Source organism: Streptomyces sp. NPDC043896 (assembly GCF_056435605.1).
Genome location: NZ_JBWKEE010000002.1, coordinates 258,746 through 374,088, shown reverse-complemented (window position 1 = coordinate 374,088; position 115,343 = coordinate 258,746). Strand labels below are relative to the sequence as shown.

The window sequence follows — 115,343 nt, the reverse complement described above, 5'->3', positions numbered from 1 at the left end:
AGGACCACACCCGGGCGCTGCGGGCGCTGGACGGACAGCGGCAGGGCTTCGTCACCGTGCTCGCCCGGCTGAGCTCCCGCACCGAGTACGGCGTCAAGGTCTACGTCCGGCCGGCGGACGCCGGCCCCTCGGACGCCGTGCCCGCCGGCGCCGCGGAGCAGGCCGCCGTCAGCCCCGGCAAGGCCTACCTGCGGGCCCGCCGCACCCAGCACGACGCCGCCGAGGACCACTACCGGCAGGCGCGGCTGGCCGCCGACCGCCTCGCCGAGCTGGCCCGCCGGTACGAGGCCGGGCACGTGCGCCATCCCCCGCAGAGCGGCCCCCTGGCCGACTCGGCAGCCGGGGAGAACGTCCTGAATGACGCCTTCCTCGTGCCCGACGCCCGCGCGGACGACTTCCGCGCCGCGCTGCGTGCCGCGGCCGAGGACCTGCCCGGCGTCCGGGTCGAGGTGACCGGCCCCTGGGCCCCGTACTCCTTCGCGACCCTGCCGGAGCCCACGGCCCCGGCCCCGCCTCCGCCCACGGCTCCCCCGGCGCCATGACCGCCCCCGACCTCCCCCGTTCCGGCCTGCCCGCCCGTCAGGTCTCCCTCGTCGACCTCCTCGACCGGCTCCTGGCGGGCGGTGTCGTCGTCACCGGCGACATCGTGCTGTCGGTGGCGGACATCGACCTCGTACGGATCTCCCTGCGCGCGCTCATCAGCTCCGTCACCACCTCGGACCTTCCCCCGCCTTTCCCGGACCCGGACGGAGGACCCCCCCGCCATGGACCCTGACAGCGGCAGGCACCCGGACCGCCCCGCCGCCACCGGCCTCCCCGCCCTGCGGGGCATCGGCGACGTCATGGCGGAGGCCCTGCGGGTCTCACCGGTCTCCCCCGCCGATGCCCCGCCGCCCGCCGGCACCCCCGGCCGGCGGATCCGGACCGGGCCGGACTCGGTGGGGGAAGACCTGGTGAGACTCGTCCTGACCGTCGTCGAGCTGCTGCGCCAGCTCATCGAGCGGCAGGCCCTGCGGCGCGTCGAGGCGGGCGGACTCACCGATGCCCAGGAGGAGGAGCTGGGAGCCACCCTGCTCGCCCTCCACGACCGCATGACCGAACTCTGCGCCCAGCACGGCTGCACCCTCGCCGACCTCAACCTCGACCTCGGCCCCCTCGGCTCCCTCCTCCCGCCCCAGGCTCCATGAGCAGCAGGGGAGGCACATCGCGCCTCCGGCCAGAGACGCGATCCGCACCCTGGAACGCCTGGGTTCTTTCGTTGGCGGCACCGCACACCCACCATCACCTCTACCTGTACCGTCCGAGCGATGGTTGGTGGGACCTCGGTACATGGATGCGGCGTACCTCCCAGTTGTGGTCGCAGCGGTCTTCCATCCGGGCCCCGTGCATCTGGAATACCTTCCGACAGGACCGGGACAGCAGGCGCGGGTCGTCTACGGCGAGGCATGTAGGAGCCGCGGCCACCGCAGACGCGCCACGGATCACCGACCCCCGCGTAGTGCCGCCCGGCAACCGTCTGTGACCAGCCGAGAACCTGGCCCGCCGATCGGGCAGGTGCCGGAGTCGTCGGCGGTGTCACCTCAGCCATGTTGTGTACTACAAGGCCTGTTCATGTTGCATGTGGTTGCCAGGAGGTCTGGAAGATGGGCGAGCTGCACCCGCCGGTCGAGCCGTACGAGAAGGGGTTGCTCGACGTCGGCGACGGCAACCTTGTGTACTGGGAGGTCTGCGGAAACCCGGACGGCAAGCCGGCACTCGTCGTCCACGGCGGGCCGGGATCAGGATGCGGGACCGGGGCACGTCAGTACTTCGACCCGGACCTCTACCAGGTCGTCCTGTTCGACCAGCGCGGCTGTGGCCGCAGCACCCCCCACGCGAGCGATCCCACGACCGACATGCGCCACAACACCACCCGGCACCTGATCGCCGACATGGAGCGGCTCCGGAACCACCTGGGTATCGACCGCTGGCTGCTCTACGGAGGCTCGTGGGGCTCCACGTTGATCCTGGCCTACGCCGAGACCTACCCGGAGCGGGTGTCGGAGATCGTCATCGCCGCCGTCACCACCACCCGGCGCTCCGAGATCGACTGGCTCTACCGAGGTGCGGGCCGGTTCTTCCCCGAACAGTGGGCACGCTTCCTCGAAGGAGCCGGCGGCACACCACGAGACGGTGACATCGTCGCGGCCTACGCCCACCTGATGGAACATCCGGACCCCGCGGTACGGGAGAAGGCCACGGCCGACTGGTGCGCCTGGGAGGACGCGGTCCTGTCCGGGGAGACGAACGGCGCCTCCAACCCCTACGGCGACCGCCCTCCGGCCGCTCAACTGGCCCTGGTCCGCATCTGCTCGCACTACTTCTCCCACGGCGCCTGGCTGGAGGAAGGCGCGCTCCTGCGCGATGCTCACCGCCTGGCCGGAATCCCAGGCGTGCTGGTCCACGGCCGGCTGGACCTGGCCGGCCCACTCGATACCGCATGGGAACTCGCCCGGGCCTGGCCCGATGCCGAGCTGACCGTCGTCGACACCGCAGGCCACCTGGGCAGCGACACGACCCGCGCCCATGTACTCAAGGCCCTCGACAGATTCGCTCACCAGAGATGAGACCGGACCACCCGTCGATCCCGAGCCACTGACACCTCACGTGTCGACGACCGCTGACATATCCGGGTGTCGTCCGAGGGCCATTGAGCCTTCACCGACTTGAAGTCCCAAGGGCTGGTGTGATCGGTCCTCGGGGCGCTCACACTTGCCGCCGCGCCCTCACAGGCCAACCCGACGGAGCGGGGCGTCTCACTCAAGGCTGACAGAGAGGGCGGGTGAGATCGGTGCTTCCGGCGTCTTTGGGGGAATGCCGTAGATCTTGCGCTCGACGCGATTGCGCGGTTCCGGAGCGGTCCTCAGGAGCCGGAAGCGTTGCCGGATGCCGAACCGCCCGACCTCCCGTTGTCGGCGTTCATCCCGGTGCGAGCCGAAGGTGACCGCCGAGGTTTCGGCGGAGGCTTGGGCCGCCGGGTGCGCGATGTCGCCAGCTGCACGGGGACCCCGACATCCGAAAGAAGCGCGTCCAGGGTCTCCTTGAGCCGGCGCCCGTCCGTGTGCTTGGGGTGACCGCAAGCCAGCTCGGCCACGTCATCTCCGCTGAGCAATACGACCATCAGCGTGCGCGTGGCCGGCAGAGGGTCACCCTCGTACGGCTCGACGACGCTCTCGACCAGATCTATGCGTGCCAGGTCGGCGATCGGCATCCAGGGATCCGGCCCACGCGCCCGGATCAAACGAAACCGGGGCGGTTCCTGAGTCAGGGCGAACCGAACGCGATGGACACGACGCAGTGCGCGTGCCGCGACAAAGGGGGAGGCGACAAGAGAGCCGGCCAACGCGACCAGGCCGGCCACGATCAGCGCCTGGGGAAAGTCGACGCCGAAGGCGGCCGTGAACACCATGGTCGCGACTCCCGCGAAGCAGAACAAGATCAGCATCGGCACCAGAGAGGCGAGCGCGATCAGCACCGCATGGCCGCGCGCACCGCCGGTCTCACGGAAGACGAGGTCGGTCGTGTCACCGTCAGGTCCGGGCCGCACCAACTCACCGGGAGGCATACGGCCCAGCCTAGACCCGGCCGCCAACGAGCAGAAGGAGACCGGCATGCCACGATGGGCGGACCCGACCGCCGGGTCTTGCTCACAGCGCACGACGGTCTCCTGCGATTCCGTGCACGCCGGATCCCGAACTGCCGGCACGGGTCACCGCGTGCCGCGCGGAACTGGACGAACTCGAAGAACAGCCGGCCAGGCAGCGGCAGAAGTCGCCGCCGTGCGCCAGGCCGCCGGACCCGTCACGGCCCCTCGGGGTGCCGCGAGCCAGACTGGAGTCGCTCAGCTCGGTCGGTCCCGGTCACGCCGTGCCCGAGGGCTCGTCGAGCAGCCTGCCGGCATCGCGGCGACCGAGGCCGCCACGGCCTGGGCGCAAGTTGCCCGCGCAGACGCGCCTTGAGCAATCGGCCTGGACCAACTCCTCTTCGCCCCGGACCTGGGCCGGACGGTTCGGCTTCGGCACTCGCGCCCTGCGGCCAAGCTCCATCAGAAGGAGGGCCAGTGTCGTGCCACCGGCACCCAACGCCTCGTCATAGCGCCACAGGACCATGTTCTCGCGCGTGAGCTCCGTAGCGGGCAAGCCCGCCTGGACCCGCAGGGCGACGAGTTCCGCGTGAGCAGCGGTTCGCCTGCGGACCAGATCGATGACGGCTTCGTCAAGCTCCGCGACCCTTCGGTGCGCCTGTTCAATGGAGGCGTCTCGGGGTGTGGGCATCCCAACTCCTTCCGGTGAGAGCTCGGGCGGCTGCAGGACGGTCAGGTGCCGGACACCATGGGACTGGCGGTTCGGGCGCGCCTCCAGCACGCCTGACCCTTTACACAACTCCCGGATCACAGGCCGCTGGTACGGCTATTAGGTAAGGCTTGCTTTACTCCCCATGCTTGCTTTGTATCGGTGACGGAGCGGGCGGGCAAGGCCCGCGACTGCCGCTGCGGTACGGCACTTCCCATGTCCCGGGCAGGACGTCGGGTTCCGTGACGCGGAGCGCGTCTCGGAGGCTCGGCATACCGGGACCGGCCGCGCGGACCTTTCGGTTCCACGCGGCCGGGGGGAGGGGCTGGTCCAGGACCATCGCCCGCTCCTTGAGGGCAGGGCCGCTCGGCGTGCTCGGATGCGCGGCGCCCGGTCTGGAGTGCTTCCGCCCCGGGCCGGCGGAGGTTCAGCGGGCCAGCGCCGCGGGCTCCTCGTCCGAGGTGGAAACCCCGGGACCACGCTCGACCGGAGTATCCGCCGACGGTACGAGGAACCGTGAAACGCTGAGCAGCTTCTCGCGCGTCTCTTCCAGCTCGCGCTCCGGCGTCGAGTGCGCGACGATGCCGGCACCCGCGCGCAGCCAGGTCCGGCCCTCGTGCCGGTAGATGCTCCGGAGGACGAGGGCCGCGTCGACCGTTCCGTCCGCGTCCACGGTCAGCACCGCACCGCCGTAGAGGCCCCGGGGGCCGGTCTCGGCGCGGCGGATGAGGTCACACCCTTCGGCCTTGGGGATGCCGGACACGGTGACGGCGGGGAACAGGGCGCCGACGGCGTCCCACGCGGTCCGCCCGTTCGCGAGGGTTCCCGAGAGCCGGGAGGCCAAGTGCTGGACGCTGCCGCGCTCCTTGACGGACATGAAGTCGTCCACCGTGACGGAGTCCTCGGTGCAGACCTGGTGGAGTTCCTCGGCGACGAGGCGCACGGAGGTTGCGTGCTCGAAGACCTCCTTCTCGTCCCTGTAGAGCTCCGCCCGGCGGCCGCGGTCCCCTTCCGGGTCCCCTTCGAGGGCACGCGTACCGGCCAGCGGCTGGGCGACGACGTGCCCGGCGTCGGTGACCGCGGCAACGATCTCGGGGCTGAAGCCCGCGGTCTCCCAGCCGCCCAGGCGCAGCAGGAAGGACCGGGCCGGGTCGTTGCCCCGACGCCCCTCCACGTACGTGGAGGGAAGGTCCACCGGCGAGTCCACGGGCACGACACGGGACAGGATGACCTTGGTGAGCCTTCCGGCCCGGATCTCCTCCACGGCGCCCTCGACCGCCGCCTTGTACGCGTCCGCGTCGTGGTTCTCGATGTCCGCGACCACGCGCCGGGGGCTGCCGAAGGCACCGCCGAAAGCGGCTGCCGAGCGCACCCGCTGCTCCAGGGCGTCGAGCTCGCTGGGGCCGAGAGCGCGGAGCAGGGCACTGCCGTCTTCCAGCCGCACTTCGCGCATCGGCACGGCCAGCATGGCGAGGACGGCGTCGCCGGGGGCGGCCGGGAGCCCGTGCAGGGGATAGCTGAGCTCGAAGGCCGCCCAGCCGTAGGCGCGCCATCCCTGTACGGGGATGGCGGCCAGGGCTTGATCCAGGGCTTGGAGTACGCCTTTCTCAGCCGTGAACTCCGCCGCGATGTCGGTGCCACCGGAATTCTTGACGCTGAGCGTGGTGTGGTCCGTGTGGACGGTGATCGTGCCGTGTTCTCCTTCCGCCCATCCGACGGCGCCTCGGTTCTCGTAGAGCACGTAGGCATCCGCCGAGGTTTCGCACAGGGCAGCCGCAGTGCTCAGCACGTCGCCGGTCAGCGGTATCCGGCGCTCATGGTAGGCAGGGGCTAGGGTCACGACTTCTCTCTCTTTCCCGGAGTCGGTTGGTCCGGTGGGGCGGGGTGTTCCGCGGGAATCGGTGGAAAGGCGCGCCGCGGACGTCCGGTTCGGCGGGGGCCCGCCTCACGTCGCAGGGTTCGCAGCACGTGGTCCACCGAGGGAGTCAGGTGGTCCGGAAGGTAGAAGTGCCCGACGGGCAACATGTCTGTGGCGGTGGCGCGTGACGCGACCTCCTCCCGGCGCGGGGCGTCCCACGCGGGTGCGGCAGGGTCGGGGCCCCAGGGGAACACGCACAGGCGTACTGATCCGGGGCCGGCTCAGGTCGGGTGCGTACCGGCCGATGACGCGGTGGGCCGGTCCATGGCCGGGGCCCAGTCCCGGTGGAAGCCGGGGGACCCGCCGGCCGGGCCGAAGCACACGATGCTCGCCGCGGCGTCCGGCCGGGGTGGGTACCGGCGGAACCACGGGGAGGCGCGGGCGCCTTCGGGTCCGCGTGGATGCTCAGGCATGGTCCGGTCCCGCCGCGGCCGGCCCGATGCCGCCCTCGGCAGCCCACTGCGCCTCGATCTCTTCGTCGGAGAGACCGTCGACCTCCAGGAAGATCTCGGCCACGGCCTCAAGTCGGCCGGCGTCCTCCTCCCGGGCGGTGAGCATCCGTGCGAGGCCGGCCACGGTGAGTGAGGAGAGGATGTCGTGGACCGACACGTCGTCGGTGTCGAGGGCCTCGCGGAGCCGCGAGGTGATCCGCGTGGCGAGGATGGAGTCGCCGCCGAGCGCGAAGAAGTCGTCCTCGCGGCCCACGGACCCGGCATCGAGTACGCCGGCCCAGACGCGGGCGATCACGTCCTCCAGCGCGGTACGGGCCACGGCGGAGCCGCCGTCCGTCTTCAGCTGCGCGGTCAGGAGCTCGCGCAGGGCGCGACGGTCCGTCTTTCCGTTGGCGGTCAACGGCATCTCGCCGAGCACGGCGAGGGTGTCGGGGAGCATGTGGGCGGGCAGGTGCTCGGCGGCGCGTGCCCGGATGTCCGCCGCGTCGGCCTCCTGGGTCCCCGTTGCGACGACGGCGCACAGCCTCGGGGTGGGGCCGGTGCGGAGGACGAGGGCGGTGGCCTGGCGGACGGCAGGGTGCTCCGCGAGGGCCGCCTCGACCTCTCCGAGCTCGATGCGGAATCCGCGGATCTTCACCTGGTCGTCGGCGCGCCCGAGGAACTCCAGGGTGCCGTCGGGCCAGTAGCGGGCGCGGTCTCCGGTGCGGTACCAGCGCAGTCCGTCCCGTTCGAGGAAGCGGTCCGCGGTGCGGACCGGATCGCCGCGGTAGCCGTCGGCCACCCCCGTTCCGCCGATCCAGAGCTCGCCGGCGACCCAGTCGGGGCAGTCCCGTCCCCGGGCGTCCACGACTCGGCAGCGGACGTTGCGCAGGGGGGTGCCGTAGGGGACGCTCGTCCACCGGGCGGGCACCTGTCCGCCGACGGCCTCCTGGATCGTGGAGTGGATGGCGGTCTCGGTGGTGCCTCCGAGGCCGAGGAAGCGGCAGCCGGGTACTTGGGCGTGCAGCCGGACCGGCAGGTCGACGCCGACCCAGTCCCCGCCGAGGAGGACGGCGCGCAGCGTGTCGCCGAGCGGGTCCTGTCCGGCCGCGGTGAGCAGCATGTCGAGCAGGCTCGGTACGCAGTTGAGGACGGTGACGGCGTGCCGGCGGACCAGGTCCGTCCAGGCGGCGGCGTTCTTGCGGGTGGTCTCGTCGACGGTGACGACGGCGCCGCCCGCGGACAGGGGGGCGAAGATGTCGAAGACGGACAGGTCGAAGTCGAGGGCGGACAGGGCCAGGGTGCGGTCGCCGGCGCCGAGGCCGAGTCGTTCCACGAGATCGTCGATGGTGTTGGCGGCGGCCCGGTGGGACACCTCGACGCCCTTGGGCTCTCCGGTGGAACCGGAGGTGAACAGGACGTAGGCGACCGCGCCGGGCTCGGCATACACGGGCTCGGGCAGCGGGTCGGGCCAGGTGACGGCTTCGTCCAGGGCGAGTACGCCGGGGCCGGCGGCGGAGCCGAGGACGGTGGTCACCCCGGCCCGCTCGCGGATGGACCCTGCCCGGGCGGCGGGCTGCTCGATGCCGATCGGTACGTAGTGGGCGCCCGCGGCGTGGACTCCGAGGACGGCGATGATCTGCCCGGGGCCCTTGGGGAGACTGATCGCGACGGCTTCGCCCGGCTTGACGCCGCCGGCGCGCAGGGCTCCGGCCACGCGCAGGGCCTGGTCGGCGAGCGTGCCGTAATCGAGTGCCGTCCCGTCCTCGGTGAGGATCGCGGGGGCGGCCGGCCTGTCGGCGGCCCGGGCGAAGAAGGCGTGGTGCAGCGGGTTCCTGGGGGCGGGGCCGTCGGTACGGTTGGCTTCGGCCCGTACGGCGAGCTGGGCGGGGGTGGCGAGCGGCCCGACCGGGACGTCCCAGGCGGTCCCTTCCGAGACGTGGCCGAGGAGATCGGCGAAGGCCGCGAACATGGCTTCGGCGGTGCCGTCGGGGAACGCGTCCGAGCGGACGTCCCAGTTCACGAGCAGGCCGTCGTGCAGTTCGGTGATCTGGGCGTCAAGCAGGACCTGCGGGCCCTGGGAGACGATCCACACCGGCTCGCCCAGCACCCGCTCCACGTCCGCTCCGAAGAGTTCGCCGAGGTCGAGGGCGCTGGTGAAGACGACCGGCGCCAGGACTTGCGTTCCCTGATCCCGGGAGAGGTCGCGCAGGACCTCGACGCCCGAGTACGAGGAGTGGGCGGCCGCCGCGTGCATCCGGTCCTGGGCGTCGCGCGCCCGCTCCGCGAAGCTGCGGACCTCGCTCAGGTCGACGTCGAGGAGGACCGAGCTGGTGAAGTCGCCCACGAGACCGTCCACGTCGGGGTGGAGCGGACGCCGGTCGAACATCGGGACGTTGAGCAGGAAGCGTGGCTCCCCGCTCCAGGCTCCGAGCACCTCGGCGAAGGCGGTGACGGCAGTCACCGCGGGTGTGACGGCATGCTTGCGTGCCTGCTCCGTCAGCCGCGCCCGTTGCTCGGGCGAGAGCCAGTGGTGGAGCCGGGTCACCCGGTTGGCCGGACCGCGTTCCGCCTCGGGGCGGGTCGGCAGGTCGGGCGCTCCCGGGAGCTCGCCCAGGCGGTCGCGCCACCAGGCCACGTCCTGCGGGCGCGGCGGCTCCGAGCGGCGTTCGGCGAGGTAGCGGGAGTAGCTGTAGGTGAGTTCGGGCAGCGGCTGGTCGGGGTGCTCGTAGAGGTGGACCAGGTCGGCCAGCATGACGCGGAAGCTGCGCGCGTCGGCGGCCAGCATGTCCACGTCCACGTGGACCCGGGTGCGTCCGCCCGGCATCCGGGTGAGCCGTATGTCGAGGACCTGACCGGCTGCCACGTCCAGCAGCTGGTGGGAGAGTTCGTCGCGAAGCCGGGCCGCCTGCTGCTCGGCCTCTGCCTCGCCGGCGCCCCGTAGGTCGAGGACGGGGATGCGCGTGCCGCGGGTCCACGGTCCGATGGCCTGGCGGCCGTCGTCGAGGATCCGCGCGCGCAGCATCGGGTGCCGGGCGGCGAGGGCGGCGACCGCCGCGCCCAGGCGGTCCGGGTCGACGCCGCTGCCCTCGAACTCGGTGTACAGGTGGGCGGCCACGGCGCCCAGGGTCTGCGCACCACGTCCGATCCAGTAGGCGTGTTGCATGAGGGCGAGCGGGAAGGGCTCCTGCTCATCCGGAAGGTCAGCGGACTCGGCAGGTTCCGGGGCGGGGGCGGTGGTGTCGCCGTCGGCGGGAGCGGGCTGCCGAGCGGCAGCGGCGAGCAGATTCCCCCAGCCGGCCAGGGTCGGCTGCCGTGCCAGGTCGGCGAATCCCACGTCCATCCCGGCCCGGCGGAAGCGGTCGGCGATCCTCATCAGCTTGAGTGAGTCCAGGCCGAGTTCGATGAGGTTGACCTGGTCACCGATGGGCTCGGCGTCCGGGCCGAGCAGCTCGGTGACCGCACGGCGGAGGTCATCGATGGACAACATGAGCGGCATCCTCCCAACGCGTCGTGTGGTGCAGGAGTCGTGGCCCTGCCCCGCCTGTTCCGGAAGACCGGCCAGAGGCGGTGGGGACCCGTAGGACCGATGTCAAGTGGCGTACAAAGCAACAGACATGACCATCCTGAGCACCCTTCGCGATGGAGGTGTGCAACGGCGGCACTTAGGTTAACCTAACCAGACATGATTGTGGATACCGCCATCAGTTTCGACGTCCACGCCCTGACGAGCGGAAACCAGTGAGGTGCGCGCGACGCCCTCCGGCCCACGAGAGTCGAGCCATCGTGACCCATGACGCGACCACACCCCCCGCGCCCCTGCCTTCGGGCCTGACCCCCTGGCCGGAGGAATTCGCAGCCCGCTACGTGGCGGCCGGCCACTGGGACGGGCGCACGCTCGGCACCCTGCTCCGCCACTGGGCGCAGGAATACGAGGACCGCACGGCGATCGTGGCGGGCAACGAGCGACTGACCTATCGTCAGCTGGACGCGCGCGCCGACCGGATGGCCGCCGGCCTCGCCGATCTCGGCATCCGGCCCGGCGACCGGGTCCTCGTCCAACTCCCGAACAACGCGGCGTTCCCGGTCCTGTTCTTCGCCCTGGTCCGCCTGGGGGCCATTCCCGCGCTCACGCTCCCGGCCCACCGGGTTGCCGAGATCGGCCATCTGGCCCGCCTGTCCGGCGCCGTGGCCTACGTGACAGCCGACGAGTACGGGGCCTTCGACTACCGGACGCTGGCCGCCGCGGTTCTGGAGCGGGCTCCCGGGCTGCGGCACGTGCTCGTCACGGGCGATCCCGGTCCGTACACGGCACTCGCGAAGGTGGACGCCGAGCCCCGCGCCTTCCCCGACCCCGACCCCGCGGACGTCGCCCTGCTGCTGGTGTCGGGAGGTACGACGGGTGTTCCCAAGCTGATCCCGAGGACCCACGACGACTACGGGTTCAACGCGCGTGCCAGCGCCGCCGCGTGCGAACTCGATCAGGACACCGTGTACCTGGCGTGCCTGCCGATCGCGCACAACTTCCCCCTGGCCTGTCCCGGCATGCTGGGGACGTTGTCGGTCGGCGGCAAGGTCGTGCTCTCCCCCTCGCCCGCCCCCGGCGACGCCTTCTCGCTGATCGAGGCCGAGCGGGTCACGCACACCGCTCTGGTGCCGCCGCTGATTCCGCTGTGGATCGACGCGGCGGAGTGGGACCCGGCCGACATCTCCAGCCTCCGCGTCCTGCAGGCCGGCGGATCCAAGCTCTCCGCCGACCTCGCCCGCACCATCCCCGATGCCCTCGGCTGCGCCGTCCAGCAGGTGTTCGGCATGGCCGAGGGTCTCCTGAACTACACCCGTTCCGAAGACGACGCCGAGCTCGTCGCCGTGTCCCAGGGACGCCCGCTCAGCGTGGACGACGAGCTGCGCATCGTGGACGCCGACGGCCGGGAGGTTCCGCCCGGTGAGACCGGCGAACTCCTGGTGCGCGGACCGTACACGCTGCGCGGCTACTACCGCGCCCCCGAAGTGAACGCCGTCGCCTTCACCCCTGACGGCTTCTACTGCTCGGGCGACCTCGTCCGGCAGCTCCCCTCCGGGCACCTCGTGGTGGAGGGCAGGGTCAAGGACACCATCGACCGCAACGGCGAAACGGTGTCCGCCGAGGAGGTGGAGGCCCATGTGGCGGCCCACCCGCAGGTGCGCCGCTGCTCCGCCGTCGGAATTCCCGACCCGGGCGGCGAGGGAGAGCGCATCTGCGCGGTCATCGTGCCGGCCGCCGCCGACGGGCCCACGCTGCGGGAGCTGCGCGGGTTCCTGCTGGAACGTGGTGTCGCCGCGTTCAAGCTGCCGGACCGGGTGGCCACGGTGACCGACCTCCCCCTCACGGCCATCGGGAAGATCGACAAGCGTGCCCTGCGCGCCATGCTGACCGCTTCCGAAACCTCTTCCGACCGGGCCTGAGGCCCCGCCCGGACCGGCCTGCGCCCCGGAGCGCGGCGAAGGCCTCCTGACGGCTCGACGCCGGGAGGCCCCCACCGCGTGCGCGGTGGGGGCCTCCGTCATGGGGCCTCCGGTCAGACGACGTCGACGCGGGCCTTGGTGACGGCCGCGGCGAGATCGTTCAGCACCTTGGTGAAGCGCTGGTACGTGAACGGGGTCTCGGTCTGCCAGTCGGTGACCTGGCCGGCCTGAACGGCGGGAGCCGCCTTCCACGTGGGGTAGGTGTCGAGCTGCTGGTGGGTCAGGCCGCCCTCGGGACGCGAGTCCTCGAGCACGAGGTCGGCCCGGTAGCGGCCGGCCTGCTCCCAGCTGAGGGGCTCGAAGCCGGCCTCGGGCTTCTCGGGCTTGACGATGTCGAGGCCGAGCTGCTGGAAGTACTTCACGTCACCGTGGAAGGCGGGGTCGGCGACGAAGAAGTTCTCCTTGGTGCCGGAGACCACGGCGACCGACAGGCCCTTCTTTGCCTCGGCGGCCTTCTTCACGCTCTCCGCGGCCGCCTCGAAGTCGGCCCTGGCCTTCTTGACCGCGGCGCTCTCCGGGTCCGCTCCCAGCGCCGCGGCCAGCTCGCCGAAGCGCTTGACGGCATCCGGGACCGCTACGCCCATCAGTTGGATGACTGCGATCGGGGCGACCGCCTCGACCTTCTTCATGACGTCTTCGGGGATGTACCAGACCATCGGGCCGTAGGCGATGGTGACGATCAGCTCGGGCTTGAGCGCGATCAGCTTCTCCATCTGGAACTCGCCGAACGCGGTGCCGACCGAGGTGGTCTTCGCGAGGTCGACGTTGCCGATCTGCGGGCTGGGCCTGCCGTCCCCGGTCTTCTGGGGGCCGAAGATGCCGACGGGCTGGATCCCGAAGTCCCAGAGAGCCGCGGCAGGATGGGACTGGGCGACGATGCGCGCGGGGCGCTTGGCCAACTCGATCTTCTTGCCGCGGTCATCGGTGAAGCTCCAGGGACCGCTGGGAGCGGACGTGCCCGAAGAACCCTTGTCCGAGTCCTCGGGCTTCCCGGAACCACCGCAGGCGGCCAGCAGCGGGGCGGCGGCCACGACAGCGGCGAGGGCCAGGAAGCGGCGGCGGTCGGGGCGGAGGCCCGGCACCGAGGAGGCCGGGGCGTTGTCGAAGATGGGCATGGTTGTCCTTCCAGGCGCGGCGATCGCCACAGGATCGTGCGGGGTGGTGGCGTGCGGGGAGGGTGTGGAACGCCGGTCAGTCGGCCGAGGCCGCCGGTTTCGCCTCGCGGACGGCGACGGCGTGGTGCCTGCCGATCGGGATGATGTGGGGGCCGCCGCCCGCAGGATCGTCGATGACCTTGCAGCTGAGCCCGAAGACCTCGAAGACGAGTTCCTCGTCTATGACGTCGGCCGGCGCGCCCTGTGTGACGATCTCCCCGTGCTTCAGGGCGATGACGTGGTCGGCGTAGCGGCAGGCGTGGTTGAGGTCGTGAAGCACCAGGACGACGGTGCGGCCCTGGTCCCGGTTCAGGTCGACGACGAGGTCGAGGATGTCGATCTGGTGGGCGAGATCGAGGTGGTTGGTGGGCTCGTCGAGCAACAGGACGGGGGTGCCCTGGGCCAGGGCCATGGCGATCCAGGCCCGCTGGCGCTGACCGCCGGAGAGCTCGTCCACGCTGCGGTCCGCCTGCTCCGTGAGCCCGGTGGCCTCCAGGGCGTCGTAGACGGCGTGCTCGTCCTCGGGCGACCACTGCCGCCACCAGGACTGGTGCGGGCTGCGACCGCGTTTGACGAGGTCGAGGACGGTGATGCCCTCCGGCGCGACCGGGGACTGGGGCAGCATGCCCAGCCGACGCGCCAGTTCCTTGCCCCTCAGGGAGTGGATGAGCTGACCGTCGAGGTACACCGAGCCCCGCTCGGGCGTGAGCAGGCGGGAGAGTCCCCGCAGCAGCGTGGACTTGCCGCACGCGTTGGCCCCGATCACTGCGGTGACCTTGCCGGCCGGGATGACCACGTCGAGGCCGTCGACAACGCGCCGGCCGTCGTAGGCGAGGGTCAGCCCCTCCGCCACCAGCCCCTGGGGTCGTTCGTCCACTTCAGCCTCCTGATCCGGTGCGGTTGGACCTGCCGAGCAGCCAGAGCAGGCAGGGGGCGCCGAGCACACCGCAGACGACGCCCACAGGAAGTTCGGTGGCGTCCAGCAGTTGGCGGCCGATCACGTCGCCGGTGAGAACGACGAGGGAGCCGACCAGGGCGGAGGGAACGAGCGCCGGACCGGGTGCCTTGACCAGCCGCAGCGCGATCTGAGGGGCGACCAGTGCGACGAAGGCGATCGGGCCGGCCGCGGCGCTCGCGAAGGACACGAGTGCCGCGCCCACTACGAGAAGGACGATCCGGGCGGTCTGGACCGGCAGTCCGAGGACCTTGGCCGTCTCGTCCCCGAGTTGCAGCCCGTTCAGCCACGGCCCCACCAGCACCACCGCCGGCAGGAGCACGGCCAGGGAGACAGCCAGCGGGCCCACGTGGCTCCAGTCACGGGCGTTGAGGCTGCCGGTGAGCCACATCAGGGCCTGCTGGGCCTGGTACACGCCGGCCTTGAGCAGGAGGTAACTCGTCGCACTGGTGCACAGGGCGGCGATGCCGATGCCGACGAGGACGATGCGGTACCCGGTGGTGCCGCCCTTCCAGGCGAGCGTGTAGATCACGGCCGTGGCACCCAGCCCTCCGGCCAGGGCGAACGTCTGGAGTCCGATTCCGGAGCCGACGCCGAACAGCAGGCCCGCCGTCGCCGCGGTCCCGGCGCCCGCCGAGATGCCGATGACGTCGGGGCTGGCCAGGGGGTTGCGGGTGAGGGTCTGGAAGACGGCACCGGCGACACCGAAGGCCGCCCCGCACATCAGCCCTACGAGGGCCCTCGGCAGGCGCAGCTCGTGGACCACCATGTGGGTGGCCGGATCTCCGCCGCCGAGAAGGGCTCCGGCGACCTCGGCGAGCGGGAAGTCCAGTTCACCGTAGGCGACTTCGACGACGAAGGCGAGGCCGACGGCGGCCACGAGGGCCAGCGTGACCAGGAGGCTGCGCGGGCGGACGATCCAGGAGGCCCGGGTACGGGGCACCCGCAGGACCACGCCGCCGGCGGACCGGGGGCCGGCGCGCTCGGGTGCGGTTGCGAGGGTGGTGGGCATCTCTCAGAGCTCCGCAAGTCGGCGGCGGCGGACCGACAGGATGAAGAACGGTGCGCCGACCGCCGTGACGACGATGCCGACGTGGAGTTCGTCAGGGCGGGCGATCAGCCGCCCGACCAGGTCGGCGGCGAGCAGCAGGCAGGGTCCGAGCAGGGCCGAGTAGGCGACGATCCAGCGGTGGTCCGGTCCCGTGAAGCGGCGGGCGATGTGCGGGATGACCAGTCCGACGAACGCGATCGGCCCGCAGAGGGCCACCGCACCTCCGGCCAGGAGAGTGACGGCGGCCGCGCCTCGGATCCGGACCATGCCGACGTTCTGTCCGAGAGCTGTGGCCAGTCCGTCCCCCAGCGCCAGTTTGTTCAGCGCGGGCGCGGTGAAGGCGGCCAGCAGGGCGCCTGCCCCGATGAAGGGCAGCACCCCCACGAGCACCTCCGCCGGCTGGCCGGTCAGTGAACCGACGGCCCAGAAGCGGAAGTCGCCGAGGGCCGCCGCGTCGAACAGGAGCACGGCGTTGACGAGGGACAGGAGCAGGGCGGACACGGCGGCGCCGGCGAGGGCGAGCTTGGCCGGTGTGGCACCGCCCCCGCCCGCCGCGCCGAGGGCGTAGACGAGGGCGATGGTGAGGACCGCGCCGACGAACGCGAACCACACGTAGCCGTAGACGGCCGTGACACCGAGGAGACCCGTGCCGACCACGACACCGAGCGACGCCCCGGCGCTGACACCGAGAAGGCCGGGGTCCGCGAGCGGATTACGGGTCAGCCCCTGCATCAGCGCCCCGGACATGCCGAGGGCGGCGCCGACGGCGAGCCCGAACGCGGTTCTGGGAACGCGCATCTGATGGATGATCCCGGACTCCTCGCTCCCGTCCGGATGGAGCAGGAGGTCGAGGAGGCGGTCGGCCGGGATCGACTTGGTACCGAGGGCGAGGGAGGCCGCGCACAGCAGCACCAGGACGAACAGGCACAGGGGAACGGCCGCGAGATGTGGGGCAGTCCGACGCGCGGCCGCCTTGGACGGTGCAGGCGCCGCGGTCAGGCCGGTGGTCCCCCGACGCGCACCGCGCGGAGGGGGAGAATCGGAAAGCACGCAGAGAGGATAGCCATACCTAAGTATGAGCCAGCAAGCGTTACGCGGATGCTGTTGCCCCTCTGTTATCGCCGTGTCCGAGCTCGTCGTTTCCCCGATCGGAATTGACCATCTCGTCGCTATCCAGCCAGAGTTGACGGTACATCAGAGAAACGCCGACGAGGGCCACCAGGCACAGCGCTCCGCCGCCCGCGACTGCCGCAGCAGGCCCCACCGCCGAGGAGGCCACGCCGGCGATGACCCCGCCCAGCGCGGGAGCTGTCATGGCCTGGGCCAGCCACAGGCTGCTGACCCGCCCCTGGAGCGGGTCGGGCGTGTGGGTCATCAGCAGCGTCCGGCGCATGATCTCGGAGACCGTGTCCGCAATTCCACCGAGGGCCAGGAAGACCAACCCGAGGCCGAGCCAGGGGCTGAGACCGAAGCCGAGGCAGGCCAGCCCCCAGCCGGCCACGGCCGCACAGAGGACACGCCAGTGGCGGCGCGTCCGGCCGGTCCACCCGGACGTCAGGGAAGCCAGCGCCGAGCCGATCAGCGGCGCGGTGGTGAGCAGGCCCACCAGTTCGGGGCCGCCACCGAGACGTCGCTCCGCGATCTCGGGGAACAGCGCGTTCGGCGTGGCGAAGACGGCCGCGCACAGGTCGATGACGAGGACCGCCGACACCACGCGATGGCCCCCGATGAACCGGAAGCCTTCGCGCAGGGCCCCCAGGGCGCCGCCGCCACCGGGGAGGGCGCCATCCGCCGGAGAGGCACCCGCCCGCTCCTCCGATTGCGTCAGGCCGTCACCGGGAGACCCGGACCCGTTCGGGGGCATGGGGGCCAGCCTCGTCAGCAGCAGGGTGGTGACCGCCGTGCCCGCCGCCGCGAGGGCGAACGTCGTGGCGAGTCCCGGGCCCGCGATCAGCACACCGCCCAGCATGGGGCCGGCGATCGAGCCGAGGGTGGTGGTGACGGTCACCAGGGCCCCCGTCGCCGGGATGTGTTCCTCGCTGACGAGAGCGGGGAGCACAGCCGTGAGTGCGGTCTCCGCGACCCCTTCGGTGAAGCCGAAGAGCGCGCCGGTGACGTAGACCACCCACAACGACGGCCGTTCGGCCGCGGCGTTCACGGCGAGCACGGCGAAGGTGACCACCGCCCATGCACTGCCGATCAGGATCAGCCCCTTGCGGTCCCGCCTGTCGGCCAGGACGCCGCCGGCCAGGAAGCCGAGCAGCAGCCCAGAGCCCAGAACGAGGCTGACCATGCCCACCTGCGCCGAGGAACGGGTCCGTTCGTAGACCTGGACCACCACACCCACGGAGGTGAGTCCTATGCACAGCAGGGCGAGGACGCGGGCCGCCAGGACAAGCCCCAGAGGACCGCCGGCCCGGAGCGGAGAGAGATCAAGTGCCAGCGCTTTGATTCGCAACTCCCGGCCTCCACCTGGGGTTTGCCTCCCGCCAGTGGCACCCGGCGAGCGGGCCGACGATAGCTGGATAAGGCTATCCTAAGTTATGGTTCGGCCCATCAGCCATGCCATGAGGGGACGTGAACCTTCGTGTCGGATGCGATCATCGGCCAGAACGACGAATTCATGGACCGGCGCCGGGAGTTGATGCGTCGCCGGCTCGCCGCCCGGGGCATCGTCCGACAGAAGGACCAGGGCCCGTCCGAGCCGCCCCCGGTCGTACGCGCCACCGGGCCCACCCCCCTGTCCGCCGCGCAGCGCCGGATGTGGCTGCTCCACCAGCTGGAGCCACAGGGAACCTCGTACAACATCAGCGTCGCGGTCCGTCTGTCCGGCTCCCTCGACGTGCCGCGGTTCCTCGCGGCGCTGCGGGCCGTGAGCCGGCGTCATCACGTCCTGCGCACCGTCTACCGTACCGACGAGAACGGGAACCCCCTGCAGGTGGTCCTGCCGGATGCCGTCCTCGACGTCCCCGTCACCGACCTGACCGCCGTAGGCCACGACGCGCAGGAGGCCGAGGTCGACGCGGTCGCCGCGCGGTTGGCGGCCCGTCCCTTCGACCTCGCCCAGGACACCCCCGTCCGCTTCGGGATCCTGCGGCTGGCCGCCGCCGAGCACGTCCTCGTCCTGGTCGCCCACCACATCGCGTGGGACGACGCCAGCTGGCAGGTACTGCTCCGTGATGTCGCGGCCTCTTACAGGGGCGAGACCCTGTCCGAGCCGCCCGTCCAGTACGCCGATCTCTCGCTGGCCGAGAACCTGCACGCGGCGTGGACCGAGGCCGACCTGGCCTACTGGCGCCAGGCCCTCGATGACACCCCCGCGCCGCTTCCGCTGCCGACCGACTTCCCGCGCAGGGCCGCACGCGCGCAGGAGGGCGGCCGGCTCGTGCGGACCCTCCCTGCGGCCCTGCGGGACAAGGTGCACGCGCTGTGCCGGGCGGAGGGCGTCAGCCCGTTCATGGCCCTGCTCGCCGCCTTCAACACCCTGCTGCACCGGACATCGGGGGCCCCGGACGTCCTCGTCGGCTCCCCGGCCGTGCTGCGATCCGCGGGCGGGGCCGAGAACCTCGTCGGCAACTTCGGCAACACACTCGTCCTGCGGACGACGGCCGGCCCCGGGATCACGTTCAAGGCCTTGCTCGCATCCGTTCGCACCATGTGCCTGGGGGCCTACGCCCACCAGGCGGTGCCCTTCGACGTCCTGGTGCAGGAGCTGCGACCCGAACGCACCATCGGCCACCACGTGTTCTTCGACGTGATGTTCTCCCTCCGCAGCGACGTCTGGGAAGGGTTCGACCTGCCCGGCATCCGGCTGGCCGAGCGGGCCGTGCCGGGCAACGCCGCCGCCTTCGATCTGGCGGTGTCCGCCGTCCTGGACGCGGCGGGCACGCTCACCCTCGACACCACCTACCGCCGGGACCTGTACTCGGAGGCCACCGTCGAACGGTTCCTGGGCCGCTTCGAACGGCTGCTGGAAGCAGCCCTGACGGCACCCGGCACCCCGATCGGCGACCTGGAGCTCCTCGACGGCGACGAGCTGGAAAGGGTGTTGACCACCTGGGGCGCCGGCAACCGGCCGCCGCTCCCCTCCCTCACCATCCCCGGACTGTTCGCCGAGCAGGTGCGCAAGAGGCCTGGGGCGACGGCGCTGACCTGGGAGGCGGAAGGGACGGCGGGGGCGGCGGGAACCGAGCACCGTCTGACGTACGCCGAGCTGGACGAGCGGTCCGACGCCCTGGCCCGCGAACTCGCCGCCCTGGGCGCCGGTCCCGAGCGGGTCGTGGCCGTCGCCCTGCCCCGCACCGGAGAGTTCCTCGTCGCCGCCCTCGCCGTGATGAAGGCAGGTGCGGCCTACCTCCCGGTCGACCCCGAGTACCCGGCGGACCGGATCGCCCTGATACTGAGGGACGCCCGGCCCGCCCTGGTGGTCACCGACACCGCCGGCTCCGGCCGCCTGCCCTCCGGCCCGTCCGTCCGGGTCCTCGTGGACGACCCGTCCCGGCCCGGTCCGGGCCGCACGGCGGAGTTGCGGCCGCCGACACCGGCGCAGGCCGCCTACCTGATCTACACCTCGGGTTCGACCGGCCGGCCCAAGGGCGTGGTCGTCACCCACCTGGGCATCCCCGGTCTCGTGTCGACGATGGCCGAGGGCTTCGGTGCCGGGCCCGACAGCTGCGTACTGCAGTTCGCCTCCTTCAGCTTCGACACCTCGGTGTGGGAGTGGACGATGGCCCTGCTCACCGGCGGCACGCTGGCCATCGTGCCCGCCGACAAGCGCCTGGGGGCCCCGCTCGCCGACTTCTGCGCGCGGCACGGCGTCACCCACCTGACCCTGCCGCCCGGTGTCCTGGCGACTCTCCCCGACGAGCACGCGCTCCCTGCCGGGGCCACGCTGGCGGTCGCCGGCGAGGCCTGTCCGGCCGATCTGATGCGCCGCTGGTCCGCCACCACGCGCATGTTCAACTCCTACGGCCCCACCGAGACCACGGTCGACGCCACGCTGTGGGCCTGCACCCCGGACCACGAAGGAACCGTGGTCCCGATCGGCACCCCCGTGCACAGCACCGCGGTCCGCCTGCTGGACCACCGGCTCCACCCTGTGCCCCCGGGCACGCCGGGTGAGCTGTACGTCGCCGGTGACGGTCTGGCCCGCGGCTACCTCGGCCGCCCGGGACTCACCTCGGAGCGGTTCGTCGCCGACCCGTTCGGTGCACCCGGCACTCGCATGTACCGCACGGGCGACCTCGCCCGGTGGACCGCAGGAGGCGTCCTGGAGTACCTCGGGCGGGTCGACCACCAGGTCAAGATCCGCGGCTTCCGCGTCGAACCCGGCGAGATCGAGCAGTTCCTGCTCCGTGCCGACGGCATCGCCCAGGCCGCGGTCATCGCCCGCGAGGACACCCCGGGGGACCTCCGGCTCGTCGCCTACGTGGTCGGCGCCGAAAGCGCCCCGGAGCCGAGTGTGGAGGCCCTGCACGAACGGCTCGCCGCAGCGCTGCCCGCGCACATGGTCCCCGCGGCCATCGTGCCCCTGGAGAAGCTGCCGCTCACCGACAACAACAAACTCGACCGCCGGGCGCTGCCCGCCCCGGTGTACGGCGGCGGCACGCACCGCGAGCCGGCCACCGCCGCCGAGGCCACCCTGTGCGCCCTGTTCTCCGACGTGCTGGAGACCCCCGCCGGGCCCGACGACGACTTCTTCCTGCTGGGCGGGCACTCCATGCTCGCGGCCCGGCTCATGACACGCATCGAGGCGGAGTTCGGCATCCGGCCGCCCCTGCGCGCCCTGTTCGACACCCGGACGCCCGCAGGACTCGGCCGGCTGCTCGACGGGGGCCGGCCCACGGCGGCGGGCGGACGTCCGGCACTGACCCCCGGAGCGGCCGGCGAGGGGCCGCTGCCCCTGTCGTTCTCGCAGCGGCGCCTCTGGCTCCTGCACCAGTTGGAGGAGCCCGGCCCCGCCTACAACATCCCGACCGCGCTGCGGATCAGCGGCCCGCTGGACCACGGCGCGCTCGCCGCCGCCGTGGCGGACGTCGCGTCGCGGCACGAGACCCTGCGCACCGTCTTCCGCGCGGAGGACGGCAGGCCGTACCAGCTGGTGCTGAAAACCGGGCAGGGACCGCGCCTTCAGGTACGCCGCTCGGCACCGGACACGGTGGACCACGCCCTCGCCGAGGCCGCCGCGCACGTCTTCGACCTGGCCCAGGAGCCTCCGCTCCGGGCCACCCTGTTCGCCTGCGGACCCGAGGAGCACGTGTTGCTCCTGCTGCTCCACCACATCGCCGGTGACGGGCAGTCCCTCCCGGTCCTGGTCGGCGACCTGGCCGCGGCCTACCGGGCCCGGCTGGGCGGTGAGGCCCCGGAGTGGGAGCCGCTCCCCGTCCGGTACGCCGACTTCGCCGTCTGGCAGCGCGAGCTCCTCGGGGCCGCTTCCGACCCCGGCAGTCTCACGGCTCTCCAGTCTGCGTACTGGAAGGACGCCCTGGACGGGGCCCCGGACGAGCTGCGCCTGCCCACGGACCGGCCCCGTCCGGCCGAGGCCACCAACCGTGGGGGTATGGTCCGCTTCCGTGTCGGGGCCGAGCTCGCGCAGCAGGTCCGTACTCTCGCCGCCGGCCTGGGGATCACCCCGTTCATGGTCTACCAGGCCGCTGTCGCCGCCCTGCTGACCCGCCTCGGGGCGGGCGAGGACATCCCGCTGGGCACCCCTGTCGCGGGGCGTTCCGAGAAGGAACTGGACGGGGTCGTCGGCCTCTTCGTCAACACGCTGGTCCTGCGCACCGACACCTCTGGCGATCCGTCGTTCGAGACCTTGCTCCACCGCGTCCGCGACACCGCGGTCTCCGCGTTCGAGCACCAGGACCTGCCGTTCGAGCGGCTGGTGGAGATTCTCAACCCGCCTCGCTCGACGGCCCGTCACCCCCTGTTCCAGGTGATGGTGGTGCACCAGTCCGGTACCGCCTCGAAGCTGCCGGTGCCCGGGCTCCGGTCCCGGCCCGAAGTCGTCTCCGCCGGCACCTCCACCTTCGACCTGAGCCTCACCTTCATCGAGGGTTTCGATCCCGATGCCGAGCCCGGCGGCGTCGGCGGCTTCGCCGAGTACAGCGCCGATCTGTTCGACCCGGACACGGTGGAGCGGCTGGTCGGCCGGCTGCTGCGGCTGCTGGCCGCCGCCGTGGCCCGCCCGGAGCTCCCGGTCTTGGCGCACGAGGTCCTGACCGACGCGGAGCGCGACGTGCTGCTCGCCGCGCCGGTGCCCTCCCCTGCCGCTCCACCGCTGCACGAGGCGTTCGCGGCACGGGTCCGGCGGACGCCGGATGACGTGGCGCTCGTGCTCGGCGGCGGTTCGGGAGCCCCCGAGCGTCTCACCTACGCCGAGCTCGACGCCCGCGTCGACCGGATCGCCGCTCTCGCCGCCGCGCACGGCGCCGGTCCCGACCGGCTGGTGGCCCTCGCCCTGCCGCGGCACGAGATGGTGCCCGCGCTGCTCGGTGTCCTGCGCTCCGGGGCGGCCTTCCTGCCGCTCGACCCCGGCCATCCCGTCGAGCGGCTGGTGCGGACCCTGGACGACGCCCGCCCCGTCTGCCTGCTGACCACCGGCGTCCTCGCTGCGGCGATGCCCTCGGAACAGGGCCTGCCCGTGGTGCTCGTGGACTCGGACGCCCCCCTGCCCGGAACGGGTTCCGCGGTGGTCCAGTCCCGGCCATCCGACCTGGCGTACGTCATCTACACGTCCGGCTCGACCGGCCTTCCCAAGGGCGTGGGCGTCACGCACGGCAACCTGGCCAACCTGTACGCGGCCCACACCTCGACCCTGTTCCCGGCGGAGGTCCCCGAGGCCGGAGGCCGGCGACTGCGGGTGGGGCACATCGCTCCGTTCGCCTTCGACGCCTCGCTGGACCCGGTCGTCCTCATGGCCGGCGGCCACGAGCTGCACGTCCTGGACGAGCTCACCTACCCCGACGCCGAGGCAGTGGCGGCGTACGTCGACCGCGAGCGGATCGACTACCTCGACCTCACGCCCGCGCACCTCCAGCAGCTGATCAAGCACGGCCTGCTCGACGAGGGCCGCCACCGGCCGGTCCTGCTCGGCCCCGGCGCGGACGCCATGCCCGACGCGCTCTGGCGGGAGCTGGGCACGCATCCGGCGGTCACCGCGTACAACTTCTACGGCCCGACCGAGTGCACCGTCGACTCGGTGGTCGCCCTCGTCACGGGCGAGGGCTCCCCTCGCATCGGCCGCCCCATCCGCGGCGCGACGGCCTACGTCCTCGACGACCGGCTCCGCCCGGTCCCTCCGGGCGTGACGGGCGAGCTCTACCTCGCCGGCGCCGGGCTGGCCCGCGGCTACCTGGGCCGGCCGGGCCTCACCTCCGAACGGTTCACCGCGGACCCCTACGGCGCGGCCGGTACCCGGATGTACCGCACGGGCGACCTCGCCCGGTGGACGGGCGACGGCGAGCTGGAATGCCTGGGCCGGGCCGACCACCAGGTGAAGATCCGCGGGTTCCGCATCGAACCGGGCGAGATCGAGGCGGTACTCGGCCGCCACGAGGGCGTGGCCGAGGTCGCGGTGATCGCCCGCGACGACCTGCCCGGCTCCCGCCGCCTGGTCGCGTACATCGTGCCGTCAGCCGGCCACGAGGCCGACCCGGACGCCTGGCGTGACCATGCCGCGGCCCTGCTGCCCGACCACATGGTGCCCGCGTCGTGGGTCGCGATGGACAGGCTTCCGCAGTCCTCCCACCGCAAGCTGGACCGGGCCGCGCTGCCGCTTCCCGTCCTGCCCGGGCAGGGCGCGGGCCGGGCCCCCGCCACGGCGGCGGAACAGCTGTTCTGCGACCTGTTCTCCGCCCTGCTGGGTCAGGAAGGCACGGACGCCGACAGCAACTTCTTCGAGCTGGGCGGCGACAGCGTCATCTCCCTCCAGCTGGTGAGCCGGGCCCGCGCGGCCGGATGGTCGATCGGCCCCCGGGAAGTGTTCCGGTACCAGACCGCGGCCGCACTCGCGGCGGTCGCCAAGCCGCTCGATGCCGCACCGGACCGGCCGGCGGACCCCGGCACGGGCCGGGTCGCCGAGACCCCGATCACCGCATGGCTCCGCGAGCTCGCGGCATCGGCCGGCTCCCGCGTCACCGTCGACAGCTACAGCCAGGGCATGACACTTGCCACCCCGCCCGGGCTGTCCCGCGAGGCGCTGACCACCGTCCTGCAGGCCGTGCTGGATGCCCATCCCGCGTTGCGGGCCCACCTGGTGACCGCCGAGGACGGCTGCTGGGAGCTGGAGGCCCCGGCCCCGGGCGCCGTACGGGCCGAGAGCGTCCTGCGGATCGCCGAGGGAAGCCTGCGCGACGAGGCCACGGCCGCCCGGGACCGGCTGCGCCCCGCGTCCGGGGTCATGCTCCAGGCCGTCTGGGCGCCGGCCCCGGCCGGGGTCCCGGGACGGCTGGTGCTCGTGGTGCACCACCTGGTCGTCGACGGAGTGTCCTGGCGCATCCTGTGCGGTGACCTCGACGCCGCCTGGCGCGGCACGGAGACCGATGCCGAGAACACCTCGCTGCGCGCCTGGAGCGCGCTGCTGCGCGGCTACGCACGGAGCACGTCAACGGTGGCGCAGCTGGACGACTGGCGTACGGCGCTGGACGGCACCCGGGGGACGGCCCTCGCGGCCGCCCTGGATCCCGCCCGGGACACGGCCGGCTCCGTCGCCCGCCACACCGTGACCGTGGCCGCGCAGGAGACCGAAGCCCTGCTCACCACCGTTCCCGCCGCCTTCCACGCGAACGCGGAGGACGTGCTCCTGACGGCCCTGGCGCTGGCGGTCGCGGAACACCGGCGCGGTACGGCGGGCTCCCCGGCGGGCGACCGGGCCCTGAGCGTCCAGCTCGAAGGCCACGGGCGCGAGGACGTCCCCGGCGCGGAGACGGATCTCTCGCGCACGGTGGGCTGGTTCACCTCCGTCCATCCCGTGCGGATCGACCCCGGCGCCGTCGACCTGGCCGAGGCCCGGGCCGGCGGGCCTGCCGCGGGACAGGCGCTGAAGAGCGTCAAGGAGCAGCTGCGGTCGGCCCCCGACGGTGGGCTCGGGTTCGGGGCCCTGCGGTACCTCAACCCGGAGACGGCCGGCGCACTGGCCGCCGTGCCCGTTCCCGAAGTGGCCTTCAACTACCTGGGCCGGTTCGGCGCCGGCCAGGGGACGGCAGCGTGGCAGCCCGTGGCCGGGGACGACGCCCTCTTCCACGGTGTCGACCCCGCGCTGCCACTGGCCCATGCCCTGGAGATCGACGCCCATGTGGCTCCCGGTCCCGACGGCGCCCGGCTGACGGCCACGTGGTCGTACGCGCCGGGCGCCCTGCCCGCGGCCCGTGTGGAAGGTCTCGCGGACACGTGGCTCGCGTACCTGCGGGCACTGGTACGTCACACCACCGCGGCCGACGCAGGCGGCTGGACGCCTTCCGACCTTTCCCTGATCTCGCTCACGCAGGACGAGATCGACGACTTCGAGGCCGACTGGAGGGTTTCGTGACGTCCCGTCCCAAGCTGGAGGACATCCTCCCGTTGACGCCGCTCCAAGAAGGCCTGTTGTTCCGGGCGGAGCTCGACAGCACCGGACTCGACGTGTACGCGGGGCACCTGCGGCTCGACCTGCGCGGGCCGGTGGACGGCCCGCGCCTGCGGGAGGCGGCGCAGCGCCTGCTGGACCGGCGGCCGGGGCTGCGCGCCGCATTCCGCCGGAACCGGCAGGGCAAGGCGGCCGCGCTCATACCCTCCGGGGTGGACGTTCCCTGGAGCTTCGACGACCTGTCGGGGCTGTCCCCGGCTGACCGCGAGCGGGAGACCGAGCGGCTGACCCTCCTCGACACGGAGCGGGGGTTCGACCTGGGCCGGCCTCCGCTGATCCGGTTCAGGCTGCTGAAGCTCGGCGACGGTCTGCACCGGCTGGCGGTCACCAACCACCACATGATCCTCGACGGCTGGTCACAGCCCCTCCTGGTCCAGGAGTTGTTCGCCCTCTACGCGCCGGCGAGCGGTCCGGCACTGCCGCCTCCGGTGCCGCCGAGGGTGTACCTCGACTGGCTGGCCTCCCAGGACCAGCGGGCCGCAACCGCCGCGTGGACCGCCTCGCTGGAGGGCATCGACAGCCCGACTCTGGTGGCTCCGGGCGCCGGCGACTCGGTCGCCGCCCGCCCTCGGAAGGTCGTCGTCGAACTCTCCGAGGACCTCACGTCTGCCGTGGGTGCGACCGCGCGTTCGCGCGGCCTGACCCTCGGCACCGTCGTCCAGGGCGCCTGGGCCCTCGCGCTGGCCCGCACTCTGGGTCGGACCGACGTCGTCTTCGGCGGCATCGTGTCCGGCCGGCCGGCCGACCTGCCCGGCGTCGAGTCGATGATCGGCGTGTTCGTGAACACCGTGCCCGTACGGGCCGTACTGCCTCCGGCCGAGGCGTTCGCGACCGCGCTGGCGCGGCTGCAGGCCGAGCAGTCCGACCTGGTCCCGCACCAGCACATGGGTCTGGCGGAGATCCAGCGAGCGGCCGGCGGCCGGGACCTGTTCGACACGCTCGCCGTGGTGGAGAACTACCCGTTCGACCCCGGCTCCATGGCCGAACTCGCCCCGGGGCTGCGGATGACGGACGCGGGCGGCGACGAAGGCGTGCACTACCCCCTCGCCCTGACCGCACTGCCCGGCAGGCGGCTGCGCCTGGACCTCGGCTACCGTCCCGACGCACTGGACGAGGAGCGGGTGCGGCAGGTCGCGGACCGGCTGCACAGGGCATTCGAGGCGTTCACTGCCACTCCGGACCTCCCCCTCGGGCGGCTCGACCTGCTCGGAGCCGGGGAATCAGCCGCACTCACCAGGGCCCCCGCCCGGCACCCGGTCCCGGACACCACGCTGACGGCGCTCCTGACCGAGCAGTGCGCCCGTACGCCGCAGGCATCCGCCGTCGTGTGCGAGGAGGCCGAGCTGAGCTACGGCGAACTCGAAGCCCGTGCGGGGGAGCTGGCCTCCCGGCTGGCCCGGCTCGGTGCCGGTCCCGGGCGGGTGGTGGCGGTGGCCCTGCCGCGGTCCGCCGAGCTGGTCGTGGCCCTGAACGCGGTCCTGCGCGCCGGTGCCGCGTACCTGCCGCTGGACCCCGGCTATCCGGCCGACCGGCTCGCGTTCATGCTCGCCGACGCCGCGCCGGTCGCGCTGGTGACCGACGCCTCGACCGGCGCGCACCTGCCGCAGGACGCGTCCGTCCCCGTGGTGGCCGTGGATGCTTCCGAGGCTTCCGAGGCTTCCGCCGACGGTGACGCATCGAGGGCGGTGCTCCGGTCCGCCGCGCCGGACGATCCGGCGTACGTGATCTACACGTCCGGCTCGACCGGCCGTCCCAAGGGCGTGGTGGTCCCGCACTCGGCGATCGTCAACCGCCTCCTGTGGACGCAGGGCGAGTACGGGCTCACCCCCGCCGACCGCGTGCTGCAGAAGACCCCTTCCAGCTTCGACGTGTCGGTGTGGGAGTTCTTCTGGCCGCTGATCACGGGGGCCACCCTGGTGGTGGCCCGTCCGCAGGGGCACCTCGACCCGCGGTACCTCGCCCGGCTGATCCGGGAGCGGGGCATCACGACGGCCCACTTCGTCCCGTCGATGCTGCGCGCCTTCCTCGCCGAGCCCGAGGCGGCCGGCTGCACCGGTCTCACCCGCGTGCTGTGCAGCGGCGAGGCCCTCGCCCCCGACCTGGTGGGGTCCTTCCACGAGCTCTACGCCGGCGAGGTGGAGCTGCACAACCTGTACGGCCCGACCGAGGCCGCGGTCGACGTCACGTACCGGGCGTGCCCGCCCGGGGACGCGGACCGCGACACCGTGCCCATCGGCCGCCCTGTGTGGAACACCTCGGTGTACGTACTGGACACGGGCCTGCGCCCGGTCCCCCCGGGTGTCCCCGGTGAGCTGTACCTGGCGGGGCCGCAGCTGGCCCACGGCTACCTGGGGCGGCCCGCGCTCACCGCGGAGCGCTTCACGGCCGACCCGTACGGCCCGCCCGGCAGCCGCATGTACCGCACCGGCGACCTGGCACGGCTGGGCAGCGACGGAGCCGTCGAATACCTGGGCCGTACCGACGAACAGGTAAAGATCCGCGGATTCCGCATCGAACCCGGTGAGATCGAGGCCGCCCTCGCGGCGCAGCCCGGCGTCCGGGAGGCCGCGGTGGTGGCCCGGCGGGGCCTGGGCGCGGGCGGTGATCCCGTGCTCGTCGCCTACGTCGCCGGCACCATGCCGGATCCGGCGTCGCTGCGCCGCGCGCTCGCGTCCACGCTGCCCGGGCACTACGTGCCGGCCGCGTTCGTGATGCTGGACGCCCTGCCGCTGACGCCCAGCGGCAAGCTCGACCGGCGGTCCCTGCCTGCTCCGGACCTCGGCGCCGCGGCGGGCACCGGCAGGCGGCCCCGCACCCCGGGCGAGGAGATGCTCTGCGACCTGTTCGCGGAGGTCCTGGGGGTGCCCGAGACCGGTATCGACGACAACTTCTTCGACCTGGGCGGACACTCCCTGCTCGCCACCCGCCTGGCCGGCAGGGTCCGGTCCACCCTCGGGGTGGAACTCGCGCTGCGGACGCTCTTCGACGCTCCCACCGTGGCGGCGCTGGCCCAGCGCCTGACCAGTGGTGACGTGCGGCCTCCGCTCCGTGCGGGGGTGCGTCCCGAACCGCTGCCGCTGTCGTTCGCGCAGAGCCGGATGTGGTTCCAGTACTGCCTGGAAGGTCCGCACCCCGCCTACAACATGGCGTTCGCGGCGCGGCTCACCGGCGACCTCGACACCGCAGCGATGCGGGAGGCCCTCGGCGATCTGACCGACCGGCACGAGACCCTGCGGACACTGCTGACGGACCGGAACGGCACCCCCCGGCAGGTGATCCTGCCGGCCGGGTCGGCACGGCCCGCGATGCCGGTCACCGCCGCCACGGAGACGGAGCTGTCCGGTCTGCTGGCCGCTGCCGCCGCCCGGCCGTTCCGCATCGACGAAGAGCCGCCCTTCACGGCCGAGTTGTTCGCCGTGGACCAGGAGCAGCACGTGCTGCTGCTGGTGCTGCACCACGTCGCCGCCGACGGCTGGTCGGCGCTTCCGCTCCTGCAGGACCTCGCGGACGCCTACCTGGCGCGCACCCGGGACGAGCTTCCCGTACTCGCGCCGCTCCCCGTCGGGTACGCGGACCACGCCGTCTGGCAGCGCGGGCTGCTGGGCGAGGAGTCCGATCCGGAGAGCCTGCTGAGCACCCAGGTCGCCTTCTGGCGGATTGCCCTCGCCGGCCTGCCGGAGGAGCTCCCGCTGCCCACCGACCGGCCCCGGCCCGCCTCCCCCAGCCTGCGTGGTGCCACGGTCGAGGCGGAGGTGTCCGCCGGTCTGCACTCAAGGCTCCGTGCGCTGGCGCGGCGCTGCGATGCCAGTGTCTTCATGGTCCTGCACGCCGCGCTCGGCGTGCTGCTGACCCGGCTCGGTGCCGGCACCGACATCCCTGTCGGCTCACCCGTCGCCGGACGGGGGGACGACGCCGTGGACGAGGTGGTCGGGTTCTTCGCCAACACGCTGGTACTGCGTACCGACACGTCGGGCGACCCCACCTTCCGCGAGCTGGTGGCCAGGGTCCGCGAGACCGATCTGGCCGCCTACGCCCACCAGGACGTCCCGTTCGAGCGGTTGGTGGAGCTGCTCAACCCGGCCCGTTCCATGGCCCGGCATCCGCTGTTCCAGGTCATGCTCAGCCACCAGGCCAGGCCGGCGATGGACCTGGCCTTCGGCGGGCTCTCCGTGGCCCAGGAGCCGGTGGAGATGGGGACCTCCAAGTTCGACCTGGCCTTCGAGGTCGTCGAGGAACACGGCCGGGACGGTATGACCTTGGGGGTGGAGTACAGCACGGACCTCTTCGACCGGGCCACGGCCGCCAACATGACCACCCGGTTCCTGCGGGTCCTGGAGGCGGTCACCCAGTCCCCGGAGCAGCCCATCAGCTGTCTGGAACTCCTGGCGGCCGAGGAACGCCACCAGGTGTTCGGCGACTGGAAGGGCGACCGTGTGGACGCCCCGCTGTCCACGCTGCCGGAACTCTTCGAGGCCCAGGTCCGGGCCACGCCCGACGCCACGGCCCTCGTGTGCGGGAGCGTCTCGTACACGTTCGCCGAGCTCGACCGGCGTACGGCCCGCCTGGCAGGCCTGCTGCGGGCCAAGGGCGTCGGACCGGAGCGGATGGTGGCCCTGCTGCTGCCGCGCGCTGCCGACACGGTGGTCGCTCTGCTGTCCGTGATGCGGGCGGGCGGCGCCTACGTACCGATCGACCCCGGCTACCCGTCCGGACGCATCGCGCACATTCTCGGCGACTCCCGGCCCACCCTGCTGATCACCACCGGCTCTCTGGCCGCGCTGGCCCCGGACGCCGCCGAGGTCGAGTCCGTCGTCCTGGACTCCCCCGAGGTCCAGGACCGCCTTGCCGATGCGGCGGGCACCCCGGCCCCGGGGAACCTGCCGCACCCGCGGGCGGGCCACCCCGCGTACGTCATCTACACCTCGGGATCCACGGGCCTGCCCAAGGGCGTCGTCGTGGAGCACCGCAGCATCGCGAACCTCTTCTACAGCCATCGTGAGCTGCTCTACCGTCCGACGGTCGCCGCGGCCGGGGGACGGAGCCTGCGTGTGGCCCACGGCTGGTCGTTCGCCTTCGACGCCTCCTGGCAGCCGCAGTTGTGGATGCTGGACGGCCACGCCCTGCACGTCGTCACCGAGAACACGCTCCGGGACCCCGACCTGCTCGTCGGGTTCATCGGCGAGCACAGGATCGACTTCATCGAGGTCACCCCGTCCCACGCCATGCAGTTGGCCGGCGCCGGACTGATCCGGGAGGGGCGCAGCTCCCTGCTCGCGCTCGGTGTGGGCGGGGAGGCCGTGCCTTCCCCGCTCTGGCAGGACATGCGCGGCCTGGCGAACACCGCCGGGTTCAATCTCTACGGGCCGACCGAGTGCACCGTCGACGCCCTGGCCGCGCGCGTCTCGGACGGGGAGCGCCCGCTGGTGGGCCGGCCGACGGCGAACACGGCGGCGTACGTGCTCGACGGGCGCCTCCAGCCCGTGCCGGCCGGAGTGATCGGTGAGCTGTATCTGTCAGGGGCGGGCCTGGCCCGTGGCTACCTCGACCGTCCGTCGCTCACGGCAGAGAGGTTCGTGTCCGATCCGTTCGGCGCTCCCGGCACACGCATGTACCGCACGGGAGACCTGGTGCGCTGGATGCCGGACGGGAAGATCGACTACCTCGGCCGCACCGACGACCAGGTCAAGATCCGCGGGTTCCGCATCGAGCTCGGCGAGATCACGGCGGCCCTGGCCTGGAACCCGTCGGTGCTGCAGGCCGCCGTGGACGTCCGCGAGGACGACGTGCGGGGCAAGTACGTCGTCGGCTACGTGGTCCCGGCGGCGGGCTCCCCCTTCGACCCGGCCGCGCTGCGCAAGCAGCTCACCCGGATGCTGCCCGACTACATGGTGCCGTCCGTCTACGTCGAGCTGGACGCCCTCCCGCTGACCGACCACGGCAAGCTCGACCGGCGTGCCCTTCCGGCACCGCCGGCCGCGCGGGTACGAGCCGGGCGCGGACCGCGCGACGTCCTGGAGGCACAGGTCGGCGAGATCTTCGCCGAGCTCCTCGACCTCGCGGAATGCGGCCCGGAGGACGACTTCTTCGGCCTCGGCGGGCACTCCATGCTCCTGATGCGGCTGCGCGACCGGATCCAGCGGGCCACCGGCCGCCACGTCGCCGTGGCCGACCTCTTCCGGCACACCACACCGGCGGCGCTCGCCGGTCTCCTGCGCGACACCGCCGGGGCTGTGCCGGGGCAGCTGGACGTGCTCTTCACCCTCCGTCCGGGGCCCGGCGCGGGCGCGGAGGCTCCCGCGCCGCTGTGGTGTCCGGCGCCCGCGACCGGACTCGGATGGCGGTACGCGGCCCTCCTCCCCCACGTGCCGGCCGATGTCGCGGTGCACGCCCTCCAGGCACCCAACCTCGCGGGAGGCCCCGCACCGGCGTGCCTGGGCCGGCTGGTCGACCGGCACCTGGCCGAGCTGACCCGAGTACAGCCGAGCGGCCCCTACCGGCTGCTCGGCTGGTCATTGGGCGGCGTCCTGGCCCACGCCCTGGCCTGCCGGTTGCAGGAACGCGGTGAGGAGGTGTCCCTGCTCGCGCTGCTCGACTCCTATCCCGGCGACGACGGAGGCACGGCAGCGGAGACGGACGCCTCCGCAGCGGCAGCGATCGCCTCGGCCGCTCAGGGGCTCGGCCTCCCGGAGCGAACGATCGCGGCGATGGGGGCCAATCACCGGGACGCGGTCCGGCTGCTGGCCGGCTCCAAGCCCGGACGCTACCGGGGGACGCTCCTTCACTTCCGTGCCGAGGACTCCGCGTACGAGGCTGCCGAGTGGGCCCCCTACACGGAGGGCGAGGTGGAGGTCCACACGGTGGCCGGGGACCATGACGGGGTCCTCGACACCGCCGCGGTCCGGTCGATCTCGCAGGTACTGCGCCCGTACCTGATGGCGGACGGGTAGACGGCAAGGAAACGGGCGCTGCCGCCCACACCCTGGGGTGTGGGCGGCAGCGCCGTTCCGGAAGCCGTCGCCCGGTCACTCCGTACCGGGTTCCGGGGAGGGGTCCGCGATGATCGGGGCGTCTCGCCGTACGAGCCGGTAGCTCGGTTGTTCCACCGCGGCCGGCCGGGAGCCCGGACGCCTGCGACGGACCGCGGCAGCAACGGCGTACTGTCTGGTCCTGCTGGGACGGGCTTGCTGCGCGGCGTGCACCAGAGCGGCCATGACCGCCGACGTCTGCCAGAGCCTGCGGAACCGCCGGACCGGGATACCGGCCAGCTCGGCTGCGGCCGGCCAGGTGTCGCCCCTGCTGATCGCCGTGAGCGCGACCCTGATCATCGCCGGTGTGATCCGGTCCCGCGGTTTGGCCCCGTGGGCCCGGGCCAGGGCAGTCGCCGCGTTCAGGGCGGCGGCGAAGGCGGCGTCCTTCTCCACCCAGCTCCGCAGCATCCGTACGGGAACTCCGGCCCAGACGGCCGCCGCCTCGGGGCCCAGGCCGCGGGTCGTGGCCTCCAGCACGGCCGCCATCCGGGACACCGTCTCATCGCGCTGGCTGGAGAGGGCACCCAGCGGCTCGCTCAGTCGCCTCTCCACCTCCTCGCGCGCACCCAACCATGCGACCACCCGGGCGGCCGACGCGACGGCCTCCGCCGCGCCAGTGGTCTCCTCCGCTTCGGACACCGCGTTCCCCTGATTGCTCGTCATCGCGTGTACCCCAGGGGACGGTGGGGGCTGTCGCACACCCCACCGTCCCCTGTCCTCTGTCCTCTGTCCTTCGTCAGCCCCGGACGGGGTCGGTCTCACGCCCCTGATCGGCCCTCAGCGCCTGCGCCGTGCGGCGGAGCAGCAGGGAGTCGCAGATCTCGCCCGAGCGGACGGCGAGGGTCGACAGCAGGGATGAGGTGATGCCGTGCGTATGCTCCGTGCCACCCTGGAGGTATACACCGACGTCGACGTGGTCGGCCATGAGCACCCGGTGGTCGCGGTCGACCCGGAGCCGGCCTTCCTCGTCGGTGAGGCAGTCGGCGGCGAGTTCACCGAGCAGCCCCCGCGGGTCGACGGGCCGGTAGCCGGTCGCCATGACCACGGCATCGCAGTCGAGGACCTGCTGTTCTCCGTTCGTCAGCGAGCGGACCACGACACGGACGCCGTCGTCCAAGGGGGCGACACCGACGAGTTCGGTGGTGTTGAGGATGCGCAGGCGCTCGCGCCCGGCGACCCGCTCCTGGTAGTGGGCGCGGTAGAGCTGCTCGATGAGGTCGCCGTCGACGACCGAGTAGTTGGTGTTGCGGTGATAGCAGTAGAGGTCCTTCTTCACCTCGTCCGGCGCCGTGAAGAAGTCGTCGACCGCCGACGGGTCGAAGATCCGGTTCGCGAAGGGGCTGTCGTCCGCCGGGCTGTAGCCGTACCGAGTGAAGACCGCGTTGACCTCGGCGTCGGGGAAGGTCCGGTGCAGGTGGTCCACGACCTCCGCGGCGGACTGTCCCGCGCCGACGACGGCGAACCGCTGATGCCGCGGGTCCTTGACCCCTGGAGCCCGGAAGAGGAAGTCGCGCGTGTGCCACACGTGGTCTCCGGCTTCCACGCCATCGGGCAGCCGCGGGGTGAGGCCGGTGCCCACCGCGATGTTGAGCGTACGCACGGCCTCTGGCGGCGTGCCCCCGAGAACGTCTTCGGAGAGCACGTCCACGGCTTCGACACGCCCGCCGGCGGTGCGGACGGGTCGGACCTGGGTGACGCGGTGGCCGTAGTCGACGCTGTCGGTGAACTCGGCGGCGCACCACTCGAAATAGTCGTGGAACTCGAGCCGGGTGGGGAAGAACGTCTTCTGGTTGATGAAGTCGGCGAGCCTGGCGCGTTCCTGAAGGTACATCAGGAACGAGAACCGGCTGGAGGGATCTCGCATGGTGACGAGGTCCTTGAGGAAGGAGACCTGCATCGTGGCCCCCTCGAGCAGCATGCCCCGGTGCCATCCGAAGCGCTCCTGCTGCTCGACGAACCGGGCCCGCAGCGCGCGCTGACCGTCTCGCCGGTTCTGGTCGGCGACCGCGATGGCCAGAGCGAGATTGGACGGGCCGAAGCCTATGCCGACCAGGTCCTGGACTGTCTGGCCGCTGCCCTCTCGGCGTCCCGCCATGCTGGTCCCTCCGTTGTGCCCAAAGGCCGTTGTCCGCGGCACGGAACGCACACACCGCCAACCCGCTGAGGTTAGGCAGACCTAACCGTCGCCCCAGCGCATGGGCAGTGTCAAGTGGCCGCCACGGGTGTGTGGGAGGGACGCTGCGGGCCGCCTCCGCATCGGAGCCGGGCCATCCCAACCGACGGGCGAGATTGCACCACGTCGCGGGAAACCCGCTTGTACGCACGTGAGTTGAGAACCACGGGCCGGACGGGCCCCATCAGCGCCCGGTCGCACTCCGCGCCCCGCTCCGGCCGGCGGCGAAGCCGAGACGCGTCCTGACATGCACCCCATGCGCCCCTCAACCGCCCCTTCGGTGAAGTCGGGAGTCCGCGTACGGTTCCGGCCATGAGCGGACACACGACCGAACCGCACACGCCGACGGAAATCAACGCCGAGGCCCTGCCTCCCTCCGATCAGTGGTCGCCGATCCCCGTGATACCCGCACCGATCTGCCGCTTCGAGAGCTTCCTCGGCACGGAGCGCGCCGACGCCCTCCTGGCGTACGCGATATCCCGAGAGGCCGACTTCAAGGCGGGGACCGTCATGGACCCCTTCACGGGACAGACCTCCCGCAAAGGCCGCGAATCCCTCGTCCTGCCCGTGACCAGTTCCGTGTTCAGCGCACACCTCGCCGACTGCCTGCCGCTCACCCAGGAGATCCTCGCCCATCGGGCCACGCTCACACAGTCCTTGACGGTCCTCACGGCGCACGGCGAGGGGAGCCACTACGGCATCCACACCGACGCCTCACGGGTCCGGGACGTCAGCACCGCCCTCTCCGCCGTCTACTACCTCCACCGCAAGCCCCGCGGCTTCGACGGCGGCCAGCTCAGGCTGTACGACACGCTGCTGCGCGACGGCGAGGCGGCGCCGGCCGAGTCCTACCGCACGATCGAGCCCGAGCACGACACCCTCGTCGTCTTCCCGGCGAGCGCCTTCCACGAGGTCGTGCCGTCGGTGTGCCCTTCCGGAAAGTTCGCCGATCACCGCTTCACCCTGACGACGTGGATCAGCGCCGCGCCCTCCGGTACGACCACGACGGAGCCCCTGTCCGGAATCGGCCAGTGGATGTCCCGTGCGGCCGAGCGCACCCGGCCACTCGCCGACGTCGCGTCCGACCACGACGGCGGCACCCCCGTCGGGCTGCCCGCGCCCTCGCCCGCCACCCGCCTGCGCTTCCCCACACCCTCATGACGCCGAATCCGACACTGTGCGGAGGGGCTTCCTCCGGGGGCGGGAGTGAGCCGGCGGCGGTCGTGTGGTGATGCGGCACACAAGTAGGCCTGTGATGGTGATGGACTGCCACATATGCCGCTGACCTGGGGACTTCTACCCTGGCCTCTCTCACTCACAGGAGTGGTGCCCGCACTTGGCGCCGTGCGTGTCGACTGATACGAACTCGGCGGCCAAGATCCGACGGCGCAGTGCGCAGCCCGGCGGTCATGGGTAGCGCCTGGGTTCGCCGGGGCGATCGAAGTAGAAGCCCCGAGCCTCTTCGGGTTCCGGGGCGCCGTCACACAGGCAGGGACAACCGCCGCCTTCCACCAGGGCGCTGCCGTCAAGGAGGTCTCGACCGGCCACCGCGAGGGCGTGCAGACCTGGAGACCGGCATCAACTCCGCGACTGGATCGTGGCCGGCACCCGCGGCGGGGTATGGCTGCGCCGCCCCGCCGGCCGCGAGCAGCCCGAGCCCCGTCTGGATGCGGCCCGGTTCAACCGGATCAGCGGCCCCATCACCGCGCCCAGCACGCCTCGTAGGAGGAGTGCCTGCGCCCCCTAGGGCCGCTGAAAGCCGGCCCTGCCCCGTCCGAGCCACTGCGCGCAGGGCGACGCCCGCCCGCAGCTCGCCGCCTCCGGCCGGGGTCGGGGCCGGCACAGGTCGGCTGACCGGCCATGGGTGGCCGGCGGCCACCGGTAGGCTGCGACGGCCGGTCGTACTGGTCGCTCAGGGGGGATGCGGGATGGCGGAGGACCTCGGCACCTTGCTTCGTGAGCTGCGCGAGGGAGCGAACCTGACACAGGAGCAGGTGGCCGATCGCTCCGGGGTCAGCGTGCGCACCATCCGCCGCCTGGAGAGCGGCAGCTCCCCGAACCACCGGACCGGAACGGTGAATCTGCTCGCGGACGCGCTCGGTCTGGACGAGGCGCACCGCCTGCGTATCGCGGCCGCCCTCACCCGTTCGCCCCGCTCACCCTCCGCCCGGGCGGGCACCGGTAGGCAACGCCGGCCCGACCCGGTACCGGAACGTTTCCCCACCCCCGGCCGGGATCCCGGCGCCGCCCTCCCGGAAACCGGTGCCGACGGCCCCGGCCAGGGGGCACGTACCGCCGAGCGGCCGCCCGTCCCCGACGCGTACGCCGAAGCGGCGCGGGAGCTGGCGACGGAGGTCCGGCGCCGCTGGCGTCATGAGGAGGCCCAACGCCGCGTCCACGACCCGTTCCCGCTGCCCGTGCGGTGGCAGCCCGCGCCGGCCGACCTGACCGATCGCGCGGAGAACATCCAGCGCCTCGGACCGGGTGAGACCGCCCGTGCGCTGGATCTCGGGGGCGACCTGCGAAGCATGGGCGAGGTCTATCTCAGGATCCCCTCAGGACGGCTGGTGATCCTGGGCCGGGCCGGCTCGGGGAAATCCGTCCTCACGATCAGGCTCGCGCTCGACCTCCTGAACGCCCAGGCCCCTCACGGCCGTGTTCCGGTCATCTTCAGCGTCGGCTCGTGGGACCCCTCCACCACCGCCCTGCGGGACTGGCTGATCGCGCGGCTGCTGCGCGACCACCCGCATCTGGCCCGCCGCACCGCCGGCGGGGCGTGCCTGGCAGCCGCGCTGGTCGACAACGACCTGATCCTGCCGGTCCTGGACGGGTTCGACGAGATCGCCGAAGGCCTGCGGCGGGACGCCTTGGACGCCCTCAACACGACCTCCCTGCCGCTCGTCCTCACCAGCCGGAGCGAGGAGTACGCCGAGGCCGTCCGAGCCGCGCACGCGCCGCTGGTGTGGGCCGGGGCCATCGAGCTCACCGACCTCACGCCGCAGGATCTCGCCGACTATCTTCCCCGCACCACCCGTGCCCTGCCCTCCGACGGGAGCGATGCCCACATCACAGCACCGGCCCGCACTTCCTGGGACGCGGTGCTCACACGACTGCGTACGCGCGGGAGCCAGGCGCCCGCACACCTCGCCACGGTGCTCACCACCCCGCTCATGGTCATCCTCGCCCGCACCCTCTACAGCGAGACGCCCGGCCGGGATCCGGCCGAGCTGCTCGACACCGACCGGTTCCCCTCGGCGCAGAGCCTGGAGGAGCACCTGCTGGCCGGGTTCGTCCCAGCCGTCTACAGACGCCGCGCCCCGGAGAGGGGCCCAGCGGGTCGGCGGGCCGCCGGTTCGCCGCACACGGATCCGGCCCGGGCAGAAGGCTGGCTCGGCCATCTCGCCCACCACCTGGTGCGTCTCGACCGTGAACGCCACGACCTCGCCTGGTGGCAGCTCGGCGATTCGATGTCGCGGCGGCAGCGGACCACCGTCCTCGCCCTAGCCGCCGCCATGAGCATCGCCCTGGCCCACTGGCTGCTCGGCCTGCTGCTCACCGCCCTGTCCCTCGGGGAGGTCCTCCTTCAGGGAGGGCTCATGGGGGCGGCCGTCGGCCTCGGGTTCGGAGCCATCCACGCCATGACGGGCAGAGCCGGCGGCGGCCTGGAACCCGCCCGTGTCCGGCTGACCCTGCGCGCCGCCCGCGACGGGCTCGGCCGACGGCCCCTGCGCACCTTCTCCGTCCGGTTCGGGCAAGGCCTGACCGGCGGCACGGTCATGGGCGTCGGATGCGCCTACGGCCTCACCGTCGAACGCGCGCTGGTCTCGGGGACACCCCTCTTCGATCCGCACGTGGTGCAGGGCACCTTGATCAACATGGTGGTCCTCGGGCTGATCTTCGGCTCGGCCGCCGGTGTCGTTCTCGGGCTCATGTCGGTGCTCGAAGCCCCCGTGGACGTCACCGCGGCGGCCACCCCGGTCAGCCTGCTGTCCGCGAACCGTACGACGGCCTGCGGTCAGTTCCTCATCCTGGCTCCGGCCCTGACCCTGTTCGTCGCCTTCGGCGGATACCTCGTCGTCGATCTCCTCCGGACGGTGATGGGACCACTGCACTGGGGTCTGGAGGACAGCCTGTTCATCGGCGCGGTCGGCGGCCTCGGCGGCGCGGCCTCCTACGTGCTCACCTTCACGGCCTGGGGCCGATGGATCGTCCTGGCACGGGTCTGGCTGCCCATGGCCGGCCGGCTCCCCCGGGACCCCGGCGCGTTCCTGGACGACGCCTATTACCGCGGGGTGCTGCGCCAGACCGGCGCCGTCTACCAGTTCCGCCACGTCCGGCTCCAGCACCACCTCGCACACACGTACCGGGGCCGGCACCGGCACCTCGCACCGGCCACGTTCGCTCCCCCTCCCGGCGGCACACCGCCGCCGGGAGAGCCCGACGGGGGCTGACCTGGGCTGACACGGTCGCCGCCCGGCCGTTTCGCAAACCGGTCACAGATGGCCGGTCGGTTGGCCTGTCGGCCGGGCGGTACGGGGCGCCAGCATCGGAGCGATCCCCCTTCCCCCCACCGGCCCCCGGTCCCTCCGCCGGTGCGGGGCCCAGCTCCTGACGACATCGAGGAAAATTCATGAGCCGAGGACAGAACACCCCCGCGCAGGACCTCCTGGCCAGTCTCGTCTTCCTGGCCATCGGCGCGGCGATCGTCTTCGTCGGATTCCAGATCCACAGTTCGCCTTCCGACTGCGGCGGCGAGACGATGAAGGCGGGCGACACCTGCGTCAGCTACTCAGGCGGCCACGAGACGGGAAGCAAGAGCCTGGACGAGCAGAAGTCCAGCAACTCGACCGGCGCGAACGTGGCGTTCGTCATCGGAGGGCTCGTGATGCTCGGCAGCGCCTGGGGAGCCGTCGGCGCCGCGGGACGCGTGATCACTTCGGCCCGCTGACCGCCGCGAGCAGAGGATCGTCCGGCGCCTGTCCCGTCGTTGATCCGGCAGGTGATCACGTCGACCTCGTCGGTTCCCGCCAGATCCGGATAATGCCCTTGAGGGCTTCCCGGAGTTCGGCCGCGGGTCGTCAGCCCTCGGCCTGGGCGTCCTGGTGGGTGAGGTCGCTGACCCGGCAGTGCCTGACGTCGGTCACGTCTGCCGGCAGGACGACTCCCGGGTCGCTCTCGAACACCAGCCGGGCCGGGCCGGGTCACGGAAACGGGTGGTCCTGGTCTTGGCGCCCGAGCGGACCGCTCCGAGGTGGCGGGGGTTGAACCGGGTGATCGGGGGGCCGACCGTCTCGGGGTCCTGGTAGAGCGATGGGTCGAGACCGCTCAAGCCTTCCGGGGTCCATCGCCGAGTCAGCGGCATCAGGTCTGCGGCGAGCACGGACCTGCGCCCCGCCGGCGTGGGCACGATGGCGCGCGAGGCACTCGTCACCAGGCTTCAGCAGGGACGCCGGTCTCCGAGGCGGGACTTCGACGGAACCATGCGTTCCCACGCCGCAGCCGCCGGGGTTGCACTCCCGCCCCCGCGCTCGGTGCCGAACCGGGCGCGGGGCGCCCAGCGTGACGTCGCCGTGGTTCCGCTGCGGCAATGAGGTGACGTATTCGTGCAGGGCGTATCCAGCCCGGAGGCGCAACGTTCTCCGGTGGGCATTCCGGATCCATGCCGTGTTCGGTTCAACGCTCCTGGCCGGAGCAGCCCGGAGGATTTCCACAGACAGGAGAAGACCGTGCGTACTCGAGGGTTGAAGTTGAAGTGGCCTTCGGCCTCCCTCATCACCGTCCTGGGACTGAGCACGGTGCTGCCGTTCGCCATGGGCATGACCCCCGCGCATGCGCAGGGGCCGGTACTGGAGATCACCAAGAGCCACGAAGGAAACTTCACCCAGGGTGGGGGCGCCCAGTACACCATCACCGTGACCAACAGCGGCACCGAAGCCTACAACGGCCCCGTCCTCGTGACCGACAGCCTGCCGGCCGGGCTCACCGCAGTCGCTGTCTTCACCCCCGCCGGCTGGTCCTGCGCCATCAACCCCGACCCCGAGCCAGAAGGATTCCGGTGCGACACCAATGGTCCTCTGCTTGCCGAGTCGACTCACACCTTCATCCTCAACGTCACCGTCAACGAAGACGCACCCTGCTCCCTCACCAACACGGCCACTGTCGGCAGCTTCGAATCCGTGATGGACACGGCCGACGACCCCACCATCGTCACCGGCGGAACGTGCCCCCCGGCGAACCCCGCGAGCTTGGCCATCGACAAGTCCCACTCCGGCAATTTCGCCCAGGGCGGGACCGGCAGCTATACGCTCCGCGTGTCGAACGCCGCCGGTGCCGGACCGACCACGGGCACCGTCACCGTGGCCGACACCCTGCCGGCCGGCGTCACCCCCACGAACGCGTCCGGCACCGGCTGGACCTGTGACATCGCAGGGCAGACCGTGACCTGTACGCGCGACGATGCTCTGGCGGCCGGGGGCAGCTACCCCGCACTCACCGTGTCCGTCAGCGTGACCACCAGCGCCGCGTGCACGTTCACCAACACGGCGAGCGTCTCCGGCGGCGGCAGCGCCACAGCCTCGGACGACGACCCGACCACCGTCACCGGCGGTACCTGCAACGGTGGGAACGGCGGAGGTTCGCTCCTGCCGATCGACCTGAACGGCACCTTCACGATGTTCAACAACATCAGCACCAGCAACAACATCAACAGCCCCGGTGCCGGCAACACCACCGCCCAGTCCTTCGCCAACACCGCCGGCTGACCCCCGCACGCCGATCCGGGCCCCACCCCGACGCCGGTGGTGGCCCGGCCATCATGCCCAGTTGCAGGAAACGCCCTCCCGGGACTCGCCGCCCCCGGACGGCGCCCAGGGAGCTGTGACCGACCCGGAGGGAACGCCCCGTGCACGAGCGTCTCGGGCCAGCCGTAGCGGCGCTGCTCGCCGGAGCGCTCTGCCTCGGCACCCTCGCAGCGGGCGGTGACGGTACTCGGGGGCCAACGTCCGCACTCCACGTCGTATCCCCGGGAGTGCTGGGGCGCAGCACGCACAGAAGCAAGATCCCGCTGCTGCGGATCGAGGTGCGAGGCGTCCTGGCTCACGATCCCCAGGCCTCCACCCAGGGCCTGGAGTTCTACGGGGCCACCCTCTATGAAAGCACCGGCCTGGTCGGGCGCTCCTCCGTGCGCGCGGGGCCACCCGGCCGGCCTCCCACGGCCCGCGCCGAACTGTCCGCACCGCTGTTCGGCGAGGGCATCACGGTGTCTGGCGGCAAGCTCTGGCAGCTCACCTGGCGGAACGGCATTGCCATCGAGCGCGACCCCCGGACCCTGAGAGAGCACCGCCGGGTCACCTACCAGGGCGAAGGCTGGGGCCTCTGTCACCAACGCGTGGCCGGACGGGAACAACTCGTCATGAGCGACGGCACAGACCGGATCACGTTCCGAGACCCGAAGACCTTCAACGTGACGGGCCGCATCAGCGTGCGCCAGGACGGGCGACCCGTGACACGGCTCAACGAACTGGAATGCACACCTGATGGCGCGCTCTACGCCACCGTCTACCCGACGGACACGATCAAGCGCATCGACGTACGCACTGGCGTCGTCACCGCACACATCGACGCCTCTGGACTGCTCTCTCCGTCTGAACGACGTAGGACCGGCCAACTCAACGGCATCGCCGCAGTCCCGGGAACCGACCTGTTCCTGCTCACTGGCAAGAACTGGCCACGCGCGTTCCAGGTCGCCTTCGTCCTGAGTGGAACTTGGATCGTTCGGTGTAACCCCCGATCAAGGTCCCACGCGGTGGTCTCGGGGCGGTCCACGTCGCGGGCGCGGCCGAGCGCGGTCAGCGCGTCGGGGACAGCCTCGGGTCCGTCGTGGTTGAGGGCCGGGTCGGTGCGTGCTTCGACGGCGATGAGGAAGTCCGCGACGGCTTCGTGCGGAGTGCCAGCCGTGAAGCAGGCAAATCCGACACTGTGCGGAGGGGCTTCCTCCGGGGGCGGGAGTGAGCCGGCGGCGGCCGTGTGGTGGTGCGGCACACAAGTCGGCCTGCGATTGTGATGGTCTGCCACATATGCCGCTGACCTGGGGACTTCTACGTTGTGGCCACACCCGACGTCCCCGCAGACACCCTGGAAGTGGTGCACATGGTCTCCCCCGCAGCGAGCAGAACGAGCCCGTCCGGCATACGCAGGATCGTCGCCGCCAGTCTCGTCGGGACCACCATCGAGTGGTACGACTTCTTCCTCTACGGCTCCGCCGCCGCGCTGGTGTTCAACACGCTCTTCTTCCCCGCCAGCGATCCCCTCGTCGGCACCCTGCTCGCCTTCCTCACCTACGCCGTCGGCTTCGCCGCCCGGCCGCTCGGCGGGGTGGTGTTCGGGCACTACGGGGACCGGATCGGGCGCAAGCGGCTGCTCGTGGTGAGCCTGCTGATGATGGGCGGGGCCACCTTCGCCATCGGGCTGCTGCCGACGCACGCCGCCATAGGCGGGGCCGCGCCCGTGCTGCTCACCGTGCTGCGGCTGGTGCAGGGGTTCGCGCTCGGCGGTGAGTGGGGCGGGGCGGTGCTGCTCGTCGCCGAGCACGGGGACGACCGGAACCGGGGGTTCTGGGCGTCCTGGCCGCAGGCCGGTGCGCCCGGCGGGAACCTGCTCGCCACCGGGGTGCTCGCCCTGCTGGCCGCCGTCCAGTCCGACGAGGCGTTCCTCGCCTGGGGCTGGCGGGTGCCGTTCCTGCTGTCCGGGGTGCTGGTGGTGGTCGGGCTGTGGATACGGGTCTCGGTGTCGGAGTCGCCGGCGTTCCTGGAGGCGCGGGCCCGGGCCGAGGCCGAGGAGGCGGCGGGGGCCCGGCAGCGGCCGCCGGTGGTGGAGGTGCTGCGTTCGGGCCGGCGCGGGGTGCTGACCGCGATCGGGGTGCGGCTGGGGGAGAACGTCTCGTACTACGTGCTCACGGCGTTCCTGCTCGTCTACGTGACCGTGCACCTCCACCTGCCCAAGGGCGACGCGCTGAACGCCGTGCTGATCGGCTCGGCGGTGCACTTCGTGACGATCCCGCTGTGGGGCGCGCTGTCGGACCGGATCGGGCGGCGTGCGGTGACCCTGGTGGGGGCGGTCGGGATGGCGGGCTGGGCGTTCGTCTTCTTCGCCCTGCTGGACTCCCGGTCCTTCCCGGTGATCGCCGTCGCGGTCACCGCCGGCCTGCTGCTGCACGGTGCGATGTACGGGCCCCAGGCGGCTTTCATCTCGGAGATGTTCGACACCCGCGTCCGCTACTCGGGAGCCTCCATGGGGTCCCAGGTGGCTTCCATCTTCGGCGGTGCGCTGGCCCCGGTCATCGCCGTGGAGCTGCTCAAGGAGTACGGGTCCTCCGTGCCGGTCTCGGTCTACCTGTGCGCGGCGGCCCTGATCACCGCGGTGACCGCGCTCGCCGCCCGCGAGACGCGCGGCCGCAGCCTCGACGGACCCGCCCGGCAGGCACCGGCCGTCCCCGTCAAGGGCTGACGGGTCGGGCGCCCGTATGCTCACCGGCGTGACCACCGTGACGGAAGGCATACGGGAGCTGCTGGGCCTGCTGGCCCAGGGGGCGCCGGCGGAGGAGTTCGCGCGGCCCTCGGCGGCCGCGCGCGCCGCCGGCGCCCCGGCCGCGGAGCTGGCCGCCCTCGACGAGGCGACGGCGGTGGCGCTGGAGGTGCACCGGACGCTGGGCCGGCACCGCACCCGCGAGGCGGAGCTGACCGCGCTGTTCGACACCGCCGGGGACCTCGCCGCGCTACGCGACCTGGACTCGGTGCTGCGCGCGATCACGCACCGGGCGAAGCAGCTGCTGCACACGGACGTCACGTACCTGTCGCTGAACGACGAGGCGGCGGGCGACACCTTCATGCGGGTGACGGACGGCTCGGTGTCGGCGGCGTTCCAGCAACTGCGCCTGGGCATGGGCGAGGGGCTGGGCGGGCTCGTCGCGCAGACGGCCCGCCCGTACGCCACGGGCGACTACCAGCACGACCCGCGCTTCCAGCACACCGGCCCGATCGACAGCGCCGTCGGCGAGGAGGACCTGCACGCCATCCTGGGCGTCCCGCTGCGGCTGGGGCCGGCGGTGATCGGGGTGCTCTTCGCCGCCGACCGCAGTCCGCGTGAGTTCAGCCCGCGGGAGGTGGCGCTGCTGTCCTCGCTCGCCGACCACGCCGCGATCGCCATCGACGGGGCCCGGCTGCTGGAGGAGACGCGGCGGGCCCTGGCCGAACTGGGCGCCGCGTCCCGGACCATCCAGGAGAACAGCGACGCGCTGCGCCGGGCGGAGGAGGCGCACGACCGGCTCACCGGCCTGGTCCTGCGCGGCGGCGACGTCGCCGAGGTGGCGGCCGCGATCGGGGCGCTGCTGGTGGGCGGGACCCTGGTCCACGACGCCGACGGGGCGGAGCTGGCCCGCGCCCAGGCCGGGCCGTGCCCGCCGCCGGCCGGGGCCGTGGCCGCCTCCCGGGCCTGCGGCAGGGCGGTCGCGGCGGGCGGCACCTGGGTGTGCGCCGTGCTGGCGGGTCCCGAACTCCTGGGCAGCATCACGCTGACCGGCCGCCCGGGCCTGGACGAGGCGGGGCGGCGGCTGTTCGAGCGTGCGGCGACGGTCACGGCGCTGCTGCTGCTCCTCGGCCGTTCGGTGGCGCAGACCGAGGACCGGATCCGCGGGGAGCTGCTCGGGGACCTGCTGAGCCCGTCCGCCGATCCGGGGAGCCTGGCCGGGCGGGCCCGCCGGCTGGGCGTGGACCTGGCGCGCCCGCACGCCCTCTTCGTGCTGCACAGCGACGCCGCGCCCCGGACGCGCCTGCTCACGGCCGCCGCGCAACAGGCCCGCGAGCGCGCGGGGCTGGCGGGGGTGCACCACGACCACGCCGTGCTGCTGGCCCCGTCGGAGGCGGCCGGCACCGACGCGGCCCGGCTCGCCGCGGCCCTGGGGCGGAGCGTGGGCGCGCCCGTCACGGTGGGTGCCGCGCGGACCGGCGACGGCCCGGGCGGGCTGCACGCCGCGCACGCGGAAGCGCTGCGCTGTCTGTCGACGCTGCGGGCGCTGGGGCGGGTCGGGGACGGGAGCACGCTGGCGGACCTCGGGTTCCTCGGGGTGCTGCTGGGCGACCGGGCGGACCTGTCGGGCTTCGTACGGACCGTGCTCGGGCCGGTGCTGGACTACGACGCCCGGCGCGGCAGCGACCTCGTGGGGACGCTGCGGATCTACTTCGCGACGGGCATGAGCCAGGCGCGGGCGAAGGAGGCCCTGCACGTCCACGTGAACACGGTGGTGCAGCGCCTGGACCGCATCGGCCGCCTCCTCGGCCCCGACTGGCAGTCCCCGGACCGCTGTCTGGAGCTCCAGCTCGCCCTGCGCCTGCACCAGGTGTCGGTGCCCGCGGCTCCCGGCCCGGTTTCCTCCTGATCGTGGCGGCCGCCGTTTGACAGGGCCGTACCCTCACCCCATGATTCCGTTACTCATGTAGTGGATTCACTGAAAGGGGGGAGGCTGTGCGAAGCACGACCACTTCCGGCGCGGCCTACGGCCGCTGGGCCCTGGAGGCGCGCGGGCTGGGCAAGAAGTACCGGCGGGGCTGGGCGCTGCGGGACTGCTCCTTCCGGATACCCGCCGGCCGTGTCACCGCCCTGGTGGGGCCCAACGGGGCGGGCAAGAGCACCCTGCTGAGCCTGGCGGCCGGCCTCGCGCAGCCCTCGGCCGGGGATCTGAGGATCTTCGGCACCCCCGCGGGCTCCCGCGCCTCCATGCCGCTGTGGGCCTATCTCGCGCAGGACAAGCCGCTGTTCAAGCGGTTCACGGTGGCGCAGACCCTGCGGATGGGCCAGGAGCTCAACCCGGCCTGGGACCAGGCGGTGGCCGAACGGATCGTCCGCGCGGGCATGGTCCCGCCGGACGCCCGCGTCGGGGACCTGTCGGGCGGCCAGCGCACCCGCGTGGCCTTCGCGCTGGCCTTCGGCAAGCGCCCCGACCTGCTGCTGCTCGACGAGCCGATGGCCGATCTGGACCCGGTGGCCCGGGACGAGATGGGGGCGCTGCTGCTGTCCGAGGCGGCCGAGCACGGGACCACCGTCCTGATGTCCTCCCACCTGCTGAGCGAGATCGAGCCGATGTGCGACTACGTACTCGTACTCGCCGACGGCCGGGTCCGCATGGCCGGCGAGGCCGACGAGCTGGTCCCGATGCACACCCTGGTCAGCGGTGTGAGCACGGAGGCCGGGCAGCTGCCCTCCTCCCTGAACGACCACACCGTCATCGAGGTACGGACCTCCGGCCGCCACTTCACCGCACTGGTGCGGCGCCAGGGCCCGCTGGACGAGGCCTGGCAGCAGGCGGAGCCGAGCATGGAGGAGGTGCTGCTCGGCTACCTCCGCTCACCCGGGGCCCCCGCGCTGCTCTCCCCCACCGCCGCCCCACTGCACCGAGAGGAGTGCCCGGCATGAGCGCACCGGCCGCGGACGCCGCCCGCCCCGGCACCGCACCCGACCGGCCGCGCCGGCTGCGCGGGTTCGCCTGGCTCCTGGCGCGCCAGCACCGCACCGCGGTGATCACCTGCGCCGCCCTGACGGTCGTCGGGGCGGCCTGGATCGTGTACCAGCGCGCCGCGATGCTGGACGCCCTGCACGCCACCGGGTGGCCGGTCACCTCCCCCCACACCATCGACCGGGCCGTCTACGACCGGACCACCGACGACCTGGACTCCTTCGGCAGCACGCTCGCCTTCCTCCCCGTGCTGTTCGGCGTCCTGCTCGGCGCCCCGCTGATCTCCGCCGACCGGGAGCACGGGACGGCCCGGCTGATCACCACCCAGTCCGTCCCGCGCGGCCGCTGGCTGCTGTGGAAGCTGTGCTTCGCCCTGGCACTGGCGGCGGTGCCGACGGCGGTGCTGAGCCTTCTCTACTCCTGGTGGCTGGACTCCGTCGGCTCGCTCGCCCCCCGGGACTGGCTCAACGGCCCGGTGTTCGGGGCCACGGGCCCGGTGCTGGTGGCCTCGGCCCTGTTCTGCACCGCGCTCGGCATCACGATCGGCGCGCTGGCCCGCCGGTCGCTGCCGGCCATGGTGGCGACGTTCCTCGCCTCGTACGCCGTCCTCCTCGCGGCGGGGCTCCTCAGGGAGCGGCTCGCCACTCCCAGGACGCTCGCCTATCCGCTGAACGGCGCCCAGCCGGCCGCGCTCGACCACGTGGTGCAGGTGGACCAGTGGATCGGGACCGCCTCCGGCAAGCTCTACGGCTGGGGCACCTGCGTGCACGACAGCTCGCCGGAGGGCTGCCGGGCCTCGCTCGGCATCGTCAACTCGGTCTGGGAGTACTTCGGCCCCGACCAGATGGCGGGCATGCAGTGGACCGCCGCCGGGATGTTCCTGGGGCTGACCGCGCTCCTGGTGGGCGCCTTCCTGCGGTGGACCCGGCACTCGGTGCTCTGAGCCGGACCACCCCCGCGGACGGCCTAGGCTGGAACGTCACCCCGGAAGCCCGGGAAACCCGGCCCGGGAACCCGGAAGCCGGGAGCCGGAAGCCGGGAAGCCCGGCACCCGGCCCGGAAGCCCGGGACCCTGAAGGACCGAGAAGCAGCAAGGAGGCGGGCACCGTGGTCGTGTTTCGCATCGAACGCCGAAGCGGCCTGCCCACCTACCTCCAGATCGTGCAGCAGGTGGAGCAGGCCCTGCGGATGGGGGCGCTGGCCGAGGGCGACAAGCTGCCCACGGCGGCGCAGGTCGCCGCGACCACGAAGGTCAATCCGAACACCACGCTCAAGGCCTACCGCGAGCTGGAACGCTCCGGCCTGGTCGAGGTGCGCCAGGGCTCCGGCACCTTCATCACCCGTTCGCTGGCCACTCCGCAGACGGCGCCCGAGTCCCCGCTGCGCACGGGACTCGGGGAGTGGATGCGCGAGGCGCGCGAGCAGGGGCTGAGCGCCCGCGACGTGTCGACCCTCTTCGGTGCGGTACTCGGCGAGCACTACCCACCCACCCCTTGAACCTTTCATTCGTTGCAGGATCGTGAATACGATCTTTCATAACAAGATAGAAGCGGGATCCATGCCTACTGTTCAGAGGTACCTCGCTTGACGCGTTCTTTCTACCTCTGGATCCCACGATGTCTGCTGCACCATCGCGCCGCCGCCGCACCGCGCTCGCCCTCACCACGACCGCCACCGCCCTCGCGCTGCTCGTCTCCGGCTGCGCGTTCGGGGGCCCGGAGGGCAAGCGCATCCGGGTGGGCGTCTCGGGCGACTCCCCCGAGTGGGACGTCCTCGCGAAGGAGGCCAAGAAGGAGGGCCTCACCGTCGAGACCGTGGTCTTCGACGACTACTCACTGCCCAACAAGGCCCTCGGCGCCGGTGACATCGAGCTCAACGCCTTCCAGCACCTGGTCTTCCTCGCCCAGTCCAACACCGAGAACAAGACCGACATCGCCCCCATCGCCGCGACCACCGTGGTGCCGCTCGGCCTGTACTCCGGCAAGCACAAGCAGCTCGCCGACCTCCCCGACGGAGCCACCGTCACCCTGCCCAACGACCCCGCCAACCAGGGCCGCGGACTGCGCGTCCTGGAACAGGCCAAGGTCATCGAGCTGAAGAAGGACGCCGGGCTCTTCGCCACCCCCGACGACATCACCGCCAACCCCAAGCACATCAAGCTCACCCCGGTGAACGCCCAGCAGACCCCGCGCACCCTGAAGGACGCGGACGCCGCCGTCATCAACGACGGGGTCGCCGAACTCGCGGGCATCGACGCCGGGACCGCCCTGTTCAAGGACGACCCGGCCGGCCCCCAGGCCGTGCCGTACCTCAACGTGATCGCCGCCCGCGCGGACCACCAGGACGACCCCGACTACGCGAAGATCGTCAGGCTGTACGCGTCCAAGGCCGTCCAGGACGAGGTCCGCCGCACCAGCAACGGCACCGCCCACCACGTCGACCTGCCCGGCCCCGAACTCCGGGCCGAGCTGGCCCGCATCACGAAGCAGCTGGCACGGTGACCGCCGCGACGGGCGGCCGGGCCGCCGTCGAATTCCGCTCGGTGCGCAAGGAGTTCCCCGGCGGGGCCGTCGCCGTGGACGACGTCAGCCTGACCGTGGAGGCGGGCACCGTCTTCGGGGTCGTCGGCCACAGCGGGGCGGGCAAGTCCACGCTGCTGCGCCTCGTCAACGGCCTGGAGGAGCCCACCTCGGGCAGCGTCCTGGTGGACGGCCAGGACCTGGCCGCGCTCGGCGAGCGCGCGCTGCGGCCCGTACGCCGCGAGATCGGCATGATCTTCCAGCAGTTCAACCTCTTCCGCTCGCGCACCGTCCTCGGCAACGTCCTCTACCCGCTGCGCCTGGCCGGCCTGGACCGCGCCGCCGCCCGGGCCCGCGCCGAGGAGACGCTGGAGTTCGTCGGACTCGCCGGCCACGGCAAGCGCTATCCGGAGCAGCTCTCCGGCGGCCAGCGCCAGCGCGTCGGCATCGCCCGCGCCCTCGCCACCCGCCCCAAGGTGCTGCTGTGCGACGAGGCCACGTCCGCCCTCGACCCACGGACCACCGGGGAGGTCCTGGCCCTGCTCCGGCGGGTCAACCGCGAACTGGGCGTCACCATCGTGCTGATCACCCACGAGATGGAGGTCGTCCGCACCCTGTGCGACCGGGTCGCCGTCATGGAGGACGGCCGCGTGGTGGAGAGCGGCGAGGTGTACGAGGTCTTCGCGCGCCCGGCCCACCCCACCACCGCCGCCTTCGTGCGTTCCGCGCTGCACAGCGAACCGGACGGAGCGCTCCTGGAACGGCTGCGGGCCCGCCACCCGGGGCGCCTCGTGACGGTACCGGTCGTCGACGGGGTCCCGGTCATGGACGGCCTCTCGCCGCTGCTGCGGGAGCACGGCGTCGACTTCGCCTTCGTGCACGGCGGTGTCGGCGAGGTGCGCGGCCGCCCGCTGGGCAGCGTGACCCTGGAACTGCGGGGCGATCCGGCGGCGGTGGAGGCCGTCGCGGCAGGACTCGCCCTGCCCGGCCGGCTGAAGGCGGGGGCACGGTGAAGGCCGACTGGAGCACCTTCTGGCCCAAGGTCCTCGACGCGACCGGCGAGACCGTCTACATGGTGCTGATCACCCTCGCGCTCTCCAGCGTCCTCGGCCTCGCCGTCGGGCTCGCCCTCTACGCCACGCGCAAGGGCGGCGTCCTGCCGAACCGGGTCGTGCACGCCGTGCTGGGCACGTTCATCAACGTCATCCGGCCGATCCCGTTCATCATCGCGATCGTGGCCCTCGCGCCGGTCACCCGGGCGGTGGTGGGCACCATGATCGGCACGGACGCCGCGATCTTCCCGATGACGGTGGTGGCCACCTTCGGGATCGCCCGGATCGTCGAGTCCAACCTGCTGGCCGTGGAGCCGGGCGTCGTGGAGGCGGCCCGTTCGATGGGCGCCGGCCCTCTGCGGGTCCTGCTCACCGTGCTGGTGCCCGAGGCGCTCGGGCCGCTGGTCCTCGGTCTGACCTTCATGCTCGTCGCGCTGATCGACTTCTCCGCCGTCGCGGGCACGGTCGGCGGCGGCGGGGTGGGCAACCTGGCCATGACGTACGGGTACCTGCGGTTCGACACGTCCGTGATGGTGGTGACCGTACTGGTCCTGATCGCCCTCGTGCAGTCGGCCCAGTTCCTGGGCGACCGGGTCTCGCGCAGGATCCTCAGGCGCTAGCTGACCCGCTGCCCCCGACCGCCGCTCGCCGCCGCGCGGCCGGGCGGCGGCCGGCCCGGTCAGGGGATGCGGAGGGTTCAGAAGGTGTAGCTCAGGCCCGACTTGTACGGGGTCAGCGTCCGCTGGCTCACCACACCGCGGTACGTGTACCAGCCCCACTTCTTGCACATCGTCTGGTAGCTCAGGGTGTTGTACGCCCCCGATCCGACCCGGACGCGCGGGTAGATGACGTTGTCGCCCCAGTCACCGCCGGCCGGGCCGCTCGAGTAGGCGTCCACCCCCCAGTACACCCCGACGACGGAACCGCCCGCCGGGCAGTTCCAGCTGCCGAAGTTGACCCAGACGTTCCCTCCCGTCCAGGCACTGGCCGGAGCCGCGCCGAGGCCGACGACGCCGAGCGCCATCAGCGAACCCGTCAGCACCGCACGGGTTTTACGCAGCAGTGATCCACGCATGTGACCTCCCCGGTCACGGCCGGGCGCGTTCGCGCCACCGCCGTGCGCAGCAGGCTCCCATACGGGTCACAGGATTGTCGGACTTTTGGCTTGATTCACGCCACGCCCCTCAAGTCGAACTATTGGCGGACATAAGCCTGTTCGATTGAGGGGCGGGGCGGCCGGTTCAGTCCGCCACCGCCGTGGTCACCACCAGCGGCGGCGCCTCCCGTTCGGCGGTCCACGGGCGGCTGCCCACCAGCCCGGCATCGGCCACGTCCACCGCCTCCTCCACCGTCGGCCGGTGCTGGACGACGTCCCGGAAGCCGGCCCGCTCCAGGAGGCCCGGCAGCAGGCCGACGGGCCACGCGCGGTTGCGGACCTCCTGCCAGGAGCCGTCCGTGCGCCGCAGCCGTACGGTCAGCTCCCGGCCCGGCGCGTACACCGCGCCGGGCTCCCCGATCCGCAGGGAGGCGTACTCCGCGCCGGTGCAGGCGGGGTCGGTGGCCAGCAGCACGAACGGGCCGCCGGGGCGCAGCAGCCGGCGGACCTCCCGGAACACCGCCAGCACCGCGTCCTCGTCCGGCAGCGAGGCGAGCACATGGCTGCACATGACCGCGTCGGCGCTCCCGTCCGGCAGGCCGGCGACCCGGCCGTCGCGGACCTGGTGGTACTCCGCCACCCCGGTGTCCGAGGCGCGGGCGAGGGCGAGCATCTCGGGCGAGGTGTCCACCCCGACCACGCGGGCGCCGAGCAGGCGGGCGGCGTGGCCGGCCACCCTGCCCGGTCCGCATCCGTAGTCCACGAGGACCGACCCGGCGCCGATCTCCCGCCGGGACAGGGCCCGGAAGACGAACGGATAGCCGAGCAGCCAGTCCGTGGCCGCTTCGAGCGCGGCGAAGGCCCGCGCTCCCTCACTCCCGGACCAGGCGGCCGCCCCGGCACCGCCCGCGTCGTCCCCGGATTCCCGCGCCGCTTCGCTCACGGCTCCACTATCGGCCCCAGCCGGGGCCGGGGCGGCGGCACGACACGGCCCTCAGCCGTGCTCGGAGAGGCCGATCCGGGCGTGGAGCCGGCGGAGCGGGGCCGGGGCCCACCAGTTGGCCGGGCCGGCGAGCCGCATCAGGGCCGGCAGGAGCACGCCCCTGATCAGCGTCGCGTCCACGGCCACCGCGAGGGCCATGCCCACGCCGAGCTGCTTGAGGAAGACCACCTGACCGCTCGCGTAGGCGGCGAAGGAGACCGCGAGGACGAGGGCCGCCGCGGTGACCAGGGGCGCGCTGCGGGCGATCCCGAGGGACACGGAGGCGCGGGCGTCGCCGGTGCGGTCGTACTCCTCCTTGATGCGGGACAGCAGGAAGACCTCGTAGTCCATGGAGAGCCCGTACGCGATGCAGAACATCAGGATGGGGATACCGGGTTCGATCACGCCGGTGGGCGTGAAGCCGAGCGGACCGGCGAGGAAGCCCTCCTGGAAGACCACGACGAGGACGCCGAACATGACGGACAGGCTCAGGAGGTTGAGGACGGTGGCCTTGAGCGGGGCGACCACGCTGCCCGTCATCAGGAAGAGCACGGCGAAGGTCACCGCCACGATCAGGGCCGCGACCAGCGGCAGCCGGTCCGTCACCCCGTCCCGGTAGTCGGCGAGCTCGGCCGGGTAGCCGCCGGCCTCGACGGGGAACGGCGCGGGCAGGGCCCGGATCTCGCGCACCAGGCCGGTGGGGTCGGATTCCAGCCGGGCGGAGGTGGGCACGACGCTGATCCGCCCGCCGCCGCCGGTGCCGGTGAACTCCGCGGGCGCGGCCACCGGTCCGGCCGGCCCGCCCGCGCGGAAGGATCCGGCGGCCGAGTCGACGCGGGCGACCCCTTCGATCCGGGAGAGTCCGGCGGCGTATCCGGCGACCGCCGCGGGGTCGGCTCCCCGGGCGGTGACCAGCTGCACGGCGTCCGATTCCTCGGCGGTGAATCCGGCCCTGACCTGGTCGTGCATCTGCCGGGCGGGCGCGGAGGCGGGCAGCACCCGGTCGTCGGGCAGCCCGAACCGCACCCCGAGGAAGGGCGCGCCGAGCAGCACCAGGACGGCGAGTGCGGCGCCGCCGAAGGCCAGCGGGCGGCGCATCACGCGGTTCGCCGTCCGGAACCAGAAGCCCCCGGTCTCGGCGGGGACGGGGCCGCGCCGCTCCACCCTGCGTCCCAGCAGCGCCAGGGCGGCGGGCAGCAGGACCGTCGCGCCGGCGACGGCGGCCAGTACCACCGCGACCCCCGCGTAGGCGAAGGAGCTCAGGAAGGGGAAGGGGAAGGCGAGGAGCACCGACAGGGAGGAGGCCACCGTCACTCCGCTGAACAGGACGGTCCGGCCGGCGCGGCGCACCGTCCGGGCGACGGCATCGGCCACGGAGGCCCCGGCGCGCAGCTCCTCGCGGTAGCGGAAGACGACGAACAGGCCGTAGTCGACGCCGAGTCCGATGCCCATCACCAGGGCGATGTTGGACGCGAAGGTGGAGACGTCGGTGAAGGCGACGACGGCGCGCAGCAGGGCGAGCGAGCCCAGGACCGCGAAGAGTCCGATGCCCACGGTGAGCAGTGCGGCGGCCGAGACGCGCCGGTAGACCCGCCAGAGCAGGAGCAGCACCACGGGGAGGATGACGAGTTCGGCGCGCAGGAAGTCCTGGCGGGCCTGCTGCATGGTCTGCCGGAAGACCTCGTCGCCGCCTCCGACCTCGACCCGGACGGTGTCGGTGGTGCGGGTGAACTCCGGCGCCAGGGCGGGGAGGATCTCGCGGCGTACGCGGTCGGCGTCGCCGGGTATCCAGGCGAGGACGAGCGCCTGGCGGCCGTCGCGGCTGCGGAGGGTGTCGGGGCTGCCCCCGGTCCAGTAGGACCAGGCCCGGCCGACGCCGGGGCGGGCGGCGAGTTCCCGGGTGAGTTCGCGACCGGCACGGGCGACGGGGTCGTCGTCGACGGCTCCCTGGCGTGCCGTCACCAGCAGGGCCAGGTTGGGGCTGCCGGTGTGGTGGTCCCTGGCGAGGACGTCCCGTACCCGCATGGACTCGGAACCGGGGGCCTCGAAGCGGTTGAGCGAGAGTGCGTTGAGCGTTCCGGCGCCGATGGCGCCCGCGAGGAGCGCCACCGCGATGCCCGCCGCGACGATCCACCTCGCCCGCTCCGCGATGAACCTTCCGAGCACGATTCCCCCTGCCGTAGGATTTTACGAATGATGATTCGCGTTCTTCCGTGATGGCGGCGAGATTACGAATGATCATTCGTATTTTCAACCGGTGCCCACGGGCTGAGATCTGACGGAGGACCAGGTGGCGGAGAAGACCGGCAGGGCGCGCGCGGCCGGAGCGGCGGGGGCGTCGGGGGCGGGGACGGGGGCGGACGGCGGGGACGCCCGGCCGGCCCCCCGGCGGCGGCAGGCCCGCGGGGAGCAGCGGATGGCGCAGATCCTGGACGCCTCGGCGGTGGTGTTCGCCCGCGCGGGCTACGAGAAGGCGACCACCATCGCCATCGCGGCCGAGGCGGGCATCTCCCCCGGCTCGCTCTACCAGTTCTTCTCGAACAAGGAGGCCATCGCCCAGGCACTCGCGGACCGCTTCGTCGGACAGCTGCGCGCCGCCCACCAGGAGGCCTTCGACGAGGCCCGCTTCACGTCGCTGTCCCTGGAGGCGCTGCTGGACCGGATGGTGGACCCGATCGTCGCCTTCAACGTCGCCCATCCGGGCTTCAAGGCCCTCTTCGCCCGCACGGACATGCCCGCGGGCCTCACCGACGCGGCACGGCCCGTCCAGGCGGCACTGCTGGCCCGGGTCGAGGCGATGATCACCGCCCGCGCGCCGGAGCTGCCCGCCGCGGAGCGCTCGCGGACGGCGCTCGTGGGGATCCAGATCTTCCAGGCCATGGTGCCGCTGGTGGTCGCCGCCGAGGGCGGGGAGCGGGCGGCCCTGGTCCGCGAGCTCAAGCGCGCGCTGCACGGCTACCTGGCGGACACCATCGGCTGAGCCCGGGGCCGGGACCGGGGGCTGGGGCCGGGGGCCGGACCCGCGCCGGGCGGGACCGGCGCGGGCGCGCGACGATGGGGGGATGGACGAGGCGCCCCTGAGCGGTGTCAGCGCTCCCGGCCGGGTGGCGGCCGAGGGCGAGGGGATCAGCCCCGAGGAGCTGGCCCTCGCCGCGCGCAACCACGGGCTGCCCCTGGAGGCGCTCCGGTACGAGGTCACCCCCGCCGGGCTGCACTACGTCCTGGTCCACTACGACATCCCCGCCGCCGACGCCGACGGCTGGCGCCTGGAGGTCGGGGGCCGGGTGCGGACGCCGCTGTCGCTGGACCTGGCCGCCCTGCGGGCGCTGCCCGCCGTCACGCACCGGGTCACGATGGAGTGCGCGGGCAACGGGCGGGCGCGGCTGACGCCCCGGCCCGTGAGCCAGCCGTGGCTGGTCGAGGCGGTGGGCACCGCCGACTGGACCGGGGTGCCGCTGCGCACGGTGCTCGCCGCGGCCGGGGTGCCGCCCGACGCCGTGGAGGCGGTGTTCACCGGCGCCGACCACGGGGTGGAGCGCGGCGTCGAACAGGACTACCGGCGCAGCCTGCCCCTGGGGGTGGCCGCCGGCGCCGATCCCGGGGTGCTGCTCGCCTACGCGATGAACGGCGCTCCCCTGCCGCCGCAGCACGGGTTCCCGCTGCGGCTGGTGGTGCCGGGCTGGTACGGGATGGCGCACGTGAAATGGCTGCGGGACATCACCCTGACCGAGGGGCCCTTCGCCGGGTTCCAGCAGGCGGTGGCCTACCGGTACCGGCGCACCGCCGAGGAGCCCGGCGAGCCGGTGACCCGGATCGAGCCGAGGGCGCTGATGGTCCCGCCCGGCTTCCCCGACTTCATGTCCCGGGTGCGGGTGGTGCGGCCGGGGCCGGTGCGCCTGGAGGGGCGGGCCTGGTCGGGGCACGGTCCGGTGACCCGGGTCGAGGTGAGCGCCGACGGGGGCCGCACCTGGGCGGACGCCGAGGTGGCCGGGCGGGAGCCGGGCGGCTGGGCCTGGCAGGCCTGGCACGGGCCGTGGACGGCCGTGCCGGGCCGCCACGTCCTCACGGTCCGGGCCACGGACGCGACGGGACGCACCCAGCCCCTCGAACAGCCCTGGAACCGCGGGGGCTTCGGCAACAACCTGGTCCAGCGGGTGCCGGTGGTGGTGCTGCCGCCCGGCGCGTAGCCGCCGGGCCTCGCGGGTCGGGCGAGACCCGGTGAGCCTTTCCGGTCACAGCACTAGAACAGACGGGCCATGCCGACCGAGGCGGGCGCGGTCTCGGCGAAGCCGAACTTCGCGTAGAGGTGCCGGGCGTCGCCGTCGGCGATCAGGGAGACGTACGTACCCCGGGGCGCGCGCCGTTCCAGCTCGGCGGTGAGCTCCGTCATGATCAGCTTGCCGAGGCCCTGGCCCTGGTGCTCGGGGAGCACGCAGATGTCGACTATCTGGAGGAAGCAGCCGCCGTCGCCGACGATCCGGCCCATGCCGACGGTCTCGCCGGCGTGCCGGACGGTGACGCAGTGCCAGGAGTTCGGCAGTCCGGTCGCCGCGCCCTCGGGGCTCTTGGCGCCGAGGCCGGTCGCGCCGCGCAGCCGGAGGTAGGTGGCCACGTCGGGGACGCCGGGGCCGATCTCGTAGGCGGCGTTCTCCGTGCCGGTCTCTGTGCCGGTGCTCATGTGTGTCCTGTCTGCCGGAGCGGGAAGGGGTGGGTGTGGTGTGTGGTGGTTCAGCGCGCCGGGGCGTTTTCGAGCAGCTCGGGGCCGTTGTTGCGCACGTTGTTGACGGCCGTGTCCACCGCGCGGACCTCCAGGCGGCCCCCGGCAGGGGTGGCGAGGAGGGCGCGCAGGGTGCCGGTGTCCTCGTGCGCGGGGTCGAGCCAGGCGTCGTAGTCGGCGGGGGCGAGGGCCAGCGGCATCCGGGGGTGGACGCGGCCCGCGGCATCGGTGGCCTCGGTGGTGATGACCGTGCAGGTGGCCCACCAGGCGGCCGGGTCGTCCGCGTCGGCGACGGCGGGGTCGCGCCAGAACTCGTACAGGCCTGCCATCGCCATCACCGAGCCGTCCTGCGGGCTGATGAAGTACGGCTGCTTGTACGCCTTCACGCGTCCGGAGGCCGGTACGGACTCCCACTCGTAGAAGCCGTCGGCGGGCAGCAGGCAGCGCCGCTTGGCGAAGGCCCGGCGGTAGGCGGGCTTCTCCCCCACCGTCTCGACCCGGGCGTTGATCATCTTCGCCGCGCCGCCCGGCCCCTTCGACCAGGACGGCACCAGCCCCCAGCGCAGGGCCCTCAGCTGCCGTCGCAGCTCGCCGGTCTCCCGGTCGGCGCGCTCCAGCACCGCCCACACCGGGTCCGTCGGGGCGACGTTCCAGCTGGGCGGCAGCACCGGACCGGGCTCGGGTGCGGTGACGCCGAAGAGGCCCGACAGGTCCTCGGGGCCGCGGGTGGAAACGTATCGGCCGCACATGTCCTCCAGCCTGCCACGCGCCGGTTCGCCGCGCCGTCAGGCCGTGCGGAAGAGCAGCTCGGGGCGTTCCCAGGTGACCTTCGGCGGAGCGGGGGGCAGGGTCCCGACGCGCTCCGCGCCCATGCGGCGGTAGAAGGCCTCGGCCGGCGGGTGGGAGACCACGCGCACCGCGTCCAGGCCCGCCTCGCGCGCCCGGCCGAGCATGTGCTCCACCAGCCGGCGGCCGAGGCCGGTCCCCTGGGCCTCGTCCGCGACGAAGGCCAGGTCCAGTTCGGCCGGTTCGAGGACGAGGGCGTAGAAGCCGAGCAGCCGGCCGTCCGGGCCGGCCGCCGTGAACACCTCGTGGCGGGCGAGGTATCCGGCGGTGACCCGGTGGCCGGAGACGATCGACGCGTACTCCCCCCGGTAGGCGCCCGACGACCGGACCAGGGCGGTGAGCTGTTCCGCGTCCTGCTCGGCGGCGCGTCTGATGATCACTGGCTGCATGGGGCGAGTATAGGATCACTCAGCCAGTTGAGGCATTACATTTCCGGAGCCCGCGAGGCGGGGACGCGCCCGGCGTCCGCGCCCCGCCCGGATGCGCGGACCCCGGAGCGGCTCCAGGGTGGAGGCATGGAGCACGCGCCGATCGTCGTCCACCGCATCTCCCCCTCGGGCGGCCGCCGGGTCACCCTGCGCGTCCGGGACCGCGACGCGGCCCTCGGCACCGCGCACACCGACGCGGACGTGATCGAGTTCCTGCGCCGCGCGGAGGTCCCGGACCCCGACGAGGTGGTCCTCGGGGGCGCGCCCGCGCTCATCGAGTGGCAGGGGGACGCCCCGCACGTCTACGAGGCCGAGCCGGCGGACGGCGACGTCCCCTGACGCCACCGCCCTCCCCCGTCCAGGGCCCCATTCCGGCCAATGTATGACACGTGCATGACATTTCAAGACGGCTGTGACACATTCCGTGGCGCACTCCGCACCGCCCTCGCACCACACCCCCACAAGGACGTGTCACAGAGGAGCGACATGATGCACCGTGCGAAACTCGCCGTCGCGGCGCTGGCCCTCGCGGCCACGGCCGGCAGTGTCACGAGCGCCGCCGCCTCCGCCCCCGCCGCCGACCAGAAGGTCGACGGCGTCATCGTCGTCGCGGGCAACACCTGCACCTGGACCAACGCCCGCACCAGCGCCAATCCCCCCAGCGCCCTCACCGTCGACCGGACCAGCATCAACAAGCCCGGCGGAAACCTCGCCTGCGACGGCGGCATCACCGCCACCCTCAACAACAACCCGGCCTTCACCTTCGACGCGGCCGGCGCCACCGCCCGCACCGACCTGATCGACATCACCGGGCAGCAGAGCTTCATCTCCTGCCGCTACAAGGCCACCGGCATCCAGTGGGACCGCGACGCCGCCACCGGGAAGTACGTCAACCGGGCCTTCACCGCCACCAAGAGCTCGGGCAGCTTCCTGTGCCCGGGATCCGTGACCACGGCGGCGGGCGGCGCGTCCATGCTCTTCCACTGACCGGCCCGCACCAGGCACCCCGGGCGCGCCCGGTGTCACCGCCCTCCCCCGGACGGCGGTGACACCCCACCCGATGGCCCCGACCGGGTCGCCGCGGCCGGAACGGGGCATCAGCATGGTGGGGAGTCCGCCCGGGTGAGGAGGCGCCGGTGATGGCCGATGCGCAGCCCGGACCGCCTTCCGGCGGCCCCGGAGCGGGAACCCCGACGGCGGGCGGCCTGCTCGACGTGCTCGGGGTGGCCGCCGTGGTCCTGGACGCCGACGGGCGGATCAGCCTCTGGAGCCCGCAGGCCGAGACCCTCTTCGGGTACCCGGCCGAGGAGGCGCTCGGGCAGTACGCGGCGGCCCTGCTGGTGGAGGAGCAGGACCGCGAGGAGGTCCTGGAGCTGTTCGCCCGGGTGATGTGGGGCCAGGGGGCGTGGGCGGGGTCGTTCCCCGTGCGCCACCGGGACGGCCACACGGTGCTCGTCGAGTTCCGCAACATGCGCCTCCAGGCCGCCAACGGCCGGATGTACGCCCTGGGCCTGGCCTCCGAGCAGGCCACCCTGCGCCGCGTCGAACGGGACCTGGCCCTGTCGCTGCGCATGGTCGACCAGTCCCCCATCGGACTGGCCGTCCTCGACACCGACCTGCGGTACGTCCTGGTCAACCCGGCCCTGGAACGGATCAACGGGGTGCCGTCCGAGCGCCACCTGGGGCAGCGGATCGCCGACATCCTGCCCTTCCTGGACGCCTCCGCGATCGAGGCCGGCATGCGGGAGGTCATGGCGACCGGCGTGCCCCTGCTGGACCACTTCACCACGGGCCAGATCTCCGAGGACTCCGGCGAGCGGGCCTGGCTGGTGTCGATCTACCGGCTGGAGGACCAGGCCGAGCGGGTGATCGGCGTCGCGGTCTCGGTGGTGGACGTGACCGAACAGCACCGGGCGGCCGTCTCGGCCGCCCACGCCCGCCGGCGCCTGGCCCTGATCGCCGACGCCTCCGTGCGCATCGGCACCACCCTCGACCTGGACATCACCGCCCGGGAGCTGGCCGACGTCGCCGTCCCGGAGATCGCCGACATCGCCGCCGTGGACGTCCTCGACACCATGCTGACGGGCCCCCGGCCGGGCGGGACCGACGACGAACGGGCCGTACGGTTCCGCGCGCTGGCGGTGAAGGCGGCCTACCGCTCCCCCGCCGAGGCGGCGGCCGACCCCGTCGGCGACGTGGCGTCCTACCGCCCCGAACGGCTGGTGGCCCGCTGCGCCCGCACCGCGCGGCCCGAACTCGTCCCGCACGTGCGGCCGGAGGACCTGCCGCGCATCGCCCGCGACGAGGACGCCGCCCGGCTGCTCGGCGAGGCGGGAGTGCACTCGTACCTCGCGGTGCCGCTGATCGCCCGCGGCCAGGTGCTGGGCACCCTCGACCTGAAACGGGCCCGCAACCCCGTGCCCTTCGGCCCCGACGACGTGCTCCTGGCCTCCGAACTCGCCGCCCACGCCGCCGTGTCCATCGACAACGCCCGCTGGTACCAGCGCCAGCGGCACGCCGCCCTCGCCCTCCAGCGCCACCTGCTGCCCCAGCACCCCCCGGCGGCCCCCGGGCTGGACATCGCCTACCGGTACCAGCCGGCGGGAGCCGCCGACGAGACCGGCGGCGACTGGTTCGACGTCATCCCGATCACGGGCGACCGGACCGCGCTGGTCGTCGGCGACGTCATGGGCAGCGGCATCAACGCGGCGGCGACCATGGGCCAGCTGCGCGCCACCGCCCGCGCGCTGGGCCGTCTCGGACTCGACCCCGCCACGGTCCTGACCCACCTCGACGCCGCGACCGGCGACCTCGGCGAGGCCATGGCCACCTGCGTCTACGCCGTCTACGACCCGCACAGCCGGCTCTGCCACATCTCCACCGCGGGCCACCTGCCGCCCGTACACCTGCGCGCCGGCCGCCCTCCCCGGCTGCTGCGGCTGCCGACGGCGGTGCCGCTGGGGGTCGGCGGCGTACCGTTCAGCACCACCGCCGTGACCCTCGGCGAGGGCGACGAACTGGTGCTCTACACCGACGGGCTGGTCGAGACCCGGGACCAGGACATCGACACCCGGCTGCTGACCCTGACCGACCTGCTGGCCGGCCCGCACCGCCCCATCGAGGAGACCTGCGACCTGCTGCTGTCGGCCCTGCGCCGCCCCGACACGCACGACGACGTCGCCCTCCTCATCGCCCGCGCCCTCGCCTGAGCCCTCACGCCGGCGCGCTCCGCGGCCGGATCCTGGCCGCGAGCACGGCGACGTCGTCCTCCGCGTGACGGGCGTCGAGCCCGGCGACGACGGCGTCCACGGCCTCCTCGGCCGTCGCGCAGGCGGGCAGGCGCAGGGCGGTGAGCCGGGCCAGCGAGCGGTCGATGTCCTCACCCCGCCGCTCGACCAGCCCGTCGGTATACAGGACCAGGGTCTCCCCGGGGTGGAAGGGGTGCGCGGCCGACTCGTAGCCGCCCAGGCCGGTGCCCAGCGGCGGCCCCACCGGTACGTCGAGCAGCCGGCCGGTGCCGTCCGCCGCGAACACGGCCGGCGGCAGGTGCCCGGCGCTGGCGTACAGGGCGGTGCCGCGCGCGGGGTCGACGCGTACGAGCAGGCAGGTGGCGGCGCGGCGGGCGGCGTCCTCGGCGACGAGGGCGTCGAGCTGGCGCAGCACCCGGTGCGGGGCGAGTTCGGTGGAGGCGACCTCGCGCAGGGTGGAGCGGTAGGCGTTCATGTCCACGGCGGCGTGCAGGCCGTGCCCCATGACGTCGCCCACCACCAGCAGGGTCCGCCCGAAGTGCAGCCGGACCGTCTCGAACCAGTCGCCGCCGACCAGCGCGCTCGGCCCGACCGGCAGGTAGCGGCCCGCGACCAGCAGGTTCGGGTGGGGCCGGCCGGGGTCGGAGACGAGGGCCCGCTGGAGGTCGAGCGCGACGGACTCGGTCGCGGCGAGCCGGCGGGCGTGCCGGATGTGCAGGGCCGCGACGCGCGCCGCGAAGTGCAGGGCGGCGGCCTCGCGGTCGTCGAAGGCGGCGCCGGTGCGGACGGCGAGGAGGGTTCCGAACGAGGTCCCGTGCCGGGTCAGCGCGACGAACAGGCCGTGCACCGGGGGGCCGCCGGGGCGCAGGGTCCAGCTGCGCAGCGGATGGCCGCCGTCGACCGCCCGGACGGCGGGCCGTACGGGCGGCCCGGGGGCGCGCAGCAGCGCGGCGGCTCCGGCGACGGCGACGCGTTCGGTGCGGCCCTCGGCGGTCAGGTCGACGGCCGCCGCGTCGCACAGGGTTCGGAAGACGAAGGCGGCCAGCTCGCGGCAGGTGGCGCGCTCGTCGTCGGTCGTGCCGATGGCCTCCAGCGCCCCGTCGGGGTCCGGTACGTGGCCGTGGCGGTCCGACACGTCTCCTCCGGCCGGCGGGCGGCCCCCTGTGGGCCGCCGGTCGGTCCATTCCACCAGCCCCGGAGCGGCGGGGCCGGTGGAGCGCGCCGGACGGTCACCTCGCCGGGGTGAGCCGCTCCCAGAGGAAGGTGGCCACGAGGGCCTCGTTGAAGGCCGTCTGCTGGTGGTCCGTGGCGCCGGAGTGGCCGCCGCCGATGTGCTCGTGGAAGAGGACGGGGTGGCCCAGTTCGCGCAGCCGGGCGGCGGCCTTGCGGGCGTGGCCGGGGTGGACGCGGTCGTCGCGGGTGGACGTGAGCAGCAGCAGGGGCGGGTAGGCGGGGCCGTCGGCGCTCATCCGGTGGTACGGGGAGATGTCCTCCAGGTGGGGCCGGTCGGCGGGGTCGTCGGGGTTGCCGTACTCGGCGGTCCAGCTGGCCCCGGCGAGGAGCTTGTGGAAGCGGAGCATGTCCAGCAGCGGTACGTGCGAGACGACGGCGCCGAACAGCTCGGGGTAGCGGGTGAGCACGGCGCCCATGAGGAGGCCGCCGTTGCTGCCGCCCTCGATGCCGAGCTGGGCGGGGGTGGTGATGCCGCGGGCGGTGAGGTCGCGGGCGACGGCGGCGAAGTCCTCGAAGGCGCGGACGCGGTTGGCGCCGAGTGCGGCCTGGTGCCAGGCGGGCCCGTACTCGTGGCCGCCCCGGATGCCGGCGAGCACGTACGTGCCCCCGCGCGCGAGCCAGGTCCGGCCGTTGACCGCGCTGTAGGACGGCACCATGGAGATCTCGAAGCCGCCGTAGCCGTAGAGCAGGGTGGGGCCGGGGCCGGGCCGGTCCTCGGGGCCGATCACGAAGTAGGGGACCCGGGTGCCGTCCGGGGAGGTGGCGAAGTACTGGCTGACGCGGAGCCCGGCGGTGTCGAAGAGGGCGGGTGCCTGCTTGAGCACCTCGGTGCCGGCGGTCCCGGCCTCGCCCCGGGAGAGGGTGGAGGGCTGGAGGAAGCCGGTGACGCTGAGGAAGTACTCGTCGCTCTCGTCGGGGTCGGTGCCGCCCGCCGAGGCGGTCGACAGCGGGGGCACGCCCTCCAGCGGTGCGCGGGTCCAGCCGCCGTGGCCCGGGGTGAGGAGTTCCAGGCGGGAGGAGACGTCGGCGCGGGTGCTCAGCAGCAGGTGGTTGCGGGTCCAGCTGTAGCCGGCGAGGGCGGTGCGCTCGTCGGGGGTGAACAGCACCTCGGCCTCGCGCCCGCCCGCCCGGAAGTCGTCGAGGTCGAAGACGAGCAGGCTGCCGGCGGGGTGGCCCAGCCAGGGGGTGCGGGGCTGGACGGTCAGCCACTGGCGGTGGATTCCGGCATCGGCGTCGTCCGGTACGTCGATCTTCTCGGGGGCGGCGGCGGGGTCCTCGGGGAGCAGGAACAGCTCCCCGTTCCAGAAGTCGATCTGCCGGGACACGAAGTCCCGTTCGAAGCCCGGAGTGTCGTCGTGCCAGCCGGTGGCGGACAGGTCCCGCGGTCCGGCTTCGTAGACGCGTTCGGCTTCGGCGAGGGGGGTGCCCCGGCGCCAGCGGCGGACCTGGAGGGGGTAGCCGGAGGGGGACATGGAGCCGGGGCCGAAGTCGGTGCCGATCCAGACGTGGTCGGCGTCGATCCAGTCGATCCGGGTCTTGGCCTCCTCGACGGTGAAGCCGTCCGCGGTGAACTCCAGCGTGCCGAGGTCGAACTCGCGCACCACGCAGGCGTCGGCGCCGTCGCGGGAGAGCATGACCAGGGCGTGGCGGTACTCGGGGCCGAGGACGGTGGCACCGGCCCAGGCCCACTTCTCGCCCTCTGCTTCGGCGAGCGCGTCGAGGTCGAGGAGGGTCTCCCAGGCCGGCCGTTCGGTGCGGTACTCCTCCAGGGTGGTGCGCCGCCAGACGCCGCGCAGCCGGCCGGCGTCCTGCCAGAAGTTGTAGAGGTGGCGGCCGCGCCGGGTGACGTAGGGGATGCGCCCGTCGTCGTCGAGGACCTCGCGCGCCTCGCGCTCCAGCACCTTGAAGCCGGGGTCGGTGGTCAGCGCGGCGACGGTTTCGGCGTTGCGCTCCCGGACCCAGGAGAGCGCGGCTTCGCCTTCCACGTCCTCCAGCCAGAGGTAGGGGTCGTGGTCGTACGGGCTGCCGGAGCCGGCGGGGGTCTCTTCGCTCATCCGCCGATTGTGCCGGACGCGGCCGGGCCGGCGGGCGCCGGCGGCGGGCCCGCCGGCTCCGCCGGGCCCGCTACCCCTCGGGCGTGGGCGTGTGGTGGACGCGTTCCAGGAGGGCCAGGTCCTCCTCGGTGAGGCGCAGGGCGCCGGCGGCGATGTTGTCGGCGAGGTGGTCCGGGTTGCCGGTACCGGGGATGGCCAGGACGTGGGGGCCGCGCCGCAGGGTCCAGGCGAGGCGCACCTGGGCGGGGGAGGCTCCGTGGGCGCGGGCCACGGTCAGCAGCTCCTCGCTCTCGGCGGCCGGGGCGCCGGTCTCGCGGCCGGCGGCGGCGATCGAGTAGAACGGCACGAAGGCGATGCCCTGCTCCCCGCAGGAGCGTACGAAGGCGTCGTACTCGGGGCGCACTCCGATGCCGTACATGTTCTGCACGCAGACGACGGGGGCGATGGCCCGGGCCTCCGCGAGCTGTTCGGGGGTGACGTTGGAGAGGCCGAGGTGGCGGATGAGTCCGGCCTCGCGGAGCTCGGCGAGGACGCCGAAGCGCTCGGCCACGGAGGCGGTGCCGAGGACCCGCAGGTTGACGACGTCGAGGTGGTCGCGGCCGAGCTGGCGCAGGTTCTCCTCGACCTGGCCGCGCAGTTCGCCGGGGCCGGCGTGGTCGGCCCACTCCCCCGACGCGTCCCGGGCGGGGCCGACCTTGGTGGCGATGACGAGGTCGTCGGGGTAGGGGCCGCCGAGGGCGCTGTTGATGAGCTCGTTGGCGGAGCGGAGCGGGGAGAAGTAGAAGGCGGCGGTGTCGATGTGGTTGACGCCGAGTTCCACGGCGCGGCGCAGGACTGCGATGGCCCGGGCCCGGTCGCCGGAGGCGGCGTCCGCCCGGAGGGCGGCGCCGTTCTGCGGCAGGCGCATGGCGCCGAACCCTATGCGGTTGACCTTGAGGTCGCCGAGGGTCCAGGTACCCGACGCGGATGCGTTGATGGTTTCTGTCGTCGTCTCCGTGATCATCCGGAGATGATCACCCATGGGGCGGGCCGGCCGCCACCGGCTTCCCGTCCGCCCGCGCGGCGCCGCCTCACATGTGCGGGTTGGAGTAGTGGGTCTCGATCAGCCGGACGAAGGCGGGCTCGTCCTCGTGGCGTCCGCCCTGCTCGTCCTCGTGCCGTCCGCCCTGCTCGTAGTCGGGCGAGTCCTTGACCTGCTCGCGGGTGCAGCCGAGGTGCACGGTCTCCTCCTGGATGTCGACGAGGGAGACGACACCGGCCGGGATGACGACCTTGCGGCCGAAGATCCAGGGGCCGGTGTCGACGACCAGGTAGGAGCGGCCCACGTCTTCGGTGTGCCGGTCCACCTTGCCGATCGACCCGTCGGCGGCCTCGACCTTGTACCCGACGAGGTCGGTGCCGGGGTCGTAGCCCGCCCGGTGCTTGAACCCCCAGATGTCGGCTCCCATGACGACCTCCTCCTGCCGCTCCTGCCCTGACGCTTGTCCCGCGTCTACCCGCCGTCGGGGGCGGGAACCGGCGACCCGGCGCAGACACTGTCCACGCACCGTGGTAGACAGTGTCTATGAACAAGGAAACGGATGCGCCGCTCCGCGAGCGGCTGATCGACGTCGGCGTGGAGCTGGTCACCACCGAGGGGACGGGCTCCCTCGGCCTGCGCGAGATCGCCCGCCGCGCCGGCGTCTCCCACGGCGCGCCGCGGCGCTACTTCCCCACCCACCAGTCGCTGCTGTCGGCCATCGCCTGGCGCGGCTTCGGCGACCTCGGCACCCGCTTCCTCGCCGTCGGCGCCGCGCGGCCCGCGCCCCGGGAGCACGTCCGCGGGCTCGGACGGGCGTACGTGGGCTACGCGCTGGAGCAGCCCGGCATGTTCGAGCTGATGTTCCGGCACGACCTGCTGGACAGCACCGGCCAGGAGCCCTCGGACGCGCCCCGGCTGCGGGAGCAGACCCTGCCGCTGTTCGGGCTGCTGACCGGGCTCGTCGCCGCGTGCGGGGCGGCGGAGCCCGAGGTGACGGCGGCCGCGCTCTGGGCGGGGCTGCACGGAACGGCGCAGCTGTGGGGATACGGCAGCCTGCCGCTGGTCCTCGGGAACGGGAACGGGAACACCACCGGGACCGGGACCGGCGAGGCGGGCGGCCGGGTCCTGGACGCACTGGTCGACGCCGTGGTCGACGCCCACCTGGGGCCGGAGCCGGCGTGAGGCAGCGGCTCGCGCTGGCCGTCAGCGCGGCCGGGGCGATGCTCGTCGCCCTCGACGGCACCGTGCTCGTCGTGGTGCAGCCCGCCCTGCGCCGCGAACTGGGGGCCGGGGTCGCACAGGTGCAGTGGACGAGCACCGCGTACCTGCTCGCCGTCGCCGCCTTCCTCGTCGTCGCCGGACGGCTCGGGGACCGGTACGGGCACACCCGGCTGCTGCTCACGGGCGTACTCGGCTTCGCCGCCGCCTCGGCGGGGATCGCGCTGGCTCCCGGAGTCGGCTGGGTGATCGCGCTGCGCGCCGTACAGGGGCTGTTCGGGGCGCTGCTGCAGCCCGCCACCCTGGCCCTGCTGCGGCTGGCTTACCCGCCCGAGCGGCTCGGGCGGGCGGTGGCGGTGCGCACCGGCGCGATCGGGGCGGCCGCGGCGGCGGGCCCGCTGCTCGGCGGGGCGCTGGTCGCGCTGCTGGGCTGGCGGGCGGTGTTCGTGCTCAACGTGCCGGCCGCGCTGCTGATCGCCGCCCTGGCCCTGGCGGTACGGGTGCCCGCGCCGCGGGAGCGGGAGCCCGGCCGGCTGGGTACGGCCGGTCCGGTGCTGCTGGCCGGCGCGCTGGCCGCGGCCGTGTACGCGCTGGCCGGCGTGCCGGAGCACGGGTGGACGGGCGCGCCGGTGCTCCTCGGGGCCGGGGCGGCCGCCGGGCTCGGGGCGCTGTTCGTACGGGGTGAGCGGCGCGGGGCGCTGCCGCTGGTGCCCGCCCCGGTGGCCCGGTCGCGGCCGGTGGCGGCGGCGGTGGCGCTGCTGCTGGCGGTGTCGGCCGGGATGTTCGGGGCGCTGTTCACGGCCACGTTCCTGTTCCAGGACGTACGGGGGCTCAGCCCGCTCGCCACCGGGCTGCGGGTGCTGCCGCTGACCGCGCTGATGGTGGCCGGGGCGCCCGTGGCGCAGGCCTCGCTGCGCCGCCACGGGGCCCGGCGGACGGGGCTCGCGGGGACGGCGCTGGTGGTGCTGGGCATCGCGGGGCTGGAGGCGGGCGGCGGGGTGGCCTTCGGGGTGCTGGGGGCCGGGTTCGCTGCGGTGATGGTCACCGCCACCGGGACCGTGGTGGGCGAAGCGCCTCCCGGCTACGCGGGGGTGGTGGGCGGGCTCAAGCAGACGGCGATGAACGTGGGCCCGAGCCTGGGCATCGCGGTCGCGGCGGGCGCCGGGGGCGGTGCGGCGGGCGCCGGGGCGGCGGGCGGCCCGCTGGCGGCCCTGGCGGCGCTGGCCGCCCTGGGTCTGGCCGCGGCCCGGCTGCTGCCCGGGCGGGCACCGGAAGCGGCGGGCGCCGGTTAGGGGGTGTTGGGCGGGTCCGGTCCGGCGTGGGGAGCCGGGCCGGACCCGGTCCGGTCAGGGGGTGAACGTCCAGCGCTGGGCGGCGGCGCCGGTGCAGGCGGCCCGGGTGAGGCCGGTGCCGTTGGCGGTGCCGTTGGCGGCCGGGGTCAGGCACTGGCCGGAGCTGCGCAGGCTGCCGTCCGGGCCGGGCTGCCAGCTCTGGCCGGGTCCGGCGGCGCAGGCCTGGACGGTGACCCTGGCGGGGTCGGCCGCGTCGAGGCAGACCCCGTTCAGGCCGGTGAGGCGGCCGTCGCCCTGGAGGGTCCAGCGCTGGTTGGGGCCGCCGTGGCAGGAGTAGAGGGTGGGTGCGGTGCCGGGGGCGGTGGCGCTGTGCGGGAGGTCCAGGCAGCGCGCGGAGGCCGCGTTGACGAGGGTGGCGTCGGCGGGGAGCGGTGCCGGGCGGCCGGTGAGGGTGAGTTCGGCGGCGCTGGTCCAGGGGCCGCGGCCGCCGGCCTCGGTCAGGGCCCGCAGCCTCAGGTAGCGGCCGGTCCTGGGGGCGAGGGTGACGGATGTGGCCGCCGGGGTGTCGGCGAAGGTGCCGGTGGCGGCCGGGGTGCCCCAGTCGGTGGTGGTGTCGGACACGTAGACCTCGTAGCCGCCGATCCGGCCGTTGACCCCGCCGTCCTGGCGCGGCAGGTGGCCCAGGCCGTCGACGGCGTAGCGGGCGCCGAGGTCGATGCGGATCTCGTGCGGGAGGGCCGCGGGCTTGCCGGAGGACCAGGCGGTGTGCCACATGGTGGCGGGGTCGCCGTCGAAGGCGTTGACGGCGGCCCCGTTCTCGGCCGCGGTCTCCTGGCTGTCGGCGGAGACCAGGGTCCAGGCCGCCTGGGAGATGGGGGACGAGGTGACCGGGACCGGCTCGGCCGCCGGGACGGAGGTGCCGGCGGCGGTGACGGTGAACGCGCCCGTCTTCGTACCGGTCTTGACCCACAGGACGCCCGCCCGGTCGGCCGGGTCGAAGAACCATCCGGTGGCGGCCGCGTCGTAGGCGGCCTTGTCGGCGTGGCGGGGCAGCGGAGCGCCGTCCGCCGTGAGGGCGGTGGGGGCGGAGGCCACGTGGAGGGTCAGTTCGTAGCCGCGCGAGGCCCGCTGTCCGGCGTAGCCGCCGGTGGGGGCGCCGACGGAGACGGTGACCGTGCCGGAGCCGGCCGCCGGGGCGCTGACGTCCACGCGCTGGCGGGCGAAGGCGCCGCTCTGGTGGGCGCGGGTGCGGCCGTCGTCCTCGTACAGGCTGAAGGAGGAGGTCCCGCGCGGGTGGATGTCGTAGGTGAGGGTGTCGACGGGCTTCTCTCCGGAGTGGTTCATCTGCGGCCACATCGGCACGATCGCCCCGCCCTTGACGAAGAGCGGCAGGGTGTCGAGGGGCGCCCGGTAGCCGTTGAGCCAGCCCGGGCCGGCGTACGTCCTGCCGGTCCAGTAGTCCGTCCAGGTCCCGGCGGGCAGGTAGATGCCGTCGCGGACGGAGGTGTCGGAGACGACCGGCGCGACGAGGAAGGAGTCGCCGGCCATGAACTGGCCGCTGGTGAGGTTGCCGCGGGCCACCGGGTCGTCGGGGTACTCCAGGACCATCGCGCGGGTGCTGGGGACGCCGCTCTCGTGGGCGGTGCGGCTCATCGTGTACAGGTAGGGCATCAGCCGCATCTTGAGCTGGAGGTACTTGCGGTTGACGGAGAGGTAGGGCTCGGCGAAGCGCCAGGGCTGCTTGTCCTGGTAGCCGGCGGACGGGTTGACGGCGCCCCAGCCGGACATCGTCATGAACGCCGGGGTGAAGGCCTTCCACTGGAGGTCGCGGACGTACGTCTTGGGGCTGCCGCCGAAGATGCCGTCGACGTCGCCGGCGGCGTAGTTGAGGCCGGACAGGCCGGCTCCGGCGATGGCGGGGACGTGCCAGCGCATGTCGTCCCAGGTGCCGTGGGTGTCGCCGGTCCAGACGACGGCGTTGCGCTGGGTGCCGGCCCAGCCGTCGACGGTCCACACGAAGCGGCGGGCGTCGGAGTTCTTCTCGATGCCGTCGACGGCCTGCTGGACGCCCTGGAAGGCGTACTTGTAGCCGCTGCCGATCCAGGCCACGTCGGTCTTGACGCCGCGGCTGCCCGCGGTGCCCACCTCTTCGGCGATGGAGCCGAGACCGGTGGAGGTCCACAGGCCGGTCTGGAAGCCCTTGGCCTTCAGGGCGTCGACGGTGGACTTCAGGGGTGCGGTGTAGCCGCAGCCGTAGCCGTCGTTGGGCAGGAACCAGCCCGAGGGCATGTCGGCGGCGCGGGCGTCGGCGGCGTAGCCCACGACGTCGGGGGTGGTCTGGTGGCGCGGGCGGGCGTGGTCGCCCTGGTAGTCGGGGTTGGAGGCGTTGAAGCAGTCGGCGTTGCCGAGTTCGAAGCCCCACATCGGGGCCATGAACGGTTTGCCGCTGACGTCGGTGTAGGCGTCGAGGACGGATTTGAGGGAATCGCCGGTGAAGTACCAGGCGTCGAAGCGGGTCTCGTCGTGGGTGAGGGCGGTGGGCGCGTCGAAGGCGTACGAGCCCGGGGCCCAGGTGTTGCGCATGACGCCGTAGCGGTTGGTGGACATGTAGAAGGGGGCCGGGCTGGCGTTGTCGTTCTCGCGCCACTTGTTGTCGACGGCCACCGGCACCGTCTTGCCGCGCAGCGCCCATTCGCCGAGGCGCAGGCCGGTCCCGTAGAACTGCTCGTCCTCGCCGCGCGCCAGGTACTGGGTGGTCTTGCCGCCGCCCCAGCTGGTGGGCTGGGTCTCCTGCCAGACGGGGGTGGAGTCGTCGGCCCGGTAGACGGAGAACCGCAGGGGCGTCTTGTGGACGCGGATGGAGAGGGCGCCCGTGGTGATCCGGAAGTGGGTGCCGGCGTCGGTCCAGTTCGCGGCGACGGGGCCGAAGTCGGTGGTGGGGGCGAGGTCGGAGCCGGCCGGGTCGTTGGTGAAGGCCCCGTCGGGGGAGAGCCAGAGCCGGAAGACGTCGGCGCGGGCGACGACCACGCGGGCCTTGGCCCCGCTGGAGGTGCTCACGGTGAAGGTGGCCCCCGACTGCACCAGGCCGGTGGCGTTGCCCGCCGTGGCGTTGGGGGCGGCGGGGGCGGCGGCCGCGGCACGGGCGGTGGCCGGGCCGGCCGCGGCGAGGCCGGCCGCCGCGAGCGCGGCGGCGAGCAGGGCCGCGAGGCGGGTGCGGTGGCCGCCGGGACGGCCGCGGAGATGGTGCCGGGGTGGGGGGTCGTGCCGGTCGCGCCTCAGGGACAGTCTCGTCGGACTCATCGGGCAGCTCCTCGTGCGGTCCGGATCGCGGACACACCGCCTTGGCATGCACCGGGCAAGATAGCGGACCCGGGCGGCCCATTTGAAGGAACCTGCTCGAAGTAGTCCGGTAGCAAGCAGATTTGAGCATGAAGCAGCCCGGGCGGGAGGCCTTCGCGGAAGCCTCCCGCCCGGGCCGGGCGCCGTCAGGCGGCGGTGACGCGGATCTTCGACTGGCCGTGGCCGAGTTCCTCCCAGTCCTCCATGAACCGGGCCTTCAGCCCGTGCCTGGCGGCGAGGTCGACGAGGGTCTGGGTCCGGTAGTAGAAGTCCTCGCGCAGGACCTGGTGCTCGGCACCCTCGGTGCGGTCGAAGGTGAAGTCGAACCAGCCGCCGGGCGCGAGGACCCGCTCCACGTGCGCGAGGCACTCGTCGATGATCCCGATCGGCGAGTGGGAGAACACGCTGTGCGCGTGGACCACGTCGAAGTGGCGGTCGGGCAGGAAGTCCAGGGTCAGGTCCTGGGTGATGGTCAGGTACGGGAGCTTGGCCTGGAGTCCCCGGCCGGCCAGCGTCCGCTTGGCCTCGATGAGGATGTCGGGCGAGATGTCGATGCCGTAGTAGTGGCCCTTCTCCAGGTGCTCGATGAAGCGCCACCCCGCGCGCAGGTTGCCGCAGCCGATGTCGAGCATGCGGTGGCCCGGGGTGAGGCCGTGTCGCATGAGGTAGTCGAACTGCATCTTGCCGAGGGCCAGCCAGCGTTCGTGGGTCTGGCTGCCGACGGCGGCCTCCGGGTTGCGGCCGGTGTCGGAGGCCATGATGGCGCGGTAGTAGCCCACGTGGTCGGGGTGCTTGAGGCGCAGCCACCGGTCGCGCGCGGCCCTGCGTACGTAGGGCGCGATGCGCGTCGGGTTGCCCAGCGCGTAGCGGACCTTGTGGCCGAGGCCGGCGCGGTCGGCGGTGAGGTTCTTCTTGGTCGCCATGAGGGATCCCTGAGGTGCGGACGTGCGGACGTGCGGACTTGAGGACTTGAGGACTTGAGGACGTACGGAGGATGCGGCGGCCGGCGGTCAGGCCGTGCGGCGGCGCAGGACGGCGAGGGTCAGGGCCACGAGCACGGCAGCGGTACCGAGGTAGAGGGCGGTGTCGATCCACTGGAAGGTCCAGAACTCGCCGCTGGGGTAGACCTTGTGGTAGCGGCCGGTGAAACCGTGTTCGGCCATGCACGCCCGCATCTCGTCGCCGGAGGTCTGGCAGAACTTCTCGATCGAGTACTCCCGGCCGTCGGGCGTGATGTAGCCGAACTGCCCGGTGGACCAGGCACTTCCGACGAGCCGCTTCGGGGTGTCGCCCGGGGTGATCCGCGTCTCGGGGGCGATCCAGGAGGTGCGGAAGTACGTCACCAGCAGCATCGCGGCGCCGATCGCCGCGAAGGCGACGCCCATCGCGGGCAGCACCCTGCGCACCAGCAGCCCCGCGAGGGTGCCGGCCGCGAGCCCGAACAGGGCACAGGCCACGGGGGCGGGGCCGGTGGCGTTGTAGACGGGGGCGTCGTGCCAGTAGGGCCCGTCGAGGGTGTTGGCGATGGGCAGCCACCACCAGGCGACGAGCCCGCCGATGACGACGGCGACGAGCACGGCGGCGAGCGCCGCGAGGCCGAACCGGGCCGCGAACCAGCGGCGCGGTCCCACCCCTTGGGTGAGGGCCAGTTTGAACGTGCCCGTCTCCAGCTCCCGGCCGATGAGCGGGGCGCCCCAGAACACGCCGATCAGGGCCGGTACCGCGAGGCCGAGGGTGCCGAGCGCGCGGATGCCGGTGGAGTTCCATTCCATGACCTGAAAGGTGGTGTAGCTCTCGCAGCCGCCGTTCCAGCCCGGACAGGGCACCCAGCCGGTGGCGTCGATCAGCTCCGCCATCTCCGAGCGCCAGTAGGACACGCACGCGGCGCAGACCGCCAGCAGGGCGAGCGCGGAGAGGATCATCAGTCGCTGCTGGCGCCAGGCCAGCCACAGGACGCCCTTCATGCGGCGGCCTCTTTCTCGGCGGCGGGACGGGGGGCGCGCAGGTGGGCGAGCAGCAGGGTCTCCAGGGTAGGGCTTTCGGTGATCCAGCGGCCGTCCGCCGCGCCGTCCGGATACGGCGGGTCGCCGGCCGGTGTCCGCACGAGCGCGGTGACCTGGCGGCCGCCGACGGCGGAGTGGACGACGGTGGCGCGGTCGAGGGAGCGCGGGAGTCCGTCGTCCTCCAGCGGGTCGGCGCGGCCGGTGATCCAGGTGTGCGCCTCGCAGAGTTCCTGGACGTCGCCGCAGAGCCGGGCGGCCCCGTCCCGCAGGAGCACCACGTGGTCGCAGACGTCCTCCAGTTCGGCCAGGACGTGCGAGGACATCACGATGCCGGTGCCGTGCTCGGCCGCCTCGGTCATGAGCAGGGCCATGACGTCGTGCCGGGCGACCGGATCGAGGTCGGCCAGCGGCTCGTCCAGGAGCAGCAGGTCGGCGCGCTTGCCGAGGACGAGGGCCAGTGCGACCCGGGTCCGGTTGCCGCCCGACAGCGTTCCGATCCGGGCGTCGCGGCGGATGCCGGAGCCGGTGAGCAGCCGCTCGGCGGCGCCCTGGTCCCAGTGGCCGCGGTTGAGTTCGCGGCCCAGGCGGAGGGTGTCGGCGACGCTGAAGCCGACGTGCAGGGGCTTCTCCTGGGCGAGGAATGCGGTGCGCCGGCGTGCCCCGGGGCTGCCGGGGGCCTCACCGAAGACGCGTATCTCCCCGCTGGTCGGGCGCAGCAGGCCGGCCGCGAGCTGGAGCAGGGTGCTCTTGCCGGCGCCGTTGGGGCCGACGAGGGCCGTGACGCGTCCCGCGGGCAGTTCGACGTCGCACGCGTGCAGGGCCCGCCGGCCGTCGAAGTCCCGTCCGAGCCCTGTGGCCCGTAGTGCCGGCGCGTGGGTCGGATCGCTCACGCCGTCTCCTCTCTCGACTGTCCGGGCCGCCCGGGCCCGGAGGGGTTGAAGCTTTCGTCCACGGCCGCCGCGATGAGCGCCGTGATGTCCTCGCGGTCCAGTCCCGCCTCGCGGGCCCGGGCCATCCAGTCGGCCAGGGCCAGGCGCAGCGGCGAATCGGCGGCCGCGCCGGGGTGCGAGAGGGAGCGGCGGACGAACGTGCCCGCGCCGGGGCGGGGTTCGACGAGCCCTTCGCGTTCGAGCTCCCGGTACGCCTTGAGGACGGTGTTCGGGTTGATGGCGGTGGCCGCCACCACCTCACGGGCCGTCGGCAGCCGGTCGCCCGGCTCCAGCACGCCCAGCCGCAGGGCCTGTTTGACCTGCGTGACGAGCTGGAGATACGTGGCGACGCCGCTGCGCCGGTCCACTCGGAACTCCATCCCTCCACCTCATTCCACTAACACGTTAGTGGAATAGTGCAGACTTGGTGAGGGCTCGTCAAACCGGCGGAGTATGACCGAACCGTCACAGCCAGCCGGGGCGGGAACGCGGAGGCCGGGCCGGCCATCTAGGTGATCGGCGGGCCCGTGACGGCCGTGCCGACGTGACGGCGAGAACCGGCGGGAGCCGGGTGTGGACAGCAAGGTGGGGCGTGGATGAAGGCGGAAGCGGTGGCGGGCGGTTCCCTGGCCGGGCGGGGATCGGGCGGCTCTGACCCCGAGTCGGATCCCGATGCCGGTGCAGGCGCCGGGCTCGGACCGGAGGACACCGGAACGGAGCCGGGAACCGACACCCCCGCTGGTGGCCCGGCCGGGCGCGAAGTGACCGGCCCCGAACCGGAACCGGAGTCCGGCGGCCGCGTCGGGCAGGAGGCCCCCGCCGGCCCCCGGGCCGCGAGCGGAACCCCGGCCGGGCGCGCGGCGGGTGGTGCCGGCGCGGGCGCGGAGGACGAGACCCCCGCCCGGCGGGAACCCGCCGCCGGGGCGGCCGGCCCCGAGCCGGAGGCCGACGGCCCGGCCGAGCGGGAGGTCCCGGCCGGGGGCTCGGGGAAGGGCGCTGACGCCGGGGCCGGGAGCGACGCTCCCGCCGAGCGGGAGACCACCGAGCGGGAGACCACCGAGGCCGACCGGAGCTCCGAGTCCGGCGCTCCCGCCCGGCGGGAAGGTGACACGCGCCCCCGTACGGCGAGCGGGACCGCCGGGGCGGAGGGCACCTCCCCCGCCGGGCGGGAGGCCGCCGGCGGTGACCGTACCGGACGCGCGTCGGCGGCGGCGCAGGCCGAGGCGGAGGCGCAGGCCGAGGCGGCGGCCGGAGCCGGGCGGGAACCCGTCCGCGCCCCGGACGGGGGCGGGAAGAGCGGCGCCGACGCGGCGTCGGACGACGCCCCCGGGGACCGGCGTGCGGCCGGCGCGGGCACCCGTGGCGCGCCCGCGGGGACGGACACCGGCACCGGGTCCGGGGACGGCACCCCCGCCGGCCGGCAGTCCCCCCGCGGGTCGGCCGAGGACGTGGAAGCCGGCACCCGGGGCGGGCGCGAACCGGAGGACGCCGGAGCGGAGCCCGGCCTCCGCCCGGGCCGGAAGACCGGCCCGGAACCGGAGCCGGGCGCGGGAGCGGCCCGGGGCGGCGCGTCCGGGGAGCAGGACTCCACCGTGCGGGAGGCTCCGGCGACGGCCGGGGCCCGCTCCGGCGACGCCGCCGCAGGGGCGCGGGAAGGTTCGGACGGGCCGGGGGACGACGCCCCGGAACGGGCCGGGGAGGACCGTCCGCGCCCCTCGTGGGCGAAGCCCGGGGACGAGGGGAGCCGGGACCCGCGCCCGCGGGCCGGCACGTCCACGCCGGCGGGGAAGGCGGCTGCGGCCGGGGCCCCGTCCGAGGGCGAGACCGGGCAGGGCGTGGCCTCCGGCGCCGCGCGCCCCGGCGGGTCCCCCGCGGCACGCGAGGACGCGGCAGCGCAACCGCACGACCCCGAGCGGACCAGTGAGTTCGTCGCGCTCAAGGACCTCGACGCCGCCGCGCCCAAGGCCGGGCCCCAAGCCAGGCCCCAAGCCGAGCCCGAAGCCGTCCCGAAGGCCGTGCCCGCTCCCCCGCCCGCGCCCGGACGGCCCGCGCAGCGCCCGGCGCCGGCCGTCGTGGAGCCCACCCGCGAGGCCCCGCTGCCGCCGCTGGAGCTGCTGGCCGAGCTGACGAACACCGCTCCCCCGCCGGAGACCACCCGCCGCACCCTCACGCGCCGCGTCAAGGTATGGACTCCGATCGTGCTGCTGCTCGGCGCCGCCGTCGCCGGTGCGCAGATGCTGCGTCCGCTGCCCGCCCCGCAGCTCGTCGGCGCGCAGGCCTCGTACACCCTCGACGGCTCGACCACCGTGCCCTGGCCCGCCGAGGGGCAGGCGGCCGTACGCGTCGCCGGCTCCGGCGACGTCGGCACGTTCGGCGAGCAGAAGCCGATGCCGACCGCCAGCGTGGCCAAGGTGATGACGGCGTACGTGATCCTCAAGGGTCATCCGCTGCCCAGGAACGACCAGGGTCCGAGGATCGAGGTCGACGCCAAGGCGGTGGCCGAGGGGAACTCCGAGAACGAGTCGCGGATCGTGGGGCTCACCGCCGGGCAGAAGTTCAGCCAGCTGGACATGCTCAAGATGCTGATGATCCCGTCCGCCAACAACATCGCCCGGCTCCTGGCCCGTTGGGACACCGGCGGCGACGAGGCCGCCTTCATCGCGAAGATGAACGCCGCGGCGAAGGAACTCGGCATGAAGGACACCACGTACACGGACCCCAGCGGCCTGGACTCGGGCACGGTCAGCACCGCCGCCGACCAGCTGAAGCTGGCCGAGGCCGTGATGAAGGACGAGGCCTTCCGCACGGTCGTGGCGATGCCGAGCGCGCCCGTCGAGGGGCTGCCCCAGCCGCTCATCAACAACAACGGCAGCCTGCTCCTGGCCCCCGGGCTGAGCGTCAGGGGGATCAAGACCGGGTCGAGCACACCCGCCGGCGGCACCCTGATGTGGGCCGCGTACAAGACCGTCGGCGGCCAGACCTCGATGATCCTCGGCACGATGATGGACCAGCACGTGGACGGCCCGGATCCCTTCGCCGCCAACAGCCTGAACCTGGTGAAGGAGAACAGCCGCAAGGTCATCGAGGCGGTCCGCACGGCCCTCGGGCAGGTCACCGTCGTCCGCAAGGGGCAGCTGGTGGGCCACGTGTCCGACGGGCTCGGCGGCTCGACCCCGCTGGTCGCGGTGCGGGACCTCGCGGTGGTCGGGGTTCCGGGCCAGCGGCTGCGGGTCTCCCTCGGCGCGGGTGCCAAGCCGGTGCCGCACGAGGCCAAGGCGGGGACCGAGGTCGGGGTGCTGACCGTGGGCGAGGGGGACGGCGCGAAGAGCGTGCCCGTCGCGGTGGGTTCGGACCTGGCCGAGCCCTCGTTCGGGGCCAGGGTCACCCGTCTTTCCTGACCCGCCCGCCGCCGTGGTCGTATGACCGGATGGACATCCGGCGACGGGAACCGGCCGGCCTCGGCGCGTGCGTGCGCGCACGCGCCGAGGTCCACCACGGCGACGGCCACCCGGTGAACCGGCCGGAGCGGCCGTGCCGTGCGCTGCTACGCCGCGCCCGACCGGGCCCCTTCGTCGCAGCGGGCCTGACCGGCGCCGCTTCGGCGAAGGGGTCCTGCCGTCTTACGGGTTCGCGATGACGAGCAGGGTACGGGCCGCGCCGCCCCCGTCGGCCAGGACGCAGCGGTGCGGCAGGTCGCCCCGGTGGTGGGCGCTCTGGCCTGCCTTCAGCAACAGGGGTTCCTCGCCCCGTACTTCGAGGACGATCTCCCCCTCCAGCACGTAGAGGAAGTCTTCCCCGGGGTGTTCGAACCAGCCGCGCTCGCCCTGGCCCGGCTCGAAGTGGTGCTCGTACGCCTCCATCAGGGCGCTGCGCCCGCCGGGGATGAGGACGTGGGCCACCTGTCCGGCGGCCTCGCTGACGCGGATCACCTGCGGATCGCTCTCGTGGCTGACCACGCCGGTCCGGACGGGCGGGCGCAGGAAGGTGCCGGGGGCCACGTCGAGGGCCTCGGCGATCCGGTAGATCGAGCTGAGGCTGGGCGTGGCCAGTCCGCGTTCGAGCTGGCTGAGGAAGGGCTGTGAGAGGCCCGAGCGGGCGGCCAGTGCGGCCATGGAGACCCGGCGTGCCGTGCGGCAGCCGCGGATCGCGCGGCCGACCTCGATGGCTTCGGGCGTGGGTTCGGGTCGGGACACGCTGGTGAACGTACCCCATCGGCTCCGGGGGGCCGGGTGGGGCCGGGAGCTTTCGTACTGCCGCAACACCCCGTTCATAAGCATCGTCAATTATTGACCTCACTTATGAAGGGCAGGCCGGCGCTGGTCCGGCCGGCTGACGCAGCTCGACGAGATTCCACGAGATGAGGAGTGCTCCCGTGCACCCCACCCCCTCCCCCGCGGGCCGGGCCCTCGGCCGGTTCGGCCCGCCCCTGGGCGCGGCCGCCGCCGTGCTCGCGCTCTGGTCCCTGCTCGCCTGGTCGGGCGCTGCCGCCCCCGGGCTGCTGCCGTCGCCGGCCGCCACTCTCGCGGCCCTGGCGGAGAGCGCCCGCAGCGGGGTGCTGGCCGGTGATCTCGCCGCGAGCCTGGCCCGCGCGGGGCAGGGCTTCGCGCTGGGGGCGGTGGTGGGCGGCGCCCTCGGCTTCGCGACGGGCTACCTGCCGCGGCTGTCCGCGGCCGTCACCCCGGTGGTCTCCTTCCTGCGGCCCATCCCCGCGATCGCTCTGGTTCCGCTGGCGACGGCCTGGTTCGGTATCGGCGAGAGCGCCAAGCGCCTGCTGATCGCGTACGCCGTGCTCCTCGCGGTCTGGCTGTACGTGCACGACGGGGTCTCCCGGGTGCCGGTCTCGCACCTGCGGGCGGCCCGCTCGCTGGGGGCTCCGCTGCACCGGCGGTTCACCGAGGTGCTGCTGCCGGCCGCCGCGCCGGCCCTGCTGGCCGCGCTGCGCTACGGGGCCTCGGTGGCGCTGCTGGCGCTGGTCGCCGCCGAACTGGGCGGCGCGGACAGCGGGCTGGCGTACCGGCTCCAGGTGGACGGCCAGTTCCTGCGGGTGGACCGGATGTTCGCGGGGCTGCTCGTGCTCGGGCTGCTGGGCGTGGCGGCGGACCTCGTACTGGCCGCCGTCGGACGCCGCTTCGTGCACTGGAGCGCGTCATGAGCCTGGAAGTACGGCTGGAGGGGCTGACCGTGGGCTACGGCGCGGCTCCCGTACTGGAGCGGACGGACCTGGTGTTCCCGGCCGGGTCGTTCACCGCGCTGCTGGGCCCCAGCGGCTGCGGCAAGTCCACGGTGCTGAACACGGTCGCCGGCTTCGTGCGCCCCGCGTCCGGCCGGGTGACGGCCGGGTCCGTGCCGGTGGAGGGGCCGGGCCCGGACCGGGGAGTGGTCTTCCAGCACTACGCGCTCTTCCCGTGGCGCACGGCCCGGGGCAACGTCGAGTTCGCCCTCAAACGGCTCGGGCTGCCGCGCCGGGAGCGGCGCGAGCGGGCGACGGCGGCGCTGGCGGAGGTCGGGCTCGCGGACGGCGCGCACAAGTACCCGGCGCAGCTGTCGGGCGGAATGCAGCAGCGGGTGGCCCTGGCCCGCGCGTTGGCGGCGCAGCCGGAAGTCCTGCTGATGGACGAGCCGTTCGGGGCGCTGGACGCCCTGACCCGGGGCCGGATGCAGGACCTGCTGCGGGAGCTGTGGCGACGCAGCGGCACCACGGTGGTGTTCGTGACGCACGACATCGACGAGGCCCTCGCCCTGGCCGGGCGGGTGGTGGTGCTGGGCGCCTCCCCGGGCCGGGTCCTGGCCGACCACCCGGTCCCCGCCGGCCCGCCCGATCCGGACCTGCGCGCCCTGATAGCCCGCCACCTCACCCCCTCTTGATCCCGCCCGCCTGATCCCGCCCCCGCTCCCGCCCCGCCCCGTCCCGGAAAGGACCGACTCCCGTGCCCCGTACCAGAACCAGGCCCCGCGCGGTGCCGGCCGTACTGTGCGCCGCCCTGCTGTCCCTGCTCGCCACCGCCTGCGCGCAACCCCCGGAGGGGACCGGCCGGCGGACCGTGACCGTGGCCGCCGGCGACCATCTCGGCGGCGCTCCGGTGTACGTCGCGCACGAGCGCCGGCTCTGGTCCGAAGAGGGCCTCGGCGCCACCGTGACCAGCCTGTCCACCGGGCGGGACGCGCTCAACGCCGTGCTCGGCGGGCAGGCGCAGTTCGGGGTCGTGGGCGACCTGCCCGCCGTCACCGCCGCCCTCGGCGGGCGGGACGTGCGGATCGTGGCCGGCCTGTCGCGGTTCTCGGACTGGCGCCTGCTGACCCGTACCGACCGGGGCATCACCGGATTCGGCGCGCTCAAGGGGCGCAAGGTCGGGGTACCGCAGGGCACGAACGTCGAGTACGCGCTGAGCCGCATGCTCGCCTCGGAGCGGCTGACCCCGGCCAACGTCACCGTGGTCAACCTGGCCCCGAACCAGGTCGCGGCCGCCCTCGCGCGGGGCGACGTCGACGCCGGGGTCACCTTCCCCAGCTTCTACGACGCCGCCCGCACCGCCCTGGCCGACCGCTACGCCGAACTGCCCTTCGCCGGGTACACCGCGCACACCCTGCTCGTCGCGGGCCCCTCCGCCGACGACGCGGCGGCCACGGCCGTCCTGCGTACGGTGCTGCGGGCGCAGCGGGCCGCCGAGGCCGACCCGGCCGCCGCCCGCGCGGCGATCGTCGCCCAGTCCAAGGGCGCGCTGCAGGCCGCGTACGTCGACGCCTTCCACCCCCGCTACGCGTACGGGGCCTCCCTGTCGCCGGAGCTGCTCGCGCAGCTGGCCGACGAGGCGGCCTGGGCCAAGGCCGCCCAGAACCTGCCGGGCGCCGCCGACCGGGCGGCCCTGCGCGAGCGGCTGCGCCCCGGGCCCCTCAGGGCGGCCGACCCGGCCGCCGTCACCCTCCACTGACCCCCTTTCACGAGGAAGCAGGCACACCATGACCGTCGACCAGAACACCCTGCGGCGCCGCGGCACCGGACTGCGCGCCCACGACCCCGAGCGCAGCTACGGCGGGTACACCCTCTACACCCCGATCACCAGCGAGGGCCGGATCCACCTCGTCGACATCGAAGGGAAGTCCGCGCACACCTGGAACTCCCCGCACCCGCCCGGCCGGCAGGCCCGGCTCCTGCCGAACGGCAACCTCTTCTACGCGGCCAAGGACACCTCGGGGCCGGCCCTCTTCCCGATCTGGGACGTCTACCACGGCGGCATCTTCCAGGAGCTGGCCCCCGACTCGACGGTGCTGCGCGAGGTCCGGCACCCCTTCCACCACCACGACGCCTCGATCCTGCGCAACGGCAACCTGCTCATCACCGCCGTGGAGCCCCTGCCGGCGGACGACGCCGCCCGGATCCGCGGCGGGATACCCGGCTCGGAGGCTCCGGGCGGGGTGGTCTACGGGGACGTGGTGTACGAACTGACCTGGGACGGCGAGGTGGTGTGGCGCTGGGCGGCGATCGAGCACCTGGACCCGGAGGAGGTGCCGCTGAACCGGCATTTCGCCCGCGAGCACTGGCCGATGGCCAACACGGTCAACGAGCTCGCGGACGGCGGGATCGTGGTGGGCTTCCGCAGCGCGTCGACGACCGTGGCCGTGGACCGCGCCGACGGCTCCGTCCGCTGGCGGATCGGCCCGGACGTGCTGGCGCAGCAGCACCATCCGCACGAGCTGCCGGGCGGCACCATCCTGGTCTTCGACAACGGGACCTACCGGGACACGACCTCGGTGCCGTACTCGCGGGTGCTCGAACTCGACCCGGTCACGGGCGAGGAGGTGTGGTCGTACGAGGACAACCCGCCGCAGAACTTCTTCAGCCCGTACATGTCCAGCGCTCAGCGCCTGCCGAACGGGAACACGTTCGTCGCGGAAGGCTCGTTCGGCCGTCTCTTCGAGGTGACCCACGAGGGTGACGTGGTGTGGGAGTTCGTGGTCCCGGAGTTCGGCTCGTTCAGCCGGGGCACGGGCCTGGAGTCCTCGCGCGGCGCCCAGAACTCGGTGTTCCGCGCGTACCGCTACGGGGCGCACGAGATCCCCTGGCTCTGACGGCCTACCGCCCCGTCGCCGGGAGCAGGCCGAACGGACGCCCGGGTTCCGGCGGCCGGTTTCGGCCACCCGGCCGGGTCCCGCCCGGCTGGGTCCCGCCCGGCCGGGGACGTACGCCGGGGCCCGCGCGAGCGCTCCGGGGGGTGGCCGGAAGCCGACCCCACGCGGGTGAACAGGGGCTTACGGGCTGGTAACTTGCGCGAGTTGATCACGGCCGGGGACCGGATTCACCATGCCGCCCGGCCGGAGCCACCCCCCAGTACCAAGGAACCACATTGGCACGCACCGTCCGCACGACGGCCCTCTCGCTCACCCTCTCCTTCGCCCTGCTCCCGGCCGCGCCGGCCTTCGCCGACTCGCCCACCCCGCACCTGGACGCCGTCGAGCAGGCCGTCCGCCAGACCTCCCCGGGCCTGGAGGGCTCCGTCTGGGAGCGCACGGCCGGCAACCGGCTGGGCGCCTCCTCCCCCGGCGGCTCCGACTGGCTGCTCCAGACGCCCGGCTGCTGGGGCGACCCCTCCTGCGCCGACCGGCCGGGCTCGCGCCGGCTGCTGGACAAGACCCGCGAGGACATCGCCCGCGCCACGCAGAGCGTGGACATATCCACCCTGGCACCCTTCCCCAACGGCGGTTTCCAGGACGCGATCGTGGCCGGCCTCAAGGAGGCCGTGCAGAAGGGCAACCGGCTCCAGGTCCGCATCCTGGTCGGCGCGGCCCCGATCTACCACGCCAACGTGATCCCGTCCTCGTACCGCGACGAGATGGTGGCCAAGCTGGGTCCGGCGGCCGCGAACGTCACCCTCAACGTGGCCTCGATGACCACCTCGAAGACCGGCTTCTCCTGGAACCACTCCAAGCTGGTGGTCGTGGACGGCGGTTCGGTGATCACCGGCGGCATCAACAGCTGGAAGGACGACTACCTCGACACCGCCCACCCGGTGAACGACGTCGACCTCGCGCTGTCCGGGCCGGCCGCCGGCTCCGCCGGCCGCTACCTCGACACCCTGTGGGACTGGACCTGCCGCAACAAGAGCAGCTGGAGCAGCGTCTGGTTCGCGTCCTCCGGCAACGCCGGCTGCATGCCCACCCTGCCGCGGCCGGCCGCCCCGGCCGGCGACGGCGACGTCCCCGCCCTGGCCGTCGGCGGCCTGGGCATCGGCATCCGCCAGAGCGACCCGGCGTCGGCGTTCCGGCCGGTCCCGCCGACGGCCCCCGACACGAAGTGCGGCATCGGCGTGCCCGACCGGACGAACGCCGACCGGGACTACGACACGGTCAACCCGGAGGAGAGCGCCCTGCGCGCGCTCGTCGCCAGCGCCACCCGCCACGTCGAGATCTCCCAGCAGGACCTCAACGCGACCTGCCCGCCGCTCCCCCGCTACGACATCCGGCTCTACGACACCCTCGCCGCGAAGCTGGCGGCCGGGGTCAAGGTCCGCATCGTCGTCAGCGACCCGGCGAACCGCGGCGCGGTCGGCAGCGACGGCTACTCGCAGATCAAGTCCCTCAACGAGGTCAGCGACGCGCTGCGCGGCCGCCTGACGGCCCTGACCGGCGACGAGCGGACGTCGAAGGCCGCCATGTGCCAGAACCTCCAGCTGGCGACCTTCCGCGCCTCGGACAAGGCGACGTGGGCCGACGGCAAGCCGTACGCCCAGCACCACAAGCTGGTCTCGGTGGACGACTCGGCCTTCTACATCGGCTCGAAGAACCTGTACCCGTCCTGGCTCCAGGACTTCGGCTACGTCGTCGAGAGCCCGGCCGCCGCGAACCAGCTGAAGGACTCCCTGCTGGCCCCGCAGTGGAAGTACTCGCAGGCCACCGCCACGTACGACTACGCGCGCGGCATCTGCCAGGCCTGAAGGCCCGGACGGCGTGCCGTCCCGGGTCAGCGCCTGCGCTGGCCCGGGGCGGCCGCGAGCAGCAGCGCCTCGGAGACGAGGCGCGCACCCCGGGAGAGGCGGCCGAGCTGCTCCAGCTCGATGGCGTACATCCTGATCGTGTTCTCGATGACCGACTCGGCCACGCCCATGGTCGGCAGCTCGGCCCGGCTGGTGTGCAGGGCCACGCGGACCGCGCGCATCTCGTGCTGGAGCTGGAGCTGGACGTGCCGGGCGAGGAGGGCGTGGTGACGGGTCAGCGTCAGGTAGCTGCCGTAGCGGGCCGGGAGGAGGTCCCGCAGCCAGCGGGTGGCGCTGCGCTCCCAGTCGTGCGTGCCGGGGGCCTTGACCTGCAGGGGCCAGTCCGGGCTGCGCGTGAGGGTGGCCGTCTGGGGCATTCTCGTCACTTCCGAGGGGTGTGGAACTCTGATCGAGAGACTGCTGGTGGGCGGCCTCGGCCCAGGGGTTGACCGAGGCCGCCAGGAGCGCTCCTCCGGGGGATCCACAAGCCCTGACGCGGCACCCGGTCCCGCCGTGAGGAGGTTCGGCGTACTGGGTGGCCGTTCGAGGCGGACGTGGGGAGCGTCCGCCTTTGGCGTCTGAGGGATCCGGAGCGCCGCCGTCAGTAAACATATATACCGTCGAGTAAGCAAGGGTATGAAAAATTTCATGCATGCCCTGGCTCTGAATATCCCGCAACGGCGTGCGGGTGCACGAGGGGTGAAATCATCCCCTACATGAAGAAACCGTGCTGGTCGGCGACCTGCTCGTACTGTTCGAGCCGTGCCTGCGTCCGCTCGGGGTCCGCGTCCGCCATCGCCTGGAGCAGGGCGGCGGAGAGCATTCCGGGGGCCGCGTACGAGTCGAAGACCAGCCTCGATCCGGTGCCGGCGGTCAGTACCACGTCGGCCGCCTCCACCAGCGGCCCGACGCTGGGGTCCGTGATCAGGACCACTTTCAGCCCCGTACTGCGGGCCGCGCGCAGCGCGGCCAGGGTCTCGTTGGCGTGCCGGGGCATGGCGAAGGCCAGCACCCAGCTGCCGCCCGCCGCCCGGCACTGGAGCAGGGCGTCGTAGGCCACGCTGCCGCCCCGGGTCACCAGGCGGACGTCGGGGTGGATGCGGCGGGCCGCGTAGGCGAAGTACTCGGCCAGCGAGACGGAGATGCGCAGGCCCAGCACGGTCAGCGGGACCGAGCGGGCCAGCTCGCGGCCGATGTCGAGCACCTGGTTGGTGTCGGCGAGGAGCCGGCGGACGTTCTCCAGGTTCTCGATCTCGGCGTCCACGGCGGCCTGGAGCTCGTTCTGCCGGATCTGCTCCCGGCTGTCCGGGGTGCCGGCGACCGCCGACAGCGCGATGGGCTGGAGCACCTCGCGCAGGGCCGGGTAGCCGCTGAAGCCCAGGGAGGAGGCGAAGCGGGTCACGGACGGCTGGCTGACGCCGACGCGCTCCGCGAGCTCGGTGATGGAGAGGAAGGCCGCCTCGGTGAGGTGGTCGATCAGGTACTGGGCGATCCGCCGCTGGCCCGGGGACAGGCGGTGCCCGTCGAAGAGCGCGAGGAGCCGGTCGGCCGGCGGTTTCTCCTGCTCCGGCGGGGTCCCGCCGGGCTTGATCGCGGCCGCCTGCGCGCGTGCCTGCTGCCCCGATGACACCGGCGGCCTCCTTCTCACGTCACTCTCCCTCCAACATAGCCCACGCTCCGTGGCCGGATGATCATTCGGAACGGGAGCCGCCGCGCCCCGGAGGGCGCGGCGGCGGGCGGTCAGGCCCGGGGCCCGGAGGGGCGGCCGGAGCCGCGGGTCAGGGAGTACCCGTAGACGGCAGCCAGGGCCCCGAGGACCCCGCCGGCGGCCGTCCACAGCCAGCGGTCCGACCACCGGCCGCCGGACCAGCCGGCCTCGGGCGCGCGGGCCTGCCGCTGCTGCTCCGAGGCGCCGGCGATGCCCGGGACCAGGGGCTCGGCCAGGGCGGCGTCCACCGCCAGCGCCCCGCCCGTGTCCTTGACCTCGGCCTCGACCTGGGCCTTCACGGGCAGACCGAGGTCCTCCTCGTGCGCGCCGACGACCGTGAGGCGGACGTGGTAGCTGCCCGGCAGCGGGTCGTCGGACCAGGCCTCCGCTCCGGAGCGGACGGTGCGCAGCGTGCAGGAGAGCGCCACGGCGGCGGCCTCCTTGGCCGCCGCCGCGCTCTGGTTCCCGTACGCGCAGGGCTGCCGGCGGCGCAGGCCGTCGTACACGTCGAGCCGCCAGGTCTGCGTGCCGTGCCGGGCGGCGGACGGCGGGAGCGTCACCGAGGCCCGTACGGTGGCCCGCTGGCCGGAGTCGGCGGGGAACGCCCAGTAGAGGTAGTCGCCGGTGGACCCGGAGGCGGTGGCCTTCTGCCCGGGCTTGAACAGGGCCGCGGTACGGAAGCCCGTGCCGGCCTCGGTCGGGGCCTGCCCGTCCTTGCCGGTACCCGCGCCCGCGCTCGGGGTGGGGCGCGGGGAGGCGGTGGCGACGGCCGCCGGGGCCAGGAGCGCGGCACCGGCGAGCAGGGCGGCGGTCAGGTTGCGTGCGGTACGCATCAGTTGGTCCTCCAGACGGAGACGCGCCAGCGCGAGATCCAGCCCCACACCAGTCCGGCGAGCAGGCCGGTGAGCACCAGCAGGCCGATGAGCCACCACCCCCGGCCGAGGCCGAAGGAAGCCGCGTCGGAGCCGTCGTCGGGGCCGTCGACCAGGTCGACCGTCAGTTCGACGGGCATGCCGGGGGTGGTCTTGACGGCAGGGCCGGCGGCGAAGGAGTTGCTGACCTGGAGGCAGACGGTCTCGGTCTTCTCCGCCTCGTCGCCGGCGGGTTCGGCCTTCGGGTAGCGCAGGCCGGTGGAGATCACGTCGGTCCGGCCGTCCCCGGCCTCGGAGCCGCGGACGATCTCCCGTCCGTGGAGGGTCGTCGCGCGCAGCAGTACGCCGTAGTCGTTGTTGACGGCGCGGTCGGCGCCGATGCTGACGGAGGCGCGCAGTTCCTGCCCGGGGCGCACGTCGACCCGGTACCAGCGGTGCTCGCCGAAGGTCTCGCGGTCGCTGTAGAGCCCGGCCTTCAGCAGCGGGGCGCCCTCGCACTGCCTGGCGCCCTCGGTCGCGACCGGGGTGACGACGGGGTCGGCGGCGCGGTCGACCAGCTGTCGGACCCTGCCGGAGAGTTCGGCGGTGCGGGTCACCGAGGTGTACGTGCCTCCGGTGGCCTCCGCGATGCAGGTGAGCTGGGCGCGGGTCTTGGCGTCGGGGACGAGTCCGAGGGTGTCGACGACGAGGTGGATGCCCTTGGCCGCGATCTCCCGGGCCACCTCGCAGGGGTCGAGCGGGGCGCAGGTGTCCTCGCCGTCGGTGATGAGGACGATCCGGCGGGTGGCGTTGCCGCCCTCCAGGTCCTGGGCGGCGGCCTGGAGGGCCGGTCCGATCGGGGTCCAGCCGGTGGGCGCGAGGGTGGCGACGGCGGTCTTGGCATCCGTGCGGTTGACCGTGCCGACGGGGTAGAGCTGCTTGGTGTCCTTGCAGCCGAGGGCCCGGTCGTCGCCGGGGTAGGTGGCGCCCAGGGTCCTTATGCCCAGGCGGACTTCGTCGGGGACCGCGTCGAGGACCTCGTTGAAGGCCTGCTTCGCGGCGGCCATCCGGGACTGGCCGTCGATGTCGGTCGCGCGCATGGAGCCGCTGACGTCGAGCACGAGCTCGACCTTGGGCGGCTCCTTCGCCGGTCCGTCGTCGGCGGCCGCCGCCGACGGGAGGAGTCCCGCGGTCAAGGCGACGAGCAGTCCGCAGGCCCCTGCCGCCAGTCGTTTTCTTGTGATCATCGCCGGATCGTATGGAGGATCCGGCGATGATCCAAAATGCGTACCGGCAGCCGGAATCCGCCCTGCCGGGCGGCGGCGGGGGGCCGTGCCGCCGCCTCCGGACGCCCCCTCACCACCGGTGCGCCGCAAGCCCGCAGGGGCCGGCGGTCACGGCCGGCCCGGGGCCCGTCAGTCGCGCAGCCCTTCGGGGAGGCGGCCGGTGTGCAGCACCCCGAGGTGCTGGGTGGCGCGGGTGAGGGCGACGTACAGGTCGCTCGGCTCCAGCTCGGCCGGCTCGGCCACGATGACCGTGTCGAACTCCAGCCCCTTGGCCTGGCGCGGGTCCAGCAGGACCACCTGCCGGGTGAGGTCGGGCTCCTCCCCCGCGAGTACGCCGGGCAGCGCCCCGGCGAGCGCCGGGTGCAGGGGGCGCGGGGCGATCACCGCGAGCCGGCCCTCGGCCGGGACTCCGTCACGGACGGCCCCGGCGACCGCGCCCGGCAGGTCCGCCGCCTCCCGCACCCAGGGCCGTACACCGGTGGAGCGCACCGAGCGGGGCGGTTCGAAGCCGGGGCGGTGGACGCGGAGCACCGCGGCCGCCAGCTCCATGATCTCGGCGGGGGTGCGGTAGTTGACGCCGAGGCGCACGTGTTCCCAGCGGTCGCCCACGTACGGGTCGAGGATCTGCTTCCAGGAGCCGCAGCCCGCCTCGTCGCCGGTCTGCGCCGGGTCGCCGACCAGGGTCATGGAGCGGGTCGGGCAGCGGCGCATCAGCAGCCGCCAGGCCATCTCGGACAGCTCCTGCGCCTCGTCGACGATGACGTGCCCGAAGGCCCAGGTGCGGTCGGCGGCGGCGCGTTCGGCGGTGGTGCGGTGGTCCGCCTCCTCGTGGCGCTCGGCCATCCGCTCGGCGTCGATGATGTCGTGGGCGGCGAGGTACTCGTTCTCCATGTCCTCGAACTCGTAGGACTCCGAGCCCTGGGAGAGGTCGAGGACGCCCTGGGCGTAGGCGATGCGCTCCAGCCGGTCGCGTTCGGCGGCGGCCCGCAGGGCGCTGTCGTCGACGCCGAGGAGTTCGGCGGCCTCGTCGAGGAGCGGGACGTCGGCCGGTGTCCAGTCGCCGGAGGAGCGGCGGATCAGCGCGGCGTCCTCCGCCGGGAGGTGGGCGGGGTCGGCGAGGAAGTCGGTGATCAGCTGCTCGGGGGTCAGGTGCGGCCAGAGGGTGTCGATGGCGGCGTGCACCTCGGAGCTGGTGGCGATCTCCTTGCCGAGCTGCGCGATGTCGTCGGGGCCGAGCAGGTTGGGGCCGCCGTACGGGTCGGCGCCGAGCCGGTCGGCGAGCTGCTCGGTGAGGGCGTCGACGACGGCGAACGCGAAGTAGGGGCGGGCCAGGTTGTGCGGGAGGGCGGTGGCGCGGGCCCGGTCGCGGGCGGCGTGGGCCATGGTCCGGTCGAGCAGGAGCGTGCCGTGGTCCTCGTGGTCGATCTCCAGCGCCGGCTCGGGGACCACGGCGCTGTCCTCCCCGCTGCCCGCGGGCACGGACTCGGGGAGGGTCTGCCGGTCGGCGACGGCCCGGGCGAGGACGTCGGCCATGCGGGCGCGGCCCTTGACGGCGGCGGCTCCGGGGCGGTCGGTGCCGGTGGCGCGGATCCCCGGGTACAGGTCGCCGGGGGACGCGAGCAGCACCCCGGTCTCGCCGAGGGCGGGCAGTACCTCGCCGATGTAGCCGAGGAAGGCGGGGTTGGGGCCGACGATGAGCACGCCGCGCCGGGCGAGGAGCTCGCGGTGGGCGTACAGGAGGTAGGCGGCGCGGTGGAGGGCCACGGCGGTCTTGCCGGTGCCGGGACCGCCCTCCACGACGAGGACCCCCTGGTGCGGGGAGCGGATGATGCGGTCCTGGTCGGCCTGGATGGTGCGCACGATGTCGTGCATGCGGCCGGTGCGGGCGGCGTCGAGGGCGGCGAGCAGCACGGCGTCCGCGTCGGCGCCCTCGTAGCCGGTGCGCTCGGTGTCGGCGAGGTCGAGGATCTCGTCGTGCAGGGCGGTGACCCGCCGGTCCTTGGTCGTGATGTGGCGCCGGCGGCGCAGGCCCATCGGGACGTGTCCGGTGGCGAGGTAGAAGGGGCGGGCCACTTCGGCGCGCCAGTCGACGACGAGCGGGGTGCGTTCGGTGTCGCCCCGCCTGATGCCGATACGGCCGATGTGGTGGTCGCGGCCGTCGGAGAACTCGAGCCGGCCGAAACACAGGCCGTGTTCGGCGGCGTTCAGGGCGGAAAGCAGACCGGACTGTTCGGCGACCAGGACATCCCTTTCCAGCCGCGCCTGGAAGGTGCCGGCGCTCTCCCCCAGGGCCCCCTGTACGGCCTGTTCTGCCTGGTCGCGCAGGTCTTCGAGGCGCGCGTAGAGCTCGGTGAGGAATTCCTGCTCGCTCTGAAATTCGGTGTTTGACAATTTCGCTCCCAGCGCGATACGATGTCCCCGTAAAGCTTCTTCACGCCCTCCTTTCGCGGCAGGCGTGAACTATTGAATATACGCGAGAACACACCCCGGACGTCAATTCTTCCGGGGTGTTTCCGTATGCGTTCCGGATCGCGCGGCGCCTTTCCGCCGCCGGCCGCCCGGGGTCCGTCGCTCGGGGACCCCGCCCTCCCCCGCCACCGCCGTCACCGCGCCGGACGGGACGGTTCCAGGCAGTGCGGGGCGCGTCATATGAGGTGATAACCACCTGATCTCCTAGCATGGCGACCCTCCCGTCCCGGCGGTCGCACAGCGAGGAGTCGCATGTCCCGAGGAGCACACCGGTCCGCCGCCCTGGCCGCCGCGCTGGCCGCCGCCGTCTTCCTCTCCGGCCCGGGCACGGCGGCCGCGCCGGCCCACGACCGGGCGGCGGACGGCGACGCCGGGGTGACGGCTGGGGAAGCGGCCGGGGAAGCGGCCGGATACGTGCCCGGCGAGGCGGCCCTGATCGGCGAGGAGCACGCGCGGGCGCACGCCGAGCGCCGCCGGGCGGCCCTGAAGACCGGCGAGTACCCGCAGGCCACCCGCACCGCCGGCCTGGCCGCGCTCACCGAGTCACAGGCCCTGGCCAACAAGGCCTTCCGCCCGGCGGAGTCGGGCCGCTTCGCGGAGTTCTTCCCCTCCCCCGACTTCGGGGTCCACCTCGCCCAGCTGCCGACCGGCAAGGTGCTGCTCTTCTCCTTCGAGCGGGTCGAGACCGACCCCACGAAGGAGACCGGCCCCACCGACCGGATCGGCCGCACCAACGCCGGCCGCGCCTTCCTCTGGGACCCGGCCAGCGGCACCGGGGCGCGGGCCTTCAAGGAGGTCCGGCCGCCGACGGTGCTGATGCCCGACGGCACGTACACGCCCCGCCCCGCGCCGTTCTTCTGCGCCGGGCACGCGTTCCTGCCCAACGGCATGCTCGCGGTCTTCGGCGGGAACACCGGCGGCAAGGGCGGCAGCGGCGCGAAGCTCTCCTTCGTCTTCGACCCGTGGACCGAGCACTGGTACCGCAACCGGGACATGTCGGTGGGCCGCTGGTACCCCTCGGCGGTCACCGGCGCCGACGGCCGGCAGATCGTCATGTCCGGCCAGTCCGAGCGCGGTACGGGCACCCCCACCCCGGTGGTGGAGCGCTTCCCGGCGAAGGGGCTGCCGGTGCCCTGGCGGCCGTTCGACATCCCGCTGGACATCGCGGCCGACCGGTTCCGGGCGGACGCGCCCTTCCGCAACGACTACCCGCACCTGTTCTCGCTGCGGGACGGCATGATCTACGGGCTGGGCCGGGACGCCGACCAGCAGTGGCTCTTCGACCCGGTGAAGGAGACCCGCCGCGACCTGCCCCGCCGCCCGGCGGACTTCCGCGGCTACGGGTCCGCCGTACCGCTCCCGGCGGGGCTGCGCGGGCCGGACTCCGTACTGGTCCTCGGCGGCGACCCGCACGACCCCAACACCTACCGGCTCGCGGGCGGGCGGTGGACCACCGAGAGCCCCCGCGCCTTCGGCCGCACCCAGGACGACACGCTGATCCTGCCGGACGCCACCCTGCTCACCGTCAACGGGGCCCTGAGCACCCGCGACTACGGGCACGGCCCCTTCAACCCGAAGGCCGACCTCAAGTACCGGCAGACCGAGCTGCGCGACACCGCCGGGCACTGGCGGCTCGGCCCGGCCCAGCGGCTGCCCCGGGGCTACCACTCCAACGCCCTGGTGATGCCCGACGGGCGGGTGATGGTGACCGGCGACGAGCTCCAGCAGATCGCCAACGACCCCGACATCCGGGACTCGATGGACGGCAGCATCGAGCTCTACGAGCCCGCGTACCTGCACCGGGGCGGCACCCGGCCCGCCCTGGACGGCGCGCCCCGGGGGGAACTCGCCCACGGAGCGGCCTTCGAGGTGCGCAGCTCCACCGCCGGCGCCGTGCGGCGGGCCGTGCTCCTGGCGCCGACCACGGTCACGCACGCGGTGAACACCAGCCAGCGCCACCTGGAGCTGGCGGTGACCGCCGTGCGCGGGAACGCCCTCACGCTGCGGACCCCGCCGACGGCGGCGGACGCCCCGCCCGGGTACTACATGCTGTTCCTGCTGGACGGGCGCGGGGTTCCCAGTACGGCCAAGTGGGTGAAGCTCGGCCGGCGTTGACCCCGCCGCCCGGGCGACAGCCCGGCGTGTCGCCCGGATGGGTGCGTGCGGGGCTCCCCCGCACGACACGCCGCCGGGGGGCTCGTAGCGTCGTCAGCATCCGGGCCGTGGCCCGGGCGGGCCCCGGCAGGGGTCAGGGGGGTCTCCGGACGAGAGGCCGTACCGATGGGAAGCGACGTCTCCATATCCAGCCTGCTCCGGATCCACCGGGGCACCGCCGAGCCCGAGGAGCTGGCCGCCATCACGGTGGTGGTCGCCTGCCTCGCGGGCCGGGCCGCACGCCCTGCGGCCGCCGGAGCCCGGCCGGGCCGCGGGGCGCACCACCGCCCGCCCCCGAGGCCGATGGGCCACGGCTGCTGGGCGGGGTGCTGGGCCTGCGGGTAGGCGCGGCCGGGTGAGGGTGTCCGGACGGACCACGGCCGGACACCCCTCCCCGGACACCCCCGCCCCGGACCCCGGACACCCCCGGACCGCGCCTTCCGGACCGCGCCTTCCGGATCAGGGCCGGCCCGGTCGCGGGACACCGCCGGGCCGGCCCGGTCCTGACGGATCGAGGCCGGCCGGGGCCGTCAGGAGCGGCGCAGCAGGCGCGTCATGGCGTCCGCGAGTTCCCCGCGCGCGTCGGCCGGAGCGCCCTCGGCGCGCCAGGCCACGAAGCCGTCGGGGCGTACGAGGACGGCGCCGTCGGCGGGCAGTTCGTGCAGTGCCGCCCAGTCGGTTCCCTCCGGCTGGACCAGGTCGGCGTCCGGCCCGGAGCCGACGGTGTAGGCGTCCAGGTGCGCGCCCAGTTCCCGCGCGACCTGGTGGGCCGCCTCCTGCCAGGGCGTGCCCGGGGAGCTGAGCAGCACGAACGAGGTCTCGTACAGGTCCAGCGCGGAGATCCGCTCGCCGGCCCTGGTGAGCCACAGGTGCGGGGCGCGGGTGCCGACGTCGCCCTTGAGCCGCATCTCCTCCGGGATGACCGGGCGCGACGGGTCGCCGCCGAGGACGGCGCCGCTCGGGTAGCAGTAGCCCATGGCGGTGGTGAGGACCCCGCTGCCGGGACCGCCGCCCATGGTGGGCGGGGGCACGTAGCCGGGGTGGCTGTGCTCGGCCGAACGGGCGGAGGCGCGCTCGCTGGTGGCCCTGGCCACGGGGAGGCGTTCCTCCTCGTAGCTGTCGAGCAGGCGGGGACCGGCGGACCCGTTCAGCACCGCCGCGATCTTCCAGGCGAGGTTGTGCGCGTCCTGGATGCCGGTGTTGGAGCCGAAGGCCCCGGTGGGGGACATCTCGTGGGCGGCGTCGCCCACCACGAAGACCCGGCCGACGGAGTACTGCTCGGCGACCCGTTCGGCGGCGTGCCAGGGGGCCTTGCCGCCGATCTCCACGTCGAGGCCGGGCAGCCCGATGGCCTCGCGGATCTGCGCGACGCAGCGCTCCTCGGTGAAGTCCTCCAGCGTCTCGCCCGTCTCCGGGTGCCAGGGGGCGTGGAAGACCCACTGGGTCTCGTTGTCCACGGGCAGCAGCGCCCCGTCCGCGCCGGGCCGCATCAGGTAGCACACGATGAAGCGCAGGTCGCCCAGGGCCTCGGCGAGCTGCTCGGAGCGGAAGACGATGCTCACGTTGTGGAACAGCTCGCCGTTGCCGGTCTGGCGGATGCCCAGCGCTTCCCGGACGGGGCTGCGCGGGCCGTCCGCCGCGATCAGGAAGTCGGCGCGGACGGTGAGGTGCTCGCCCGTCTCGCGGTTCTTCACCAGGGCGCTCACTCCCGTGGCGTCCTGGTCGAAGCTCATCAGCTCGGTGGAGAAGCGTACGTCGGCCCCCTGCGCGCGGCTCTGCGCCGCCAGGACCGGCTCGATGTTGTTCTGGCTGCACAGGCACCAGCCGGTCGGGCTGAAGCGGGCGAGGGCCCCGGAGGGGTCGACCGCCTTGATGAGCCACTTGTGCTCACCGCCGATGAGGGCGTGTGTCTGGAGGATGCCCTGATTGGCCTCCAGGGCGGAGGCCTCCTTGCGGATGGCGGGTTCGACCCCCGCCGTCCGGAAGAGTTCCATCGTCCGGGCGTTGATCCCCCGTCCGCGCGGGTGGACGGAGGTCCCGGCGTGCTTCTCGACCACCATGTGCCTGATGCCGTGGCGGCTCAGGAACAGCGAGGTGGAGAGGCCTACGAGGGAACCGCCCACGACGAGGACCGGGACGCGGACATCGGCACGTTCTTCCATCGGCTGCGGACTCCTGTTTCGTGTGGGGGCAGTCAACGCCTTATGCCCCCGATCAGCGTTCTTGCCCGGGCGAGTCGCGTCTTGTCACCCGCTTGATCCGGAGATGTCGCGATCCGTACCCGGCCGGATGACGATGAGCGACAGCGGCGGACCCACTTGGGCCACACCGTCCGCCGTTCCCGACCGCGCAGGCCCGCGGGGCCCGCGGGACCCGCACCCCGGCGGTCGCCGCCACGACGCGACGTACCGCGCGGGCGCCGGTCCCCAGGACCTCACGAAGGAGTGAGCAGATGACAACCACCCTGTCCGAACGGGTGTCGCAGTCCGCGTTCGACGGCTCCATGCTGCGGGTCGTCCTGCTGATGGACCTCCACGAGGGCGCCCAGCAGCGGTTCTTCGACGCCTACGAGCAGCTGCGGCACGACATCGCGTCGGTGCCCGGCCACCTCGGCGACCAGCTCTGCCAGTCCTTCGCGAACCCCTCGCAGTGGCTGATCACCAGCGAGTGGGAGAGCGCGCCGCAGTACCTCGCCTGGGTGAACAGCGAGCAGCACGTCGAGCAGGTGAGGCCGCTGGGCGCCTGCGCCCGCTCGATGCGGCCGTTGACCTTCACCGTCCTGCGCGAGACCGGCAAGCGGTACGAGGCCCCGGAGGCGGCGTCCGGCCGGCTCCAGGGCTCGCCCCGGCTCGGCGAGGGCGTCGTCCGGCACGCGCTGACCTTCACGGTGAAGCCGGGCAGCGAGGGGAAGGTCGCCGAGATCCTGTCCTCGTACGACTCGCCGGCCGCCCGGGTCGACGACCACACCCGGCTGCTGCGCACCTCCCTGTTCATGCACGGCAACCGCGTGGTGCGGGCGGTGGAGGTGCAGGGCGACCTGACGGCGGCGCTGCGGCACGTGTCGGAGCAGCCCGAGGTGCGGGCCGTGGAGCACGCCATCAACCCGTACCTGGAGCAGGACCGGGACCTGTCCGACCCGGAGTCGGCGCGGATGTTCTTCATGCGCGCGGGCCTGCCGGCCGTGCACCACGTGGCCGCGCACGGACCGCAGCCCGACCGGGTGACGCGGCACGCGCTCTTCTACCCGGCGAAGGCGGGCTGCGGGCCGCTCGTCGCCCGCTTCCTGGCCCGCCAGGACGAGGCGGCCGCGAAGGTGCCCACCTCCCCGGTCCTGAGCAGCAGCATCTTCCAGCGCGACGACGTGGTGGTGCGCCTCCTCGACGTCAAGGGCCCGGCCGACGGCCGCTTCGCCGCGGGCTTCGGCATCGAGGGACCGCGCAAGGCGGCGGTGCTGAAGCGCCTGCTGGCCGGGGCGCCCGGCACCGCCCCCCACCCCATGGACCCGATCACCGACCGCCGGGCTCCGGTGGAGTCCTGATCCGGACGGACCGGCCGGGCCCCGCCCGGACCGGCCCCCGCACCACCCCCGTCACCACCCGGCAGCCCACGCGCACGCCAAGGCTCCGATCCGCCAGGAGGAAGTCAGCATGACCAGACATCAGCCGCGCATCGTCGACCTCAGCGAGACCCAGCCCAACCGCAGGCGCGGAGGGGATCTGCGCGCCGTGCTCACCCCGACCTCGGTGGGCTCGACCAGCGGCTTCATGGGCCTGGCGGTGATGGCCCCCGGCGAGTCGATCGCCGAGCACTACCATCCGTACTCCGAGGAGTTCGTGTACGTGGTCGCCGGGTCCCTGGAAGTGGACCTCGACGGTGAGACCCACCCGCTGCGCGTCGACCAGGGCCTGATGGTCCCGCTGAACGTGCGCCACCGGTTCCGCAACGTCGGCGGCACCGAGGCCCGGATGGTGTTCCACCTCGGCCCGCTCGCCCCGGACCCGAAGCTCGGGCACGTGGACACCGAGGAGGCCCCGAACCCGGACGCCACCGCCTGGGCGGAGCGTCCCCCGGAGCGCTCCGGGGTGGTCTCGTGACGCCCCGGCGGGTGGCCGTGACCGGGGTCGGCGTCGTGGCCCCGGGCGGCATCGGCACCGCCGCCTTCTGGGACCTCCTGTCCAACGGCCGCACGGCGACCCGTGGCATCACCCTGTTCGACCCGTCGGGGTTCCGCTCCCGGATAGCCGCCGAGGTCGACTTCGACCCCTCCGAGCACGGCCTCACCGACGACGAGGCGGCCCGGGCCGACCGGTACATCCAGTTCGCCCTGGTCGCCGCCCGCGAGGCGATGGCCGACGCCGGGCTGGAGCTCGACGGCGAGAGCGCCTGGCGCACGGGCGTCTCCCTCGGCACCGCGGTCGGCGGCACCACCCGGCTGGAGCACGACTACGTCGCGGTCAGCCAGCGGGGGGCGTGGTGGGACGTGGACCACCGTCTCTCCTCCCCCTTCCTGCACCGCGCGTTCACGCCCGCCACCCTCGCCTCGGCGGTGGCGGAGCAGACCGGGGCGCGCGGCCCCGTGCAGACGGTCTCCACCGGATGCACGTCGGGGCTCGACGCCGTCGGGTACGCCGTGCACTCCATCCAGGAGGGCCGGATGGACGTGTGCGTCGCCGGCGCCTCGGACTCACCCGTCTCCCCCATCACCGTGGCCTGCTTCGACGCCATCAAGGCGACCTCGGCGAACAACGAGGACCCGGCGCACGCCTCCCGCCCCTTCGACGCCGACCGGGACGGCTTCGTCCTCGGCGAGGGCGGGGCGGTGCTGGTCCTGGAGGAGCTGGAGCACGCCCGGGCGCGCGGCGCGCGGATCTACTGCGAGATCGGCGGGTACGCCACCTTCGGCAACGCCCACCACATGACCGGGCTGACGGCCGAGGGCCTGGAGATGGCCCGGGCGATATCCACCGCCCTGGCGCAGGCCAGGATCGAAGCCCGGGACATCGACTACGTCAACGCGCACGGTTCCGGGACCAAGCAGAACGACCGCCACGAGACGGCGGCCGTCAAGCGGGTGCTCGGCGACCACGCCTACAAGACGCCGATGACCTCCATCAAGTCCATGGTGGGGCACTCCCTCGGCGCCATCGGGGCGATCGAACTCGCGGCCTGCGTCCTGGCGATGACGCACCACGTGGTGCCGCCGACCGCGAACTACGAGACCCCCGACCCCGAATGCGACCTGGACTACGTGCCGCGCACGGCTCGCAGCCACACCCTGCGCAGCGTGCTGTCGGTCGGCAGCGGCTTCGGCGGCTTCCAGTCCGCCGTGGTCATGACCCAGCCCAAGGAGGTACGCGCGTGAACAGACGCACTGCCGGCGAGCAGGTGGCCGTCACGGGCATCGGGGTCGTCGCGCCCAACGGGATCGGCGCCGCCGCGTTCTGGAAGGCGACCCAGGCGGGCGAGAGCGTCCTGGACCGGGTGACCCGGCAGGGGTGTGAACACCTGCCGGTGCGCGTCGCCGGCGAGGTGCGCGGATTCGAGCCCGGAGAGCTGGTCGAGGACCGGTTCCTCGTCCAGACCGACCGCTTCAGCCACTACGCGCTGGCGGCGGCCGACCTGGCACTGGAGCACGCCCGGCTGGGCCGGGCGGACTACGAGGACGATCCGTACGCGGTGGGCGTCGTCACCGCGGCCGGGTCGGGCGGCGGCGAGTTCGGGCAGCGCGAGCTGCAGCGGCTGTGGGGGCAGGGCCCCCGCTACGTCGGCCCGTACCAGTCGATCGCCTGGTTCTACGCGGCCAGCACCGGCCAGGTCTCCATCCGGCGCGGGTTCAAGGGCCCCTGCGGGGTGGTGGCGAGCGACGAGGCGGGCGGGCTGGACGCCTTCGCGCACGCCGCCCGGGGGATCCGCCAGGGCAGCCGGGCGATGCTGGTCGGGGCCACGGAGGCGCCGCTGGCGCCGTACTCGGTGGTCTGCCAGCTGGGGTACGAGGGGCTCAGCTCCGAGGAGGATCCGGAGCGCGCCTACCGGCCGTTCACCGCGAAGGCCTGCGGGTTCGTCCCGGCGGAGGGCGGTGCGATGTTCACCGTCGAGGACGTGCGGGAGGCCGAGCGGCGGGGCGCCCCGGTACGGGCCCTGCTGGCGGGGCACGCCGCCACCTTCACCGGGCCGGGAAGGCCGGAGGAGTCGGGCGAGGGCCTGGCCCACGCCGTCCGCGGCGCGCTGCGGGAGGCGGGCCTGGCGCCCGAGGAGGTGGACGTGGTCTTCGCCGACGCCCTGGGCACGCCCGAGGCGGACGCGGCGGAGGCGAGGGCGATCCGGGAGGCGCTGGGCGCGCACGGCGCGAAGGTGCCCGTGACGGCTCCCAAGACCGGTACCGGGCGGGCGTACTGCGCGGCCGGGACCCTGGACGCGGCCGCGGCCGTCCTCGCGCTGGAGCACGGCGTCGTCCCTCCCACCCCGAACGTCTTCGACGTCTGCCACGACCTCGACGTGGTCACCGGCAGCGCCCGCGTCGCCCCGCTGCGCACCGCGCTCGTCCTGAGCCGGGGCCGGATGGGGTCGAACGCGGCACTCGTCCTCCGCAAGGGGCCCGGATCCGGAGCGTAGGGACCGGTACCCCGCGGCACACGGGCCGGGCACGGGCCCGGCCCCCGGAAGCAGAAAGAGACCCGCACTCAGGAAAGAGCAGGAAAGAGAGAGGCACCATGTCCGACCGACTGACCATGGAAGAGCTGGCGACGCTCATGAAGACCGCCGGCATCACCGTCGACCCCACGGAGCTGGCGAGCCGCCCGGACTCCCGCTTCGACGACTACGGCCTGGACTCGCTGGGCCTGCTCGGCATCGTCGGTGAGCTGGAGAACCGGCGGGGCCGGGCGCTGCCCACGGACGCGGACCGCTGCAAGAGCCCGCGCGAGTTCGTCGACCTCGTCAACAACAGCCTGATGACCGGAGCCTGACATGCCTGGACACACCGACAACGAGATCGTCGTCAAAGCCCCCGTCGACGTCGTGTGGGACGTGACGAACGACCTGCCGAACTGGCCGAAGCTGTTCAGCGAGTACGCGTCGATCGAGATCCTGGAGAAGACCGGGAACACCACCCGGTTCCGGCTCGCCATGCACCCCGACGAGAACGGCGTGGTGTGGAGCTGGGTCTCGGAGCGGACGGTGGACCGGGCGGGCCTCACGGTGAAGGCCCGCCGGGTGGAGACGGGTCCGTTCGCGCACATGGACATCCACTGGGAGTACGGGGAGGTCCCCGGCGGCACCCGGATGCGGTGGGTCCAGGACTTCGCGATGAAGCCGGACGCACCCGTCGACGACGCGGGGATGACCGAGCGCATCAACCTCAACTCCCGGATCCAGATGGAGCTGATCCGGGACAAGATCGAGCAGCGGGAGCGGGGCGGCCGCAAGGCACCCGCCGGCCGCCGCTGAGGCACTCCCCCTCCCCCGCTCCCCCAGTCGAAAGGCCCACCTCCCCATGCACCAAGCCCTCATCGTGGCCCGTATGGCACCCGGTTCGGCGCCCGACATCGCCGGACTGTTCGCCGCCTCGGACGCGGGTGAGCTGCCCCACCTGGTCGGGGTCAGCCGCCGCAGTCTCTTCCAGTTCGGGGACGTGTACATGCACCTGATCGAGGCCGACCGGGACCCGGAGCCGGCCATCGCGAAGGTGGTCGGGCACCCGGAGTTCCGCGAACTGAGCGAGCGGCTCTCGGCCTTCGTCAGCCCCCACGACCCGAAGACGTGGCGGGGCCCGAAGGACGCGATGGCCCAGCGGTTCTACGTCTGGGAGCGGGACGCCGCCCGGTAGTCCGTACGGGTGCCCAAGCCGGCGCCGCACCTTCCGGGCGGCCTGGGCACCCACGGCCACGCGCTCCGGCCGCGTCCGCTTCACGGCTCGTGACGGGGGGAATTCGGCAGGTAGTTTTTGAATGAATACCTGACTGAATTCCCGTCAACAAGGTTCCGCCTAGTATCTCGATTTGATAACGAGATCCGGGAAAAGGCCTGGACCTTTGACGCGCAACGCGCGTAACTCCCTTGATTTCAAAGCAGGTTGACAGTTCATCAAATCAGACAACAAGGTAACGGATAGATTTCTCGGACCGGGCTCCCGTTTGTCCGAATTCTCCGAGCCGCCCATCTGGCAAGCTTCCGCGCACCCACTCTCCTGACCAGGACTTGAGGTGCGCATGACAGCACGATCCACCGGCCGGCGCCGCAAGCCCGGCCACCGGCGCAAACCCCGGAAGCTGATACTCCTCACCGCCGCCATGGCATCGGCGGCGGTGCTCGCGGGAGGCATCGCCTACTCCGGGATCGGCGGCGACGCCGAGGCGACCACCACCGCACTGGCCGAGGCGCCGGCCGCGGCCGCCGAACCGGCCGCCGCGCCCGCCCGGGACGCGGAACCGGCCCCGCTCGACAAGACGCCCGCGAACGAGGGCAGCCGCGGCATGGTCTACGACGGGCTGGAGACGGCCCCCAAGGGCGACCGCTGCGTCGGCGTCTACCGCACGAAGGCGGGCCTGTGCACCCACGGGCCCGACGCTCCCCCGGGGGGCGTCGACATCAAGAAGGACGTCGAGCCCGTCGTCCGCACGAAGGCCCCGGCGGCCGACCCCGCCTCCCCGGCCAACGCCGACCCGGCCGCCACCGAAGGCGGCGGGCGTCCTCAGGACGCGCCCGCCGCCGACGCCAACAGCGCCGCGAACGCCAAGGCCCCCGCCCCGCCCGCCTCCGGCGGCCAGGCGGTCGCCGCCGGCCCCGCCGGACAGACCGTCCAGTGCGACGGCGACGGCACCACCGGGAACCGCGTCCAGGTCGTGTACGTGCACGGCCCCGGCCGCGACCGGTACGCCGAGTACGTGGCCTCGTTCCGCAAGTGGGCGGCCGACGCCGACCTCATCTACGCGGCGAGCGCCAAGGAGACCGGCGGAGTCCGGCACATCCGCTACGTGACGGCCGCCGACTGCACCCCCTCGGTGCTCAACATCGAACTCCCCGACTCCGCGCTCGCGGAGTTCAGCGCCACCAACAGCGCGCTGGCCGCCAAGGGGCTCGACCGCCGCGACCGCAAGTACATGATCTTCGCGGACAGCCAGGTCTACTGCGGCATCGGCACCTTCAACGGCGACGAGCGGCCCGGCCAGAACAACCTGAGCAACTTCGGCCCCTCCTACGGCCGTACCGACTCGGGCTGCTGGGGCGGCCACACCGCCGCGCACGAACTCGGGCACAACCTGGGCGCGGTCAACAACAGCGCGCCCAACACCAGCCGGGGCGCCCACTGCACCGACGAGTGGGACGTCATGTGCTACTCGGACACCCCGTACTACCCGCAGATGCGCAACGTCTGCACCAACAAGGCGTCCGAGAACATCCTGGACTGCAACCACGACGACTACTTCCACACCAGTCCGAAGCCCGGCAGCTACCTGGCCACGCACTGGAACATCGCGGACAACCAGTTCCTGATGCGGAACGCGGGCGGGGGCGGCACCAATCCGAACCCGAACCCGAGCCCGTCGCCCACGGCGAAGCCGAGCCCGTCCCCCAGCACCAAGCCCACCGGGGCCCCCGCGGTGACGGCCGGCCAGATCCAGTCGGACTCGGCCGTGCTGAGCTGGCCCAAGACCGAGGGCGCCGCCTGGTACCAGGTGCTGCTGAACGGCAAGCACCTGACCTGGGTCCAGTCCACCTCGCTGCGCGTCTACAACCTCAAGCCCGGTACCGCGTACACGGCCGCCGTGTCCGTCCGCGACGGCTCCGGCCGTGACAGCGGCCCCGGCAAGGCCGCGTCGTTCCGTACGACCGACACCGGCGGCGGCGCCACCACCCCGGGCACCCGCTACGTGCTCGGCAACGGCAGCAGCGGCATGGCCGCCGAGCTGTGGGGCGGGCGCACCGCCGACGGCACCGTGCTCGTCGCGAACCGGACCAACGGCTACGCGCAGCAGCAGTGGTACTTCGACGACGCGGGCAACGGCACGGTACGGATCAAGTCCGCGGCCTCCGGCAAGTGCCTCCAGCCCGGCGGCGCGGCCGCCGCGGGCATGTGGGTCGCGCAGCAGCCCTGCGGGAACTCCGCCGCCCAGCAGTGGCGGGTCACCTCCCGCGACGGCGCGGTGACCATCACCGACCCGAGCGGCGGCTTCGCCCTGACCGTCAGCAACCGGCCCTACTACGGGACCTGGCTGCTCGACCTCCAGCGGGCGGACGGCCGTCCGGCGCAGGTCTGGACGGCCCGCAAGGCCGGCTGACCGAGCCCCCGAACCGGCGGGCGGCCGTACTCCCCTACGGCCGCCCGCCCCTCGTCTTCCCCTCCCGCACCTCCCCTCCCGCACCTCCCCTCACCTGGAGCACCGTGCCGATGCGCCGACCCTTCCCGCACCTCCCCGCCCTGGCCCTCGCCGCGCTCACCCTCCCCCTGCTGTGCCTCGTCCTGGCCATGGGCGCCGCGGGGCCGGCCCACGCCCACGGCGACGGGCTGAAGGTGGTCATCACCGGTCAGCGGGACGGCCGTGTCACGGCCGACGTCACCTGGGAGAACGACGGTGACGCCGTCGAGGAGGCCGTGGCCGCCACCGTGAACGCCGTCAGCCCCGACGGGAGCCGTACGCAGGGCCCGTGGCGGCTGGTGCGCGACGCCGGCCGGGCCGCTGGATGGGTCACGGCCGAGGCGCTGCCGCCCGGCGCGTGGAAGGTGACCGTGGACGTGGGCTTCCCCGAGCTCGGGCACGCGCGGCAGGAGGTCGCGGTACCGGCCGTGGACCCGGCACCGTCCGCACCGGCCCCCTCCGCGCCCCCCGCTTCGACCCCGCCGCCCCCGTCCGCCCCCGCGGCCCCCTCGGCCCCCGCCGCCCCGGCGACCGCGCCTTCCGGCGGTTCGGGCGCTTCCGGCGGTTCGGGCGGCTGGTGGACCACCGCCGGGGTGGCCGGGATCGCCCTCGCCGGCGCGGCGGCCGGGATCTTCCTGCGCCGCTCACGCCGCTGACGGAGTGTCGCCCGCCGGGCCCGGCGGCGGCCGAGCATGGTGGTCCCCGGAACGGCTCGACGGCGTACGCGACGAGAGACAGGGCTGGGGACTGCTCATGAAGGCCACGGAGGTACTGGCGGACGGATTCGGACGCGTCCGGGAGGTGGTGCACGAGGCGGTCGGCGGGCTCACGGCCGAACGGCTGAACGCCCGTCCCGACCCGGGGGCGAACTCGATCGCCTGGCTGGTCTGGCACCTGACCAGGGTCCAGGACGACCACGTGGCCGACGCCTCGGACCTGGACCAGGTGTGGCGGGCGGGCGGCTGGGCGGAGCGCTTCGCCCTGCCCCTGCCCGCCGACGACACCGGCTACGGCCACACCGCCGCCCAGGCCGGCACGGTCCGCGTCGACTCCCCCGAACTGCTGCTGGGCTACCACGACGCGGTGCACGAACAGAGCCTGCGCTTCGTGCGCGGCCTCGCCGCCTCCGACCTGGAGCGGATCGTCGACGAGCGCTGGGACCCGCCGGTCAGCCTGGGCGTACGCCTCGTCAGCGTCCTGGCGGACGACCTCCAGCACGCGGGCCAGGCGGCCTACGTCCGGGGCGTCCTCCAGCGCACGTCCGGGTAGCCCAGGGTCCGTCCGGGCGGTACGCCGCGCTCGCGTGCCCGGCGGAGGAGCGGGCGGAGGGCGGGGGGCAGCGGGAGGAGGCTCTCGCGGGGGCCGCCACGAGCACGGCGACGGCGGGCGCGAGGGGCTGGGCGGGCGGGATCGCCGCCGGGCCGATGCCCGTGTTGCGCCAGGCCCGCGCCGACCGGGGGGCGGGCGCCGCGATCCAGGTCCGGGTACGCCTCAGAGCGCCGCTCGTTGCCGTGCCCGTACGGTCATCGGACGGATCACGGCGTCGCCATCACCCTGCTCCGCCTGGCCCCCGGGCGGTGCCGGCGGCGGTGGCCCGCGCGGTGGTGGCCGCGCGGCGCACCGCCTGACGGGGCCGCTGCTACTCGATGACGAGCTCGACGGGGATGTTGCCCCGGGTGGCCTTGGAGTACGGGCAGACCTCGTGGGCCTGCTTGACCAGCAGGGTGCCGGTCTCGCCCTCCAGGTGGGCCGGGAGCTCGACGCGCAGGGTGACGGCGAGGCCGAAGCCGCCGGCGTCCTGGCCGATGGAGGCCTCGGCGGTGACGGACACGTCGCCGGTGTCGACCTTCGCCTGGCGGCCGACCAGCCCGAGGGCGCTGGCGAAGCAGGCCGCGTAGCCGGCGGCGAAGAGCTGCTCGGGGTTGGTGCCCTGGCCGTTGCCGCCGAGCGCCGGGGGCATGGCGAGCGGGAGGTCGATCTGGCCGTCGGAGCTGACGGCACGGCCCTCGCGGCCGTTGGCGGTGGCGACGGCGGTGTACAGCGCGTCCATCGGGAGGTCCTTTCAGAGGGGCGGGGCGGCCGGTGGCCGACCCTCGACCACAAATAGAGCACACAATTCAGTTGTGCACAACTCAATGGCTCGCAAGTCGGCTCCGGTACACTGGGGCGCATGACCGAGCAGCCCGCCGACCTCCTCCGCGAACCCCTTCGCGACCAGGACTTCCTGCGCCTCGACGGGCAGATCTGCTTCGCGCTGGGCGCCGCGAACCGCGCCTTCGGGGGGCTCTACCGGGTCGTCCTGAAGGACCTGGGGCTGACCTACCCCCAGTACCTGGTGATGCTGGTGCTCTGGGAGCACGGCACGATGCCGGTCAAGCAGCTCGGAGCGCACCTGCGGCTCGACTCGGGCACGCTCTCGCCCCTGCTCAAGCGCCTGGAGGCGGCCGGTCTGATCCGGCGCGAGCGCAGCACGGAGGACGAGCGCTCGGTGCACGCGGTGCTCACCGAGGACGGCGCCGCCCTGCGCGGTCGCGCCGTGGAGGTCCCGCGCCGGATCGCCCGGGCCACCGGGTTCGAGCTGGCCGAGATCCGCGAGCTCCAGCAGCGGCTGGGCCGGCTCACGGCCGCCCTCGACGCCGCCGTGGAGTCGGCCGGCGCCGGCCCGGAGTAGGACCGGAGCAGGACCGGAGCCGGCCGGGGCCGGGCTCAGGCGGCGGGGTCGTGCTCCAGCGCGGGGCGCAGGCGTTCCAGCAGGGCGTAGAGGGCCGCGCTCTCCGCCTCGTCCAGCACGTCCAGGGCCCCGTGCGTGGCCTGCATCTCCTCGCGCACCCGGCGGATGATCTCGCGGCCCTCGTCGGTCGCGACGACGTTCTTGACCCGGCGGTCCCTCGGCGCCGGCTCGCGCCGCACCAGCCCGCGCGCCTGGAGCCGGTCCACGATGCCGGTGACGTTCGAGGCGTCGCAGGCCAGCAGGGCGGCGAGGCCGCGCATCGGCACGGGCCCCTCCAGCTGGGCGAGGACCTTGGCCTGCGTCGAGGTGAGCCCGTGGCGGGCCGCGGCGGTGGCGAAGTCCCGCCACTGGGCGCTGCCGATGGCCGCGAGCAGTTCCAGCAGCTCGAGCTTGGCGGGGCGGTAGGGGGCGGTGGTGCTCATGGCCCCGGAGCCTAGTCGAGGATGGTTTACATTATCAACCTTTTACTTGACCACCTTAATCATTGCTGGCTACCTTCGTCGAAGTACTTGATGACATAAAACATCTGCTTCCTGAAGCACTTAAGAAGGTCCTCCCCGCATGAGCTCCGCCGCATCCGCCCCCGCCGAAGCGAGGAACAGGAACGAGACGGTGATCGTCTTCGCCCTGAGCCTCGCCGCCATGGTCGTGTCGATGATGCAGACCCTGCCCGTACCGATCCTGGGTCTGATCCGCGACGACCTCGGCACCTCCGCCGCCGAAGTGAGCTGGGTGACCACCGCCACCCTCCTCTCCGCCGCCGTCTTCACCCCACTGCTCGGCCGCTTCGGCGACCAGCACGGCAAGAAGCCCACCCTGGTGGCCGTCCTCGGCGTGATGGTGGCGGGCTCCGTGGTGGCCGCGCTGGCGACCTCCCTGCCCCTGCTGATCCTGGGCCGCGTGCTTCAGGGCGCTGCCACCGCGATCTTCCCGCTCGCCCTGTCCGTGCTGCGCGAAGAGGTCCGGCCGCAGAAGCTGCCGGGCGCGATGGCGCTGGTCAGCGGCACGCTCGCGTTCGGCAGCGGCTTGGCGCTGGTCGCCACCGGCCTGCTGACCTCCGGCGGCGGAGCCGACTACCGCAACGCCTTCTGGATGGCGACCGGCTTCGCCGCCCTGGCCCTGCTGGCCGTGGTCTTCCTGGTCCCGGCCACCCGGCACAAGACCGGCGGACGCACCGACTTCCTCGGCGCGCTGACCCTCGGCATCGCCCTGCTGCTGCTCCTGCTGCCCGTCTCCCAGGGCCACGAGTGGGGCTGGTCCTCCGGCCGCACCCTGGGCAGCTTCGCCGGCGCCGCCGTCATGGCCGCCGTCTGGGTCCTGGTCGAGCGCAAGGTCTCCGAGCCGCTCGTCGACATGAAGATGTTTGTCCACCGCCCGGTGCTCATGGCCAACCTGGCCGGCATCCTCGTCGGCTTCGGGATGTTCGCCAACTTCCTGGGCGTCTCCTACCTCGTCCAGATGCCCGAGGAGCTCACCGGCTACGGCTTCGACGCGTCCATCCTGCGCGCCTCCGTCCAGTTCCTGCTGCCCGGCGCGATCGTCTCGCTCCTCGCCTCCCCCGTCGGCGGCCGGCTGGTCCGCCACCGCGGTCCCCGGCTCGCGCTCACCCTGGCCGCCGCCCTGGGCGCCGCCGGCTTCGGCTGGCTGGCCCTCGGCCACGGCCACTCCCTCTCGGTCATCGGCGCGGGCCTCGTCGTCGGCGCGGCCGTCAGCTTCGGCTACGCCGCCATGCCCGCGGTGATCATGTCGAGCGTCCCGCACCACCAGAGCGGCATCGCCAACGGCATCAACTCCATCTCCCGCTCCACCGGCAGCGCGATCGGCAGCGCCGTCGTCACCACGATCCTGGCCTCCCGGACCGTCGAGCACCTGCCCCAGGGCGTCCCGCCGCTGCCCGCCGAGTCCGGATTCACCCTCACCTTCTGGATCGGTGCCGCCGCCTTCGCCCTGGTCGCGCTGATCAGCCGGCTCGGACTGCGCTCCGGCCAGGGCACGCGCCTGGTCCGGCCGGCCGCGCCGAGCGCCGTCGGATCGAAGGCCGTGGCCACCGCCGACGCGGTCTGACCCCTCGTCAAACCCCTCCCCCGCCGCCCCCGGTCCCCGTGGACCGGGGGCGGCGGCATGTCCGGGCGTCCGCGCGGAACCCTCCCGTCCGCGTTGTCAGTGGGGCTCGCTAGTCTCCCCGCATACCGCAGCTCGGCAGGCGCTCGCGCCTTGCCGACGGCTGCGCAAGTCGTTTTTCGGACATGCGGAGGGGCGCGCGCTGATGGGCTGGCTGGCGTTGGACGAGGGATACGAGATCTCCCTCGTGGAGGGGAAGGTCGCGGTACGGCGGCCCTCGGGACGGGAGTTGAAGGCACTGCCGAAGGCGCTGCGCGACCATCCCGAGGTGGACCGGCTGCGCCGGCTCGCCGAATGGCTGGGCCGCCACGAGACGGCCTGCGTGGCGCAGGTCGACACCTGGATGGTGTCCTCGCTGCCGGTGCCGACCGAGCTCATCGCCCGGGTCTGGCCCGACGAGGCCTGGCAGGCCGCGCTGCGCGACCTCGCGGTGGTCCCCGACAGCGACCCCGACGAGGTGGGCTTCCTGCGCGACGCCACCCCCGCCGGCGAGCTGAAGGTGGTCAACCTCGACGGGGAGACCGTACGCCTCTCCCCGCGCACGGTGACCCTGCCGCACCCCGTGCTGCTGCCCGACCTGGACGACGTACGGGAGTTCGCGGCCGAGCTGGACATCACCCAGCGGGTCGAGCAGATCCACCGGGCGACCTGGGAGAAGCCCGCGGACCTGGAGCCGGCCGCCACCGAGGTCCGGGACTACGCCGGCGGCGTCTTCCCCTCCCGGTTCAGCCTCGCGGCCCGCGCCACGAACCTCGGCTACCGGGTCACCGGCGGCTACGCCACCTGCAAGGTGCGCGACGCGGGCCGGGCGGTGGAGGCCGCCGTGTGGATCGGCGAACCCTACTGGGACTCCGAGTCGGCCACCGGGGCGCTGAACTGGCACGACGAGGAGGGCCGGGCGGTACGCCTGGGCGAGGTCGGACCGGTCGCCTGGTCCGAGGGCATGCGGATGGCCGCGGCGCTGTACGCCGGGCGCAGGATCGAAGAGGGCGGGGACGCAGCGTGAGCACCACCGACACCACGGGCACGGCCGGGAACGGCCCCGGCGACAGCGCCGCACTGCTGGCGGCGGGAGCCGTCCTGCCCACGGGAACCACCGGGGCGGGCCCCTCCGCCGTCCCCCTGGCCGCGCGGACGTACCGCCACCCCGCCCTCGGCGACGAGCGGGTCGTCGTCCGGCTGGCCGCGGCCGAGCTCGGCGCCGCCGAGGACCTGGCCGCGGGCTTCCTGGGCCTCGTACCGGACGGCGAACCGGAGGTGGTCGGCCTCGGCCGGCGCCAGGCCCTCGGCTTCCCCGAGTGGGTGCTGGTGCACCACCCCGAGGACGGGCACCACGCGCTGGCCGTCGTCCCCGAACTGGACCGGCTGGCCCGCCAGGCCAAGACCAAGCCCAAGGCCGCCCTCGACGCCTGCACCGAACTCGCCGACCGGCTCGCCGCCGCCGTCCCGCACTTCCTGCCCGTCTTCTACGAGCAGGCCGCGCGGATCTTCCTCGGCGTCGAGAACACCGCCTACGCGGCGCAGCTGTTCGGCCGCGCCCGCACCGCCGAGGCCCGCTACGGCCTGGCCGTCGACGAGGACCGGACCGACGCCGTCTTCCTGGAGTTCGCCCTGGCCGGCGCCCTGCCGGTGAAGGTGCTCACCGGCTACGGCAAGGAGCTGGCCCAGCGGGTCGCGCCCGCCGAGGCCTTCGAGCGGTTCCGCCGCCTGTGCGTACGGCGCACCGCGGGCGGGCTCGCGCCGTCCGCCCAGGCCTCCGCCGAACTGCGCCGGCTGGCCCGCGCCGCCGGTCTGACCGGCAACGAGCCCGAGCAGGAGTACCTCGCCGAGCTGCTGCCGCTGCCCGCCACCCTGCGGGCCGCCGCCGGCTGGTGGAAGTCCCACCGTACGGCCCTCGTGGCGCTCGCCCGGCGCGTCCCCGCCGTACGCGGGACCCTGCTCGGCATCACCCCGTCCGGCGGGGGCGACGCCGGGGAACTCGCCGCCCTGTGGCTGGACGTGCTGGAGGAGTCCGGCGCCACCGCCGGACTGGTCCGGGACGACCTGCCCGCCGAGGAGCGCTGCGCCGACGGCACCGCGGGCTGGCTGGAGCGCTTCCACACCGCCCGGCACACCGGCTGGGGCACCCCGCCCCCGCTGCCCGCGCTGCTCCCCCTCGTCGTCCGCTGCGCCGGCCGGCTGCGCGCCGAACTCGCCCTGCCGGGGCGCGAACAGGGGCTCCGGCTGGGCCTCCAGGACGTGGACCTGCTCGACCTGCTGCTCGCGTCCGGCCTGACCGTCGCCGAGCCCGGCACGAACGAGGTGCTGGGCCTGGACTCCTGGGCCCGTTCGGCAGAGCGGCGCGACCTGCGGGCGCTGTGCGCCGACGAGCGGATGCGTCCGGCGTTCCTGCGCACCCTGGAGCGCTTCAACACCCACATGTCGAACGACCGCGGGACGGTGCGGCTGCTGGCGCAGACCCCGGGCAGCGCCCCGCTGGTCGCCGAGTGGGTCCGCCGGGTCGCCGCCGAGTCCACGGCGGCGGCTCTCCCGGAGCTCCCCGAGGCGCTGCGCCGGCTCACCTGGCTGCCGTCCGAGGCGCTGGCCCTCGCTCCCGAGGAGGTGACCCGGGCCGCCTCCGCCGATCTGGGCGAGATCCTGGCCCGCACCCTGCGGGGCGGCCTGTTCGAGGAACTGGTCTGGCCCGCCTGGGAGAACGCCGTCGCCGAGCTGGCGCCCGGCCTCGGCCGCACGCGGCTGACCGTGATGGACGCCTGGCCGTACGTGATCCTCGCCAACTCCACGCAGGTCCGGGTCATCGGCCCCGACTCCACCGTGCTCACCCACGACCTGCGGGTCCCGCCCGGCGACCGGTACCACCACGGCTTCCACTACACCGACGGCGACCTGCTCGTCTTCTGGGCGTCCTACGACGGCCCGGTCGAGGGCTACTGGCTGAGCGCCCCCGACGACGTCCTCACCCTGGACTCCGCCGGGAACTACTGGTCGGTGCGGTCCGAGCACGTCAGCCTGCCGCTGGCCGGCGGCGGCCGCACCACCGGCGGCGCCGCCCCGCTGCACGCGGGCGACAGCAGGATCCCCGCCGAACAGCCGGTCATCACCGACGGGACCTCGTACTGGGTCTGGGACCAGGGCGGCCGCCCCGGCGACTGGGGCTGGGCCGAGTACGACCCGGCCACGGGCGTGACGGGGCGGCGCTCCCTGCCGGGCTTCCTCGCCACCGCCCTGGACGGCCACCCGGACGGCAGCGTCCTGAACGACCACGTCGGGCAGAACTGGCTGCGGCCGACGCCCTCCGTCGAGGGCTCCGTGCTGGGCACGCCCGTCGACGGGCTGCTCGGCTGGCGCGTCGTGCACGTCCAGGGCGGGGGCTGGCACGGTTCCGACAACACCGGGCGCTCCGTCACCGTCCGCGCGGGCGGACCCCTCCCGCGCGCGGCCGTCTCCTTCCCCGGCGACGACCGGCCGCGCGCCGTCTCCCGGGACTGGCGGACCCTGTCCCTCACCGACCCCGGGGGCGCCGTCACCTGCCGGGTCACCTCCGACCACAACGGCGGCCTCTTCTGGACCGGCCACGCCGAACTCCCGAGGCTCGCCTACTGGTACTGCCTGCGGCCCCGCGACCCCGAGGGCTCCGCGGCGCTGCGCGCGCTGGACGCGCGCGGTGCAGGGGAGCTGCTGGCCGCCGCCGCGCGGGCGGAGAAGCGCGCGGACCACCCGGCGCTGATCGGCGCGGCCCTGCCGGCCGTCACCGCGCCCGCGCTGCTCGGCGGGGTGGTGGACACCGTCCGCTCCGCTCTGGCCCAGCGCAAGGCCCTGGACCGGGTCGCGGCCGCGCTGAAGCCGGCCCCGGACGCGGTCCCGAAGACCCCGGTGGAGCGGGGTCCGGCCGACCTGGTGATCGACCGTGCGCTGCACGGGCTGACGGGGTCCCCGCACCACCGGTACCACGGCGGGGACTCCGACGGCACCTTCCGCTTCCTGCGCCGGCTGGCGGAGACCGTCACCGACACCGCCGCCGAGGCGGTGCCGGGCCGGCTGCACGTGGACATGCCGAAGGTGGCCCATTCCTCCCTCCCCTGGGCCGGACTGTTCCTGGACGCCCCGGCGGCCGTCGCCTACCGCTCGGTCGTCACCGGCGACACCACCGAGGAGGAGCGGGCGGCGCTGCTGCGGATGCTCGGCGAGGTGGACGCCCTCGGCCTCGCCTCGACAGCGGCCTCCGCCGGGCGGTGGCGGCGCCTGCGGGTGCGGATCGACACCGCGCGGCTGCTGGCGGCCGACGGCCGCGAGCGGGGCCGGGGCAGCCGGCACCGCGCCGTGATCCCGCTCGGCGGCGGCGCCCTGCTCGCCCTCGACGCACAGACCCAGGAGTACCCCGAGGGCCGCGAGTTCAACGCCCTGCTGCACGACCCGGCCGGGGCCTTCGCCGTGCCCTCCCCCTACACCGGGGCCGGAGCGGCCGGGCCGGCCGGCGACCGGGAGCGCGGCGCCGACTGGTGCGCCGCCTTCCTGAAGGAGGCCGCCGAGCGCGGTCCGGCCCCCTGGTTCCCGGAGGCCGCCGAGGAGTTCGCGCGGCTCACCGGGGTCTCCGCCGCCATGGCCGGGCTGGTCCTCGCGGGCCTGCCGCACCTGGACACGTACGAGCGCGGGTTCCTGCCCGCCGAGCTGCGCGACACCCTCAAGGTGAAGGCCACCGACGCCGCGAACGCCCGCGACGAGCTCCGGGAGCTGGGCGTGGACGTCCGGCGCGCCGTGGTCGCGGCGCTGCTGCCCGCCGACCCGGCGGGACTGTGGACACGGGGCCCGGACGCGGCGGCCGCCGCGCGGGTGTGGAACGAGCGCGTGGGCCGCCGTACCCCCGTGCCCGAGTGGCTGCTCGCCGAGGCCGTCAAGGACGTGCGCGGCGGCTGGGCCCCGCACCGGGCGCTGCCCGCGCTGCTCGACGCAGCGGCGTCCGAGGTGCTGAGCACGGATGTCGCGTGGACGGTCAAGGGGGACCACGTGGAGCCCTGCGCCCCGGTGGAGCGGCCCTTCGACACGGAGGTGCTGACGGGGGCCGCGGCCCTCACGGCCTGGCTCGCTCACCGGCTGCCCGCCGGGCATCCCGTACGGGCCTGCCTGCCGCCGGCGCTGACCGCGCTGCGCCAGCGCCTCGCCTCGCCCGAACTGCTGCTCAGCGTCGGCCACTACATCCGGCTGCCCGACTTCCGCAAGGCGGCGGGCACCCCCACCGAGACCGGTGAAGGGTACGAGCGGTACGGCGCGGTGGTCCTGGCCACGCAGGACACGCAGCCGCGGCCCGCGCTGCGGCCCGCCCTGCTGGACTCGACCGGGTCGGACCCGTACCTGCCGCTGCTGCGCGGCACCGACCAGCAGCCCTCCGGGGCGGAGACGGCGCTGCGCCTGGTCCAGGACCCGGCGTTCGCCGCGCTGCTCGCCGATCCGGGGACACCGGTCGCGGGCGCCCTCGACAAGGACGGCACCTGGTGGCCGCAGGACCCGTCGCGCAGCGTGCCGGAGCTGGTGGCGGAGGTGTCCGCGGCCTACGGGCTCGGCGCGGACGCGGCCGCCCTGTACCTGGCGCTGCTGGCGATGCCCGATCCCACCGACCGCAACACGGCCCGCTGGACGGGCTGGAAGCCGGCCCGGATGAAGGCGGCCCGCGCCGAACTGGCCGCCACGGAGCTGGTGGTGCAGGCCACCCGTTCCCGCGCCGGGCGCTCCCTGTTCCTGCCCTGCGGCTGGACCGAGCCGGGGGCGCCGGTGCTGCCGGTGGAGGCGTGGAAGCTGCCCCTGTACGCGCTGGCGGCGGGCGGTCGTCCGGCGCTGGGCGTACTGGTGCCCGCCGAGCCGGCGGCGGAGCTGTACCGCCGGGCTTGGGGGCGGGTCCGCGAGGGAGACGTACCGCGCTTCGAGGAGCTGAAGGTGAAGCGCGCCGGCGGCCGCCGGCGACGAAGGGTCCGGCGGGGGGGGGGGAGGGGGGGGGAGAGGACGAACCCAACCCCCTCCCGCTCCCCTCCTCCCCCCCCCCCCCTCCCCCCCCCC

At 73.6% G+C, this 115,343-nt stretch carries 84 protein-coding genes (1 of these 84 cut by a window edge); 49 read left to right on the top strand and 35 right to left on the bottom strand.

Annotation, left to right across the window (positions count from 1 at the left end; all coding sequences use genetic code 11):
* From AC069X_RS04350 to pip, 4 genes are all read left to right on the top strand, one after another.
* On the top strand, positions 1-542 hold the 3' portion of the coding sequence (locus AC069X_RS04350) for a GvpL/GvpF family gas vesicle protein (RefSeq protein ID WP_478724922.1). It extends 319 nt beyond the left edge of the window; the window shows 542 of its 861 coding nt (coding positions 320-861); its start codon lies beyond the left edge, outside the window; its stop codon occupies positions 540-542.
* The gene (locus AC069X_RS04345; RefSeq protein WP_478724920.1) at positions 539-775 is read left to right on the top strand and encodes a gas vesicle protein; all 237 of its coding nucleotides are present in this window, start codon (positions 539-541) and stop codon (positions 773-775) included. The genes AC069X_RS04350 and AC069X_RS04345 overlap by 4 nt, the downstream gene beginning before the upstream one ends.
* Positions 765-1,187, top strand: coding sequence for a gas vesicle protein K (locus AC069X_RS04340; RefSeq protein ID WP_478724919.1), 423 nt, complete (start codon positions 765-767; stop codon positions 1,185-1,187). The genes AC069X_RS04345 and AC069X_RS04340 overlap by 11 nt, the downstream gene beginning before the upstream one ends.
* Positions 1,188-1,643: 456 nt before the next feature.
* Entirely contained in the window at positions 1,644-2,606 is a 963-nt protein-coding gene (gene pip, locus AC069X_RS04335) for a prolyl aminopeptidase (protein ID WP_478724917.1), read from the top strand.
* A 296-nt stretch (positions 2,607-2,902) separates the two neighbouring features.
* Here pip and AC069X_RS04330 read toward each other — a convergent pair whose 3' ends face one another.
* The 4 genes from AC069X_RS04330 to AC069X_RS04315 all read right to left on the bottom strand — a co-directional run bounded on the left by AC069X_RS04330 (position 2,903) and on the right by AC069X_RS04315 (position 10,170).
* Positions 2,903-3,604 (bottom strand): hypothetical protein, encoded by a 702-nt coding sequence (locus AC069X_RS04330; RefSeq protein ID WP_478724915.1) that lies wholly within the window; start codon positions 3,602-3,604, stop codon positions 2,903-2,905.
* 295 nt (positions 3,605-3,899) lie between these two features.
* Entirely contained in the window at positions 3,900-4,313 is a 414-nt protein-coding gene (locus AC069X_RS04325; RefSeq protein ID WP_478724913.1) for a chorismate mutase family protein, read from the bottom strand.
* Between the two features lie 445 nt (positions 4,314-4,758).
* Positions 4,759-6,171: a salicylate synthase gene (locus AC069X_RS04320; RefSeq protein WP_478724911.1), complete on the bottom strand. Its 1,413-nt coding sequence runs from the start codon at positions 6,169-6,171 to the stop codon at positions 4,759-4,761.
* A gap of 483 nt (positions 6,172-6,654) precedes the next feature.
* Complete coding sequence (locus AC069X_RS04315) at positions 6,655-10,170, bottom strand: non-ribosomal peptide synthetase (RefSeq protein WP_478724909.1); 3,516 nt, start codon at positions 10,168-10,170, stop codon at positions 6,655-6,657.
* Positions 10,171-10,466: 296 nt separating this feature from the next.
* Between AC069X_RS04315 and AC069X_RS04310 the strand changes: the two genes are divergently transcribed.
* The gene (locus AC069X_RS04310) at positions 10,467-12,125 is read left to right on the top strand and encodes a (2,3-dihydroxybenzoyl)adenylate synthase (protein WP_478724907.1); all 1,659 of its coding nucleotides are present in this window, start codon (positions 10,467-10,469) and stop codon (positions 12,123-12,125) included.
* 113 nt (positions 12,126-12,238) lie between these two features.
* Here the strand turns inward: AC069X_RS04310 and AC069X_RS04305 are convergent, their stop codons facing one another.
* From AC069X_RS04305 to AC069X_RS04285, 5 genes are all read right to left on the bottom strand, one after another.
* Positions 12,239-13,300, bottom strand: a complete 1,062-nt coding sequence (locus AC069X_RS04305; RefSeq protein WP_478724905.1) for an ABC transporter substrate-binding protein — start codon at positions 13,298-13,300, stop codon at positions 12,239-12,241.
* A gap of 76 nt (positions 13,301-13,376) precedes the next feature.
* The gene (locus AC069X_RS04300; protein ID WP_478724903.1) at positions 13,377-14,216 is read right to left on the bottom strand and encodes an ABC transporter ATP-binding protein; all 840 of its coding nucleotides are present in this window, start codon (positions 14,214-14,216) and stop codon (positions 13,377-13,379) included.
* Between the two features lies 1 nt (position 14,217).
* The gene (locus AC069X_RS04295) at positions 14,218-15,306 is read right to left on the bottom strand and encodes a FecCD family ABC transporter permease (protein ID WP_478724901.1); all 1,089 of its coding nucleotides are present in this window, start codon (positions 15,304-15,306) and stop codon (positions 14,218-14,220) included.
* Positions 15,307-15,309: 3 nt separating this feature from the next.
* Positions 15,310-16,395, bottom strand: a complete 1,086-nt coding sequence (locus AC069X_RS04290) for a FecCD family ABC transporter permease (RefSeq protein WP_478724899.1) — start codon at positions 16,393-16,395, stop codon at positions 15,310-15,312.
* Positions 16,396-16,435: 40 nt separating this feature from the next.
* Complete coding sequence (locus AC069X_RS04285; protein ID WP_478724897.1) at positions 16,436-17,803, bottom strand: MFS transporter; 1,368 nt, start codon at positions 17,801-17,803, stop codon at positions 16,436-16,438.
* 129 nt (positions 17,804-17,932) lie between these two features.
* Here AC069X_RS04285 and AC069X_RS04280 point away from each other — a divergent pair, with 129 nt between their 5' ends.
* Together AC069X_RS04280 and AC069X_RS04275 are read left to right on the top strand one after the other, a co-directional pair.
* Positions 17,933-25,873 carry an amino acid adenylation domain-containing protein gene (locus AC069X_RS04280; protein WP_478724896.1) on the top strand — a complete coding sequence of 2,647 codons (7,941 nt, stop codon included), beginning with the start codon at positions 17,933-17,935 and terminating at the stop codon, positions 25,871-25,873.
* Positions 25,870-32,916 (top strand): amino acid adenylation domain-containing protein, encoded by a 7,047-nt coding sequence (locus AC069X_RS04275; protein WP_478724894.1) that lies wholly within the window; start codon positions 25,870-25,872, stop codon positions 32,914-32,916. Before AC069X_RS04280 ends, AC069X_RS04275 begins: the two co-directional genes overlap by 4 nt.
* Before the next feature lie 75 nt (positions 32,917-32,991).
* On the opposite strand, the gene AC069X_RS04270 is transcribed toward AC069X_RS04275, so the two are convergent.
* Both AC069X_RS04270 and AC069X_RS04265 read right to left on the bottom strand, forming a co-directional pair.
* Entirely contained in the window at positions 32,992-33,660 is a 669-nt protein-coding gene (locus AC069X_RS04270) for a hypothetical protein (RefSeq protein WP_478724892.1), read from the bottom strand.
* 73 nt (positions 33,661-33,733) lie between these two features.
* Complete coding sequence (locus AC069X_RS04265) at positions 33,734-35,092, bottom strand: lysine N(6)-hydroxylase/L-ornithine N(5)-oxygenase family protein (protein ID WP_478724890.1); 1,359 nt, start codon at positions 35,090-35,092, stop codon at positions 33,734-33,736.
* Positions 35,093-35,482: 390 nt separating this feature from the next.
* Here AC069X_RS04265 and AC069X_RS04260 point away from each other — a divergent pair, with 390 nt between their 5' ends.
* The 13 genes from AC069X_RS04260 to AC069X_RS04200 all read left to right on the top strand — a co-directional run bounded on the left by AC069X_RS04260 (position 35,483) and on the right by AC069X_RS04200 (position 51,866).
* Positions 35,483-36,331, top strand: a complete 849-nt coding sequence (locus AC069X_RS04260) for a 2OG-Fe(II) oxygenase (protein WP_478724888.1) — start codon at positions 35,483-35,485, stop codon at positions 36,329-36,331.
* A gap of 767 nt (positions 36,332-37,098) precedes the next feature.
* Positions 37,099-39,621 (top strand): helix-turn-helix domain-containing protein, encoded by a 2,523-nt coding sequence (locus AC069X_RS04255; protein WP_478724886.1) that lies wholly within the window; start codon positions 37,099-37,101, stop codon positions 39,619-39,621.
* Positions 39,622-39,800: 179 nt separating this feature from the next.
* Entirely contained in the window at positions 39,801-40,118 is a 318-nt protein-coding gene (locus AC069X_RS04250; protein ID WP_478724885.1) for a hypothetical protein, read from the top strand.
* A 655-nt stretch (positions 40,119-40,773) separates the two neighbouring features.
* A complete protein-coding gene (locus AC069X_RS04245; RefSeq protein WP_478724883.1) occupies positions 40,774-41,931 on the top strand; it encodes a hypothetical protein in 1,158 nt (385 codons plus the stop codon).
* 140 nt (positions 41,932-42,071) lie between these two features.
* Positions 42,072-43,232: a glutaminyl-peptide cyclotransferase gene (locus AC069X_RS04240; protein ID WP_478724881.1), complete on the top strand. Its 1,161-nt coding sequence runs from the start codon at positions 42,072-42,074 to the stop codon at positions 43,230-43,232.
* An 86-nt stretch (positions 43,233-43,318) separates the two neighbouring features.
* Entirely contained in the window at positions 43,319-44,674 is a 1,356-nt protein-coding gene (locus AC069X_RS04235) for an MFS transporter (protein WP_478725117.1), read from the top strand.
* Between the two features lie 16 nt (positions 44,675-44,690).
* Positions 44,691-46,601 (top strand): helix-turn-helix domain-containing protein, encoded by a 1,911-nt coding sequence (locus tag AC069X_RS04230; protein ID WP_478724879.1) that lies wholly within the window; start codon positions 44,691-44,693, stop codon positions 46,599-46,601.
* 86 nt (positions 46,602-46,687) lie between these two features.
* The gene (locus AC069X_RS04225; RefSeq protein WP_478724877.1) at positions 46,688-47,635 is read left to right on the top strand and encodes an ABC transporter ATP-binding protein; all 948 of its coding nucleotides are present in this window, start codon (positions 46,688-46,690) and stop codon (positions 47,633-47,635) included.
* On the top strand, positions 47,632-48,618 hold the full coding sequence (locus tag AC069X_RS04220; protein WP_478724875.1) for an ABC transporter permease: 987 nt from the start codon (positions 47,632-47,634) through the stop codon (positions 48,616-48,618). Before AC069X_RS04225 ends, AC069X_RS04220 begins: the two co-directional genes overlap by 4 nt.
* Before the next feature lie 164 nt (positions 48,619-48,782).
* Positions 48,783-49,172 (top strand): GntR family transcriptional regulator, encoded by a 390-nt coding sequence (locus AC069X_RS04215; protein WP_478724873.1) that lies wholly within the window; start codon positions 48,783-48,785, stop codon positions 49,170-49,172.
* Between the two features lie 119 nt (positions 49,173-49,291).
* The gene (locus tag AC069X_RS04210) at positions 49,292-50,176 is read left to right on the top strand and encodes a MetQ/NlpA family ABC transporter substrate-binding protein (protein WP_478724871.1); all 885 of its coding nucleotides are present in this window, start codon (positions 49,292-49,294) and stop codon (positions 50,174-50,176) included.
* Complete coding sequence (locus AC069X_RS04205) at positions 50,173-51,207, top strand: methionine ABC transporter ATP-binding protein (protein ID WP_478724870.1); 1,035 nt, start codon at positions 50,173-50,175, stop codon at positions 51,205-51,207. The genes AC069X_RS04210 and AC069X_RS04205 overlap by 4 nt, the downstream gene beginning before the upstream one ends.
* Entirely contained in the window at positions 51,204-51,866 is a 663-nt protein-coding gene (locus AC069X_RS04200) for a methionine ABC transporter permease (protein ID WP_478724868.1), read from the top strand. The genes AC069X_RS04205 and AC069X_RS04200 overlap by 4 nt, the downstream gene beginning before the upstream one ends.
* Before the next feature lie 77 nt (positions 51,867-51,943).
* Here AC069X_RS04200 and AC069X_RS04195 read toward each other — a convergent pair whose 3' ends face one another.
* The 3 genes from AC069X_RS04195 to AC069X_RS04185 form a co-directional block, all read right to left on the bottom strand.
* A complete protein-coding gene (locus tag AC069X_RS04195; RefSeq protein ID WP_478724866.1) occupies positions 51,944-52,321 on the bottom strand; it encodes a hypothetical protein in 378 nt (125 codons plus the stop codon).
* Between the two features lie 166 nt (positions 52,322-52,487).
* Positions 52,488-53,285 carry a class I SAM-dependent methyltransferase gene (locus tag AC069X_RS04190; RefSeq protein WP_478724864.1) on the bottom strand — a complete coding sequence of 266 codons (798 nt, stop codon included), beginning with the start codon at positions 53,283-53,285 and terminating at the stop codon, positions 52,488-52,490.
* Positions 53,286-53,336: 51 nt separating this feature from the next.
* On the bottom strand, positions 53,337-55,490 hold the full coding sequence (locus tag AC069X_RS04185) for an MMPL family transporter (protein WP_478724862.1): 2,154 nt from the start codon (positions 55,488-55,490) through the stop codon (positions 53,337-53,339).
* Positions 55,491-55,614: 124 nt separating this feature from the next.
* On the opposite strand from AC069X_RS04185, the gene AC069X_RS04180 reads away from it, so the two are divergent.
* Together AC069X_RS04180 and AC069X_RS04175 are read left to right on the top strand one after the other, a co-directional pair.
* Positions 55,615-56,304, top strand: coding sequence for a TetR/AcrR family transcriptional regulator (locus tag AC069X_RS04180; RefSeq protein WP_478724860.1), 690 nt, complete (start codon positions 55,615-55,617; stop codon positions 56,302-56,304).
* Between the two features lie 82 nt (positions 56,305-56,386).
* Positions 56,387-57,511: a sulfite oxidase gene (locus AC069X_RS04175; RefSeq protein ID WP_478724858.1), complete on the top strand. Its 1,125-nt coding sequence runs from the start codon at positions 56,387-56,389 to the stop codon at positions 57,509-57,511.
* A 53-nt stretch (positions 57,512-57,564) separates the two neighbouring features.
* Here the strand turns inward: AC069X_RS04175 and AC069X_RS04170 are convergent, their stop codons facing one another.
* Genes AC069X_RS04170 through AC069X_RS04160 form a run of 3 tightly spaced genes read right to left on the bottom strand, consistent with a single transcriptional unit; the run spans position 57,565 to position 59,276 of the window.
* Positions 57,565-58,002, bottom strand: coding sequence for a GNAT family N-acetyltransferase (locus AC069X_RS04170; RefSeq protein ID WP_478724856.1), 438 nt, complete (start codon positions 58,000-58,002; stop codon positions 57,565-57,567).
* Between the two features lie 50 nt (positions 58,003-58,052).
* Entirely contained in the window at positions 58,053-58,790 is a 738-nt protein-coding gene (locus AC069X_RS04165) for an SOS response-associated peptidase (protein WP_478724854.1), read from the bottom strand.
* A 36-nt stretch (positions 58,791-58,826) separates the two neighbouring features.
* The gene (locus AC069X_RS04160) at positions 58,827-59,276 is read right to left on the bottom strand and encodes a GNAT family N-acetyltransferase (protein ID WP_478724853.1); all 450 of its coding nucleotides are present in this window, start codon (positions 59,274-59,276) and stop codon (positions 58,827-58,829) included.
* 126 nt (positions 59,277-59,402) lie between these two features.
* Between AC069X_RS04160 and AC069X_RS04155 the strand changes: the two genes are divergently transcribed.
* The 3 genes from AC069X_RS04155 (at position 59,403) to AC069X_RS04145 (ending at position 62,524) form a co-directional block, all read left to right on the top strand.
* A complete protein-coding gene (locus AC069X_RS04155; RefSeq protein WP_478724851.1) occupies positions 59,403-59,654 on the top strand; it encodes a hypothetical protein in 252 nt (83 codons plus the stop codon).
* Between the two features lie 150 nt (positions 59,655-59,804).
* Entirely contained in the window at positions 59,805-60,302 is a 498-nt protein-coding gene (locus AC069X_RS04150; protein WP_478724849.1) for a hypothetical protein, read from the top strand.
* Between the two features lie 152 nt (positions 60,303-60,454).
* Positions 60,455-62,524 carry a SpoIIE family protein phosphatase gene (locus tag AC069X_RS04145; RefSeq protein ID WP_478724847.1) on the top strand — a complete coding sequence of 690 codons (2,070 nt, stop codon included), beginning with the start codon at positions 60,455-60,457 and terminating at the stop codon, positions 62,522-62,524.
* Between the two features lie 4 nt (positions 62,525-62,528).
* On the opposite strand, the gene AC069X_RS04140 is transcribed toward AC069X_RS04145, so the two are convergent.
* From AC069X_RS04140 to AC069X_RS04125, 4 genes are all read right to left on the bottom strand, one after another.
* Complete coding sequence (locus tag AC069X_RS04140; protein WP_478724845.1) at positions 62,529-63,698, bottom strand: PP2C family protein-serine/threonine phosphatase; 1,170 nt, start codon at positions 63,696-63,698, stop codon at positions 62,529-62,531.
* Between the two features lie 94 nt (positions 63,699-63,792).
* Complete coding sequence (locus AC069X_RS04135; RefSeq protein ID WP_478724843.1) at positions 63,793-65,850, bottom strand: prolyl oligopeptidase family serine peptidase; 2,058 nt, start codon at positions 65,848-65,850, stop codon at positions 63,793-63,795.
* A gap of 70 nt (positions 65,851-65,920) precedes the next feature.
* Positions 65,921-66,853: an oxidoreductase gene (locus tag AC069X_RS04130; protein ID WP_478724841.1), complete on the bottom strand. Its 933-nt coding sequence runs from the start codon at positions 66,851-66,853 to the stop codon at positions 65,921-65,923.
* Between the two features lie 67 nt (positions 66,854-66,920).
* A complete protein-coding gene (locus AC069X_RS04125) occupies positions 66,921-67,298 on the bottom strand; it encodes a PRC-barrel domain containing protein (RefSeq protein ID WP_478724839.1) in 378 nt (125 codons plus the stop codon).
* Between the two features lie 116 nt (positions 67,299-67,414).
* Here AC069X_RS04125 and AC069X_RS04120 point away from each other — a divergent pair, with 116 nt between their 5' ends.
* Both AC069X_RS04120 and AC069X_RS04115 read left to right on the top strand, forming a co-directional pair.
* Entirely contained in the window at positions 67,415-68,053 is a 639-nt protein-coding gene (locus AC069X_RS04120; RefSeq protein WP_478724837.1) for a TetR/AcrR family transcriptional regulator, read from the top strand.
* Between the two features lie 38 nt (positions 68,054-68,091).
* Entirely contained in the window at positions 68,092-69,381 is a 1,290-nt protein-coding gene (locus tag AC069X_RS04115; RefSeq protein ID WP_478725115.1) for an MFS transporter, read from the top strand.
* Between the two features lie 54 nt (positions 69,382-69,435).
* On the opposite strand, the gene AC069X_RS04110 is transcribed toward AC069X_RS04115, so the two are convergent.
* From AC069X_RS04110 to AC069X_RS04090, 5 genes are all read right to left on the bottom strand, one after another.
* On the bottom strand, positions 69,436-72,681 hold the full coding sequence (locus tag AC069X_RS04110; protein WP_478724835.1) for a TIM-barrel domain-containing protein: 3,246 nt from the start codon (positions 72,679-72,681) through the stop codon (positions 69,436-69,438).
* Positions 72,682-72,866: 185 nt separating this feature from the next.
* Positions 72,867-73,643: a class I SAM-dependent DNA methyltransferase gene (locus AC069X_RS04105; protein ID WP_478724833.1), complete on the bottom strand. Its 777-nt coding sequence runs from the start codon at positions 73,641-73,643 to the stop codon at positions 72,867-72,869.
* 87 nt (positions 73,644-73,730) lie between these two features.
* Positions 73,731-74,684, bottom strand: coding sequence for a transporter (locus tag AC069X_RS04100; RefSeq protein WP_478724831.1), 954 nt, complete (start codon positions 74,682-74,684; stop codon positions 73,731-73,733).
* Positions 74,681-75,613: an ABC transporter ATP-binding protein gene (locus tag AC069X_RS04095; protein ID WP_478724829.1), complete on the bottom strand. Its 933-nt coding sequence runs from the start codon at positions 75,611-75,613 to the stop codon at positions 74,681-74,683. The genes AC069X_RS04100 and AC069X_RS04095 overlap by 4 nt, the downstream gene beginning before the upstream one ends.
* A complete protein-coding gene (locus tag AC069X_RS04090) occupies positions 75,610-76,032 on the bottom strand; it encodes a GntR family transcriptional regulator (protein ID WP_478724827.1) in 423 nt (140 codons plus the stop codon). Before AC069X_RS04090 ends, AC069X_RS04095 begins: the two co-directional genes overlap by 4 nt.
* 216 nt (positions 76,033-76,248) lie before the next feature.
* Between AC069X_RS04090 and AC069X_RS04085 the strand changes: the two genes are divergently transcribed.
* On the top strand, positions 76,249-79,050 hold the full coding sequence (locus AC069X_RS04085) for a D-alanyl-D-alanine carboxypeptidase family protein (protein WP_478724825.1): 2,802 nt from the start codon (positions 76,249-76,251) through the stop codon (positions 79,048-79,050).
* Positions 79,051-79,272: 222 nt separating this feature from the next.
* Here the strand turns inward: AC069X_RS04085 and AC069X_RS04080 are convergent, their stop codons facing one another.
* Entirely contained in the window at positions 79,273-79,845 is a 573-nt protein-coding gene (locus AC069X_RS04080) for a helix-turn-helix domain-containing protein (protein ID WP_478724823.1), read from the bottom strand.
* 179 nt (positions 79,846-80,024) lie between these two features.
* Between AC069X_RS04080 and AC069X_RS04075 the strand changes: the two genes are divergently transcribed.
* From AC069X_RS04075 to AC069X_RS04055, 5 genes are all read left to right on the top strand, one after another.
* Positions 80,025-80,804 carry an ABC transporter permease gene (locus tag AC069X_RS04075; protein WP_478724821.1) on the top strand — a complete coding sequence of 260 codons (780 nt, stop codon included), beginning with the start codon at positions 80,025-80,027 and terminating at the stop codon, positions 80,802-80,804.
* Positions 80,801-81,517 carry an ABC transporter ATP-binding protein gene (locus AC069X_RS04070; protein ID WP_478724820.1) on the top strand — a complete coding sequence of 239 codons (717 nt, stop codon included), beginning with the start codon at positions 80,801-80,803 and terminating at the stop codon, positions 81,515-81,517. Before AC069X_RS04075 ends, AC069X_RS04070 begins: the two co-directional genes overlap by 4 nt.
* A gap of 62 nt (positions 81,518-81,579) precedes the next feature.
* Entirely contained in the window at positions 81,580-82,581 is a 1,002-nt protein-coding gene (locus tag AC069X_RS04065) for an ABC transporter substrate-binding protein (RefSeq protein ID WP_478724818.1), read from the top strand.
* 28 nt (positions 82,582-82,609) lie between these two features.
* Positions 82,610-83,719 carry an aryl-sulfate sulfotransferase gene (locus AC069X_RS04060; RefSeq protein ID WP_478724816.1) on the top strand — a complete coding sequence of 370 codons (1,110 nt, stop codon included), beginning with the start codon at positions 82,610-82,612 and terminating at the stop codon, positions 83,717-83,719.
* A gap of 275 nt (positions 83,720-83,994) precedes the next feature.
* Complete coding sequence (locus AC069X_RS04055; RefSeq protein WP_478724814.1) at positions 83,995-85,581, top strand: phospholipase D-like domain-containing protein; 1,587 nt, start codon at positions 83,995-83,997, stop codon at positions 85,579-85,581.
* Between the two features lie 26 nt (positions 85,582-85,607).
* On the opposite strand, the gene AC069X_RS04050 is transcribed toward AC069X_RS04055, so the two are convergent.
* The 5 genes from AC069X_RS04050 to AC069X_RS04030 all read right to left on the bottom strand — a co-directional run bounded on the left by AC069X_RS04050 (position 85,608) and on the right by AC069X_RS04030 (position 91,856).
* Positions 85,608-85,997, bottom strand: a complete 390-nt coding sequence (locus AC069X_RS04050; protein WP_125817967.1) for a hypothetical protein — start codon at positions 85,995-85,997, stop codon at positions 85,608-85,610.
* 335 nt (positions 85,998-86,332) lie between these two features.
* A complete protein-coding gene (locus AC069X_RS04045) occupies positions 86,333-87,250 on the bottom strand; it encodes a MurR/RpiR family transcriptional regulator (protein WP_478724811.1) in 918 nt (305 codons plus the stop codon).
* A gap of 110 nt (positions 87,251-87,360) precedes the next feature.
* The gene (locus AC069X_RS04040; RefSeq protein WP_478724810.1) at positions 87,361-88,161 is read right to left on the bottom strand and encodes a hypothetical protein; all 801 of its coding nucleotides are present in this window, start codon (positions 88,159-88,161) and stop codon (positions 87,361-87,363) included.
* On the bottom strand, positions 88,161-89,426 hold the full coding sequence (locus AC069X_RS04035) for a VWA domain-containing protein (protein ID WP_478724808.1): 1,266 nt from the start codon (positions 89,424-89,426) through the stop codon (positions 88,161-88,163). The genes AC069X_RS04040 and AC069X_RS04035 overlap by 1 nt, the downstream gene beginning before the upstream one ends.
* 168 nt (positions 89,427-89,594) lie before the next feature.
* Positions 89,595-91,856 carry a HelD family protein gene (locus AC069X_RS04030; protein ID WP_478724806.1) on the bottom strand — a complete coding sequence of 754 codons (2,262 nt, stop codon included), beginning with the start codon at positions 91,854-91,856 and terminating at the stop codon, positions 89,595-89,597.
* A 330-nt stretch (positions 91,857-92,186) separates the two neighbouring features.
* Here AC069X_RS04030 and AC069X_RS04025 point away from each other — a divergent pair, with 330 nt between their 5' ends.
* Positions 92,187-94,049, top strand: coding sequence for a glyoxal oxidase (locus AC069X_RS04025; protein ID WP_478724804.1), 1,863 nt, complete (start codon positions 92,187-92,189; stop codon positions 94,047-94,049).
* Positions 94,050-94,214: 165 nt separating this feature from the next.
* The gene (locus AC069X_RS04020; RefSeq protein ID WP_478724802.1) at positions 94,215-94,433 is read left to right on the top strand and encodes an acyl-CoA carboxylase subunit epsilon; all 219 of its coding nucleotides are present in this window, start codon (positions 94,215-94,217) and stop codon (positions 94,431-94,433) included.
* 185 nt (positions 94,434-94,618) lie between these two features.
* Here AC069X_RS04020 and AC069X_RS04015 read toward each other — a convergent pair whose 3' ends face one another.
* Positions 94,619-96,250, bottom strand: coding sequence for an FAD-dependent oxidoreductase (locus AC069X_RS04015; protein ID WP_478724800.1), 1,632 nt, complete (start codon positions 96,248-96,250; stop codon positions 94,619-94,621).
* Between the two features lie 290 nt (positions 96,251-96,540).
* Between AC069X_RS04015 and AC069X_RS04010 the strand changes: the two genes are divergently transcribed.
* From AC069X_RS04010 to AC069X_RS03965, 10 genes are all read left to right on the top strand, one after another.
* Positions 96,541-97,626 carry a SchA/CurD-like domain-containing protein gene (locus AC069X_RS04010; RefSeq protein WP_478724798.1) on the top strand — a complete coding sequence of 362 codons (1,086 nt, stop codon included), beginning with the start codon at positions 96,541-96,543 and terminating at the stop codon, positions 97,624-97,626.
* 109 nt (positions 97,627-97,735) lie between these two features.
* A complete protein-coding gene (locus AC069X_RS04005; protein ID WP_478724796.1) occupies positions 97,736-98,182 on the top strand; it encodes a cupin domain-containing protein in 447 nt (148 codons plus the stop codon).
* A complete protein-coding gene (locus AC069X_RS04000) occupies positions 98,179-99,450 on the top strand; it encodes a beta-ketoacyl-[acyl-carrier-protein] synthase family protein (RefSeq protein WP_478724794.1) in 1,272 nt (423 codons plus the stop codon). The genes AC069X_RS04005 and AC069X_RS04000 overlap by 4 nt, the downstream gene beginning before the upstream one ends.
* Positions 99,447-100,700 carry a beta-ketoacyl synthase N-terminal-like domain-containing protein gene (locus AC069X_RS03995; protein WP_478724792.1) on the top strand — a complete coding sequence of 418 codons (1,254 nt, stop codon included), beginning with the start codon at positions 99,447-99,449 and terminating at the stop codon, positions 100,698-100,700. Before AC069X_RS04000 ends, AC069X_RS03995 begins: the two co-directional genes overlap by 4 nt.
* Before the next feature lie 98 nt (positions 100,701-100,798).
* Positions 100,799-101,053, top strand: a complete 255-nt coding sequence (locus AC069X_RS03990) for an acyl carrier protein (RefSeq protein ID WP_478724790.1) — start codon at positions 100,799-100,801, stop codon at positions 101,051-101,053.
* Between the two features lies 1 nt (position 101,054).
* A complete protein-coding gene (locus AC069X_RS03985) occupies positions 101,055-101,534 on the top strand; it encodes an SRPBCC family protein (protein ID WP_478724788.1) in 480 nt (159 codons plus the stop codon).
* A 46-nt stretch (positions 101,535-101,580) separates the two neighbouring features.
* Positions 101,581-101,913, top strand: coding sequence for a TcmI family type II polyketide cyclase (locus AC069X_RS03980; RefSeq protein ID WP_478724786.1), 333 nt, complete (start codon positions 101,581-101,583; stop codon positions 101,911-101,913).
* A gap of 382 nt (positions 101,914-102,295) precedes the next feature.
* Positions 102,296-104,365 carry an RICIN domain-containing protein gene (locus tag AC069X_RS03975; RefSeq protein ID WP_478724784.1) on the top strand — a complete coding sequence of 690 codons (2,070 nt, stop codon included), beginning with the start codon at positions 102,296-102,298 and terminating at the stop codon, positions 104,363-104,365.
* 110 nt (positions 104,366-104,475) lie between these two features.
* The gene (locus tag AC069X_RS03970) at positions 104,476-105,099 is read left to right on the top strand and encodes a hypothetical protein (RefSeq protein ID WP_478724782.1); all 624 of its coding nucleotides are present in this window, start codon (positions 104,476-104,478) and stop codon (positions 105,097-105,099) included.
* A gap of 97 nt (positions 105,100-105,196) precedes the next feature.
* Positions 105,197-105,712 (top strand): mycothiol transferase, encoded by a 516-nt coding sequence (locus AC069X_RS03965; RefSeq protein WP_478724780.1) that lies wholly within the window; start codon positions 105,197-105,199, stop codon positions 105,710-105,712.
* Between the two features lie 370 nt (positions 105,713-106,082).
* Here the strand turns inward: AC069X_RS03965 and AC069X_RS03960 are convergent, their stop codons facing one another.
* Entirely contained in the window at positions 106,083-106,493 is a 411-nt protein-coding gene (locus AC069X_RS03960; RefSeq protein WP_007262362.1) for an organic hydroperoxide resistance protein, read from the bottom strand.
* Positions 106,494-106,613: 120 nt separating this feature from the next.
* Here AC069X_RS03960 and AC069X_RS03955 point away from each other — a divergent pair, with 120 nt between their 5' ends.
* Positions 106,614-107,114, top strand: coding sequence for a MarR family winged helix-turn-helix transcriptional regulator (locus AC069X_RS03955; protein ID WP_478724777.1), 501 nt, complete (start codon positions 106,614-106,616; stop codon positions 107,112-107,114).
* A 35-nt stretch (positions 107,115-107,149) separates the two neighbouring features.
* Here AC069X_RS03955 and AC069X_RS03950 read toward each other — a convergent pair whose 3' ends face one another.
* Positions 107,150-107,596, bottom strand: a complete 447-nt coding sequence (locus AC069X_RS03950) for a MarR family winged helix-turn-helix transcriptional regulator (RefSeq protein ID WP_478724775.1) — start codon at positions 107,594-107,596, stop codon at positions 107,150-107,152.
* A 139-nt stretch (positions 107,597-107,735) separates the two neighbouring features.
* On the opposite strand from AC069X_RS03950, the gene AC069X_RS03945 reads away from it, so the two are divergent.
* The 3 genes from AC069X_RS03945 to AC069X_RS03935 all read left to right on the top strand — a co-directional run.
* Positions 107,736-109,238 (top strand): MFS transporter, encoded by a 1,503-nt coding sequence (locus AC069X_RS03945; protein WP_478724773.1) that lies wholly within the window; start codon positions 107,736-107,738, stop codon positions 109,236-109,238.
* Positions 109,239-109,440: 202 nt separating this feature from the next.
* On the top strand, positions 109,441-110,301 hold the full coding sequence (locus AC069X_RS03940) for a DUF4132 domain-containing protein (RefSeq protein WP_478724771.1): 861 nt from the start codon (positions 109,441-109,443) through the stop codon (positions 110,299-110,301).
* Positions 110,298-115,343, top strand: a 5,046-nt coding sequence (locus tag AC069X_RS03935) for a hypothetical protein (protein WP_478724769.1), incomplete at its 3' end; no start/stop codon positions are given. The genes AC069X_RS03940 and AC069X_RS03935, both read left to right, overlap by 4 nt.

Coding starts and splice junctions, on each gene's coding strand:
- AC069X_RS04130 (WP_478724841.1), bottom strand. CDS start 66,853: ATGATCACGGAGACGACGACAGAAACCATCAACGCATCCGCGTCGGGT.
- AC069X_RS04005 (WP_478724796.1), top strand. CDS start 97,736: ATGACCAGACATCAGCCGCGCATCGTCGACCTCAGCGAGACCCAGCCC.
- AC069X_RS03985 (WP_478724788.1), top strand. CDS start 101,055: ATGCCTGGACACACCGACAACGAGATCGTCGTCAAAGCCCCCGTCGAC.
- AC069X_RS04060 (WP_478724816.1), top strand. CDS start 82,610: ATGACCGTCGACCAGAACACCCTGCGGCGCCGCGGCACCGGACTGCGC.
- AC069X_RS04070 (WP_478724820.1), top strand. CDS start 80,801: ATGAGCCTGGAAGTACGGCTGGAGGGGCTGACCGTGGGCTACGGCGCG.
- AC069X_RS04325 (WP_478724913.1), bottom strand. CDS start 4,313: ATGCCCACACCCCGAGACGCCTCCATTGAACAGGCGCACCGAAGGGTC.
- AC069X_RS04255 (WP_478724886.1), top strand. CDS start 37,099: ATGGCGGAGGACCTCGGCACCTTGCTTCGTGAGCTGCGCGAGGGAGCG.
- AC069X_RS04040 (WP_478724810.1), bottom strand. CDS start 88,161: ATGCGTACCGCACGCAACCTGACCGCCGCCCTGCTCGCCGGTGCCGCG.
- AC069X_RS03980 (WP_478724786.1), top strand. CDS start 101,581: ATGCACCAAGCCCTCATCGTGGCCCGTATGGCACCCGGTTCGGCGCCC.
- AC069X_RS03950 (WP_478724775.1), bottom strand. CDS start 107,596: ATGAGCACCACCGCCCCCTACCGCCCCGCCAAGCTCGAGCTGCTGGAA.
- AC069X_RS04315 (WP_478724909.1), bottom strand. CDS start 10,170: ATGTTGTCCATCGATGACCTCCGCCGTGCGGTCACCGAGCTGCTCGGC.
- AC069X_RS03945 (WP_478724773.1), top strand. CDS start 107,736: ATGAGCTCCGCCGCATCCGCCCCCGCCGAAGCGAGGAACAGGAACGAG.
- AC069X_RS04085 (WP_478724825.1), top strand. CDS start 76,249: ATGAAGGCGGAAGCGGTGGCGGGCGGTTCCCTGGCCGGGCGGGGATCG.
- AC069X_RS03960 (WP_007262362.1), bottom strand. CDS start 106,493: ATGGACGCGCTGTACACCGCCGTCGCCACCGCCAACGGCCGCGAGGGC.
- AC069X_RS04025 (WP_478724804.1), top strand. CDS start 92,187: ATGTCCCGAGGAGCACACCGGTCCGCCGCCCTGGCCGCCGCGCTGGCC.
- AC069X_RS04345 (WP_478724920.1), top strand. CDS start 539: ATGACCGCCCCCGACCTCCCCCGTTCCGGCCTGCCCGCCCGTCAGGTC.
- AC069X_RS04105 (WP_478724833.1), bottom strand. CDS start 73,643: ATGGCGACCAAGAAGAACCTCACCGCCGACCGCGCCGGCCTCGGCCAC.
- AC069X_RS04220 (WP_478724875.1), top strand. CDS start 47,632: ATGAGCGCACCGGCCGCGGACGCCGCCCGCCCCGGCACCGCACCCGAC.
- AC069X_RS04155 (WP_478724851.1), top strand. CDS start 59,403: ATGGAGCACGCGCCGATCGTCGTCCACCGCATCTCCCCCTCGGGCGGC.
- AC069X_RS04115 (WP_478725115.1), top strand. CDS start 68,092: ATGCTCGTCGCCCTCGACGGCACCGTGCTCGTCGTGGTGCAGCCCGCC.
- pip (WP_478724917.1), top strand. CDS start 1,644: ATGGGCGAGCTGCACCCGCCGGTCGAGCCGTACGAGAAGGGGTTGCTC.
- AC069X_RS04165 (WP_478724854.1), bottom strand. CDS start 58,790: ATGTGCGGCCGATACGTTTCCACCCGCGGCCCCGAGGACCTGTCGGGC.
- AC069X_RS04110 (WP_478724835.1), bottom strand. CDS start 72,681: ATGAGTCCGACGAGACTGTCCCTGAGGCGCGACCGGCACGACCCCCCA.
- AC069X_RS04210 (WP_478724871.1), top strand. CDS start 49,292: ATGTCTGCTGCACCATCGCGCCGCCGCCGCACCGCGCTCGCCCTCACC.
- AC069X_RS04235 (WP_478725117.1), top strand. CDS start 43,319: ATGGTCTCCCCCGCAGCGAGCAGAACGAGCCCGTCCGGCATACGCAGG.
- AC069X_RS04175 (WP_478724858.1), top strand. CDS start 56,387: ATGGACGAGGCGCCCCTGAGCGGTGTCAGCGCTCCCGGCCGGGTGGCG.
- AC069X_RS04145 (WP_478724847.1), top strand. CDS start 60,455: ATGGCCGATGCGCAGCCCGGACCGCCTTCCGGCGGCCCCGGAGCGGGA.
- AC069X_RS04270 (WP_478724892.1), bottom strand. CDS start 33,660: ATGACGAGCAATCAGGGGAACGCGGTGTCCGAAGCGGAGGAGACCACT.
- AC069X_RS03990 (WP_478724790.1), top strand. CDS start 100,799: ATGTCCGACCGACTGACCATGGAAGAGCTGGCGACGCTCATGAAGACC.
- AC069X_RS04100 (WP_478724831.1), bottom strand. CDS start 74,684: ATGAAGGGCGTCCTGTGGCTGGCCTGGCGCCAGCAGCGACTGATGATC.
- AC069X_RS04050 (WP_125817967.1), bottom strand. CDS start 85,997: ATGCCCCAGACGGCCACCCTCACGCGCAGCCCGGACTGGCCCCTGCAG.
- AC069X_RS04010 (WP_478724798.1), top strand. CDS start 96,541: ATGACAACCACCCTGTCCGAACGGGTGTCGCAGTCCGCGTTCGACGGC.
- AC069X_RS04170 (WP_478724856.1), bottom strand. CDS start 58,002: ATGAGCACCGGCACAGAGACCGGCACGGAGAACGCCGCCTACGAGATC.
- AC069X_RS04020 (WP_478724802.1), top strand. CDS start 94,215: ATGGGAAGCGACGTCTCCATATCCAGCCTGCTCCGGATCCACCGGGGC.
- AC069X_RS04330 (WP_478724915.1), bottom strand. CDS start 3,604: ATGCCTCCCGGTGAGTTGGTGCGGCCCGGACCTGACGGTGACACGACC.
- AC069X_RS04260 (WP_478724888.1), top strand. CDS start 35,483: ATGAGCGGACACACGACCGAACCGCACACGCCGACGGAAATCAACGCC.
- AC069X_RS04120 (WP_478724837.1), top strand. CDS start 67,415: ATGAACAAGGAAACGGATGCGCCGCTCCGCGAGCGGCTGATCGACGTC.
- AC069X_RS04015 (WP_478724800.1), bottom strand. CDS start 96,250: ATGGAAGAACGTGCCGATGTCCGCGTCCCGGTCCTCGTCGTGGGCGGT.
- AC069X_RS04035 (WP_478724808.1), bottom strand. CDS start 89,426: ATGATCACAAGAAAACGACTGGCGGCAGGGGCCTGCGGACTGCTCGTC.
- AC069X_RS03955 (WP_478724777.1), top strand. CDS start 106,614: ATGACCGAGCAGCCCGCCGACCTCCTCCGCGAACCCCTTCGCGACCAG.
- AC069X_RS04340 (WP_478724919.1), top strand. CDS start 765: ATGGACCCTGACAGCGGCAGGCACCCGGACCGCCCCGCCGCCACCGGC.
- AC069X_RS04090 (WP_478724827.1), bottom strand. CDS start 76,032: ATGGAGTTCCGAGTGGACCGGCGCAGCGGCGTCGCCACGTATCTCCAG.
- AC069X_RS04295 (WP_478724901.1), bottom strand. CDS start 15,306: ATGCCCACCACCCTCGCAACCGCACCCGAGCGCGCCGGCCCCCGGTCC.
- AC069X_RS04150 (WP_478724849.1), top strand. CDS start 59,805: ATGCACCGTGCGAAACTCGCCGTCGCGGCGCTGGCCCTCGCGGCCACG.
- AC069X_RS04305 (WP_478724905.1), bottom strand. CDS start 13,300: ATGCCCATCTTCGACAACGCCCCGGCCTCCTCGGTGCCGGGCCTCCGC.
- AC069X_RS04125 (WP_478724839.1), bottom strand. CDS start 67,298: ATGGGAGCCGACATCTGGGGGTTCAAGCACCGGGCGGGCTACGACCCC.
- AC069X_RS03975 (WP_478724784.1), top strand. CDS start 102,296: ATGACAGCACGATCCACCGGCCGGCGCCGCAAGCCCGGCCACCGGCGC.
- AC069X_RS04160 (WP_478724853.1), bottom strand. CDS start 59,276: ATGCAGCCAGTGATCATCAGACGCGCCGCCGAGCAGGACGCGGAACAG.
- AC069X_RS04265 (WP_478724890.1), bottom strand. CDS start 35,092: ATGGCGGGACGCCGAGAGGGCAGCGGCCAGACAGTCCAGGACCTGGTC.
- AC069X_RS04250 (WP_478724885.1), top strand. CDS start 39,801: ATGAGCCGAGGACAGAACACCCCCGCGCAGGACCTCCTGGCCAGTCTC.
- AC069X_RS04195 (WP_478724866.1), bottom strand. CDS start 52,321: ATGCGTGGATCACTGCTGCGTAAAACCCGTGCGGTGCTGACGGGTTCG.
- AC069X_RS04135 (WP_478724843.1), bottom strand. CDS start 65,850: ATGAGCGAAGAGACCCCCGCCGGCTCCGGCAGCCCGTACGACCACGAC.
- AC069X_RS04230 (WP_478724879.1), top strand. CDS start 44,691: ATGCTCACCGGCGTGACCACCGTGACGGAAGGCATACGGGAGCTGCTG.
- AC069X_RS03970 (WP_478724782.1), top strand. CDS start 104,476: ATGCGCCGACCCTTCCCGCACCTCCCCGCCCTGGCCCTCGCCGCGCTC.
- AC069X_RS03965 (WP_478724780.1), top strand. CDS start 105,197: ATGAAGGCCACGGAGGTACTGGCGGACGGATTCGGACGCGTCCGGGAG.
- AC069X_RS03940 (WP_478724771.1), top strand. CDS start 109,441: ATGGGCTGGCTGGCGTTGGACGAGGGATACGAGATCTCCCTCGTGGAG.